Source organism: Streptomyces sp. NPDC006551 (assembly GCF_040611675.1).
In the GTDB taxonomy this organism is placed as follows: Bacteria; Actinomycetota; Actinomycetes; order Streptomycetales; family Streptomycetaceae; genus Streptomyces.
The window spans coordinates 57,672-173,014 of record NZ_JBEXOT010000008.1; the positions used below are offsets into that span (position 1 = coordinate 57,672).

Below are 115,343 nucleotides of genomic sequence, written 5' to 3' on the forward strand. Positions count from 1 at the left end.
TGAACCTCTCGTCCACGGTGAAGCCGGTGTGGCCGAGGGCGGCCAGGTTGGTCTCGAACTGCATGACGTCCATGCCGCGCGGCTCCCTCGGCGCCTGCGTCCCGGCGCCCGTCCCCGCCGTCCCTCCGTCCGCCCCGCCTGTTCCGCTGCCCGATCCTCCGGTCCCGGCGCCCCCCGGCGCCGGCGACCCGGAGGTTTCGGGGGTCCCGGAGGACCCGCTCTTGGGTGGCCGGCTCTCTCCACCGCCGCTGCCGTCCGGCGGGGACTGCGGTGCGGGCGCGGCCAGTCCGAGTTCCCGGTACATCGGGAGTGTTCCGTACAACAGCACCACGGGCCGGTCGTCCACCCGCAGCAGTTCCTCGCCGCGCGCGACCGTCGTGCCCGGTTCGGGCAGCCAGGTGACCGTACCGGTTGCCTTGACCGGCAGCGGTATCTCCGCGCCGTACCCCAACTGACCGTCCACCGTCGTGCGTTCGGTCAGCGTGCCCCGGGTCACCTGCACGGTGGAGCCCGCCCGTGGCGGGGCGCCGGGGCTCTCGTCCCCGCCGCCGCCGAGACCCAGGGCGCCGACCACGGCGACCGCCGCGACGGTCACGACGGCGGCGGCGAGCAGCAGGGTGCGCCGCCGGTGCCGCCCCGGACCGGTGGGGGCGCCGGGCGCCTCCGCCTCCGTGCCCGGCTCCGTCTCCTCCATGCTGAACGTCCCGCTCATGCTCAGCCCTTGCCCGGGCCCTGATCGACCGGGTCGCCGACGATCGGCGCGCAGGTGCGGGCGGCCCGCTTGGCGCCCGCCGACGACTGGTCCCAGTCCGGTGAGCCGTCATTGTCGACCGGCGCGTAGCCGTCGGCGTCGGGGTCGGGGAAGTCCGGGGCGCCGTTCTTCTGCATGCAGTCGGCGTACTCGCGCTGGACCTTGATCTGCTCGGGGGTGAGCTTGGGGCGCATGGCCTTCTCGACGCTCGCGGGGACGGTCGCGTTGAACTCCTCGCACTTGTCCTGGGCCTTCGCGAACTTCGGGTCCTGCTTGAGGCCGCGGTTGTCACCCGTGTCGACCTGCCCCAGGGAGTTCGGGTCGGGGAGATCGATCCCGTTCTCCCGCATGCACGCGACCCACTTGCGCTTGGTGGCCACGTACTCGGCGATCTCGTCCTGTTCGCCTCCGCCGCCCGCGGTGTTCCCGGAGCCCGAGCCCGTGTCCGCCGAGGCGCTCCCGCCGCCCGCCGTGGGAACCTTCGCGCCGCCGTCGTCGCTGCCGCAGCCGGTCAGCGCGAACGCCATCACCGACGCCGCCGCGGCCAGCAGTACCCGGTTCGTCCTCATCGGTTCTCCCGCATGTCCTGTCGGGCCCGGCCGCGGGTGCGGCGGGCAGGCCGACTGTACGGCGGAGATGATGAAGAACTTTTGAAGAACCTGTCAGCCGGTCATGCGGTCGGCGCGGGCGCGTGGCGCGTGCGTCAGGACGGCTCCCGCAGCCGCCGGTCCAGGGCCATCGACAGCTCGGCGTCCACCACGCTCTTGGCCAGTGGCCGCAGCCGCTCGACGTCCTTCTCCTCGGCGTGCGTCCGCATCAGCTCCGTGAAGATCCCGGCCATCGCGTCCGCGTGCTCGCGGACCGCCCGGCCCGCCTCCAGGACGGCGGCGAGGGGGATGCCCTCCTTGACCAGGGTGGCCGAGACGTCGAGCAGCCGGCGGCTGATGTGGACGATGGTGTCGCCGTCGGTGGCGATGTATCCGAGGTCGAGCGCTGCCATCAGGTTCTCCGGGGTGACCTCGCCGGCGAAGTAGTCGGCCAGTTCCTGCGGGGTGAGCCGGACGGGCTCCTCCTCGGTGGGCTCGCCGAGGCCGAGGACCTCGCTGACGTCCTTGCCGCTCTCGAAGGCGGTGTTGAGGTCGGCGATGCCGTTGAGGGTGTGGCCGCGTTCGAGCAGGGCGGCGATGGTGCGGAGCTTGGCCAGGTGATGGTCGTCGTACCAGGCGATCCGGCCCTCGCGGCGGGGTGGTGGGATCAGGCCGCGTTCGCGGTAGAAGCGCAGGGTGCGCACGGTGATGCCGGCGGCCGCCGCCAGCTCCTCCATGCGGTACTCGCGTACCCCCGCCGCCCGGTCCGTCGCCTGCTCCGATCGTTCTGCCACGCCCGCCAGCCTATGACGTACCGTCGGTAACTTTCCCTTGCCGCACCCCTACCGCTCGGTAAGGACCTGCTCTACTCTCCCAATCGTGCCAGTGATTGCTGGCGGAATCTTGGCCGGGCGCACGGGAGGCGGCATGGCGAAGCACGAGCATGTACGAGTGGCGGTGATCGGATCGGGGTTCGGTGGCCTGGGAGCCGCCGTCCGGCTGCGCCGCGAAGGGATCACCGACTTCGTCGTCCTGGAGCGGGCCGACTCCGTCGGTGGCACCTGGCGGGACAACAGCTACCCCGGCTGCGCCTGCGACGTCCCCTCGCATCTCTACTCCTTCTCCTTCGCACCCAACCCCGACTGGCCGCGAACCTTCTCCGGACAGCGCCACATCCGGGCCTATCTGGAGCACGTCACCGACACCTTCCGGCTCCGCCCGCACATCCGCCTGAACCACGAGGTGATGAGGATGCGCTGGGACGGCGAGGAGCTGCGCTGGGAGATCGAGACCAGCCGGGGCTCCCTCACCGCCGACGTGGTCGTCTCCGCGACCGGCCCGCTCTCCGACCCCAAGATCCCCGACATCCCCGGCCTCGCCGACTTCCCCGGCAAGGTCTTCCACTCCGCCCGCTGGGACCACGACTACGACCTGACCGGCAAGCGGGTCGCCATGATCGGCACCGGCGCCTCCGCCATCCAGATCGTGCCCGCGATCCAGCCCCAGGTCGGCTCGCTCACCCTCTTCCAGCGCACGCCCCCCTGGGTCATGCCGCGCTTGGACCGCGCCATCACCGGCGCCGAGCGCTGGCTGCACCGCACGCTCCCCGCCACCGGGACCGCCCGCCGGGGCATCCTCTGGGGCATCCGGGAGCTCCAGGTCAGCGCCTTCACCAAGCGCCCGAACGAGCTCGGCCTGGTCGAGTCCCTCGCCAAGGCCAACATGGCCAGGGCGATCAAGGACCCGGCGCTGCGCGCCAAGCTGACCCCGTCGTACCGCATCGGCTGCAAGCGCATCCTGCTGTCCAGCGAGTACTACCCGGCCCTCGCCCGCCCCAATGTGGACGTCGTCGCCTCCGGCCTGCGCGAGGTGCGCGGCTCGACCGTCGTGGCGGCGGACGGCACCGAGACCGAGGTCGACGCGATCATCTTCGGTACGGGATTCCACGTCACCGACATGCCGATCGCCGAACGGGTCGTCGGCGCCGACGGGCGCACGCTCGCCGAGACCTGGAAGGACGGCATGGAGTCGCTGCGCGGCGCCACCGCCGCCGGCTTCCCCAACTGGATGACGATCATCGGCCCCAACACGGGGCTCGGGAACTCCTCCATGATCCTCATGATCGAGTCCCAGCTGAACTACATGGCCGACTACATGCGCCAGCTGGACGTCCTGGGAGGGCGCGCCGCCCTCGCCGCCCGGCCGTCCGCCGTCGGTGCCTGGAACCGCAAGGTCCAGGACCGGATGGAGCGGACCGTGTGGAAGGCCGGCGGCTGCAACAGCTGGTACCTCGACGCCAACGGCCGCAACACCACGCTCTGGCCGGGCACGACCAGCGAGTTCCGGCGCGAGACGCGACAGGTCGACCTCGGGGAGTACGAGGTGCTGCGCCCGGCCCCCGCGGAGGAGCCCCTCCGCGCGCCCCGGAAGAAGGAGACGGTCAAGTGAGCCGGCTCGCGAACCCCAGGGAGCTGACCGCCGTCTCCGCCGACGGCTCGCGGATCCATGTCGAGGCGCACGGGCCCGAGGGCGCCCCCGCCGTGGTCCTCGTCCACGGCTGGACCTGCTCGACCGCCTTCTGGGCCGAGCAGATACGGGACCTCTCCGCCGACCACCGGGTCATCGCCTACGACCAGCGCGGCCACGGCCGTACGCCCCTGGTCGGCCGCTCCGGGTACTCGACGCGGGCGCTCGCCGACGACCTCGAAGCCGTACTCGCCGCGACCCTGGAGCCCGGCGAGAAGGCCGTCCTGGCCGGACACTCCATGGGCGGCATGACGCTGATGGCCGCCGCGGACCGGCCCGGCTTCCGGGAGCACGCGGCCGCCGTCCTGCTCTGCTCCACGGGCCCCGCCCGGCTCACGGCCGAGTCCCTCGTCGTACCGCTGCGGGCGGGCGGGCTGAGGACCCGGCTCACCCGGGGGATCCTCGGTGCGAGGGCGCCCCTCGGGCCGGTCACGCCCGTGTCCAAGAAGCTCCTCAAGTACGCCACCATGGGCCCGGGTTCGACGCCCGAACGGGTCACCACCTGCGCCCGGATCGTGCACGCCTGCCCGCGGAAGTCCCGGGTGGCCTGGTCGCACGTGCTCGGGGAGCTCGATCTCGAAGCCGGCGTACGGGGGCTCGAGCTGCCCGTGGCCGTGCTCGTCGGCACGGAGGATCGGATGACCCCGCCCGTCCACTCGCGCGCCATGGCGGCGGCGCTGCCGCGGTGCGTGGGCCTCGTCGAGCTTCCGGGGATGGGGCACATGACTCCGGTGGAGGCGCCGGAGGCCGTCACCGCGCGGATCCGCGAACTGTCCGTCACGTACCTGGGTGTGAAGGAGGAAGCATGAGCAGGGTGAGTCTGGAGGGGCAGGTCGCGGTCGTCACGGGAGCGGCCCGTGGTGTCGGTGAACTCCTCGCCCGCAAGCTCTCCGCGCGCGGTGCGAGGATCGCGCTGGTCGGCCTGGAGCCGGAGGAGCTGAAGCAGGTCGCGAGCCGGCTGCACACCGAGGCCGACTGGTGGCACGCGGACGTCACCGACCACGAGGCGATGGCCCGGGTCGCGGGCGAGGTCAAGGAGCGCTTCGGCAAGGTCGACATCGTCGTCGCCAACGCGGGCGTGGCGGCGGGCGGGCCGTTCGTCGACTCCGACCCGGTCGCCTGGCGGCGGGTCATCGAGGTCAACCTCATCGGCGGCGCGGTGACCGGCCGGGCCTTCCTGCCCGTACTGATGGAGTCCCGGGGCTACTTCCTGCAGATCGCCTCGCTCGCGGCCATCACGCCGGCGCCGATGATGACGGCGTACTGCGCGTCGAAGTCGGGCGTGGAGGCGTTCGCGCACAGCCTGCGCGCCGAGGTCGGCTACAAGGGGGTGAAGGTGGGCGTGGGCTACCTCTCCTGGACCGACACGGACATGGTCCGGGGCGCGGACCAGGACGACGTGATGAAGGAGCTGCGCCGGCGGCTGCCCTGGCCGTCGAACCGCACCTACCCCCTGGGCCCGGCCGTCGACCGGATCGTGGCGGGCATCGAGCGGCGCTCGGCGCATGTGTACGCCCAATGGTGGCTGCGCGGGATGCAGTCCTTCCGCGGCTGTCTGCCCGGGATCATCGCCACGGTCGGACAGCGCGAGATGCGGCGCTTCGAGCCGCGGCTGGCCGGTGTCTCCAAGGGGCTGGTGGGCGCGGGAGGGGCGGCCGACGAGCAGGAGCGTACGGGGGGTGCCTCCCGGCGGTAGCGGGGAGTAACCGATCGAAATGCGCGGATTGTTCTGTCATGCCACGCTGGTCGAGCCCCCAGGGGCGACCAGCCCCGACCCTCTCACCCATCGAGGAGTGAACCTTCATGGGCAAGGCAGAACAGTTCAAGGACAAGGCGCAGCAGGCGACCCAGCAGGCGAAGCAGAGGATGAGCAACGCCAAGGACGAAGCGTCCGAGCGTGCCTCCCGGGCGAAGAGCGGCCGCTCCGAGGAGGAGCCGAGCCGCTCCCCGCAGGAGGCGCAGCGCCGCTTCGACGAGGACTACGACGCCTGACGTCCGTCCGCTGAAGAGGCGCACCCGGGACGCCGGGTGCGCCTCTTCGCGCGTTCCGCAAACCCGGTGACCGCCGGGTGCGACACCGCGTACGTTGTCGACCATGGCCGAGCTGCAGCGACTCCGACCCGAACACGCCCCCGCCCTGCTCGCGTTCGAGCGGGAGAACCGGGGGTTCTTCGCCGCCTCCGTACCCGACCGGGGTGACGCCTACTTCGAGGAGTTCGACGCGCGGCACCGTGCCCTGCTCGACGAGCAGGAGGCCGGGGTGTGCCACTTCCATGTGCTCGTCGGGGACGGCGGGGAGGTCCTCGGGCGGTTCAATCTGGTCGACGTGGCCGAGGGGAGCGCGGAGCTCGGGTATCGGGTCGCCGAGAAGGCCACCGGGCGGGGGGTCGCCACGGACGGGGTGCGCGAGGTGTGCCGGCTGGCCGTGGAGGCGTACGGGCTGCGGCGGCTGACGGCGGCCACGACCCTCGACAATCCGGGGTCGAGGGCCGTTCTGGGGCGCGTCGGGTTCGGGGCCGTCGGGAGTGTGACGCTCGACGGACGTGCGGGGGCCGCCTACGAGTTGGACCTCGGCGGGAGCTTCGGCCGGGAGCGGTCGGGGACGTCGGAGTAGCCGGGCGGGGTGGCCGCCGGGGTCTGTCCGAGGAGGGAGAGCGCCACTTCGACCGCGTCGTCGAGCTGGGCGTGGCGGCCCTCCGCCCAGTCGAGCGGGGTGCGCAGGATCGCCAGGTCGGGTTCCACGCCGTGGTTCTCCACGGACCAGCCGTACTCCGGGAACCAGGCGGCGTTCATCGGCACCGTGATCTGCGTGCCGTCGCCCAGCCGGTGCCGGCCCGTCATGCCGACCACCCCGCCCCAGGTCCGCTGACCCACCACCGGGCCGAGCCCGAGGAGTTTGAACGCCGCCGTGATCATGTCGCCGTCCGACGAGGTCGCCTCGTCGGCCAGGGCGACGACCGGGCCGCGCGGCGCGTTCGACGCGTACGACACGGGCTGCGCGTTCCTCGTGAGGTCCCAGCCCAGGATCTTGCGGGTGAGCTTCTCCACGACCAGCTCGCTGATGTGACCGCCCGCGTTGCCGCGCACGTCCACGATCAGCGCCGGCCGGGAGACCTCCATCCGCAGGTCGCGGTTGAACTGGGCCCAGCCCGAGCCGCCCATGTCGGGGATGTGGAGGTAGCCGCACTTGCCGCCGCTGACCTCGCGCACCACCGCGCGCCGCTTCGCCACCCAGTCCTGGTAGCGCAGTGGCCGTTCGTCGATGAGCGGCACGATCGCGACCCGCCGCGCGCGGCCCTCGCCCTCGGCCGGCTGGAACGTCAGCTCCACCGTCGTACCACCGGAGGCCGCGAGCAGCGGGTACGGGCCGCAGACCGGGTCCACCGGCCGGCCGTCGACGTGGGTGAGGATCGCGCCCTCGCGGATCCCGGTGCCCGCGAGCGGTGAACGCGCCTTGGAGTCGGAGGAGTCGCCGGGGAGGATCCGCTTGACCATCCAGCCGCCGTCGCGCGGCACGAAGTTCGCGCCGAGCAGGCCCATCGGCCGCTGGTAGTGCGGCGGGCCCTCGTTGCGGCGCGCGGGAGTGACGTACGCGTGCGACGTGCCCAGCTCGCCCAGGACCTCACGGAGCAGGTCGGCGAACTCGTCCGGGGAGGCGACCCGTTCGACCAGCGGGCGGTACTGGTCGAGGACCGCCGTCCAGTCGACCCCGCACATGTCCGGCTCCCAGAAGTAGGCGCGGATGATCCGGCCCGCCTCGTCGTACGCCTGCCGCCACTCCGCCTCCGGGTCGACCTCGTGCAGGATCCGCCGCAGGTCCATGTAGACCGTCGAGTCGCTGTCGCCCGGCTCGGTGGACGGCACCGCCCGCAGGTCGCCCTCGTCGACCACGACGAGCCGCGTCCCGTCCCCGCTGACCGAGAACCAGTCCAGGTGCTGCACGAGTTCGCTCTTGCGGGCCTTGGTGATGTTGAAGTGCTCCAGGGTGGGCCGGCCCGTGGTGTCGGCCGGGTTGGCGAAGGTCTCGCCGAGCGCGCCCGAGATCGGCCAGCGCAGCCAGACGAGCCCGCCGCCGCTGACCGGATGGAGGGCGGAGTACTTCGAGGCCGCCACCGGGAACGGCGTGACCCGGTCGGGCAGCCCTTCCACCTCCACGATCACGGTGCCCTCCCCGCCGCTCCCCGCCTCGCTCTCGCCCGGGTCCAGGCCCCCGGCCGCCGGGCGCCCGTCGGGCAGCAGCGCGAACGGGGACGGGGTCGTCGAGGACAGCGGTACGAGATAGGGGCGGCAGCCGAGCGGGAAGGACAGGTCCCCGGTGTGCACGTCGTACACCGGGTCGAAGCCCCGCCAGGAGAGGAAGGCGAGGTACCGGCCGTCGCGTGTGAAGACCGGGTTCTCGTCCTCGAAGCGGCCGTTGGTGACGTCGACGATCGTCCGGGTGCCGGGGCCGGAGATCCGGGCCATCTTGATCTGGCGCAGCGAACGCCCGATGCCCGGATGCGACCAGGTCAGCCAGGCCCCGTCGGGGGAGAAGGCGAGATCGCGGACCGGCCCGTTGAGGGAGCGGATCAGCTCGGTGACCTCACCGTTCGACTCCTCGCTCGCGTCGATGAGGAGCAGCCGGCCGTCGTGGGAGGCGAGGGCGAGCCGTTCGCCGTCCGGGTCGGAGACCAGCTCCTCGACCCGGCCCAGTTCACCGGAGGCCAGGCGGCGCGGCTCCCGGTCGCCGCTGGCGCGCGGCAGATAGGCGACCTCGACGGCGTCCTCGCCCTCGGCGTCGGTGACATAGGCGACCTGGCCGCCGCTGCCCAGCATCACGGGCAGCCGGACGCGCACCCCCGGGCTGTCGGTGATCGTGCGGGCCGGCCCGTCGCGGTGGGTGAGCCAGTACAGGCTGCCGCGCACCGAGACCGCGCTGGCCCGGCCCGTCTCGTCGACCGAGATCGCGTCGACGTGGTTGGCGGCCGGGACCTGGTAGCGGCGCCGCCCGGCGCGCGGGCCTCCGAGCCGTACCTCCAGCTTGCGCGGGACGGAGTCCGCGGCCAGGGCGTCGACGATCCACAGGTCGCCCGCGCACTGGTAGACGACCCGGCGCCCGTCGCTGGAGGCGTGCCGGGCGTAGAAGGCGTCGTGGTCGGTGTGGCGCCGCAGATCGGTGCCGTCGGGCAGGCAGGAGTAGAGGTTGCCGACGCCCTCGTGGTCGGAGAGGAACGCGATCCGGCCCGCGACGAACATCGGCGAGTCCAGGTGCCCGCCGATGTCCGGCAGCAACTGCTCACCGTGCAGCCACAGCCGCCCCATGGCCCCGCCCCGATATCGCTTCCAGGCGGCCGGCTCGTGCGGTGGCTTGCCGGTCAGCAGGAGGGTGCGCCGCTCCCCGTCGATGTCGGCGACCTCGATGTCGGAGACCGGGCCCCAGGGCATCCGGCCGCCGGGAGAGCCGTCGGTGGGGACGGTGTAGGCCCAGGAGAAGTACGAGAAGGGCTGGCCGTGGGAGGAGACGGCGAGGATGTCGGACTTCCCGTCCTTGTCGGGGGGCGACCAGCCGCAGACCCGGGTGTCGGTGGATCCCCAGTAGCTGAGGCGTCTGGACGGCCCGCCCTCGACCGGTGCGAGATGGATCTCGGGGTCGAGGCTGCGCCAGCTCGTGTACGCGATGTGGCGCCCGTCGGGCGAGAAGCGCGGGTGACCCACGCGCGTCCGGTCGACGGTGACCCGCCAGGCCCGGCCCGGGGGATGAGCCTCGGGCACGAGCGGGGCGACCCAGAGATCGTCCTCTGCCGCGAAGCACAGCAGATCGTCGTGGAGATGCGGGAAGCGGAGGTACGCGGCGCTTTCACTCACCTCCTCATGCTTTCCGCGTGGAGGGAGCGCGGCAACTCGTACGTGCGTACGCGTTGTGGTGGAGGACACGTACGAAACGGTTTCGTTTCGCTCAGGGCGTGGGTAGGGTCGTAGTGTACGAAACCGTTTCGTTCAACTGATCCGTAGCGACGGAGGTCACGGCATGGCGCGCAGCAGGCTCACCCCGGAACGTGAGGCCGAGCTGTACGAAGCCGTGCTCGATCTCCTGCGCGAGGTCGGCTACGACGCCCTCACCATGGACGCCGTCGCCGCCCGCACCCACTCCAGCAAGGCCACCCTCTACCGCCAGTGGGGGAGCAAGCCGGAGCTGGTCGCCAAGGCCCTGCGCCACAACAAGCCCGTCAGTCTCGCCGAGATCGACACCGGGTCCCTGCGCGGTGACTTCCAGGCGATGCTGGAGCGGACCGACGACTGCCAGATGGAGAAGGACTCCGCGCTGATGCGGGGCCTGGCCCATGCCGTCCACGACAACCCCGAACTGCTCCAGGCGCTGCGCGAGCTGCTCATCGAACCCGAGATGACCGGACTCGACGAAGTGCTGCGGCGAGCAGTGGACCGGGGCGAGGTCAGCGCCGACAACCCGGCCCTGAGGCTCGTCCCCCACATGCTGATCGGAGCGTTCGTCGCCCGCCCGCTGATCGAGGACCGGTCGGTCGACCACGCCTTCCTCAGCGGTTACTTCGACGCCGTCGTGCTCCCCTCACTCGGCGTCTGACACCTCCCCGCAACATCCCCCGCACCACCCGCTTCACCTGACGTCGCACCGCTCACGCCGTCGGGCCGGCTCCCCATGCCCTGTCCCACTCAACACCGGGAGTACGCCCCCGTGGCCACGTTCCTCTACAAGCTCGGCCGGTCCGCCTTCCGGCGCCGACGGCTCGTCGCCCTGCTCTGGGTGGCGCTGCTCGCGCTCGCCGGAGCCGGCGCCGCCACCGCGCCCGCAGCGACCTCCAGCTCCTTCTCGATCCCCGGCACCGAGGCCCAGAGGGCCTTCGACCTCCTCGAACAGCGCTTCCCCGGCGGCAACGCCGACGGGGCCACCGCCCGGGTCGTCTTCCAGGCCCCCGACGGCCAGAAGATGACCGACCCGGCCAACAAGGCAAAGGTCCAGAAGGTCGTCGGCGAGCTGAAGGCCGGCTCCGACCAGGTCGCCCGCGTCACCGACCCGTACACCGCCCAGGCGGTCTCCGAAGACGGCTCGACCGCTTACGTCTCCGTCAGCTACAAGGTCTCCGGCATGGAGCTGAGCGACGCGACCCGCGAGGCCCTGGAGAAGACCGGGCACGACGCCCAGGGGCAGGGGCTGACCGTCGAGATCGGCGGTGACGCGCTCCAGGCCGTCCCGGCGACCGGCGCCGGCGAGATCGTCGGCGTGGTCATCGCCGGCATCGTCCTGGTCATGACCTTCGGCTCGCTCGTCGCGGCCGGACTGCCGCTGCTGACCGCGATCATCGGCGTCGGCATCGGCGTCTCCACGATCACCGCCCTCGCGAGCGTCCTGGACCTCGGCTCCACCACCTCCACGCTCGCCATGATGATCGGCCTCGCGGTCGGCATCGACTACGCCCTCTTCATCGTCTCCCGCTACCGCGCGGAGCTCGCCGAGGGCCGGGAGCGCGAGGACGCCGCGGGCCGCGCGGTGGGTACGGCCGGCTCCGCCGTCGTCTTCGCCGGACTGACCGTCGTCATCGCGCTGGTGGGCCTGGCCGTCGTCAACATCCCGATGCTGACGAAGATGGGCTTCGCCGCCGCCGGTACGGTCGTGATCGCGGTCCTGATCGCCCTCACCCTCATCCCCGCGCTGCTCGGTTTCGCGGGCGGCAGGGTCATGGGCCGCAAGCGGCGCAAGGGGATCCGGCAGGACGAGGACAAGCCCAACGCGGGCACCCGCTGGGCGCGGTTCGTCATCCGCCGCCCGGTCATGGTCCTGCTGGTCGGCGTTTTGGGGCTCGGCGCGATCGCCCTGCCCGCCGCCTCCCTGGAGATGGGCCTGCCCGACGACGGCTCCCAGCCCACCTCCACCACGCAGCGGCGCGCGTACGACCTGCTGTCGGACGGGTTCGGGCCCGGGTTCAACGGGCCTCTGATGGTCGTCGTCGACGGGGACAGGGCCGCCGCCGAGTCGACCGTGAAGACGGTCGAGGGCCTCGACGGAGTCGTCGCGGTCACCCCGCCGACGCCCAACAAGGCGGGCGACACCGCGATGATCACGGTGATCCCCGAGGACCGGCCGTCCTCGGTCGCCACCGAGGAGCTGGTGCACGACATCCGCGCCGCGACCGGCGACGACGTCCTGGTCACCGGCGCCACGGCGATGAACATCGACTTCTCCCAGAAGATGAACGACGCCCTGCTGCCGTATCTGGCGCTGGTCGTCGGACTCGCCTTCCTGCTCCTGATGGTGGTCTTCCGCTCGGTCCTGGTTCCGCTGAAGGCGGCGCTCGGCTTCCTGCTCTCGGTGGTCGCCGCCCTCGGCGCGGTCGTCGCGGTCTTCCAGTGGGGCTGGCTCGGCGGGCTGTTCGGCGTCGAGCAGACCGGCCCGATCATGTCGATGATGCCGATCTTCATGGTGGGCGTGGTCTTCGGTCTCGCCATGGACTACGAGGTCTTCCTGGTGACCCGGATGCGGGAGGCGTACGTCCACGGCGAGCGTCCCGGCGAGGCGATCGTGACCGGGTTCCGGCACGGGGCCCGAGTGGTCACCGCCGCCGCGGTGATCATGATGGCCGTCTTCGCGGGCTTCATCGGCTCCAGCGAGCAGATGGTGAAGATGATCGGCTTCGGTCTCGCGACCGCCGTCCTCTTCGACGCTTTCGTGGTCCGGATGGCGATCGTCCCGGCGGTGCTCGCGCTGCTCGGCCACAAGGCGTGGTGGCTGCCGAAGTGGCTGGACAGGGCGCTGCCGAACGTGGACGTGGAGGGCGAGGGGCTCGCCAAGTCCCAGCACCCCGCCCCGGGCCCGGAGCGCGAGCTCGTGAAGACCTGATCCGCTGATCGCCGGGACGGCCCCTTGAGCGGAGGGGCACCGTCCCGGAGCGCGCCGGCACCTGTGGGGACGGGGAGCCGGCGCCCCCTACGCCGTCATCGTGTCGAACTCGACGCGGTGACGGCGTAGGTGTGCCGGAGGAAGCGGAGCAGGACGGTGGAGTCGAACTGGACGACCGCGACGCCGTCCGTCGTGTGGAACTCGACGATCGTCTGGACCCGGCCGCAGGGCCACACCCCGATGTCCCCGCGGCGGGCGGGGGCGCGCATCCCGGTCTCGAGGAGGGCGCGGGGGAAGGACCACTCGATGTTTCCGGGAAAGGCGAAGCGCACGGTGGCGGGGTCGGAGTGCGGGTCGAAGCGCAGGGCGACGGGGACGGGACGGGAGAGCGGGGCGTCGGTGATGATCCTGCCTTTGGCGTGATCTTCGACGGGACGGTCATCCGGGGGCATCGGCCGACTCCTCACACTCGTCTCATTTATCCCTAATGTCCCATACTTCGGGGCGCGCGGGTCGAGCGCTTCTGTGACCTGTGCGCTCTTGCAAGCCCTTTGCAGGTAGCGCCTATCATCGACGCCGTGCATGTACCCGACGGATTCATCAACGCCCCCGTATCGGCCGCCGCCGGAGTCGTCGCCGCGGGCGCCGTCGCCGTCAGCCTGCGCGGAGCCCGCCGCGAACTGGACGAGAGGGCGGCGCCGCTCGCCGGCCTGGTCGCGGCCTTCATCTTCGCCGTGCAGATGCTGAACTTCCCGGTCGCCGCCGGGACCAGCGGACATCTGCTCGGCGGCGCCCTCGCCGCCATCCTGGTCGGGCCGTACACAGGCGTGCTCTGCATCGCCGTGGTCCTGCTGATGCAGGGCATCCTCTTCGCCGACGGCGGCCTCACCGCGCTCGGCGTCAACATCACCGTCATGGGCGTGGTCACGGTCGTCATCGCCTACGCCCTCTTCCGCGGCCTCGTCCTCGTGCTGCCGCGCACCCGCCGCTCGGTGACCGTCGCCTCCTTCGTGGCCGCGCTCGTCTCCGTACCGGCCGCGGCCGCCGCCTTCACCCTGGTCTACGCGATCGGCGGCACCACCGACGTACCGATCGGCAAGGTGCTCACCGCGATGGTCGGCGTCCACACGCTGATCGGCATCGGCGAGGCCGTGATCACCATGCTGACCGTCGGCGCGGTCGTCGCCGTACGGCCCGACCTCGTGTACGGCGCCCGGGGCCTGACCACCCCGCTCAAGCTGCGCGTCGACGGCGAGCTGGTCGACGCCGCCCCGGCCGCGGCGCCCGCCCCGGCCGGCTCCCCGAAGAAGGTCTGGATCGGCGGCCTGATCACCGCCCTGCTCCTGGCCGGCTTCGTCTCCTTCTACGCCTCCGCCGACCCGGACGGCCTGGAGAAGGTCGCCGCCGACCAGGGCATCGACAAGAACGTCGAGGAGCACGCCGCCGCCGGCTCGCCGCTCGCGGACTACGGGGTCAAGGACGTCGACGACGCCCGCCTCTCGGGCGGCCTGGCCGGTGTGATCGGTGTGGGCGCGACCCTCGCCGTCGGCACCGGTGCCTTCTGGGTCGTACGCCGCCGCAAGGCCGCCGAGGCCGAGGCCGGCGCCGAGGCACGCAGCGGGACGCGGGTCTGACATGGGCGCGGGGCACGCGCACAAGCTCTACCGGCGGGGAGACTCGCCGGTCCACGCGCTGCCCCCGCACACCAAGCTCGTCGCCGTCCTCGGCTTCGTGGTCGTCGTGGTCTCCACGCCCCGTGAGGCCGTCTGGGCCTTCGCCCTCTACGCCGTCCTGCTCGGCGGCGTGGCGGCGGTCGCCCGGATCCCGGCCGGCTTCCTGCTGCGGCGCCTGGTGATCGAGGTCCCGTTCGTGGCGTTCGCCTTCCTCATGCCCTTCGTGGTCCCGGGCGAGCAGACGACCGTTCTCGGCGTCTCCCTCTCCGTCCCCGGCCTGTGGGGCGCGTGGAACGTCCTCGCCAAGGGCACCCTCGGCGTCGCCGCCTCCGTGCTCCTCGCCTCCACCACCGAGCTGCGCGCCCTGCTCCTCGGGCTCCAGCGGCTCAAGCTGCCGCCCCTGCTCGTCCAGATCGCCTCCTTCATGATCCGGTACGGCGATGTGATCACCGACGAGATGCGCCGCATGTCCATCGCCCGCCGCTCGCGCGGCTTCGAGGCGAAAGGCGTCCGCCACTGGGGGGTGCTCGCCAAGTCCGCGGGCGCGCTCTTCATCCGCTCGTACGAGCGCGGCGAACGCGTGCACCTCGCGATGGTCAGCCGGGGATACGCGGGTTCCATGCCGGTCATCGACGAGGTGACCGCCACCCGCGCCCAGTGGCTCCACGCCGCCGCCCTGCCCGCCGCGGCCCTCCTGATCTGCCTCCTCGGACGGACGCTATGACTCCTCTGGACGCTATGACTCCTCCCCGCTCGCTCGAGGTCCGCGGCCTCGCGTACGCCTACCCCGACGGCCACCAAGCCCTCTTCGGCGTCGACCTGACCGTCGGACGCGGCGAGCGGGTCGCACTCCTCGGCCCCAACGGCGCCGGCAAGACCACGCTCGTCCTGCACCTCAACGGCATCCTCACCGCGGGCGCCGGCACCGTCGCGGTCGCCGGGCTGCCCGTCGAGAAGCGGAACCTCGCCGAGATCCGGCGCCGGGTCGGGATCGTCTTCCAGGACCCCGACGACCAGCTCTTCATGCCGACCGTGCGCGAGGACGTGGCCTTCGGACCGGCCGCGGCCGGACTGCGCGGGGCACGGCTGGAGTCCGTCGTCCACCGGGCGCTGGAGCGCGTCGGCATGGCGGAGTACGCCGACCGGCCGCCGCACCACCTGTCCTTCGGACAGCGGCGGCGGGTGGCGGTGGCGACCGTCCTCGCGATGGAGCCGGAGATCCTCGTCCTGGACGAGCCCTCCTCCAACCTCGACCCGGCCTCGCGCCGCGAGCTGGCCGACGTCCTGCGCTCCCTGGACGTCACCGTCCTCATGGTCACGCACGACCTTCCGTACGCCCTGGAACTCTGCCCCCGGTCGGTGATCCTCAGCGACGGGGTGATCGCCGGGGACGGCCCGACGGGGAAGATCCTGGCCGACGCCGAGCTGATGAGCCGCCACCGCCTGGAACTGCCGTACGGCTTCGTCCCGCAGTCCGTCTGAGGCGCCGCCCACCCCGGAATCGGGCCGCGTGGACCCACGTTGCACCATGGGACGAGCCGAACGAGAAGGAGTGTGGGACGTGGACGTCCGGGGCACGGTGGCGGCGGGATTCGAGCCGGTCAGGGACGCGTTCCTGCACAACTTCGAACACCGGGGGGAGCGGGGCGCGGCCGTCGCCGTCTACCGCGACGGCGTCAAGGTCGTGGACCTGTGGGCGGGTGCCCGGGACGTCGGCGGCGACGCCGGGCAGGCCCCCTGGGCCGTGGACACCGCCCAGGTGGTCCGCTCGGCGACCAAGGGCGTCGCCGCCGCCGTACCCCTGCTGCTGCACCAGCGCGGACAGCTCGACCTGGACGCCCCCGTGGGCACGTACTGGCCGGAGTTCAAAGCGGCGGGCAAGGATCGCGTGAGCGTACGGCAGTTGCTCGCACACCAGGCCGGAGTGCCGGTCCTCGACCGGCCGTTGACCCTCGCCGAGGCCGTCGACCCGGAGACCGCCCAGGCCGCCATCGCCGCCCAGGCACCCGTCTGGGAGCCCGGCGCCGCCCACGGCTACCACGCCCACACCTTCAGCTGGCTGCTCGGGGGCCTCGTCCACCGGGTCACCGGCCGCACCATCGGCCGCTGGGTCGCCGAGGAGATCGCCCGCCCGCTCGGCCTCGACCTGTGGATCGGACTGCCGTCCGACGAGGCCCACCGGGTCGGACGCCTGGGACCGGTCGAGGAGACCGAGCCGCCCGGCGGCGGGGCCCTGAAGCTGCGCCCCAAGCGCTCCGTCACCGAGGCGTACCGCGACCCCGACTCGCTGACCCGGCGCGCCTTCGGGGCGATCGACCCCCAGCCCGACGAGAACGACCCGGTCTACCGGGCGGCCGAACTCCCGGGCTCCGCCGGCGTCTCCACGGCCCGCGCGCTGGCCCGCTTCTACGCCTCGACCCTCGGGCCCGTCGACGGCGGCGTCCGCCTCTTCGCCCCGGCGACCCTGACCCTCGCCCGGACCGAGGAGTCCACCGGCCCCGACCGCGTCCTGATCGTCTCCACCCGCTTCGGCCTCGGCCACATGCTCCACGGCCCGGCCTCCCCGCTCCTCGGCCCCACCTCCTTCGGCCACCCCGGCCGCGGAGGTTCACTGGGCTTCGCGGACCCGGAGTCGGGGATCGCCTTCGGCTACGTGACGAACGGGATGCGGAAGACGGTGACGGCCGACCCGCGGGCGCAGGCGCTGGTGCGGGCGGTGCGCTCGATGCTGTGAGCCGCCCCGAACATCCCGTGGCGTCACCCGCGTACCGATATGTCATGATCACGGTCCGGTAACCATCGGAACCCGGTGTGCTGAACCGCTTTCGCTCCTGATAAAGATTCACTTCTGGCCGTCGTCCGCCGCTCAGGAGCGGTGACACCGCCGGGGGGGCTTTACGCAGTTCGGTCCCGGGCCGTGCCCGGACCCACGAACCGACTCTTCACGCTTTCGCCGTGCCCGCACGCGGGCCGGCGCGCACCCTTCCGCGGTCTCACCCTGCCCTCGCGGCCGGCGACGGGGATCGTGAGAGGGAGTGTGCATGGGCCGAACCGCCCGTGAGAAGGCATTCAGATGGGGCGCGGCGGCCGTCGTCGCCCTGGCCGTCACCGCAGCCGGGATGCCGGCGTCGTACGCGGCCACCGAGGACGAGCCCGCCCCGAAGCGGGTCGGCTCGGCCCCGAAGGTCCCGCGCGGCGCCGTCCGCACGGCGGACCCGGTGGCCGACCAGAAGCTCGACCTGAGCGTCGTTCTGGAGCCGCGCGACCAGGCGGCGCTGAACCGTTTCGTCGCCGGGGTCTCGGACCCGAAGTCGCCGCTGTACCGCCAGTACCTCGGTACGGGCGAGTTCGCGGCCACGTTCGGTGCGGACCAGAGGGCGGTCGCGAAGGTCCGCGCGGAGCTGGAGGAGAAGGGGCTCACCGTCGGTGAGCTGGAGGCCGACGGCCTCACCCTGCCGGTGAGCGCGACGGTCGGCGAGGCCGCGGAGGCGTTCAAGACGGAGTTCGACGGCTACCGGCTGACGAACGGCAGGAGCGGCCTCACCAACACCGCGGCGCCGGAGTTCGGCGGCGAGGCGGCCGAGGCCGTCCGCGCGGTCGTCGGCCTCAACACGCTGTCGACGTACGAGCCGCGGAACAGCGGTTCCAAGGGGAAGCCCCGCAAGCAGCGGACGGCGGCCTCGGAGGAGACCGCACGCCAGCCGCGGCTGACCGGGACCACCCCGACGATGTGCGCCGACATCAAGAACCTGTACGGGACGGCCGGTCCCGGCTACCCGGCGGCGTACGACACGCAGGACTACTGGAGCGCCAAGTCCCTGGCGACCCAGTACGGCATGGCGGACCAGCCGAACGTCCAGACCGGCACGACGATCGCCGTGTACTCGCTGGAGAACTACGACCTGCGGGACATCGCGAGCTACCAGGCGTGCCACGGCACGAAGGTTCCGGTCAGCTCCGTCCGGGTCAACGGCGGCCCGACCGAGCCGGCCGGCCTCGACACCGGTGTCGGCCTGGAGACCGCGCTGGACGTCGAGACCATCATCGGCCTCGCCCCGCAGTCCAAGATCCTCGTCTACCAGGGCAAGAACACCTGGGAAGAGGGCACCGCGACCTTCCGCAAGATCGTCACCGACAACCGCGCCAAGGTCGTCTCCGTCAGCTGGGGCAGCTGCGAGCTGTACACCCCCGCCTCGGTCATCGACGCCGAGACGCTGATCTTCCAGCAGGCCGCCGCCCAGGGCCAGACCGTCGTCGCCGCCTCCGGTGACAGCGGCTCCACCGGCTGCTACTACGGCGACACCACCGACCCCAACGCCTCCACGCTGTACGCCGACAACCCGGCGTCCTCGCCGTACGTCCTCGGCGTCGGCGGCACCACGATGCGCGGCTCGATCTCCGGCCAGACCACGTGGACCGGTTCCGGCGGCGGTGTCTCGAAGACCTTCCGGCTGCCCGCCGACGGCTTCCAGGCCGGCCGGACCGGCCTCGGCTACAGCGACGCCTGCGTCGCCGGCGCCGGTGAGACCTGCCGCCAGGTACCGGACGTCGCCGGTGTCGGCGACCCGAACACCGGCTACCCGGTCTCCTTCGGCCACGACTCCGACGGTAACCAGTACTGGCACATCATCGGCGGAACCAGCGGCGCCGCTCCGGTCTGGGCCGCGCTGATCGCCCAGGCCAACCAGGACCTCGCCTGCCAGGCCAACGGCTCGGTCGGCTACGTCCACCCGGCGCTGTACAAGCTCCCGGCCGCCGCGTTCCGCGACGTCACCACCGGTCACAACAACCTGACGGCCTCCGGCAACTACAGCGGCCTGTACAAGGCGGGCACCGGCTACGACCTGGCCACCGGCCTCGGTGCCCCCAACGGCCGCGAGATCGTCAAGGGCCTGTGTCAGGCGGTCCCGCAGTCCCCGTCCAGCACGTTCAACGCCCTCGCCCCCGCCCGTGTCCTCGACACGCGGTACGGCGTCGGCCGCGCCGGCACCTCGCCGGTCGCCGCGAACGGCACGGTCAAGCTGAGGGTCGCCGGCAGCGGTGGTGTTCCGGCCACCGGTGTGACCGCCGTCGTCCTGAACGTCACGGCCGTCTCGCCGAGCGCGACCGGTCACCTGATCGCGTACCCGAGCGGCACCACCCGCCCGACCTCGTCCAACATGAACTGGCTGAAGGGCCAGATCGTCCCGAACCTGGTGACCGTCCCGGTCGGCAAGGACGGCGCGGTCGACCTCTTCAACGCGGGCGGCGGCACGACCCACTTCGTCGCCGACGTCTCCGGCTACTTCTCGACCGAGGCCGGCGGCAGCACGTACGTGCCCAAGGGCCCGGCCCGTGTCCTGGACACCCGTAACGCCATCGGCGTCGCCGGCAGGACCCCGGTCGCCGGCAAGGGCACCGTCTCCCTGACGGTCGCGGGCGCCGGCGGCGTCCCGGCCACGGGCGCCACGGCCGTGGTCCTGAACGTCACGGCGACCGCGCCGACCTCGACCGGTCACCTGATCGCGTACCCGAACGGCACGGCCCAGCCGACCGCGTCCAACATCAACTGGCTGACGGGCCAGACCCGCCCGAACATGGTCGTGCTGCCCGTCGGCACCGACGGCAAGGTGAACCTGCACAACGCCGGCCTCGGCACCGTGCACTTCATCGCCGACGTCTTCGGCTACTACACGGCCGCGACCGACGGCGGCACCTTCCACACCGCGGGCCCGAGCCGTCTGCTCGACACCCGCTACGCCCTCGGCACGGCCCGCAACACGCCCGTCCCCGGCGGCGCCACCCTGGTGCTCAACGTCAACGACGGCCACACGCTGGCCAAGGCCAAGGCCGTGGTTCTCAACGTCACCGTCACCGCCCCGACGAGCAACGGCTTCCTGACGGTCTGGCCGGACGGGACCCCGCTGCCCAACGCGTCCAACCTCAACTGGACGAAGGGCGCGACCGTGGCCAACCTGGTCACCGTTCCGGTCGTCAACGGAAAGATCGACTTCCGTCCGAACGCCGGCAGTGCGCACGTGATCGCCGACCTGTTCGGCTACTACATGTAGGACCGCCGCCCGGCGTCGTGATCACCTCAGGGCCCTGGCCCCACCGAGCACGGTGGGGGCAGGGCCCTCGGCATGTCCCCTACGACGTCAGCCAGAGACGAGCCGGCTGTTGAAGCCCTGATCCCGCAGGCGCTCGTAGGCCGCGTGGACCGGGCTGGGGATCTCCTGCTCGATCATGAACCCGCGCTCGGGGTAGGCCATCAGGCGCTGGTGCGCCCCGACGAGCATGTCGAGGACGAGGCGCGCGTCCCGGATCGAGTCCACGTACTCCGCGAGCGTCATCGGCGCGGAGGCGCTGACGACCTCCACCTCCGGCCAGAGCTTGCGGGCGGTCGCGTAGGCCCGGCGCTCCTCGTATGGCTTGCTGACCAGCAGGACGGACGAGACGCCAATGCCACGCTCCTCAAGGAGCACGCCGCGACGCGGCCCGCGGGCGGCCACCCGAACGCTTCGGTCGCCTTGCCGAAGGCTCGTGGCGGCCGTCGTATGGAGAGCACTATCGGTCCAGTGGGGAAAGGGTGTCATGTTCGTTCGGACGACTTATGCAACGGGTGATCCGGCCAAGCTCGACGAAGCCGTGCGGAAGCTGACCACGGAAGGCAGGGAGCCGTTGGAGCAGACGCCGGGCTTCCGTGGGGCGGGCGTGTTCGTGGATCGGGAGCTCGGGAAGCTCATGATCGGCACGTGGTGGCAGGACGAGGAAGCCTTGCGGAGCAGTGCCGAGCGCATGGGGCAGCTGCGGTCCGAGATGCTGTCGCCGTTCGCCGCCACCTTGACCGTCGACAACTGGGAGGCCGCGGTCGCACAGCGAGCCGAGTCGGTCGGCGAGGCCGCCCGCTTCCGGCTCACCCGCGTGGACTTCGACCCGTCCCACACGGACCTCATGGTCGACGCCTTCAGGGACGGTGTCCTGCCCAGACTGCAGGCCATGCCGGGGTTCCTGGGCGGATCACTGCTCATCGACCGCGCCGGCGGGCGGGGCATCGTGGGCGCGATCTACGCCGACCGGGACACCTTCGCGGCTTCCCGGGCCCCCGCCGCCGCGATGCGCGGCGAGGTCACCACCAAGACGCGGGCGACCCTGCGGTCGGTCGAGGAGTTCGAGGCGGTCATGGTGATCTCGGCTCCTCCCTCCTGACGTCGACACCTCGCGCCCGGACGGGCGTTCGGGACTGCGGCGTCACTCCTCCCGCTCCCGCACGTCCACCAGCGCGCCCCCCGCGTGTGCGATCAGCGACTTCGGGTCGAGGGCGAACACCGTGTGCGGGTTCCCGGCCGCCGCCCACACCACATCGTGGTCGAGCAGGCCCCGGTCGGCCAGGACCCGCGTCCGGGTGCGGTGCCCGAAGGGCGGGACGCCGCCGATCGCGTACCCCGTGGTCTCCCGTACGGCCCGAGCGTCGGCCCGTGTCACGGCCCCGGCGCCGAGCTCCTCGCGCACCCGCTCCACGTCGACCCGGGAGGAGCCGTCCATGAGCACCAGCACCGGGACCCCGTCCGCCGCGAAGATCAGCGACTTCACGATCTCGGAGACCTCGCAGCCGATGGCCTCGGCGGCCTGGGCGGCGGTGCGGGTCTCGTCGGGGAAGCGGCGCATCTCGACGTCGAGGCCGAGTTCACGGAGGGCCGCGGCGAACTGGGGATGGGCGATCGATTCGGTCATGGCCCGCACGCTAGCGGTACGTGTACGAGCCATGCGAGCGCGTTTTCCGGGAGGCCGCCCCGCCGGTAGCGGCGCTCACCGCCGCTACCCGGCCTTCAGCACGCTCGCCATCACCGGGCCCGCCGCGTCCCCGCCGTGCCCGCCCTCCTGGACGACGGCCGCGGCGGCGAGGTCGTCGGAGAAGCCGGTGAACCAGCTGTTGGACGTGGACTGCCCGCCCACCTCGGCCGATCCCGTCTTGGCGCCCTTGTCACCGCCGACACCGGCCATCGCCTTCGCACCGGTGCCGCCGGTCGCGGTGAGCCGCATCATGTCGCGCAGCTGCCGGGCCACGGAGCCGGGCAGCGCGCGGGACGCGGTGGCGAACGTCCGGTCGTCCAGGTCCCTGGCCACGAGGAACGGCTGCCTGAACGTTCCGTCCTTCGTGGTCGCGGCGATCGAGGCGATGTTGAGCACGTTCATCTGGACGGTGCCCTGACCGATGTACTGGGCGGCCGCCTCACCGCCCGTCTCCGCCGGGACGCTGCCGTCGAAGGACGGGATCCCGGTCTGCCAGTCGAGGCCGATCCCGAAGACGTCCCGGGCCTCCTTGCCGAGCGCCGCGTCGTCCCCGACGTCGTCGATCTTCTTGATGAAGGCGGTGTTGCAGGACTGGGCGAAGCTCATCGAGAAGGGGACGTTCCCGAGCTCGAACTCCCGCAGGTTGTGGAAACCGCGTCCGTAGTACATCGCGTTCTTCGGGCACTCGGTGGCCCGGTCCGCCTTCACCAGCCCCTTCTCCAGGAGCAGCGCGGCGGTGACGATCTTCAGGGTCGAGCCGGGCGCCTGCTTGCCGAGGAAGGCCGTGTTGTAGCCGGCCGCCGGGCTGTTGGCGACGGCGCGGATCTCGCCCGTCGACGGCCTGACCGCGACCACCGACGCCTGCCCGTACCGCGCCACCGCCCGCTCCGCGGCCGCCTGGACACCCGCGTCGATGGTCGTCCTCAGCTCGCCCGCCTCACCTTTGGCGAGGGTCAGCAGGGTGGTGTTCGCGACGCCCTCGGTGGGGCTCTCGATCCAGGTCTCGACCCCGGGCGTCCCGCCCGCCCGCGCCCCGTACTTCTCGCGGAGCTGGTCGAGGATCGGCCCGAGCGAGGGGTACTTCTCCTTCGTCAGCTCGACGCCCTTACGGTCGACGGCCTTGACGGCGGCGTTCTTCGCCGTCCCCGTCTGGAGGGTCGTGCCCTTGGTGAGCTTCGGGTGGATGACGGCCGGCGTCCAGTCCACCAGCGGCCGCCCGGTGGTCAGCCCGCGCACCACGGTCAGCTCCGAGGCGTACGTCCAGGGCACCGACCGCCCCTCGTACGTCACGGTGGCGCTGACCGTGAACGGCACCTTGGCGCCGACGGCCGCGCCGGGGGTGATGACGGCCTTGGAGACCTTCGCCCCCTCGCGATGGTTGAGCACGGCGGGCCCCGCCTCGACCGGGTCGTCGGTCGACTGCGCGGCCCGGTCCGACTCCCCGGCCGCCCAGGCGTCGAGGAACTCCTTGGCGGTCGCCGTGACCTCGTCCTCGGTGACGGGCCCGGTCCGTCTCTCCTCGGCCCCCGCCCGAGAACTCACCCCGGACCCACCGCTGATCCCGTTCCAGAGGTTGTAACCCCCGTACCCCACACCGCTCGCGACGACGACGAAGACTCCCCCGACCATCGCGACCTTGACTCCACTGCGCATCTCGGCGCTCCCCTCCCCAGGTGGTCGCCGCAGTCAAGCAGCCGCCGCACCCGGGTGTCGAGCGACATCCGGGCGTGCGGACAGGGTCGCGAGGTAGCCGGAGAGGGCCGCCGCGGTGTCGGCGAGGGGGAAGCGGGCACCGAGCTGCCCGTCCGGGCGGATCACGAATCCGGTCGGTCCCTCCGGACGGTAGAGCCGGGCGAACTCCCCCGCCGCGTCGCGGTATACGGGGACGCCCAGCGTGCCGGGCGTGGCCGGGACGGCGTCCCGGTCGAAGACGGCGATGGCCTCGAGGCCGGCCTCTCGACCGGCCGCGCCCGCCGCACCTGCCGCGTCCGACAGGTCGGCGGTGCGGGCCGCGTAGAGAAGCACCAGGTGTCCGGTGCGGCCGCGCAGGACGTCGAGCAGGCGCAGCGGATAGGTGGCGACGGGGGAGGTCAGGCCGGCGCAGTCCGGGGCCCGGTCGCCCGGCTGGGGCGCGTCGCCGGGCCCGTACGCGCCGCCGACCAGGGGGCCGCCCCGGTAGCCGACGAGCAGCTGGGCCTCTCGGAGGATCGGGGTCCGGGGGTCGTCGGGGTCGGCCGCGAAGCCCTGGGTGGCGTGCCGGACGGTGCGGCCGACGACCTCCTCGCCGACCGGGCGGCGTTCGGCGTCGTAGCCGGCGAGCAGGGCCGGACCGGCCTCCCCGTGGACGACGAGGGCGAGTTTCCAGGCCAGGTTGCAGGCGTCCTGGATCCCGGTGTTCATGCCCTGGGCGCCGGTGGGCGGGTGGATGTGGGCGGCGTCGCCCGCGACGAACACCCGGCCGTCGCCGTAACGGTCGACGATCCGGTGGCTGATGCGAAAGACGGAGGACCAGCGCATGCGGGAGAGGGTGGCCTGCCGGGGCGCGAGACGGTCGACGACGGCCTGGATGTGGGACAGCTCGGGGGCGCGGCTGCCCTCCAGGCCGTGCACGACACCGTCGCCTCGCGCGGGTGCCCGGTCCGCCGCCGCCCGCGTGGAGAGTTCGGACGGGACCAGCATCGACATGCGATAGCGGCTCGCGCCGGGCAGCGGAATGCAGACCAGCACGTCGTCGGTGGAGCCGTCGTCGGCGCGGTGGACGGAGCGTACGCCGAAACCGTGCGGCAGGTCCCAGTCCGCCTCGACGTCGGCCAGCATGTACTCCTCGGGGAACGCGCCGCCTGCGAAGGAGAGGCCCAGACCCTTGCGTACGGTGCTGTGCGCGCCGTCGCAGCCGATCAGGTACCGGACACGGACCTCCTCGTCGGCGCCCGAGGCGGTACGCAGCCGGGCGGTGACCCCGTTCGCGTCCTGGTCGAACGACAACAGCTCGGTGCCGCGTTCGATGGCCGTACCGAGGCCGGCGACGTACTCCTCCAGAAGGCGCTCGGTCTCGTACTGCGGCAGCGCGGCGAATCCGTAGGGCACCTCGGGCGGCAGGGTGAGGTCGATCCGGGGCTGCTCGCGGCCGTTGACGTACATCAGCTGCCCCCGTATCGGAACGGCAGCCTCCAGGACGGTGCGGGCCAGGCCCATCCGGTCCCAGATCTCCAGGGTGCGGGGCTGGATGCCGACCGCTTTGGCGTACGGCGGCCGGGCCGGCAGCCGGTCGACGAGCCGGCAGCGCACCCCGCGACGGCGGAGTTCGGCGGCCGCGCTCAGCCCGACCGGCCCGGCGCCGGCGATCAGTACGTCGGTGGTGTACGGGCGTGCCATGGGTGCCTCCCCGTGCCTGGCCTGACCCCGACCGGTTTCCCTCCATGGTCACCCTCCGACCCGCCCCCGGCGAGGCGGACGCCGCCCCTGCTCAGGCGCAGGCGTCGGCCAGCGTGGGGTAGTCGGTGTACCCGGTCTCCCCGCCCACGTACATCATGTGCCGGTCGCGCACCTGGTTGAGCGGTGCACCGATGCGAAGGCGTTCGACCAGGTCGGGGTTGGCCAGGAAGGCGCGGCCGAGCGCGATCAGGTCCGCCCCCTCGGCCAAGAGCCGCTCGCCCGCCAGTCGGCCGCCGTCGGCGGGCAGGGGCTGCCCCCACCCGAGGGCCGGATTGGCGATCAGCGTGCCCTGCCAGCGCTTCCGGAGGTCCTGGTAGAGAGGCTGGTCGGGGTCGGCGAACTCGATGTGCAGGTAGGCCGGGCCCGTGTCCGCGAGGGCGTCGACGAGAGCCGGATAGATCCGCTCGGTGTCGCCCTCGTCGATGCCGTTGAAGGTGGCTTCGGGGGAGATGCGCAGGCCCACGCGTTCGGGGCCGATGGCTTCGGCGACCGCTCGGACCACCTCGATCACGAAGCGGACGCGGCCCGCCGGCGGGCCGCCGTAGCCGTCGGTGCGGTGGTTGGTGTCCTGGGCCATGAACTGGTGGAGGAGTTGGCCGTTGGCCGCGTGGACCTCCACGCCGGCGAAGCCGGCGTCGCGGGCGTTGCGGGCGGCGGCGGCGAAGTCGGCGACGGTGGACCGGATGTCGTCGAGGGTCATCTCGCGCGGTACGACGGCGGCCTGGCGCCCGCTGGGGGTGTGGATCGTCTCCGGGAGCGGGATCGGCGAGGGCGCGACCGGGGTCAGGCCGCTGTTGTCGGGGTGTCCGACCCGGCCGCCGTGCTGCAGTTGCAGGAACATCCGGCCACCCCTTTCTCGCACCGCTTCGGTCACGCCGCGCCATCCGGCCACGTGCGCCTGGTCGTAGATGGCGGGGATGTGGGGGTAGGTCCGCCCCACGGCGTTCGGCGTGGACGCCTCGGCGATGATCAGCCCCGCGGAGGCGCGCTGGGCGTAGTAGGTGGCCATGATCGGCGTCGGGGTGCCGTCGGCTCCGGCGCGATTGCGGGTCAACGGGGCCATCACCAGACGGTTGGGGAGGCGCAGGGGGCCGAGGCGGGCGGGTTCGAACAGACCGGATACACCGTGTGCGTGCGTCATGCCGGTACGGTAAAAGTTGACATCAGCGTCAGGTTCAATACCCGTGGTCGACAGGGCGAGGTGGGGCATGCGGATCGGTGAACTGGCGCGGCGCACTGCGGTGAGCGAGCGTTCCCTGCGCTATTACGAGACGCAGGGGCTGCTGAGGGCCGAGCGCACCCCCGGCGGGCACCGCGAGTACGGCGAGTGGGCGGTCGACCGGGTCGTCCACATCCAGGCGCTCTACGCCGCGGGGCTGACCAGCGGGAAGATCGCGCAACTGCTCCCCTGCATGCGGGACGGGGACGGCACCCCGAACGAGGTCGCCACGCCGCGCCTGGTCGACGAACTCACCGCCGAGCGGGACCGCATCGACGGAATGATCACCGACCTGATCCGGTCCCGCGACGTCCTGGACGACGTCATCGCCACGGCATCGGCCGGCGTGCCCGCCCCCGCCGCCTCCCGTCCCTAGACCCAGGTGTCGAGCCACATCCGATTGCGCCACTGGTCCATCGGGATCGACGTGCCCGTGTACAGCGGCCAGAAATAGATGAAGTTCCAGATGATGAGCAGAACCAGAACTCCGGCGCCCACCGCCCCGAATGTCCGCCGCCTTTCCGAGGAGCCCCGCGGGCCCACCATCGCCCCGATCATCATCGTCACGGCGAGACACAGGAACGGCACGAAGACCACCGCGTAGAAAAGGAAGATCGTGCGTTCCTGGTAGAGGAACCACGGCACCCAGCCCGCCGCGATGCCGCAGGCGATCGCGCCCGCCCGCCAGTCGCGGCGGAAGAACCAGCGCCACAGGATGTAAAGGATCGCGAAGCACGCGGCCCACCACAGCAGGGGCGTGCCGAGGGCCAGGACCTCCTGGGCGCACTTCTCCGTGGCGTTCGCGGGGCAGCCCGCCTCGCCCGGTGAGGGGCTCTCGTAGAAGTACGAGACGGGCCGGCCCAGGACGATCCAGCTCCACGGGTTCGACTCGTACGTGTGGTGCGAGGTCAGACTGACGTGGAAGTTGTAGACCTCGGTCTCGTAGTGCCAGAGGCTCCGCAGCCAGTCCGGCAGCCACGCCCAGAAACCGCCGCCCGTCAGCTTGTCCTGCTCGGCCGCCCAGTTGCGGAAATACCCCTTGTCCGAGGCGATCCAGCCCGTCCAGGTGGCGAGGTAGGTGAGGATCGCGACCGGGACCACCGAGACGAACGCCGGCACCAGGTCCCGCTGGAACACCGCGAGATACGGGCGGACCGCGCCCGCCGTGCGCCGCCCGCCCGCGTCCCACAGCACCGCCATCAGACCGAACGCGGCCATGATGTAGAGGCCGTTCCACTTCGTGGCGAACGCCAGACCCAGCATCACCCCGGCCGCGAGCCGCCACGGCCGCCACCCGAGCCGCAGCGTCTCCGCGACCTCCGCGTCGGGCCGCAGCACCCCCTCCTCGTCCTCCGGGAGCGCCGCCGCCAGCCGTCGCCGCGCCCAGTCCCGGTCGACCAGCAGACACCCGAACGACGCGAGGACGAAGAACATCAACACCTGGTCGAGCAGCGCCGTACGGCTCATCACGAAGTGCAGACCGTCCACCGCGAGCAGCGTGCCCGCCAGACAGCCCAGGAACGTCGAGCGGAACAACCGCCGGCCGATCCGGCAGAGCATCAGCACCGACAGCGTGCCGAGCAGCGCCACCATGAAACGCCAGCCGAACGGCGTGAAGTCGAACAGCTTCTCGCCGACGCCGATGACCCACTTGCCCATCGGCGGATGGACCACATAGCCGGGCTCCGTCGGGATCACGACCGACCCCGGGTCCGTCAGGATCGTCTTGTCGACGTCCTTCGGCCACGCCCCCTCGTACCCCTGGTTGATCAGCGCCCAGGAGTCCTTGGCGTAGTACGTCTCGTCGAATATCACCGCGTGCGGCTTGCCCAGGTTCCAGAACCGCAGCAGCCCCGCGAACGCCGCCACCAGCAGCGGACCGCCCCAGGCGGCCAGCCGCCACAGCCGGTCCGCGCCGCCCGGCGAGATCCCGAGCAGCGACCACAGCCGCTCCGACGGCCGGGTGTACGGCGGTACGAGACGCTCCCGCAGCCCGGGCCCGGCGGCGCTCCCGGCCGCGGGCGCGTAGCCGAAGCGCCGCAGGCGCTGCTGCCACGACGGGGGCTCTTCCACGGCGTGCTGACCCTGCAGGGCCTCAGGTGCGGTACTGGTCACCGCGCCATCGTAGGGAACGCGCCTGTGCGAGTCGCCTGTCCGGGCTGCGAGGATGACCCATGTGACAGGAACGCTGGTACTTGCAGGGACACCCATCGGGGAGATCGCGGACGCCCCGCCGAGGCTCGCGGCGGAGCTCCAGACCGCCGACATCGTGGCGGCGGAGGACACCCGGCGGCTCCGCGGCCTGACCCGCGCCCTCGGCGTGCACACCTCGGGACGGGTCGTCTCCTACTTCGAGGGCAACGAGTCCGCCCGTACGCCCGAACTGGTGGAGGCGCTGGCGGGCGGCGCCCGGGTGCTGCTCGTCACCGACGCGGGCATGCCGTCCGTCTCCGACCCCGGCTACCGCCTGGTCGCCGCCGCCGTCGAACGCGACATCAAGGTCACCGCGGTCCCCGGGCCCTCCGCCGTGCTGACCGCCCTCGCCCTGTCCGGGCTGCCCGTGGACCGTTTCTGCTTCGAGGGCTTCCTGCCCCGCAAGGCCGGTGAGCGGCTCGGTCGGCTCCGCGAGGTCGCGGACGAGCGCCGCACCCTCGTCTACTTCGAGGCGCCCCACCGGCTCGACGACACCCTCGCCGCGATGGCCGAGGTCTTCGGCGCCGAGCGCCGCGCCGCCGTCTGCCGCGAGCTGACCAAGACGTACGAGGAGGTCAAGCGGGGCCCGCTGGGCGAACTGGCCGCGTGGGCCGCCGAGGGCGTACGGGGCGAGATCACCGTCGTCGTCGAGGGCGCCCCGGCCGCCGAGCCCGCCGAGCTCGACGCGGAGGAGCTGGTGCGCAGGGTGCGGGTGCGCGAGGAGGCGGGGGAGCGGCGCAAGGAGGCGATCGCGGCGGTCGCCGCCGAGGCGGGCCTGCCCAAGCGCGAGGTGTTCGACGCCGTCGTCGCGGCGAAGAACGCGGCCGCGTCAGGCCCTGGGAACGGTAAAGGTCTATCGTGAAAGGCAAAGCTGAACCCGCGCGGCGGGCCTCCTGAGGGCCTTCGGGCAAGGGAAGGCCAAAGGGCTTTCCAATGTTCGAGCGGCGCTGATGCGCTCCGGCCCGAAAAGGCGTCCACTGGACCCAGTGGAGAGGAGCTGGCATGAGCGAGATCACCGGCACCGGGATCACCGTCGCGCATGAGGCGTACGCCTTCGCGTGCATGCGCTGCGGTTACGGCTGGGAGCAGGCGTACGACATCGAGCACCACATCGACGCCGCCGGACAGGAATTCATCGTCTACAAGGCCGACGGCGAGCGGGTCCCGTCCCCGTTGTCGAGCCCGACCTGCGTGAACTGCGGCGGTCATGTCGTCCGCATCATGAAGGCGGGCCAGGTGTCCTCGGTGCTCGACTCGTGGGAACAGGCCCACCACCCGCACGAGCCCCGGCCCGAGAGGCGCCCGGCCCCCGCGGGCCCCATCGGCCCGGCGGGCCCGATCGGCCAGGACCTTGAGCGGGGCCAGGTACGGGAGGGGCGCAGGAGTACGGAGCGCGCCAAGCGGCCGGAACGGGACGCTCCGGGACCGGTCCACGTGGACACCCCCCAGGAACCCCGCCACCGGCACCTGTCGGACCTCTTCCACCGCAAGCCGCCTGCCACGTAGGGCGCGCCTGTTCCAGATCCCCGGCCACGTAGGCCCTGCCCGGATCCCCCGGCCACGGCCTGCCCGGCCCTGGTCCGTCGGCCCCGTACGGCCTGCTCCTGATCCGCCGGACAGGCCCTGGCCCGCCGCGAGTGACCGCGTGACCCCTCGTACGATCGGGGTCATGAGTTCCAAGGACGCCCCGCCGCCGCTGCCCGAGCCCCTGCTGGTGCCGGTGGCGGACTCGCACACCCACCTGGACATGCAGTCCGGCACCGTCGAGGAGGCCCTCACCAAGGCCGCCGCCGTCGGCGTCACGACCGTCGTGCAGGTGGGCTGCGACATCAAGGGCTCCCAGTGGGCCGCCGAGACCGCCGCCGCGCACGACAACGTCCACGCCGCCGTCGCCCTGCACCCCAACGAGGCGCCCCGGATCGTCCTCGGCGATCCCGACGGCTGGTCCCGGCAGGGCGCCCGCGAGGCCGGAGGGGACGCGGCGCTCGACGACGCGCTCGGCGAGATCGACCGGCTCGCCGCACTGCCGTACGTCCGTGCCGTCGGCGAGACCGGGCTCGACCACTTCCGTACCGGCCCCGAGGGGATGGCCGCCCAGGAGCACTCCTTCCGCGCCCACATCGAGATCGCCAAGCGGCACGGCAAGGCCCTCGTCATCCACGACCGCGAGGCCCACGCCGACGTGCTGCGGATCCTCGACGAGGAGGGGGCGCCCGAGCGGACCGTGTTCCACTGCTACTCCGGCGACGCCGACATGGCCCGGATCTGCGCCGCGAAGGGCTACTACATGTCCTTCGCGGGCAACGTGACCTTCAAGAACGCCCAACCGCTGCGCGACGCCCTCGCCGTCGCCCCGGCCGAGCTGGTCCTGGTCGAGACGGACGCCCCGTTCCTGACCCCGGCGCCCTACCGGGGCCGGCCCAACGCCCCGTACCTCGTCCCCGTCACCGTCCGCGCCATGGCCACGGTCCGCGACATCGGCGAGGACGAGATGTGCGCGGCCATCGCCGCCAACACCGCCGCCGCCTTCGATTACTGACGGATAACCGCTGAATAACTGTTACGGGGGGTAGTCGAGTCGCTTTGGAGAGTGACCGGGCCTCCGCTAGGGTCCCGGCCTCGTGAGCACTTCCCAGGGCAGTCACCGAGCCGCGCGCGGCGGACACAGGGCCGCGGCGCTGCCCGTCCACGAGCAGCCGACCCAGGCGGCGCCGCTCGTCGTCCCCGGCCAGGCCCCCGCCCCTGTCCCCGCTCCCGCGACCCGGGTCGAGGCCCGGCGGGCCCGGCGGGCCGGGCGGTCAGGTCGCCGCCGCAAGGCGGCCCCGCCCGCCGGCGAGGGCCTGCGGCGCCTCGTCCCGCAGGCCCTCGTCGTCGCCTTCCTGGCCGGCGGCACCAGCGCCTTCGTCGCCGACGACAAGGCCGTCCGGCTCTCCGTCGACGGCGTCCCGCGCACCCTGCACACCTTCGCCGACGACGTCGACGAACTCCTCGCCGACGAGGGCCTGGCCATCGGCGCCCACGACATCGTCGCCCCCGCCCCCGGCGAGGCCCTGGAGAGCGAGGACGAGATCGTCGTCCGCTACGGCAGGCCCGTCGCCCTCACCCTCGACGGTCAGCGCCGCCAGGTGTGGACCACCGCGCTGACCGTCGAGGACGCCCTGGGCCGGCTCGGTGTCCGCGCCGAGGGCGCGTACCTCTCCGTCTCCCGCTCGGCGCCCATCTCCCGCCAGGGCCTCGCCCTGGACGTCCGCACCGAACGGACGGTCACCTTCCTCGCCGACGGGCGCGAGCGGACCCTGCGCACCAACGCCGCCACCGTCCGCGAGGCCGTCGAGCAGGCCGGGATCACCCTCTCCGGCCAGGACACCACCTCCGTACCGCCCGGCTCCTTCCCGCGCGACGGGCAGACGATCACCGTCATGCGGATCACCGGCACCAAGGAGGTATGGGAGGAGTCCATCCCGTACGCCGTCGAGCGCACCCGTGACCCCGATCTGTTCGCCGGCACCGAAGTCGTCGAACGGCAGGGCGTGCAGGGCGTACGCCGGGTCACCTACGCGGTGCGGACCGTCAACGGTGTCCGGCAGAGGCCGAGGAAGATCGGCGAGGAGATCGTCCGCGAGCCCGTCACGCAGAGGGTGAGGGTCGGCACCCGGCGGCTGCCCACGTCGGTGGCGGGCGCGGAGGGGCTCGACTGGGACGCGCTCGCCGCCTGCGAGTCCGGCGGGCGGCCGAACGCCGTCGACCCGTCGGGGACGTACGGCGGGCTCTACCAGTTCGACCCCGGCACATGGCGCGCCCTCGGCGGCAGCGGAGTCGCCCAGGACGCGCCCGCCTCGGAACAGACGTACCGGGCGAAGAAGCTCTACGTGCAGCGGGGGGCGAGTCCGTGGCCCCACTGCGGCCGTAGGCTGTACCGGTGAGCACCACCACCGGCCCCGAAAGCCCCGACGCCCTCCTCGGCCCCGCCGACATCCGTGAGCTGGCCGCCGCCCTCGGCGTGCGCCCCACGAAGCAGAAGGGCCAGAACTTCGTCATCGACGCCAACACCGTTCGGCGGATCGTCCGCACGGCCGAGGTGCGCCCCGACGACGTGGTCGTGGAGGTGGGCCCGGGACTCGGGTCGCTCACCCTGGCCCTGCTGGAGGCCGCGGACCGGGTGACGGCCGTCGAGATCGACGACGTGCTGGCCGGCGCGCTGCCGGCGACCATCGAGGCCCGCCTGCCGGGGAAGAAGGACCGCTTCGCGCTCGTCCACTCCGACGCCATGCACGTCCAGGAGCTGCCGGGCCCGCCGCCGACGGCGCTGGTCGCGAACCTGCCGTACAACGTCGCCGTGCCCGTCCTGCTGCACATGCTGGACCGCTTCCCGACGATCGAGCGCACCCTCGTCATGGTCCAGGCCGAGGTCGCCGACCGGCTCGCGGCCCGGCCCGGGAACAAGGTGTACGGCGTGCCGTCGGTCAAGGCGAACTGGTACGCCGAGGTGAAGCGGGCCGGATCGATCGGCCGCAACGTCTTCTGGCCGGCGCCGAACGTCGACTCGGGCCTGGTGTCGCTCGTCCGCCGTACGGAGCCGGTGGCCACCACCGCCTCCAAGGCGGAGGTCTTCGCGGTCGTCGACGCGGCCTTCGCGCAGCGCCGCAAGACCCTGCGGGCCGCGCTCGCCGGCTGGGCGGGCTCGCCCGCCGCCGCCGAGGAGGCGCTGGTCGCCGCGGGCATCTCCCCCCAGGCGCGCGGCGAGGCGCTGACGGTCGAGGAGTTCGCGCGGATCGCGGAGGCGAAGAAGTGAGCGGTGCGGAAGTGAGCGGTACGGAGGAGAGGCCCGCGGCCCGCACGACGACCGCCGGGGCCGTCACCGTGCGCGTGCCCGCCAAGGTCAACGTACAGCTGGCGGTCGGCGGGGCCCGCCCCGACGGCTTCCACGACCTGGCGAACGTCTTCCTCGCCGTGTCGCTGTACGACGAGGTGACGGCCACCCCCGCCGCCGAGCTGACCGTCACCTGCGAGGGCCCGGACGCCGACAAGGTCCCGCTGGACCGGACGAACCTGGCCGCGCGGGCCGCCGAGCTGCTCGCCGCGCGCCACGGCCTTTCCCCGGACGTGCACCTCCACATCGCGAAGGACATCCCCGTCGCGGGCGGCATGGCGGGCGGCAGCGCGGACGGTGCGGGCGCGCTGCTCGCCTGCGACGCGCTGTGGGGCCTGAACTCCTCGCGTGCCGAACTCCTCGACATCTGCGCCGAACTCGGCAGCGATGTGCCGTTCAGCCTGGTCGGCGGGGCGGCGCTCGGCGTCGGCCGGGGCGAGCGGCTGACGGAGCTGCCGGTGAGCGGCGCGTTCCACTGGGTCTTCGCGGTGGCGGACGGCGGCCTGTCGACCCCGGCGGTCTACGGCGAGTTCGACCGCCTCAACGACGGCGTGGACGTGCCGGAGCCGGTCGCGTCCCCTGCCCTCCTGGAGGCGCTGCGCACCGGCGACGCCACCGCGCTGGCCGCGACCCTGACCAACGACCTCCAGCCGGCCGCCGTCTCCCTGCGCCCGTCGCTGTCCGCCACCCTGGAGGCCGGCACGGCGGCCGGCGCCCTCGCGGCCCTGGTCTCGGGCTCGGGCCCGACGACGGCCTTCCTGGTGAAGGACGCGGAGGCGGCGGAAGCGGTCGCGGCCGCGCTGACCGCCTCCGGCACCTGCCGTACGGCACGCGCGGCGACGTCCCCGGCGCCGGGTGCGACGGTCCTGCCCTAGCCCTCGCCCTCGCCCTTGCTCTGGCTCAGGCGGGCGAGCAGGAGGTTCGGGTCCTTCACGGTCTCGAAGTAGGAAGCGCTCGGCACGTAGACGGTCTTGTCGTGCTTGCCGTCCTTGCCGTGTCCGTCGTGCTTGTCACGCACCGCCACGGAGGTCGGGTTGGACAGCCCGTCCCGCTCGGTGAGGACGACCTCGTGGGTGCCGTCCGGGCGCACCAGGGCGACCTCGTTGTCCTGGATCAGGGCCGCGAGGACCGTGTCACCGCGCCCGGTGAAGGCGAAGTCGTCGATCCAGTCCAGGCCGGTCGCCCGGGTCTTGATCGGGCCCGCGGACTTGTCGGGGCGTACGGGAATGCGCAGCAGCGTCCTCCGGTCGGTGTTGGACACCCACACGGCGCCGTCGTGGACCTGGACACCGTTGGCGCCCACCCCGAATCCGGCGGGAGCGGGGAGCGGCTGGAGCGCGGTTCCGGTGGCCCAGGCCGTGGGCGTGCCGCCGTCCCGCGGTACGCGCCACACGGTGCCGCGTACCGAGTCGGCGGCGTAGAGCATGCCGCACTCCTCGTCGAGGGCGAGGCCGTTGAGGAAGCCGTCGGCCGGAAGCCGGGCGATCTGGACGGGCGCGCCGCCGCCGGGGCCGATGCGCCAGATGCCGGTCTCGCTCGTCCCGGTGGCGTAGTTGACGTACAGGGTGCCGTCGTGGGCGCGCGCGATCCCCATGGCCGCGGCCGCGCCGATGACGGGGGTGTTCGGGTTCGCCACGGGGGGCAGGGTGGCGAGGATCCGTGTGGCGCCTCGCTTGTCGACGCGGGCGACCTGCCGGGCGAAGGCGAAGGACAGGTTGGCCGAGCCGTCGGGTTCGAGGGCGATGCTCTCCGGCGTCTGCCCGAGGGTGAAGTCGAAGTGGGCGACGACGCGCGGGTCCGACACCGTCGGCTCGCCGGCCGATGTCGGGCCGGACGCGAGCACGGTGAGGGCGGCGGTGGCCGTGGCGACGGCGGCCAGGCGGGGGAGTCGTGGCATGGGCCTCTCCTTGGGGCGGGGTGGGGCGGGGCGGGCACGAGGCGCCGGGGGTGTGCCCGGGCACGAGGCGCCGGGGGTGCGTGGCACCAGAAGCACTTGACGACGCGTCAGCCCGACGGGGCGGAAGCCCCGGCCGGGACTTCGCCCGCGTGGCCGAGGACATGCGGCCAGTTGGCACTGCGGGTCCGGCCGCTCCCGGCCGTACTCATCCGCCGGTTGAGTATCCGAGCCCTGACGCGGGGCCGGTGGCGGGCGGGACCGTGGCCCCATGGGAATCAGCGCTCGGGAGCTCGCCGCCGCCACGCCCGCGACGCGGGACCGGTACATCGACCTGCTGCGGGTCGCCTCGCTCGGGGTCGTCGTCCTCGGCCACTGGCTGATGGCCGTGGTGGGCGCGGACGGGCAGGTGGGCAATCTGCTGGCCGTCGTACCGGAGCTCCAGGTCGTGACCTGGGGGCTTCAGGTCATGCCCGTGTTCTTCTTCGTCGGCGGCTTCTCGCACGCCCTGGCCTACCGCTCCCGGCCCCGGTACGCGGCCTTCCTGCGGGCCCGGCTCCAGCGGCTGCTGCGGCCCACGATGGTGTTCATCGGGGTGTGGGGAGCCGTCGCGCTCACGGTCCAACTGGTCGGCGGCGACGGCGGACCGACCGGGGTCGCGCTGCGGCTGGTCGCCCAGCCGCTGTGGTTCATCGGCATCTATCTCGCGATGGTCGCTCTGACCCCGCCGCTGCTCGGGCTCCACGAGCGGTACGGCTGGGGGGCGTTCGCCGGTCTCGTCGGCGGGGCCGTCGCCGTCGACGCGCTGCGGTTCGCCGCGGGGGTGCCGTTCGTGGAGTTCCTCAACTTCGCCTTCGTCTGGCTCGCCGTCCACCAGCTCGGCTTCCTGCGCGCCGACGGGAAGATCCGCCGCCCCGGCGCTCTCGCCGCCACGGGGCTTCTCGGCGCGGGACTCCTGGTCGCCCTCGGGCCGTACCCCCTGTCGATGGTCGGGATGCCCGGCGAGAAGGTCTCCAACATGGCCCCGCCGACCCTCGCCCTGCTCTTCCACGGCCTGTGGCTCGTCGGCGCGGTCGAGCTCCTCAGGGGCCCGGGCAGCCGGTTCGTGGCCCGGGCCGGCGTCTGGCACAAGGTCGTCGCAGCCAACGGGATCGCCATGACCGCGTTCCTCTGGCACCTGACGGCGATGCTGGGCGTGTACGGCGGGATGCTCGCGCTCGACGTGCCCCTGCCCGTCCCCGCGACGGCCGCCTGGTGGCTCCACGTCCCGCTCCGGATCGCCGTGGCGATCCTCCTGACCGCCGTCCTCGTCGCCGTCTTCCGCCGCTTCGAGCAGCCCGCGCCGACCGTTCCCGCAGCGGAGACGGGCGGTCCTTCCCCGGCTTCCGGGCCGGGGGACGCCCCTCACACCGCGCTCGCCGCCATCGGCGTCACCCTCGCCCTCCTCGGCGTCCTGGGCCTGTCGATGACCGGCTTCGGAGGGCTCCTGGAGGGCCACGCGGCCACCCTGATCGCGGTGCGGATCACCGCCCCGGCGGCCGTAGCGATGGCACTGGCCGGCTGGCTGCTGGTCGAGCGGGCGGGCCGCCCGGGCCGGGCAGGGCCGGGGGACCCGACGGGCCGGGTGGGGCGGGCGGCGCGGGCCGAGGGCTAAGGGGCCCACACCTCGCCGCAGCCGTGGGCCTTCGCGGACCTCTCCGCGAAGCGCTTGAGCGCCGCACGCAGGGCCGGGTGGTCCAGGGCGATCGAGGCCTTACGTCCGTCTCCGCGCGGCACGACCTCGTAGACGGACGTGTACCCGGCGCCGGGACAGTCGGCCGCGAGCATGTAGTGGCCGTCCGCGCGGTCGCCCTTCCAGAGGGTCTCGTCGCGGAGGTAGAACCACCGGCTGCCGACGAAGGGGCCGTAGGACGCCGTGAAGCGGTACAGCTCCGGCCCCGGCGTCCCGCCGAACGTACACGTCTCGACCGGCTGGCGGCCGGTCGCGGTCTCGACCGCCGTCCGTACGCCCCAGCGGGCGGCGGTCGGCGCGTCCAGGATGCCCGCGCAGCTCCCCGACACGGCGGCGAACGGCTTGTGGTCCGAGGAGGTCACCGAGACCCCGACGTCCTCGACCGCCTTGCCGGGCGTGGCCGCGCAGCCCGTCCGCTGCGCGTACGACATCGCCGTCTTCGTCAGCACGGTCGTGAGGCGGCTCCGGGTCTCCGCCCGCGAGAAGTCCCCCCGGGCGAGGTGGGCGTCGACGGTGGCGACCAACCCGTCGCCCGACTCCGGACCGCAGTCCAGCAGCAGTGCCGCTCGCGCGCCGCGGTTGCCGTCCGCGCTTCCGCGGGGTGCGAAGTCGAACGTTCCGGTCCAGCCGTTGCCGAGCGGGGCGCCGAAGCCGTCCATGGAGGGTCCGTGGTGATCGTGCGCGGACACCACCGCCAAGGTGACGCGGACCACCCCGTCCTCGTCAGGATCGGCGTCGCGAACCTTGCACAGCCACTGTCCGCCCCTCTGGTCCCCCGACGTCGTCACCTCCGTCCCGCCGAGCAGCGCCCGCAGCTCCCCGGCAGCCAGGTCCCCGTCGCACGCCGAGTCCAGAGCGCGGTCGTGGCGCCAGGCGTCGTAGCCGCCCGACACCCAGAACAGCCCGCCCGCGACGGCGACGGCCGCCGCCGTCCAGGCGGCCGTCAGCCGGACCTTGCGACGACGCCACACGCGCTGTGCGCTCACTTCCACCCCGTGCCCCGCTCCCGAACGAGCCCCAAACGATCAGGCACGCTACCCCACCCGTTCGGCCGTCTACCCTTGGACGTCGATCGATCCCCCCGTACAGGAGTCAAAGTGGCCGTCAATCTGGTCAATGTCGAGGCTGTCAGCAAGGTGTACGGCACCCGTGCCCTGCTCGACGGTGTCTCTCTCGGCGTCTCCGAAGGGGACCGGATCGGAGTCGTCGGCCGCAACGGCGACGGCAAGACCACCCTCATCCGGATGCTCGCCAAGCTGGAGGAGGCCGACACCGGCCGGGTCACGCACAGCGGCGGGCTGCGCCTCGGGGTGCTCACCCAGCATGACTCCCTCGACCCGAAGGCCACCGTCCGGCACGAGGTCATCGGCGTCATGGCCGACCACGAGTGGGCCGGCAGCGCCAAGATCCGCGACGTGCTCACCGGGCTGTTCGGCGGGCTCGACCTGCCCGGCTTCGAGCACGGCCTGGACACCGTCATCGGCCCGCTCTCCGGCGGCGAGCGGCGCCGGATCGCGCTCGCCAAGCTCCTCATCGACGAGCAGGACCTGATCGTCCTCGACGAGCCCACCAACCACCTCGACGTCGAGGGCATCGCCTGGCTGGCCAAGCACCTCCAGGAGCGCCGCTCCGCGCTCGTCTGCGTCACCCACGACCGGTGGTTCCTCGACCAGGTCTGCACCCGCATGTGGGACGTGCAGCGCGGCACGGTCCACGAGTACGAGGGCGGCTACTCCGACTACGTCTTCGCCCGCGCCGAGCGGGAGCGCATCGCGGCGACCGAGGAGGCCAAGCGGCAGAACCTGATGCGCAAGGAGCTCGCCTGGCTGCGGCGCGGCGCCCCCGCCCGTACCTCCAAGCCCCGCTACCGCATCGAGGCCGCCAACGAGCTGATCGCCGACGTGCCGCCGCCGCGCGACACCTCCGAGCTGATGAAGTTCGCCAACGCGCGGCTGGGCAAGACCGTCTTCGACCTGGAGAACGTCACCGTCACCGCCGGGCCCAAGACGTTGCTCAAGCACCTCACCTGGCAGCTCGGCCCCGGTGACCGGATCGGCCTGGTCGGCGTCAACGGCGCCGGAAAGACCTCGCTGCTGCGCGCCCTCGCCGACGCGGCCGTCACCCAGGGCGAGAAGCAGCCCGCCGACGGGAAGATCGTCGTCGGCAGGACCGTACGGCTGGCCTACCTCTCGCAGGACGTCACCGAGCTGCCCGCCTCCCTGCGGGTCCTGGAGGCGGTCCAGCAGATCCGCGACCGGGTCGACCTCGGCAAGGGCCGGGAGATGACCGCGGGCCAGCTGTGCGAGCAGTTCGGCTTCGCCAAGGAGAAGCAGTGGACGCCGGTCGGCGACCTCTCCGGCGGTGAGCGCCGCCGCCTGCAGCTCCTTCGGCTCCTCATGGACGAGCCGAACGTCCTCTTCCTCGACGAGCCCACCAACGACCTCGACATCGAGACCCTGACCCAGTTGGAGGACCTCCTCGACGGCTGGCCGGGCTCGATGGTCGTCATCTCGCACGACCGGTTCTTCATCGAGCGCACCACGGACAAGACGTTCGCCCTCCTCGGCGACCAGACCCTGCGGATGCTGCCGCGCGGGATCGAGGAGTACCTGGAGCGCCGCCGCCGGGCGATCGAGGCGTCGGTGCCGGCACCGGCCGCCCCGGCCGCGAAGCCGGCCGCCTCCGGCAAGGCCGTCTCGGCGGCCGACGCCCGCGCCGCGAAGAAGGAACTGCAGAAGGTCGAGCGTCAGCTGGACAAGGTCTCCGACAAGGAGACGAAGCTGCACGCCCAAATCGCCGAAAACGCCACAGACTTCGAGAAGGTGGCGAAGCTGGACGCGGAGCTGCGAGAACTGGCCACGGAGCGCGAGGAGTTGGAGATGCGCTGGCTCGAACTCGCCGAGGACGCGTAACGAGGGCATCACGGGCCGGTCCTCCCTTGGGTACAAGGGGCGGACCGGTCACTTTTGCGCCATCCCCTGAGTGGTAGAAAGAAAACCCGCTCACATCAAGGGGGAACGCTGATGACCCAGCCGCCCAGCAATCAGCCGCCGGGCTTCGGAGCACCGGATCCGAACCAGGGGAACCAAGGCGTCCCGCCGATGCCGCCCACCCCGCCGCAGGCCCCGCAGACGCCGCCGTCCGCGCCCGGCCCGTACGGCGGTCAGGCCCCGCAGACGCCGCCGGCCGGCCCGTACGACCAGCCGCAGCAGCCCGGTTACGGCTACCCGCAGCAGGCGCCCCCGCCCGGTTACGGCTATCCGCAGCAGCCCGGCCAGCCGGGCCCGTACGCCCAGCAGCAGCCCGGCCCCTACGGTCAGCCGGGCCAGCCCGGTCCGTACGGTCAGCAGCAGCCCGGCCCCTACGGCGGCTACCCGGCCCAGCCGCAGTACCCGTCCGGGCCGACCCCGCCCGGCGGCAACAACCCCTTCAAGGGCAAGCCGGGCGTCATCATCGCCGCGGCCGTCGCGGGCCTGCTCGTCATCGGCGGTGGCACCTGGTTGGCCCTCAGCGGCGGCGACGAGAAGGAGCCGATCGCCAAGCCGACCGGCACCGCCACCGCCCAGCCCTCCGGCTCCGCCTCCGTCGACCAGGGCGACGGCAGCGGCGACGGGGACGGCCGCAACGGACAGGACGACCTCAACGCGGGCCGCCAGGCCGGCGAGGCCAAGATCAACTGGCTGCTCAAGAACAGCGTCGACCTGCCCAAGAACGGCTCCGACGTCTTCGGCCCGTGGATCGTCGGCGACGTCGTCGTCAAGGCCATGTACAAGGGGATCGACGGCTACAGCCTCAGCGACGGCTCCGCCAAGTGGCACCTCGACCTGCCGCACGAGCTGTGCGCCGCCCCGCCGCAGCCCGCGGCCGACGGCACCATGGTCTTCGGCGTCGAGGACAAGGACGGCGACCGCGCCAAGTGCACGGAGCTGCAGAAGGTCGACCTGAAGACCGGCAAGGCCGGCTGGAAGCGGTCCGTACCCAAGGCCACCGGCCTGTTCGCCTTCGACGACAACACCCTCGCCATCAGCGGCAACACCGTCACCGCGGCCGGCAGCAGCAGTGCGTACGGTTTCTCCCTCGCCGACGGCAAGCAGCTCTTCGCCACCCCCAGCGGCGGCTGCAAGGCCTTCGCCTTCGCGGGCGGCGAGAAGCTGATCTCCGCGGACAGCTGCCCCAGCGGTGATGTGAACAAGAAGCAGCAGCAGGTCAGCGAGGTCGACCCGAACACCGGCAAGCCCAGGTGGAGCTTCCGGCTCCAGGCCAACTGGGAGGTCGACAAGGTCTACTCCGTCAACCCGCTCGTCGTCTCCGCCACCCAGCGCGACGAGAAGAAGTGGGCGGTCTTCTCCCTCACCGCCGACGGCAAGCTGCGCTCGCAGATCCAGGGCGGCAACGACAAGTACGCCCCCAACTGCGGCGGTTCCTTCGTCGTCTTCGGCAAGAACCTCGCGGGATGCACCGGTGTCGCGGCCGACGCGAACACCTTCTACATGGCCACCGAGACCGGCTACGGCACCCCCAACGAGGTCGTCGCGTTCGATCTCAACACCGGAAAGCCCAAGTGGCGTTCGAAGGCGCCCGGCGACCAGCCCATGATCCCGCTGCGCATGGAGGGCGCGGAGGTCCTGGTGTACATCGACCCGTCGTACGACAAGGGCGGCAGCGTCGCCACCATCGCACCGACCGGCGGCGCGCCGAAGACCCTGCTCCAGCACCCGGCGGCGACGGCCCAGATCGAGAACAGCTTCTACGACGCGGGCTACGCCTACGGCAACGGCACCTTCGTGATCTCCAGCGGGCGGGTGAGCGCCAGCAACGACAAGGCGGAGAAGGAGACCAAGACGATGATGGCCTTCAGCAAGTGAGGGCTGTCCGACTCCGATGACGACACCGCGACACAACGGGCCGCCCCCGCCCTCGTACGGGCCCTACGGCCGGCTCAACCCGTACGGGGGCGGCACCAGCGGCCCCGCGGCAATGCCGCCGCCCCCGCCCCCGTCACCGCCGCAGTCCCCGCCGCCGCGCGGCCGGCGCCTCTCGAAGGCGCTGGTCGCGTCCGTCGTGGCGGGGCTCCTCGCCGTGGCCGGGGTGACCTGGTACGCCCTCGGCGGCTCCGGTGACGGCGGCGCCAAGGACGGCAGGGCGACCGCGAGCACGAGCGCCACGCCGTCCACCGGGCCGGCCGGCCCGCCCGCGCCCGATGCCGAGGACGCGGCCCGCTACAACGCGGGCCGCGCCCCCGGCGACGCCTCCGTGCTCTGGGTCAGGAAGAACGACATCGACGTACCGGGTCTGGGCGGCGACGTCTTCGGGCCGTGGCCGGTCGGGGACACCGTCGTCACCGCCATGTACCGCACCGTCACCGCACACTCGGTGGCCGACGGCACGGTGAAGTGGCGCCTGACGCTGGACACCGAGATCTGCCGGGCCTCGCAGCTCGCCTCCGCCGACGGCAAGATCGTTCTCGCGCTCAAGGACCGCCTCCACGCGGAGAACGACGAATGCCGCCAGCTCCAGATGGTCGATCTGCGCACCGGCAAGGCCGGCTGGCGGCAGAAGATCGTCAAGGAGGGAACGTTCGACTTCTTCTTCGACTACTCGATCGCGATCAGCGGCAACACCGTCACCGCGGGCCGGCACGGCTTCTCGACCGCCTACCGGCTCAGCGACGGCAAGCAGCTCTTCGGCAAGTGGCCGGGCGAGGCCTGCCAGCCCTACGCCTACGCGGGCGGGCCCAAGCTCGTCGCGGCGGTCTCCTGCCCGACCTCCGACCACGAGAAGCCGCAGGAGGAGATCCACGAGGTCGACCCCCTGACCGGGAAGTCGAAGTGGAAGTACCGGACTCCCGTCGGCTTCCGCGTCAGCGCCGTCTACTCCGTGCGACCGCTGGTCGTCGCGGGCCGGAAGCTCGCGACGGGCGAGTACGGCGTCGCCGTCTTCAACGAGGACGGCACCAAGCGCGCTTCTCTCAGGGGAGAGGGCCCGTTCGCCGACGGATGCCCCGACGACGTGGCCCACAAGGGCAATCTGCAGCGCTGTGAGGTCGTCGTGGACGGCGACACCCTCTACCTGGCCACCGTCGGAACCGGCGGCAAGAACGCCCGCAACGAGGTCGTCGCCTTCGATCTCCGTACGGGTGCCGAGACGCGGCGTATCCAGGGACCGGCGGGGCGCAGGACGGTGCCGCTGCGGATGGAGGGCGGTTCGCTCGTCCTCCGGATGGCCTCGATCGTGGGCGAGCCCGGGTCGCTGGCCACCGTCGCACCGGGCGCGACCAACCCCGTCGAACTGCTCCGGATCCCACGCTCGGCGGGCCGGGTGGAGTCGCGGTTCTACGACTCCCCAGCGCTGTACGTGAACGGCCGGTACATCCTTGTGAAGAGTGTCGTCGTCGGTTCGACCGACGCCGATGAGCAGGAGAGGGAGACGCTGTTGGCCTTCGGCAAGTGACACCGGTTCCCGCCCGCCATCCCACACTTCAGAGGTATCCACGCCATGACGCAGCCACCCCCGCCGCCGAACCAGCCACCCGGCCCCCCGCCGGGTGGGTTCGGCGCACCGCAGGACCCGCCCCCGGGTGGGTTCGGCGCCCCGACGCCTCCGCCGCAGCAGCAGCCGTCGTACGGCTACCCCCAGCAGCCCCCGGCGCAGCCGCAGTACGGCTATCAGCAGCCGCCGACGCAGCCGCAGTACGGGTATCCCCAACAGCCGCCGACACAGCCGCAGTACGGCTACCCGCCCCAGCAGCAGTACCCGCAGGCGCCCCCGCCCTCGGGCGGCAAGAAGCTTTCCGCGCAGATGCAGATCATCATCGCCGCGGCGGTGGCCGTCGTCCTGATCATCGGCGGCGGCATCTGGTACGCGGCCTCCGGCGACGGTGAGGAGACCAACAACACCGCGGGCGGCAGCTCCGGTTCGTCCCAGGGCAAGGGCGGCAACGGGCTCGGCGGTGGCGGCAAGGAGAAGGCGCCGGACAACCCCAAGTCCCAGCTCGCCTTCCAGCTGCCGCAGCCCAAGGTTCCCGACCTCACGGACATGTCCGGTTCGTGGATCACGGACAAGGCGTTCGTCAAGACCGGCGTCGACTCGGTCGTCGGCTACGACCTCGACAAGGGCAGCCCGGTCTGGACCCTGCCGCTGCCCGGTCAGGTCTGCGGTACCTCGCGGCACGTCACCGCCGACAACAAGACGGCCATCCTCTTCGAGGCGACCAAGCGCGTCGGGCCGCGTTTCTACCAGCCGTGCACCGAGGTCGGCGTCATCGACCTGGGCACCGGCAAGCTGGTGTGGTCCGCCGCGGTCACCGGCGGTACGGCCGGTGACCAGAAGGTGCGGTTCAGCGAGGTCACGCTCAGCGGCACGACCGTCGCGGCGGGCGGCACCGACGGCGGCGCCGCCTTCGACCTGGCCAACGGCAACCCGCGCTGGAAGCCGGAGGCCAACGCCCAGCAGTGCTACGACATGGGCTACGGCGGCGGCGAGGGCCTCGTCGCGGCGCGCAAGTGCGGGGAGTACGGCAGCCAGTACGTCGTCATCCAGAACCTCAACCCGCTCACGGGCGCCCCGATCTCCCAGTACAAGATGCCCGCGGGCGTGGAGTACGCGTCGATCGTGTCGACGAAGCCGCTGGTCGTGGCCGCCGACGTCGGCGACGCGGCCGGTGACGGCAGCGGCATCTCGGACTTCTTCTCCCTCGACGAGAAGACCGGCAAGCTCAAGGTGAAGATCGCGGCGGACGCGGAGCGCTACGCGGCCAGCTGCCGCTCCACCAAGGTGGAGGCCTGCGGCAGGGTCGTCGTCGGCAACGGCCGGATCTACCTCCCGACGGAGGAGCACGAGGGCTCCACCGGGGAGTACGGCGACGAGACCAACGAGATCGTCTCGTTCGACCTGGCCACCGGGAAGCCGACGCCCGAGAAGGCGGACGCGGGCGACCGGTACACGCTGGTCCCGCTGCGGATGGACGGCGGGAACATCATCGCCTACAAGGCCCCGCCGTACGACAAGGGCGGACAGGTCGTCTCGATCGACGGAGGGACGATGAAGCAGACCACGCTTCTGGAGAACCCGTCGGACGAGCCCGTGCGGGACGCCGAGACGAGCTTCAGCGAGAACGGCTCCGAGTACCGGTACGCGGCCGGCCGGCTGTTCATCTCGCAGACGCTGGTGAGCAAGCCCCGTGAGTCCTCGTCGACGGACGACAAGAAGTACCTGGTGGTCGCTTTCCGCGTCGCGGGCTGAGCATCACCGGGCGGTACGGAAGTGGGCTCCTCCGATCTTTCGGGGGAGCCCACTTCCGTAGGTACCGGTCGGCGTTCGGCGCACGTGCGCCGGGGGGAGCGTGTAACTTGCCGGGGCATCAGGGTGGCTGGGCCGGCGACGGCTCCAGGGGGGACAGAGGGGTGGCTCGATGGGCGTGCGGCTCATGGTGGTCGACGACCACCGACTGCTTGCCGAGGCGCTCGCCTCGGCACTGAAACTGCGCGGGCACCGGGTGCTCGCGGCGACCGCCCCGGTGGCGGGCGCGGCGGAGCTCGTGGTGAGCCGGGCGCCCGAGGTGTGCCTGCTCGGCACGGCCGCCCCTGCGGAGCCGGGCGCCTTCGACCCGATCGTCCGGATCAAGCGCGAGCGGCCGCAGGTGGCCGTGGTCGTCCTCGGCCCGGTGCCCTCCCCGCGCGGGATCGCGGCGGCCTTCGCGGCCGGGGCGTCCGGGTACGTACGGCACGACGAGCGCATCGAGGGCGTCGAGCGGGCGCTGGTCAAGGCGCGGGCGGGGGAGACGGTCGTGGCGCCGCAACTGCTGCAGGGCGCGTTCATGGAGCTTCTCAACCCGGCGGCGCAGCCGGACGACGAGGGGCAGCGGCTGCTCGGGATGCTGACGCCCCGGGAGGTGGAGGTCCTTCTCCGGGTGGCGGAGGGGGAGGACACGCGGGGGATCGCGGCGGGGATGGGGATCGCGCCGAGTACGGCGCGGACGCATGTGCAGCGGGTGCTGATGAAGCTGGGCGTCGGGTCTCGCCTCGAAGCCGCCGCCCTGGCCGCGCGGACGGGACTCCTGGATCACGCGCCCGTGCCCGGCCCCCGGGGTGAGCGGGCCTAGGGGGTGTCTCGCCGGTCCTGCCGGGCTCCGTCGTTGACTCCGATGTTTGATTGTGGTTCCTTGTGCGTGGTTCTGTTTGGTTCCCCGCCTGAGGACACCCCGTGAAGAAGACCGTCACCACCCTCGCCGACGGGCGCGAGCTCATCTACTACGACACCGTCGACGACGCCGTCCGCGACGCCGTCGACGCGCGGCCCCTCGACCCCGTCGCGTCCTCCTCCGAGCTCCGTCACGACGCGCTTCTCGGGGACGTCGTCGCCATCGCCTCGCACCGGCAGGGGCGGACGTACCACCCGCCCGCCGACGAGTGCCCGCTCTGTCCCTCCCGGGACGGGCGGCTGAGCGAGATCCCGGCCCCCGACTACGAGGTCGCCGTCTTCGAGAACCGTTTCCCCTCCCTCGCCGGGGGCGCCGGGCGGTGCGAGGTGGTCTGCTTCACCTCCGACCACGACGCCTCCTTCGCCGACCTCACCCCAGAGCGTGCCGCCCTGGTGCTCGACGCCTGGACCGACCGGACCGCCGAGCTCGCCCGGCTGCCGGGGATCGAGCAGGTGTACTGCTTCGAGAACCGGGGCGCCGAGATCGGCGTCACCCTCGGCCACCCCCACGGCCAGATCTACGCGTTCCCGTACACCACCGCCCGTACCACCCTCATGCGGCGCAACGCCGCCGAGCACCGGGCCCGGACAGGGCGGAACCTCTTCGACGACGTCGTCGCGCGGGAGCGGGCCGATGCTGTACGGGTGGTCCTGGAGACCGAGCACTGGATCGCCTTCGTGCCGTACGCCGCGCACTGGCCGTACGAGGTCCATCTGTACCCGGCGCGGCGCGTACCCGACCTCCGCGCGCTCGACGAGGGGGCCCGCACGGAGTTCCCACAGGTCTACCTGGAACTCTTGAGGCGCTTCGACCGGATCTTCGGCCCGGACGAGCCGCCGACGCCGTACATCGCCGCCTGGCACCAGGCGCCGTTCACCGGCGAACAGCGGGAGGAGTTCGCGCTGCACCTGGAGCTTTTCACCGTCCGCCGGGCCTCTGGCAAGCTGAAGTACCTCGCGGGCACCGAGTCCGGAATGGGCGCGTTCATGAACGACGTGCCACCGGAGTCCGCGGCAGACAGACTCCGAGAGGTTGCGAGCAAGTGAGCACATATCTGGTGACGGGTGGAGCGGGCTACGTGGGTGGCGTGGTGGCCACCCACCTGCTGGAGGCGGGCCACGAGGTCACCGTTCTCGACGACCTCTCCACCGGCTTCCGCGAGGGCGTCCCGGCCGGGGCGAACTTCATCGAGGGCCGTATCCAGGACGCCGCCCGGTGGCTTGACCCCTCTTACGACGGCGTCCTGCACTTCGCCGCGTTCTCCCAGGTCGGCGAGTCGGTCGCCGATCCGGGGAAGTACTGGGAGAACAACGTCGGCGGCACGATGGCCCTGCTCGCCGCCATGCGCGAGGCGGGCGTCCGCAAGCTGGTGTTCTCCTCCACCGCCGCCACCTACGGCGAGCCCCGATCCGTGCCGATCACCGAGTCCGCGCCGACCGCGCCGACCAACCCGTACGGCGCCTCCAAGCTGGCCGTCGACCACATGATCAGCGGCGAGTGCGCCGCCCACGGTCTGGCCGCCGTCTCGCTGCGGTACTTCAACGTGGCCGGCGCCTACGGCGCGTGCGGTGAGCGGCACGACCCCGAGTCGCACCTCATCCCGCTCGTCCTCCAGGTCGCCCTCGGCAAGCGCGAGGCGATCAACGTCTACGGCGACGACTACCCGACCCCGGACGGCACGTGCGTGCGCGACTACATCCACGTCGCCGACCTGGCCGAGGCCCATCTGCTCGCCCTGGGCGCCATGAACCCGGGCGAGCACCTGATCTGCAACCTCGGCAACGGCAACGGCTTCTCCGTGCGGGAGGTCGTCGAGACCGTGCGCAAGGTGACCGGGCACCCGGTCCCCGAGGTCATGGCCGCGCGCCGGCCCGGAGACCCGGCTGTGCTCGTCGCCTCGGCCGACGCCGCGCGGGAGCGTCTCGGCTGGAATCCGTCCCGCCCGGATCTGGCGGACATCGTGCAGGACGCCTGGGCGTTCGCGAGGGAGAGGGAGCAGGGACGCGCATGAGCGTGATGGGGGAGTTCGAGGCGCTGTACGGGGTGGAGCCGGAAGGCATCTGGGCCGCCCCGGGGCGGGTGAATCTGATCGGCGAGTACACCGATTTCAACGACGGATTCGTGATGCCGCTGGCCCTGCCGCACACGGCGGTCGCCGCCGTCGCCCGTCGTACGGACGGGGTGCTGCGGGTCCACTCCGCCGATGTGGAGGGCGGGATCGTCCAGCTCGACGTCGGCTCCCTCGAACCCCTCTCCGGCACCGGCTGGGCCGCCTACCCGGCCGGTGTCGTCTGGGCCCTGCGCGAGGCCGGGCACGCGGTCACCGGGGCGGACATCCACCTCGCTTCCACCGTCCCGACCGGCGCGGGGCTCTCCTCCTCCGCCGCCCTGGAGGTCGTCACCGGGCTGGCCCTCAACGACCTGTTCGGTCTCGGTCTGAGCCGGCCGGAGATCGCCGTGCTCGCCCAGCGCGCGGAGAACGCCTTCGTCGGTGTGCCCTGCGGTGTGATGGACCAGATGGCCTCCGCGTGCTCCGTCGAGGGGCATGCCCTCTACCTCGACACCCGCGATCTCTCCTACCGGCAGGTGCCGTTCGACCTCGCCGCGCGGGGGCTGCGGCTCCTGGTGGTGGACACCCGTGTGAAGCACGCGCTCGGGGACGGCGCGTACGCGGAGCGGCGCGCCGGGTGCGAAGCCGGTGCGCGGGCGCTCGGCGTGCGCGCGCTGCGCGACCTGCCGTACGCGCATCTGTCCGACGCTCTCGCACGTTTGGATGACGAAACGGTTCGGCGCTATGTCCGGCACATCGTCTCCGACAACCATCGCGTGGAGCGGACGATCGCCCTTCTCGACGCCGGGGACGTACGGGCGGTCGGTCCGGTCCTCACCGAGGGGCACCACTCGCTCCGGGACGATCTGCGGGTCTCCTGCGCCGAGTTGGACCTCGCGGTCGAGGCGGCCAACGCGGCCGGCGCGCTCGGGGCCCGGATGACGGGCGGCGGGTTCGGCGGCTCGGCGATCGTGCTCGTGGAGTCGATCGCGGCCCGGGCGGTGGGCGGCGCGGTGGAGAAGGCCTTCGCGGAGGCGGGTTTCGCGGCCCCGAGGATCTTCCCCGCGGTGCCGTCGCAGGGGGCGCGCAGGCTCTGAGCCACGGGACTTCGGGCGGCGGGCCCGGGGTGACGAGAGCCGGGGCGACGGGCCCGGGACGGCGGTGCCGACACCCGGAACATGCCCCTGGAAACGTCGACTTCCGTCACGATCGGACACAAGCGATCCATGCGTCACCCCCGTGTTCCACCAGTTCCGCGATTCGGCTTCCGCCGCGGCGCCCCGCCCGTACTCTGATGCGCAGCACCGGTGGGGGCCGGTGCTGATCAGGGGTGAGACCAGTCGGGTACGGCGCCCGGGGTGGGGTAAGGGTCACTGCACGGCGGCGGCCGTGCGACGACGGACCTCCTCCCCGGCGCTGTGCCCGCGCCGGTCCTTCCTCGACACTTGGGGGTGTCCGTGGTCCGTATCCGGGTCCTGGTGGTGGACGACCACCGCATCTTCGCCGAGTCGCTGGCCGCCGCCCTCGCGGCGGAGCCCGACGTCGACGTCTCCGCCGCGGGCAGCGGCCCCGCGGCCCTGCGCTGTCTGGACCGCGCCGCCGCCGAGGGGCGCCGGTACGACGTGATGCTGGTCGACGCCGACCTGGGCGCGGCTCCCGGTCCGCCCGCCGTCGCCCGCGCCGTACCGGACAACGCCGAGGGTGTGGTCGACGGTATCTCCCTGGTCGCGGGCGTCGGAGAGGGCGGCCGCCCGGCCGTCCGTACGATCGTGCTCGCCGAGCGGGACGACGCCCACCGCGCGGCCCTCGCGCTCCAGGCCGGGGCCTCGGGCTGGGTGGCCAAGGACTGCTCGCTGCAGCGGCTGCTCGCCGTGATCCGCGGCGTCCTGCGCGACGAGACGCATCTGCCGCCGGCGTTGCTCACGGGGGTGCTGCGGGAGCTGACGGCGGCCCGCAAGCACCGCACCGAGAGCGAGGAGCTGGTGGAGTCGCTGACGCCCCGCGAGCGGGAGGTGCTGCGCTGCATGGTGGCGGGCCTGGGGCGCAAGGCGGTCGCCGAGCGGCTGTTCCTGTCCCCGCACACCGTCCGTACGCACATGCAGAACGTACTCGGGAAGCTCGGCGTGCACTCCACGCTGGCCGCGGTCGCCCTGGCTCGCCGGGCGGGCGTCGGCCCCGCCGAATCGGCCGGGGACTCAGCCGGGGATGTTGTCGAACGGGGCGGTCAGCTGGCGTAGCAGACCGGCCAGTTCACCGCGCTGGCTGCCGGAGAGCTGGGCCAGGATGGCCCGCTCCTGAGCGAGCAGGCCGGCGAGCGCCTGGTCGGCCCGGTCGCGGCCCTCGGGGGTGAGGCGGACCAGCACCCCGCGGCGGTCGCTGGGGTCGGGCAGCCGCTCGACCAGGCCCTTCTTGGTGAGCCGGTCGATACGGTTGGTCATCGTGCCCGAGGTGACGAGGGTCTGGGTCAGCAGCTGGCCGGGGGAGAGCTGGTAGGGCGCGCCCGCGCGGCGCAGCGACGTGAGGACGTCGAACTCCCAGGGCTCGAGGTTGTGCTCGGAGAAGGCGAGCCGACGGGCACGGTCGAGGTGCCGGGCGAGCCGTGACACCCGGCTGAGCACCTCGAGCGGCTCCACGTCGAGGTCCGGGCGCTCTCGGCGCCATGCAGCGACCAGCCGGTCGACCTCGTCCTCCATGACGATCAGTGTAAACGGTCTGTTGACATAAAGTCTCTTGACGTCAAGATATATTCCGCTGGACTATGGGGAAGTACCGGGCCGGGAACCTCGTTCCGCTTCGGTAACTCGTTCCAGCAAGGGGGCTTGCACATGCATTCCGGACCAGTTTCTGCTTCTGTCGCACCGACATGGGACCCACAGCAGTACCTCCGTCACTCCGGCCACCGCACCCGTCCGTTCCTCGACCTGCTCGCCCGAATACCGCACTTGCCCCATGGCGACCGTCCCGCTCGGGTCGCCGACCTCGGCTGCGGACCCGGCAATGTGACCGTGCTTCTGGCCGAACGCTGGCCCGACGCGCACATCACCGGCTTCGACCTCTCGCCCGACATGCTGGAGCGGGCCGAGAAGGACTACGCCGGCACGACGGCGGGGGGCGGCTGGCTCGAATTCCGGCCGGCCGACGCCGCGCACTGGACGCCCGACGAACCGTACGACCTGATCGTGTCCAACGCGGCGCTCCAGTGGGTCCCCAACCACCCCGAGTCCTTCGCCGCCTGGATCGACGGCCTGCGGCCCGGCGGCACCTTCGCCTTCCAGGTTCCCGGCAACTTCACCTCACCCAGCCACGCCCTGCTCGGGGAACTGTGCGACACCCCCCAGTGGCGCGACCGCCTCGGCGACGAAGGCCGCCGCTTCGTCCACATCCTCGACCCCGCCGACTATCTGCACCGGCTCACCGACCTCGGCTGCGAGACCGACGTCTGGGAGACCACCTACTCCCAGCTCCTGACCGGCGAGGACCCCGTCCTCGACTGGGTCAAGGGCACGGCGCTGCGCCCCGTCCTGACCGCGCTGGAAGGCGATCAGGAGGCGACGGACGCCTTCCTCACCCAGTACCGCGACCTGCTGCGCGCCGCCTACCCGCCCGGCCCGCGCGGCACGGTCTTCCCGTTCCGCCGTATCTTCGCCGTCGCCAGGAAGGGAGCCTGATGCTGACCGCCGTCGATCACGTCCGACTCGCGGCGCCCCCGGGCACCGAGGACGCGCTGCGCGCGTACTACGTGGACGTCCTCGGCATGACCGAGATCCCCAAGCCGCCGGTCCTCGCCGCGCGGGGAGGCTGCTGGTTCGCGGCCGCGGGCGGGGCGGTCCAGCTGCACCTGGGCGTCGAGGCGGACTTCAGGCCCGCGAAGAAGGCCCACCCCGGCCTGCGGGTCACCGCCATCGACGCCTACGCGGCCCGCCTGGAGGAACGCGGCGTCAAGGTCGTCTGGGACGACGACCTCCCCGGTCACCGCCGCTTCTACTCCGAGGACCCGGCCGGCAACCGGCTGGAGTTCCTGGAGCCGGTCACCTGACGGGTGCGGGGTGCCGCACCCGCGGCGCCCCGCACCTCGACCCGCGGGCCCTCGATCCGGAGAACTCACCCCGGCAGATCCCGCCCGCGAGCCCTCGACCCGCGAGGCCCGGGAGCCCGCGAGCCCTCGACCCGCGAGGCCCAGGAGGTCGCGCCCCGCGAGGCCCTCGACCCCCTCGAAGAACCCCCGCATCAGCTCTTGCGGTGCCCTATCAGCCGGGGCTTCTGCTCCAGGCCGTCCAGGCCGTGCCAGGCCAGATTCACCAGATGCGCGGCCACCTCGGCCTTCTTCGGCTTGCGGACGTCGAGCCACCACTGACCCGTCAGCGCCACGCTGCCCACCAGCGCCTGGGCGTAGAGCGGCGCCAGCTTCGGGTCGAAGCCGCGCGCCTTGAACTCCAGGCCCAGGATGTCCTCCACCTGCGTGGCGATGTCGCTGATCAGCGAGGCGAACGTGCCCGTCGACTGAGCCACCGGCGAATCCCGCACCAGGATCCGGAAGCCGTCCGTGTACCGCTCGATGTAGTCGAGCAGAGCGAAGGCCGCCTGCTCCAGCAGCTCACGCGGATGACCGGCGGTCAGCGCCCCCGTCACCATGTCGAGGAGCTGGCGCATCTCCCGGTCGACCACGACCGCGTACAGCCCCTCCTTGCCCCCGAAGTGCTCGTACACCACCGGTTTGGAGACGCCCGCCTTCGCCGCGATCTCCTCCACCGACGTGCCCTCGAAGCCCTTCTCGGCGAAGAGGGCCCGGCCGATGTCCAGCAGCTGCTCCCGGCGCTCCGCGCCCGTCATCCTCACCCGGCGGCCGCGCCGGGGCTTCTCACTGCCGCTGTTACCGCCGTCGATCGCCACGTTCTCCATCATGCCGCGTCGGCGGGCTCGCCCCGGCGCCGGGCTTCGATCCGCGACGCGTTCGGCCAGCGCACGTCGTAGGCCCAGCCGAGCTGCTCGAACCAGCGGATCAGCCGCGCGCTGGAGTCCACCTGGCCGCGCAGCACCCCGTGCCGCGCCGACGTCGGGTCCGCGTGGTGCAGGTTGTGCCAGGACTCACCGCACGACAGCACCGCCAGCCACCACACGTTGCCCGAGCGGTCCCGGGACTTGAACGGGCGCTTGCCGACCGCGTGGCAGATCGAGTTGATCGACCAGGTCACGTGGTGCAGCAGGGCCACCCGTACCAGAGAGCCCCAGAAGAACGCGGTGAACGCGCCCCACCACGACATCGTCACCAGACCGCCCACCAGCGGCGGGATCGCCAGCGACAGCGCCGTCCAGCCGATGAACTGCCGCGAGATCGCCCGGATCGCCGGGTCCTTGATCAGATCGGGCGCGTACTTGGCCTGGGGGGTCCGCTCCTCGTCGAACATCCAGCCGATGTGCGCCCACCACAGGCCCTTCACCAGCGCCGGTACGGTCTCGCCGAACCGCCACGGCGAGTGCGGGTCGCCCTCCGCGTCGGAGAACTTGTGGTGCTTGCGGTGGTCGGCCACCCAGCGCACCAGCGGGCCCTCCACCGCCAGCGACCCCATGATCGCCAGCGCGATCCGCAGCGGGCGCTTCGCCTTGAAGGAACCGTGTGTGAAGTAACGGTGGAAGCCGATCGTGATGCCGTGGCAGCCGATGTAGTACATCGCCACCAGCAGGCCCAGATCGAGCCAGCTCACGCCCCACCCCCAGGCCAGCGGCACCGCCGCCAGCAGGGCGAGGAAGGGCACCGTGATGAACAGCAGGAGCGTGATCTGCTCGATCGAACGCTTGCTGTCCCCGCCGAGCGTGGCGGGGGGCAGAGCGGCGGCGGAGTCGCGCGCCTCGGAGTCCGAGGTCACCTGGTGGCTTGTGGTCATGGATGTCCCTGGGGAGTAAAGGAAGGAAGGGGATGGAGGGCAACGGGTCGAAAGAGTGCGGGAGGGAGAGGGGGAATCGGGCAAGCTCGGGCGAACACGAGCGTGTGGCTACGCCTCCGTAACCTACGGTGACGTAAGTATGGCAGTGCCGCGGCGCGCGGCAAGAGGGCACAAGAGGGGTGCCCGGCTGTCCACCAGGCGGACACATATCCTGTGTGCGTCGGACAGCGCGGTCCGCACGCGTCCAGTACCCCTCCAGACGTGCTCAAACACTGCAAGGAGCCGCACCTGTGAGCAGTGCCGACCAGACCCCCACCGCCAACGCCGAGCTGCGTTCCGACATCCGCCGACTGGGCGATCTGCTGGGCGAGACCCTCGTCCGCCAGGAGGGCCAGGAGCTCCTCGAACTCGTCGAGAAGGTCCGCCGGCTCACCCGCGAGGACGGCGAGGCCGCCGCCGAGCTGCTCGGCGACACCGACCTGGAGACCGCCGCCAAGCTCGTGCGCGCCTTCTCCACGTACTTCCACCTGGCGAACGTCACCGAGCAGGTGCACCGCGGTCGCGAGATGCGCGAGAAGCGCGCCGCCGAGGGCGGCCTGCTCGCCCGCACCGCCGACATGCTCAAGGACGGCGACCCCGAGCACGTGCGCGCCACGGTGAAGAACCTCAACGTGCGGCCGGTCTTCACCGCCCACCCCACCGAGGCCGCCCGCCGCTCCGTCCTCAACAAGCTGCGCCGGATCGCCGCCCTCCTGGAGACCCCGGTCATCGAGGCCGACCGGCGCCGCCACGACCTGCGGCTCGCCGAGAACATCGACCTCATCTGGCAGACGGACGAACTCCGTGTCGTACGCCCCGAGCCCGCCGACGAGGCCCGCAACGCCATCTACTACCTCGACGAGCTGCACGCCAACGCCGTCGGCGACGTCCTCGAGGACCTCGCCGCCGAACTGGAGCGCGTCGGCGTCGAGCTGCCCGCCGGCACCCGCCCGCTGACCTTCGGCACCTGGATCGGCGGCGACCGCGACGGCAACCCCAACGTCACCCCCTCGGTGACCTGGGACGTGCTGATCCTCCAGCACGAGCACGGCATCAACGACGCCCTCGAACTCATCGACGAGCTGCGCGGCTTCCTCTCCAACTCCATCCGCTACGCCGGCGCCACCGACGAGCTGCTCACCTCCCTCCAGGCCGACCTGGAACGCCTGCCGGAGATCAGCCCCCGCTACAAGCGCCTCAACGCGGAGGAGCCGTACCGGCTCAAGGCCACCTGCATCCGCCAGAAGCTCGTCAACACCCGCGAGCGCCTGGCCAAGGGCACCCCGCACCAGGAGGGCCGCGACTACCTCGGCACCGCCGAGCTGGTCCAGGACCTCGCCCTCATCCAGACCTCGCTGCGCGCGCACCGCGGCGGCCTGTTCGCCGACGGCCGGATGGACCGCACCATCCGCACCCTGACCGCGTTCGGCCTCCAGCTCGCCACCATGGACGTCCGCGAGCACGCCGACGCCCACCACCACGCCCTCGGCCAGCTCTTCGACCGGCTCGGCGAGGAGTCCTGGCGGTACGCCGACATGCCGCGCGACTACCGGCAGAAGCTGCTCGCCAAGGAGCTGCGGTCGAGGAGGCCGCTCGCCCCCACGCCCGCCCCGCTCGACGCGGCCGGCCAGAAGACCCTCGGCGTGTTCCACACGATCAAGGAGGCCTTCGAGCGGTTCGGCCCCGAGGTCATCGAGTCGTACATCATCTCGATGTGCCAGGGCGCCGACGACGTCTTCGCCGCCGCCGTCCTCGCCCGCGAGGCCGGCCTCATCGACCTCCACGCCGGCTGGGCCAAGATCGGCATCGTGCCGCTCCTGGAGACCACCGACGAGCTCAAGGCCGCCGACGTCATCCTCGACAACATGCTCGCCGACCCCTCCTACCGCCGCCTCGTCTCCCTGCGCGGCGACGTCCAGGAGGTCATGCTCGGCTACTCCGACTCCTCCAAGTTCGGCGGCATCACCACCAGCCAGTGGGAGATCCACCGCGCCCAGCGCCGGCTGCGCGACGTCGCCCACCGCTACGGCGTACGCCTCCGCCTCTTCCACGGCCGCGGCGGCACCGTCGGCCGCGGCGGCGGCCCCTCGCACGACGCGATCCTCGCCCAGCCCTGGGGCACCCTCGAGGGCGAGATCAAGGTGACCGAGCAGGGCGAGGTCATCTCCGACAAGTACCTCATCCCGTCCCTCGCGCGGGAGAACCTCGAACTGACCGTCGCCGCCACCCTGCAGGCCTCCGCCCTGCACACCGCGCCCCGCCAGTCCGACGAGGCCCTCGCTCGCTGGGACGCGGCCATGGACACGGCCTCCGAGGCCGCCCACACCGCGTACCGCAGGCTGGTCGAGGACCCGGACCTGCCCGCGTACTTCTTCGCCGCCACCCCCGTCGACCAGCTGGCCGACCTCCACCTCGGCTCCCGGCCCTCCCGCCGCCCCGACTCCGGCGCGGGACTCGACGGACTGCGCGCCATCCCCTGGGTGTTCGGCTGGACCCAGTCCCGCCAGATCGTCCCCGGCTGGTTCGGCGTCGGCTCCGGCCTCAAGGCGCTGCGCGAGGCCGGTCTCGACGCGGTCCTCGGCGAGATGTACGAACAGTGGCACTTCTTCCGCAACTTCCTCTCCAACGTCGAGATGACGCTGGCCAAGACGGACCTGCGGATCGCCCGCCACTACGTCGACACCCTGGTGCCGGACGACCTCAAGCACGTCTTCGAGACCATCGAGGCGGAGCACGCCCTGACCGTGGCCGAGGTCCTGAAGGTGACGGGCGGTCAGCGGCTGCTCGACTCCAACCCGGTGCTCCAGCAGACCTTCTCCATCCGCGACGCCTACCTGGACCCGATCTCCTACCTCCAGGTCGCCCTCCTCGCCCGCCAGCGCGAGGCGGCCGAGCGCGGCGAGGAGCCGGACCCGCTCCTCGCACGGGCGCTGCTGCTCACCGTCAACGGCGTGGCGGCCGGCCTGCGCAACACCGGCTGACCGGGAGCGCACACGACGGTGCCCCCGCCGGAATCCACGGATTCCGGCGGGGGCACCGCGCGTTACGGAGATCAGTGCTGCTGGGCCTTGCGGCGGCGCATCACCAGCACGCCACCGACACCCGCGAGGGCGACGGCGACAGCGGCGATGACACCGACGGGAGCGCTGGAGCCGGTCTCGGCGAGGTCACCGGTGGCGCTGCTCCCGGAGGCGCTCGGGGCGGGCTGGCCCGCGGCGGAGCTCTCCGAGGACGACGCGGTCGGGGAGACCGAGGCGCCCGGGGCGCCGGTCGACGGCGTCCCGGACGGGGTGCCGTTCGACGGCGTGCCGCTCGGGGTTCCCGAGGGGGTACCGGACGGCGTGCCGCTCGGGGTTCCCGAAGGGGTGCCGGACGGCGTGGTGTTGACCGGGGTGCCGGGGCACGTGTGCGAGAGCACGAAGAACTTGGAGGTGCCGTTGATCTCGGCGGTGGCCGAGGTCAGCTTCGCACCGATGGCCGAGCCCACGTAGGCGTGCTTGCCCTTCGGCTTGCCGAACGCGTCGAAGTCGGTGATGACGATCGGGGCGCCGTTGTCGAACGTCACCGTCAGCTTGGTGAAGTCGCTCTTGTTGCCCTGAAGCACGAAGTGCCAGCCGTCCTGCGTGGACGGGATGCCATCGCACTCCTTCTCCGTGTTTTCGAAGGAGGCGGCGGTGATCGGCAGGTCCTTCTCGTGGTGGAAGGGGACCTCGGCGGCAGAGGCGGCCGGAGCCAACACCAGAGAGCCCGCCACGGCCGCGACGAGCGCGCCGGTGGAAATGAGAGAACGTCGCATTGTCGTCCATCTGTGGGATGAGGGATGCCGTGGGAGGTGGCGCAGGCAGCCTATCCGTAGCCTTAAGTCACCCTTAACCCAGAGGGCATAACAATCTGGCGAGATCACGCCAACGTGTCCGGAATCGCTCACAGCGCGAAGAACGCCCCCACCAGCAACGCCCCGCCCAACCCCGCCGCCGACCACGCCGTACGCGTCATCCGCAGCCCGCCCCCGATGACCGGCGCCGCCAGCAGCAGCGCCCCGCCCAACGGCAGCCAGGCGTGCAGACCGCCGCCCCACCCCGTCCGTACCGCCTCGGCCGTCCCCGGCTTCACCACCACCGGCAGCGTCTGGCCCTTGCCCGCCGCGACCGAGTGCTCGATCGTCAGCGTGTGGTGCGGCGACACCGGACCCGCGGGAACGTAACGCCCGCTGCACGTCTCCTCGTTGCAGCCGGTCACCGTCAACGTGCCGTGCTCACGGCCCTTCGGAAGGAGGATGTGCTGCGCCGTGCCCCAGGACGACCACGCGCCCGCGACGACGAGCAGCAGGGCGACCAGAGCCATGGCGGCGTTACGGGCATGCGTCATGACCCGCGATCGTACAGTCGTACCGCTCATCGGTCCGTCAGGAGTTGTACGCGGACTGCGCGCGCTCCAGACCCTCCGCCACCAGACACTCCACCGAATCCGCCGCCCGGTCCACGAGGTAGTCCAGCTCCTTGCGCTCGGCCGAGGAGAAGTCCTTCAGGACGAAGTCCGCGACCTGCATCCGCCCCGGCGGACGGCCGATACCGAACCGCACCCGGTGATAATCGGCCCCCATCGCCTTCGTCATCGACTTCAGACCGTTGTGACCGTTGTCCCCGCCACCGATCTTCAACCGCAGTGCGCCGTAATCGATGTCCAGCTCGTCATGGATCGCCACCACATGCGCCGTCGGCACCTTGTAGAAATCGCGCAGCGCCGTCACCGGACCGCCCGAGAGGTTCATGTACGACATCGGCTTCGCGAGGATCACCCGGCGGTTGGCCGGACCGACAGGACCCATACGGCCCTCGACGACCTGCGCCTGCGCCTTCTGCGCCCGCTTGAACTTCCCGCCGATACGGTCGGCCAGCAGGTCCACGACCATGAAACCGACGTTGTGCCGATTGGCCGCGTAATCCGGGCCCGGATTGCCGAGACCGACGATCAGCCAGGGGGCGTTCGCGTCGTCCGTCATGTGCGTCACGTCTCCTCGTATGCGTACAGAGAAACGGGGTGGCGGGCCGTCGCGGCCCGTCACCCCGTCACGTCAGGCAGAGCCTACGGCTCAGGCCTCGGCGCCCTCGGACTCACCCTCGGCACCGGCGGCCGGCTCCTCGGCCTGCGCGGCCAGAACCTGGATCACGACGGCCTCGGGGTCCGTCACCAGGGTGGTGCCGTTCGGCAGCGGGACGTCCTTGGCGTGGATCGAGTCGCCGGCCTCCAGGCCCGCGATCGAGACCGTGACCGACTCGGGGATGTGGGTCGCCTCGGTCTCGACGGAGACCGTGTTCAGCACGTTCTCGACCAGGAAGCTGCCCGGGGCCAGCTCACCCTCGGTCTCGACGACGACCTCGACGGTGACCTTCTCGCCACGGCGGACGAGGAGCAGGTCGACGTGCTCCAGGAAGCCCTTCAGCGGGTCGCGCTGCACGGCCTTCGGGATCGCGAGCTCGGTCGTGCCGTCGATGTCCAGGGACAGCAGAACGTTCGGGGTACGCAGGGCGAGCAGCAGCTCGTGGCCCGGCAGGGTGACGTGGACCGGCTCGGCGCCGTGGCCGTAGATGACGCCCGGAACCTTGTTGGCACGGCGGATACGGCGGGCAGCGCCCTTGCCGAACTCGGTGCGGGTCTCGGTGGCGAGCTTGACCTCGGACATATGCACTCCTCGTAAGCAGGAAAACGGACAGTGTCGGCTACCCGGCCACGACTGGCCTGCTACGAAGAGCGCGTCGATAACGGACCGCCGCACCACACCGGGTACGGCCTCCCTCGCCGAGCAACTCCGGCAGTCTACTCGCCGTCCCCCGAGCGACCCAATTGGATCAACCCGCCCTCGTCCGCACAGCTCCTCCCGGCACGTCGCACCAGGCCGCGGACACGAGAGAGGGCCGCCTCCCCGGCTGGCGGGAAAGCGGCCCTCATCTCCTGCAAGCGCTTACTGCTCCTCGAAGAGGCTCGTCACCGAACCGTCCTCGAACACCTCACGCACCGCACGCGCGATCGTCGGCGCGATCGACAGAACGGTGATCTTGTCGAGCTCCAGCGAGCTCGGCACCGGCAGCGTGTCCGTGAACACGAACTCGCTCACCTTCGAGTTCTTCAACCGGTCCGCGGCCGGGCCGGAGAGGATGCCGTGCGTGGCCGTCACGATCACGTCCTCGGCACCGTGCGCGAACAGCGCGTCGGCGGCCGCGCAGATCGTGCCGCCCGTGTCCACCATGTCGTCGACCAGGACACAGACCCGGCCCTTCACGTCACCGACGACCTCGTGGACGGTCACCTGGTTGGCGACGTCCTTGTCACGACGCTTGTGCACGATCGCCAGCGGCGCGTCCAGACGGTCGCACCAGCGGTCCGCGACCCGTACACGACCCGCGTCCGGAGACACGATCGTCAGCTTGTCACGGTCGACCTTCGCACCCACGTAGTCCGCCAGCACCGACAGCGCCGACAGGTGATCCACCGGACCGTCGAAGAAGCCCTGGATCTGATCCGTGTGCAGATCGACCGTGAGGATGCGGTCGGCACCCGCGCACTTCAGCATGTCGGCGACCAGACGCGCCGAGATCGGCTCACGCCCACGGTGCTTCTTGTCCTGACGGGCATACCCGTACGACGGAATGATCACGGTGATGCTCCGCGCGGAAGCCCGCTTCAGAGCATCGATCATGATCAACTGCTCCATAATCCACTTATTGATCGGAGCCGTGTGGCTCTGGATCAGGAAGCAGTCCGCGCCCCGCGCCGACTCCTGGAAACGGACGTAGATCTCGCCGTTCGCGAAGTCGAAAGCCTTGGTCGGCACGAGGCCGACACCCAGCTGGTGCGCGACCTCCTCGGCCAGCTCGGGGTGGGCGCGGCCGGAGAAGAGCATCAGCTTCTTCTCGCCGGTCGTCTTGATCCCGGTCACAGCACTGTCTCCTCAGACGTGTTCTCTGGCCGCGACCAACGAGCCTTCGTGCGCGCGTGCGAGCCAGCCGAATTTATGTGCACGTATCACGGTACGCCGAGTTCGACGTACCCGTTTCCGGTCAGCTTTCGCCGGCGGACTCCTCCGAGGCCACCTGAGCAGCCTGCGCCGCAGCGCTCCCCGGCCGCTTCCGAGCCACCCAACCCTCGATATTCCGCTGCTGGCCACGGGCGACAGCCAACGCGCCGGCCGGCACATCCTTCGTGATCACCGACCCCGCGGCGGTGTACGCGCCGTCCCCGATCGTGACAGGAGCCACAAACATGTTGTCCGAACCCGTCTTGCAGTGAGACCCGACCGTCGTGTGATGCTTCGCCTCACCGTCGTAGTTCACGAACACGCTCGCCGCGCCGATGTTCGTGTACTCGCCGATCGTCGCATCGCCCACGTACGACAGGTGCGGAACCTTCGTCCCCTCACCGATCGTCGCGTTCTTCATCTCCACGTACGTACCCGCCTTGGCCTTCAGACCGAGCTTGGTACCCGGACGCAGATACGCGAACGGCCCCACGGACGCGCTCTCACCGATCACGGCCGAGTCGGCGACCGTGTTGTCCACCCGGGCGCCCCTGCCGACCGTCGTGTCCTTCAACCGCGTGTTCGGCCCCACCTCGGCGTCCTCACCGATATGCGTCACGCCCAGCAGCTGCGTACCCGGGTGGATCACGGCGTCCCGCTCGAACGTCACCGTGACATCGACCAGGACCGACCCCGGGTCGACCACCGTCACACCGGCCGTCATCGCCCGCTCCAGCAGTCGCCGGTTCAGCAGGGTACGAGCCTCCGCGAGCTGCACGCGGTTGTTGATGCCGAGGATCTCGCGATGATCGGCGGCGACGGACGCCCCCACCCGGTGCCCCGCCTCACGCAGGATCGACAGCACATCGGTGAGGTACTCCTCGCCCTGGCTGTTGTCCGTCCGCACCTTGCCCAGCGCGTCCGCGAGCAGCCGCCCGTCGAACGCGAACACCCCGGAGTTGATCTCCCTGATCGCACGCTGAGCCTCGGAGGCGTCCTTGTGCTCCACGATCGCGGTCACGGCGCCGGTGGACTCGTCCCGCACGATCCGCCCGTAGCCGGTCGAGTCCGGCACCTCGGCGGTCAGCACGGTGACGGCGTTGCCGTCGGCCGCGTGGGTGGCGGCGAGACCCTTCAGGGTCTCCCCGGAGAGGAGGGGAGTGTCACCACAGACGACGACGACCGTCCCCTCCGGTGCCTGCCCCAGCTCCTCGAGCCCCATCCGGACGGCGTGCCCGGTGCCGTTCTGCTCGTACTGCACGGCGGTACGGGTACCGGCGTAGTGGGCGTCGAGATGCGCGGACACCTGCTCGCGGGCGTGCCCCACGACCACGACGAGGTGCTCCGGCTCCAGCTCGCGCGCAGCGGAGACGACATGTCCGACGAGCGAGCGCCCGGCGATTTCATGCAGGACCTTGGGGGTCTTCGACTTCATGCGGGTGCCCTCACCCGCTGCGAGGACGACGACGGCTGCCGGGCGGTTGGCGCTCACGGGAATGCCCTTCGGCTTTCGGGTGGTGGACATCCGCAGGATACCGGGGGGTTTCGGGGCGGAAACGAGTGCGGGTCCTGACCGGAGAGGTCAGGACCCGAACCAAGAAGCTCCCCCGCCAGGACTCGAACCCGGACATAAGGCACCAAAAGCCTCAGTGCTGCCAATTACACCACAGGGGATGGTAACCGACTAAACCGGACATTCGGTCAGGCCGTCGGATCGGCACCCAACACTATGCCGTACCAGGCCCCCTCCATGCGACGGTAGAGATCCGCACTTTTGGTGACGTAGATGACCAGGCACCCTCTGTAGGCCTCGGCCGTGTTCTTCCGGACGGTTTTCGGGTTGTGCCGCTTGAGGGTCGCCCGCTGGAAAGCCGTCACGTCGACGCCTGCCAGCCCTGCCCAGAAACTCTCGGCCTCGGCGACGTCGGCGGTCTCGTGGATGCTGACGCGGAAGCGCATGCGGTCACGGGTGACTCCGAGCAGTTCGAGCCACCGCAGATAAAGGGTGATCACGTTGGGATCGCTGTTGATGAAGTGCAGCGACTCGCGTCGGCTGTACGTCTTGTCCTTGGCGCCCTCGGCCCAGTAGAGCGTGACCCCGGCGATGAACAGTTCGCGGTCTGAAAGTCCGCCGATGGCCTCACGCGCCGAGCGCTTGGTCTCCTGCCGTTCCTCGTCTCGTGCCGCGCGCAGGTGGGCCAGGCCCGCGTTCATTCGCTCCCGGCGCTCGGCCTCGGTGTAGCGCGGCTCCGGCTTCGGGAGGTCCCGTACCCACAGCGAGATCGAGCTCTTCGAGCAGCCCAGCTCCAGCTGGATCTGGTCGTACGTCCTGCCCTCCAGGCGCAGCTCGCGTGCCCGAGTCCGCAGGTCGTCCTTGGCGTTCGGGCGCTTCGTCCAGTCCGGTGGGGGCTCCCCTTTCACCAGGCGGTTCAGGATGTCGTTGTTGCCGATCTTCAGTCGGTCGCGGATCTGGCGCAGGCTGAGGCCTTCGCGGCGTAGCGCGATGGCTTGTTCACGCAGGGTCTCGAAGTCCGCGTATCGGCTCGGGGTGGTCGTCATGCGAGCAGCGTCGTCCGGAATGCGGACGTCCGGGTCGAAAATCTGGGCGATTCAACAGTTCGAGGGACCCGTGTCCGTGCGAGGTTGACGCGGTCGCCCGGGGGTCCGGCGGTCTTCCGAAAACGGCTGGCCCTCGCCCGTAGTCTGGGAGTCATGACCACAACGGGGGCGCACCAGGACGCGGCGGGCACGCCCGCGCGCGGTATGTGGTGGTGGGGGAGACGGCGCGGCGCGGTGCTGGACATCGTGCTGGCCGTGGTGTCGGCGCTGGAGTGCGGGCTGGAGGGGGTCCGTTTCGCCGGTGAGGCGTCGCTGCCCGTGCCGGTGGGGGTGCTGTTCGGGCTGGTCGTCGGTTCGGTGCTGCTCGTGCGGCGCCGGTGGCCGATTACCGTCGTTCTCGTCTCGATCGCGATCACGCCGGCCGAGATGGGTTTCCTGATGGGGATCGTCGGGCTCTATTCGCTCGCCGCCTCCGAGGTGCCCCGCCGGATCACCGCCGCGCTGGCGGGTATGTCGACGGTCGCCGTGTTCATCGTGACGGTGGTGCGGCTGCGTCAGGACGTGGCCCAGGCGGATGTGGATCAGCAGGATTTCGATCCGAGTGGCTGGTACGTCCCGGTCGTCTCGCTCTTCATGACGTTGGGGCTGAACGCGCCGCCGGTGCTGTTCGGTCTGTACATAGGGGCTCGGCGCCGGCTGATGGAGAGTCTGCGGGAGCGGGCGGACAGTCTTGAGCAGGAGTTGTCGTTGCTGGCCGATCGGGCCGAGCAGCGGGCGCAGTGGGCGCGGCAGGAGGAGCGGACGCGGATCGCCCGGGAGATGCATGACGTGGTCGCGCACCGGGTGTCGTTGATGGTGGTGCACGCGGCGGCGTTGCAGGCGGTGGCGTTGAAGGATCCGCAGAAGGCGGTGAGGAACGCGGCGCTGGTGGGGGACATGGGGCGGCAGGCGTTGACGGAGCTGCGGGAGATGTTGGGGGTGCTGCGGGAGGACGCGGTGCCGGCTCCGTCCGTGGTGCCGTTGGCGGCGGTGGGTCTGGCGGCGGCGGCCGCGGCGGAGGCGGCTTCGGAGGACGGGCCGTGTCTGGACGCGCTGGAGTCGCTGGTCGAGCAGTCGCGGCAGGCGGGGGTGGTGGTCGAGCTGGTGGTGCTGGGTGAGGCGCGGGCGTACGGCGCGGAGGTGGAGCGTACGGCGTACCGGGTGGTTCAGGAGGCGTTGACGAACGTGCACAAGCATGCGGCGGGTGCGAAGGTCGTGGTCCGTCTGGCGCATCGGGAGGCCGAGGTGGCGATGCAGGTGGAGAACGGGCCTTCGGACGCGGCGGTGGCGGACGCGCATCTGCCGAGTGGCGGGAACGGTCTGGTGGGTATGCGGGAGCGGGTGACGCGGCTGGGTGGGGTGTTCGTGTCGGGCCCGACGGACGCGGGTGGTTTCCGGGTGTCGGCGGTGTTGCCGGTGGGGGAGGAGCGGGCGGCGTGACGGGGGCCCCTCAGTCCCGCCGGGCCCCCGGCCCGTCCCTCAGCCCGTGACGAGCCGGGTCGGTTGGGTGCCGGTGACGAGGGTGGACAGGGCGGTGTCGATGTCCCGGCCGAGGTACCAGTCGCCGGTGTGGTCGAGGCTGTAGATCCGGCCTTCGAGGTCGATGGCGAGGACCGCTTGGTGGTCGCCTTCCTCGCCGAGGGGGGCGATCTCCGTGTCGAGGGCCCGTCCGAGGTCGGCGAGGGTGCGGGCGATGTGGAGGCCGGCGAGGGGGTCGAAGCGTACGGTCGCGGGGGCGATCTGGCGGCCGGCGCCGGGGGCGGTGACGCGCAGGCCGCCGAATTCGGCCCAGGCTTCGACGGCGGCGGGGAAGACGTGGTGCCGGTGGCCGGCGGGGGAGACGTGGGCGCGCAGGGTGTCGGCCCATTCCTCGGCGAGTTTGATGTCCCAGCGGCCGGGCTGCCAGCCCGCCTCGCGGAGGGCGGCGTCGACGTTGACCGGGAATCGGGTGGTGCTCAGGTGGTCGGGCATGGAGGTGCGGTCAGCCGTTCTCGACAGTCGAGGTGGGGTCGACGGTGCGGACACCGAAGTGGGCGAGCATCGCCGTACAGGATCGGCAGGGTGCGGCGTAGCTGCCGTGGAGTGGGTCGCCGGCTTCGCGGATGCGGCGCGCGGTGAGTTTGGCGTGTTTGAGGGAGCGGCGGGCTTCGCCGTGGGTGAGGGGTTTGCGCTGGGCGCGCTTGGAGCGGCCGTTGTCGGTGGCGGTGAGGTGGCGGGAGAGCAGGATCGCCTCGGGGCAGCGGCCGGTGAAGCGTTCGCGCTGGCCGCTGGTGAGGGTGTCCAGGAAGTCCTGGACGAGTGGGTGCAGTACGGGGGGCTGGTCGCCGCGGCCCGCGGTGCAGGTGAGTGTTTCGCCGCGTACGGACAGCGCCGCGCCGACGGTGGGGAGGATTCCGTCGCGGCGGAAGCGCAGTAAAGGGGCGTGGGTGGTGTCGGTGCTGCTCCAGTTGAGGCGTGGGTCACCCTGGGTGGGCGTCGGTGCTGCGTGCATGGTGCGTGTCTTCCCCTCCTGCAATCCCCCGAGTTGCGGGAACAGAGTGCCAAATGGGGTGGTGCGTGGGGAAGCGGGGTAGCGGAAACGCGCGGTCGGTGTGTCGGAACTATCGCCGGTGTGTCATCTGCCCGTGACAGTTGGTCACGGTCGGTGGTCGTGGCCGTATCGGGCCGGGTGGTGGGCTTGTGGCAGCGCATAGGCTGTGCGGAATCAGCCAGCAGCCAGCGCAGGGGGCAACCGCCATGACGACAGGTCGGCTCGGGCAGCACGCCGCGCCACCGAACGCGGCCTACGCCGGGCAGGTCGTGCATTTCCCGGATCCGGTCCGGGCCTCCCGGCATCCCAGAGGGGTGCGGGTGGACGAGCAGGGCTACCCGGATTTCTCGCCGTACGCCCGGGCCGCAGCGGAGATCGCCGAGCCGCCGGAGGGCTTCGGCGTCGATGAGCTGCGGTTGACGGACTATGTGTCGGCGAACGCGGCGCTGGCCGCGACGGGTCATGAGCTGTGGGACACGATTCCGGCGGTGGCGACGCCGCACGGCTGGACGTGGCATCACGTGGCGGGCGGTCGGCGGATGGAGCTGGTGCCGGTCGAGGTGAAGGCGCTGCTGCGGCATCACGGCGGGATCGCGACGGCGGCGGTCGACCAGTCCAAGCGGGGCACGCGGCCGTTGCAGGAGACCCGGCCGGCGCACTTCGGGTTGCCGAAGGGTGTGCTGTCGGTGTCGGAGCAGCAGTTGCTGGGCGTGGAGGAGGACCTGGGTTACCGCCTGCCGGGCGCGTACCGCTCGTTCCTGAAGGCGGCCGGTGGCTGTGCGCCGGTCGGTGCGGCGCTCGACGCGGAGCTGGGTCTTCTGGTGGACCAGCCGTTCTTCACGGTGCGCGAGGAGGCGGGGGTCAATGACCTCGTCTACGTCAACAAGTGTCTGCGGGACCACCTGACGAAGGATTTCCTGGGTGTCGCTTTCGTGCAGGGCGGGATCCTGGCGGTGAAGGTGAAGGGCCAGGGGATCGGGTCGGTGTGGTTCTGCGTGTACGACGACGCGCGGGATCGGGACGGCTGGTCGGTGAACGAGCGGGTGGAGCGGTTGCTGCTGCCGTGCGGTGAGGATTTCGACGCCTTCCTGGGGCGGTTGGCGGGTAATCCGCCGGAGCTCGAGACGGTGGCGAACCTGATGGTGGACGGCGGCTTCGCGCGCGCGGTGCCCGTGGTTCCGGTTGTTCCGGTGGGGGAGTGACGTTTCAGTGGTGACGTTCGCGCAGGCGCAGGAGCGCGCCGAGGAATGGATCAACGGCGAGGTGCCCGCGTACCAGCATCGGGAGGTGCGGGTACGGGAGTTCGAGCTGGGTTTCGTGGTGTGGGCCGAGGACCGCGAGGACGGGCCGACGTCCGACGGGGGCCGTCAGCGGCTGGTCATCGCGCGGGACAGCGGTGAGGCGACGCTGTGGCCCGGACTGCCGGTGGGTGAGGTGATCCGGCGGTACGAGGAGGAGTACGGGGCGTCGGAGGACGCGGCCCCGGCGGGGGCGGCGGAGCCTCCGAAGCGGGTGGATCTGAATCAGACGTCGTTCCTGCTGAGCCCGCCGGAGTGGTTGCAGGACGCGGCGGACAAGCTGGGCCTGCCGCCGAAGGGGCCGAACGCTTCACAGGCGGGTGGGAGTTCGTCGTCGCCGGAGGCGGTCGAGTACGAGCCGACGGCGTCGGACGGGGTGCCGGCGAGCAGCCCGTGGGCGGACGCGAACGCGAGTTCGGGCGGTGCGCAGGGGTCGGTGCCGTTGCCGGCGACGGTCTTCGCGCCGCCGCTTTCGGGCGCGGACGATGACGACACTCCGCCTCCGGTGGTGGGCGCGGACGCGCCGACGGCCCTGATGTCGGGCGGCAGCGCGCTTCCGCCGACGGCGATCGCGCCGAGGCTGGACCCGAACGCGGGACCGCCTTCGGGGTCGGCTGATCCGTTTGGTGCTGGTGGCTCTGGTGGTCCTGTGGGCCCGGGTGGCCCTGCCGGCCCGGCGTCCGCCGGTGGACCGGGTGCGCTTGGTGCGCCCGGAGTTCCGGGGCCGGGTGCCCCTTCGCCTTCGGGTGCCGGTATGGGTACGCCTGGTGGCCCGGGTGCCCCTTCGCCTTCAGGCGCGGGTACGGGTGTGCCCGGTGGACCCGGTGGACCCGGTGGACCGAGTGGCCCGGCGTCCGCCGGTGGACCGGGTGCGCCTGGTGCTTCGGGCGGTTCCGGGGCCTCGCTCGCCGGGCTCGCGTCGGCGCCCGGTGCGCCCGCGGCGCCGGGAGTGAACGGTGGTTCTGGTGGTCCGACGGGCGCGGGTGCGTCCGATGGCTCCGGTGTCTCCGGCTCCGGCGCGACTCCGTCTTCCGGTGGGCCGGCTTCGCTCGGGGGGGCGGGGGAGCCGTCGGCTCCGTCCGCTCCTGGCGCGGGTGCGCCCGGGGTGCCGTTGCCGGCCGCCTCCGCCACTCCGCCGTCGGCCCCGGGTGTTCCCGGGGCCGGGGACATCGCGGACGCGGCCACGAGCAAGGCCGTTCTGCCGCCGCGTGGTTCGCGGGGCGGCGGGGGGAATCCGCCTCCGCCGCCGCAGGCGCCCGGGGCGCCCGGCGCTCCCGCCGGGGGATACGTACCGACGCAGCTGGTGGCGCAGCTCGGGCCCGACGGGCCCCAGCCTCCCGGGCCTCCCGGTCCGCCCACGCCTCCGCGGCCCGTGCACCAGGCCGCGACCATGCTGGCGAACCCGAGCCAGGGCGGTCCCGGTACGCCGCCGCCTCCGCCCGCGCCGCCGGGTATGCCCGGTGCGCGGGGCGGCGGGGTCGAGCATGCCGCGACGATGCTGGCCCACCCCGGCCCCGGCGGACCTCCCGCGCCGCCCGGGCCTCCCGGTGCGCCGGGCGCACCCACGCCGCCGGGACCTCCCGGTACGCCCGGCCCGCCTGGCGTGCACCACGCCGCGACGATGCTGGCGCAGCCCGGACCCGGCGGTCCCGGTGGTCCGGCCATTCCGCCGCCCCCCGGGCCGCCCGCGCCCCCGGGAGCTGCCGGTCCCGGCGCGCCTCCGGCGTACGGCTATCCGCAGCAGCCCACCGGCCAGCCGACCGTCGGCCCGGGGTACCAGGCCGTGCTGCGCTACCGCGCGCCCGACGGCTCCGAGGCCCAGATCATCCGGCGGTCCGCTCCCGGCACCCCGCACCCCGAGTGGCAGATCCTGCACGAGCTGCGCGCCATGAACGTGCCGCCGCAGCAAGTGCTCGAACTCCACACGGAGTTGGAGTCCTGTGAGCTGCCCGGCGGTTACTGCGCCCGGATGATCAGGGAGACGTGGCCGCAGGCGCGGATCACCAATATCGCTCCGTACGGCACGGATCACTCCAGCCGTCAGCAGGGCATGCGGCAACTCCTCACCCACCAAGGCGAGTTGCATCAGGTCGCGGACGGTCCGGCCCGTCCGGCGCCGGTCCGTGCTCCGCTGCCGCAGGTGCAGCCGCTGCCGCCGATCCCCCCGGAGGGGATCGCGCAGGAGCTGGCCGGCGCGTTCGGTCCGGGCATCTGCCGGTTCGACCAGCGGGCGGTGTCGCGGCAGGGAGTGCCGGAGGTGGTGGCGCTCACGCTCGTATGGGCGGGTCTGCCGGCGGACTTCGGTCCGTTCTTCTGGGCCCAGCCGGCGCAGCCGGTCGTACCGACGCTCGCCGAGCTCGCCGCGCAGCGGCAGGTCCAGCCGGCGTCCGACGCGGGGTCGTACCTCGTCATCGGTTCGGACTTCGGGCGTGCCATCTGCGTCCAGTACGGTACGGCGCACATCGTCGCCGTACCCGTCGAGGCCGGTCCGGGCGGACAGCCGGTGCCGCCGCAGTTCGTGAACACCGGGCTGCCGGAGTTCACTCGGTCCATGGCGCTGCTGGGGCGGATGTGGCGGCTGCGGTTCGGGCTCAACCCCGAGCAGGCGGGCCGCTGGACGGTCGACTTCCAGGCGCAGCTGGCGATGCTGGACCCGGCGGCGCTGGCGTCGCCGGACAGCTGGTGGTCGGTGCTGCTCGAACAGATGTGGGACGGCCTGCTCTAGAACGGGCGGTCTGACCGACTGAGACCGCTTTCGATCAAAGGCGCTCGATGTGTACGCCACGTCGAGCGCCTTTTGTCATGCCCGATGCCGCATCCTGGGTGATTGAGCCATTACGGAAGGGGCGTCAGGGATGAGTTTCGCCGTCGGACGGGGGCGCGGATACCGGCCCGAACAGGTCGACCGTTATCTCGCCTCGCTCTCCGACCAGCGCGACGCCGCCTGGGAGCGCGCGGCGCGGCTCACCGTCCTCGCCAAGGAGATGGAGGCGGACGCGGCGCGGCTGCGCGAGGTCGTGGCGGGGCTCGCGCCGCAGCGGTACGAGTCCCTGGGCGAACGGGCCCACCGGATTCTGGTCTTGGCCGAGGAGGAGGACGAGGCCCTCGTGCGAGCCGCCGAGGCCGCGGCCCAGTCCCTCGGAGAGGAGGCGCGGGCGGCGGGCCAGGAGGCGGCCGACGCGGCCGGGGCGTACGCCGACGGGGTCCTGGCGGAGGCGGAGTCCACGGCCGAGGCGACCCTGCTGGCGGCCGCCGCCGAGGCCGAGGCGCTTCGCGCGGAGGCCGGCCGGGACGCGGCCGAGCGCCGGAGTGCGGCCCGGGCGGAGCTGGAGGAGACGGAGCGGCGGGCCGCGGCGCTCCTCGACGGGCAGCGCCGGAAGCACGCCTCCCTGAGCAAGGACGCCGAACGGGCGGCGGCGGCGCGGCTCGCGGAGCTGGAGGCCCGGCACGCGGAACTCCTCGCGGACGCCGAGGCCCGCCTCGGCGAGGCGAAACGTGCCTACGCGGCGGAGGAGGAGAGCGCCCGGCACGGTCAGGAGGACGCGGAGGCGAGGGCCGCGGAACTCCTCGCGGAGGCGAGGATGCGTCAAGAACGTACGGAGCGTGAGACGGAGCGGGTGCTGCGCGAGCACCAGGAGGCCCGCGAGGGGATCCACGCCCAGATGGACCACATCCGCACCGCGCTGGCGACCTTGACGGGCCGCGTCACCCCTCCCCAGGACCCGGATCAGGTTCAGGACCCGGATCAGGGCCCGGATCAGGACCAGGACCGGGCCCGGAGCCAGGCCCGGGACCAGGTCGGGGATTCGGACCCGGACCGGGATTCGGACCCGGACGCCGACCAGGGCTCGGATACGAGTGCGGGTGCGGAGGACGACGAGAGGCCGTGACGGCCGGGGCTGTGCGGTCTATGCGGTCGTCTGGTCGTCGGCGTCCTTCAGGACCGGGAAACGACGCGGCGCGAGCGTGAGCAGGACGACCAGGGCGATCGCCGCCGCGGCCGCCGCGCCCAGATAGACGTAGTCCACCGCCGCGTCCACCGCGCGCCGCAGATGGTCCGCGGCGGAGGCCGTGAGGGAGCCCGGCGCGTCGAGGGCCCGGGCGAGGCTGTCGAGATCACCGCCGTCTCCGCCGAGCCGGGCGGCCAGTACGCCGTTGGCGACCGCCCCGAAGAGCGCCGCGCCGACGCTCTGGCCGACCTGGCGGCAGAAGAGGACGGACGCGGTCGTCGTCCCGCGCTCCTCGTACGGGACCGTCGACTGGACCCCGACGATCAGCGGGAGCTGGAAGAGGCCGAGCGCGCCGCCGAGCAGCAGCATGAGCAGGGCCGGCTGCCAGGGTTCGCCGGGGAACGGCAGGAACGGGAAGGCGAGCAGGACGAGCAGGGCGAGGCTGATGCCGATGACGGCGGTGAGCCGGAAGCCGATGCGGTTGTAGACCCGGTTGGACAGGGCCGCGGTGAGCGGCCAGCTGAGGGTCATGGCGGAGAGGACGAAGCCGGCGGCGATCGGGCCGAGGCCGAGGACCGCCTGGGAGTAGGTGGGCAGGAAGACGGTGGGCGCGACCATCAGGAGGCCGAGCGCGCCGAGGGCAAGGTTGACGGCGGCGATCGTGCGGCGGCGCCAGATCCAGCCGGGGATGATCGGCTCGGCGGCCCGTCGTTCGACGAGAACCGTCACGCCGGCGAGGGCGAGCGCGCCGCCGAAGAGCCCGAGCGAGGGCGCGGACGTCCAGGGCCAGGCGACCCCGCCCTGGACGAGGGCGGTGAGCAGGAGGACCCCGGTCGCGAAGATGGTGAGCGCGCCGGCCCAGTCGACGGCGGGCCGCTCGGCCGCGCTCCCGCCCCGCGCCGCTCCGGCGCCCGGCCGGCGGGGCTCCACCAGGAACCGGGCGATCAGCCACAGCGCCACCAGCCCCACCGGCAGATTGATGAGGAAGATCCAGCGCCAGTCGGCGTAGCCCGCCAGCAGGCCGCCCGCCGCCGGTCCCGCCACCGACGCCGTGGCCCAGACGGAGGACAGCTTCGCCTGGATCTTCGGGCGTTCCCTCAGCGGATACAGGTCCGCCGCGATCGTCTGGATCGTGCCCTGGAGCGCGCCGCCGCCCAGGCCCTGTACGACGCGGAAGGCGATGAGCGAGCCCATGTTCCAGGCGGCGGCGCACAGCAGGGAGCCGATGAGGAAGAGGACGGTCCCGGCGATCAGGACCGGCTTGCGTCCGAAGGTGTCGCAGAGCTTCCCGTACACGGGAAGGGTGACCGTCACGGCGAGCAGATAGCCGGAGAACAGCCAGGAGAACACCGACAGTCCGCCCAGGTCGCCGACGATCTGCGGCACGGCGGTCGCGACGACGGTGCCGTCCAGTGCGGCCAGGGCCATGCCCAGCATCAGCGCCGCGACGACCGGTCCGCGTCCGCGCGGTGTGGTGGCGGGCGTGCCGGCCCGCCGCGCCGTGGTCTCGGACACCCCGTGGTTCCTCTCCCCCTGTGGAACGCGCACCGCGCGCCGCAGCCGATGCGTCGTACATCTAATTCGTCGGCTCAGCCTCTCATCCGAGCCACGGGGTGGAGAACCCCTAGGGGGATCTCCCCCATACGGGGCAGGGCTCGTTCGTCCCGGCGGAGGACGAGGAAGTCCCCCTCCCGTCCTTACCTTGGCCTTACGGAAAACCCCAGGGTGAAGAGTGCGGCCGCCACCAGTGACCCGCCGCCCCGCCTCCCCAAGACTCGAACCACGCCCTGCTTATGCGTACCACCAACGACATAGGAGACATACCGTGACTTCGGCTGTGACCACCCCCAGGCTCGGGGGTATCGGCGGACATACGGCCGTCGCCGCGCGGGCGCGACAGGTCGTCAAGGCGTACGGAGCGGGGGAGACCCGGGTCGTCGCGCTCGACCATGTCGATGTGGACATCGCCCGTGGGGAGTTCACGGCGATCATGGGGCCGTCCGGCTCCGGCAAGTCGACCCTGATGCACTGCCTCGCCGGGCTCGACACCGTCACCAGCGGCCGGATCCATCTCGACGAGACCGAGATCACCGGTCTGAAGGACAAGAAGCTCACCCAGCTGCGCCGCGACCGCGTCGGCTTCATCTTCCAGGCGTTCAACCTGCTGCCGACGCTGAACGCGCTGGAGAACATCACGCTGCCGATGGACATCGCCGGCCGCAAGGCGGACCAGGCATGGCTCGACCGGGTTGTGGCGACCGTCGGTCTCGCCGACCGGCTGAAGCACCGGCCCGCCCAGCTCTCCGGCGGTCAGCAGCAGCGCGTCGCCGTGGCCCGCGCCCTCGCCGCCCGCCCAGAGATCATCTTCGGAGACGAGCCGACCGGAAACCTCGACTCCCGAGCCGGCGCCGAAGTGCTCGGCTTCCTGCGGCAGTCGGTGGACGAGCTCGGCCAGACCATCGTGATGGTCACGCACGACCCCGTCGCCGCCGGCCACGCCGACCGCGTGCTCTACCTCGCGGACGGCCGGATCGTCGACGAGATGGTCCGGCCCACCGCCGAAGCCGTACTTGACCGTATGAAGGACTTCGACGCGCGCGGGCGGACGTCATGACCGTGTGGAAGACCTCGCTGCGCAACTTCTTCGCGCACAAGGGCCGGATGGCGCTCTCGGCCGTCGCCGTCCTGCTGTCCGTGGCGTTCGTGAGCGGCACGCTGGTGTTCACCGACACCATGAACACCACCTTCGACAAGCTCTTCGCCTCGACCGCGTCCGACGTCACCCTCAGCCCCAAGGACGCGGCGGTCGACGACGAGACTCCGCGGACCGGCCGTCCCGAGGCCCTGCCCGCCTCCCTCGTGGACCGGGTCCGCGAAGTCGAGGGCGTCAAAGACGCCCAGGGCTCGGTCGTCTCGCTGAGCGTGACCGTCGTCGACTCCCGTGACAAGAACGTCGGCCCCACCAGCGGCGCACCGACGATCGCCGTCAACTGGTCGGCCAACGAGCTGCGTTCGGTGGACCTCACCTCCGGGCACGAGCCGCGCGGCCCCACCGAGGTGATGGTCGACGGCGACACCGCCGAGAAGCACAAGCTGAAGATCGGTGACGAACTGCGCACCATCGCCGTCACCGGTGACTTCAAGGCGCGGATATCCGGCATCGTCGACTTCAAGGTCACCAACCCCGGTGCCACCGTCGTCTACTTCGACACCGCCACCGCGCAGCGCGAACTCCTCGGCAAGGAGGGCCTGTTCACCCAGATCACGGCCGACGCCGCCCCCGGGGTCAGCGACGAGACGCTGAAGGCGAGCATCGCCTCCGCGGTCGGCGGGGCGTACACCCTGCAGACCGCGGCCGAGGTCGCCGACGCAGGCCGTGAGGACGTCGCCGGGTTCCTCGACGTCATGAAGTACGCGATGCTCGGCTTCGCCGGAATCGCCTTCCTCGTCGGCATCTTCCTCATCGTCAACACCTTCTCCATGCTGGTCGCCCAGCGCACCCGGGAGATCGGCCTCATGCGGGCCATCGGATCGAGCCGCAAGCAGGTCAACCGCTCCGTCCTGGTCGAGGCGCTGTTCCTCGGTGTCGTCGGCTCGGTCGCCGGTGTCGCGGCCGGCGTCGGACTGGCGGTCGGTCTGATGGAGCTCATGAGCTCCATGGGCATGGAGCTGTCGACGGGGGATCTGACCGTCCGCTGGACGACGCCCGCCGTCGGTCTCCTCCTCGGCATCGTCGTCACGGTCCTCGCGGCGTACATCCCGGCCCGCCGGGCCGGCAAGGTCTCCCCGATGGCCGCCCTGCGCGACGCCGGGACCCCGGCCGACGGCAAGGCCGGCCTGGTGCGCGGCGGGATCGGCCTGCTCCTCACGGCCCTCGGCGCCGGCGCGCTGTGGGCGGCGACGCGGGCGGAGGAGGCGTCCGCCGGTTCCCTCTGGCTCGGCCTCGGTGTCGTGCTCTCCCTCGTCGGCTTCGTCGTCGTCGGCCCGCTCCTGGCGGGCGGGGTCGTCCGGGTCCTCGGTGCCGTCGTCCTGCGGATCTTCGGGCCCGTGGGGCGGATGGCCGAGCGCAACGCCCTGCGCAACCCGCGCCGTACGGGTGCCACCGGCGCCGCCCTGATGATCGGGCTCGCCCTGGTCGCCTGTCTGTCGGTGGTCGGCTCGTCGATGGTCGCCTCGGCCACCGAGGAGCTGGACCGCTCGGTCGGCGCGGACTTCATCGTCCAGTCCGCCAACGGGCAGCCGATCGTGCCGCAGGCGCAGGTCGCGCTGGAGAAGACGCCGGGTCTGGCCCGGGTCACCGAGTACACCTGGGTCGAGGCGACGATCACCGCCCCGGGCGGCAAGGCCGTGGATAAGGGACTGGTCGCCGCCGAGCCGACGTACGCGCGGGATCTTCGCCGGGACACCACCGCGGGCACGCTCGCGAAGGCGTACGACGAGAACGCGATGTCCGTCGGCAGCGACTACGCCGCCGAACACGGTGTGAAGGTGGGCGACGAGCTCACCGTCGCCTTCAAGGGCGGCGAGCGCGCGAAGCTGAAGGTCGCGGCGATCACCTCGGACGAGAACAACGTCGACAAGGGCGTGATGTACACCAACATCACCACCGCCGCCCGGTACCTCCCGGCCGACAAGCTGCCCCGGAGCATGATCATGTTCGCGACGGCGGAGGACGGCAAGGAGACCGAGGCGTACGCCGCGATCAAGAAGTCGCTCGCCGCCTACCCGCAGTACAAGGTGCAGAACCAGGCCGACTACAAGCAGGACCTGAAGGACCAGGTCGGCCAGTTGCTCAACATCGTGTACGGGCTGCTGGCCCTGGCGATCATCGTCGCCGTGCTCGGCGTGGTGAACACGCTCGCGCTGTCGGTGGTCGAGCGGACCCGGGAGATCGGCCTGATGCGGGCCATCGGCCTCTCGCGCCGCCAGCTGCGCCGCATGATCCGCCTGGAGTCGGTGGTGATCGCCCTCTTCGGCGCCCTGCTCGGCCTCGGTCTGGGCATGGGCTGGGGCACGGCGGCCCAGAAGCTGCTGGCCCTGGAGGGCCTCGGGGTCCTGGAGATCCCGTGGCCGACGATCCTGACGGTCTTCGTCGGGTCGGCGTTCGTGGGGCTGTTCGCGGCGCTGGTCCCGGCGTTCCGAGCGGGCCGGATGAACGTCCTGAACGCGATCGCGACGGAGTAGGACCGGGGCCATGTGCGTACGGCCCCGGTGGACGCCACCGAGGCCGTACGGCTGCTCTCGGCCGGTCAGCCGGTCGGCCGGTCACACGGTCAGCACCGGTACGTCGTAGAGCGGGATGTGCTTGTCCCGCGTGACGAGCGTCAGCCCCTCGGTCTGCGCCTGGGCGACCAGTATCCGGTCGAGGGGGTCCCGGTGGTGGGGCGGGAGCTGCCCGGCGCGGATGCCGTGGTCCGCGGTGACCGGCAGCGGCAGGAACTGTATGCGCCGGACGGGTGCCACCCGATCTGCCCCTTTTCACCCGGCCGGGTGAAGTCGATCCCCCGCGCCGGTGCGCCGCCCACGTCGTAGGCTGGGGGAACCCCGGTCCGCTCGTAGGCGCCGGGGCCACCCGGCCCGTGCGACGTGTCGGGCGGTTCGCGTTGCCCGCACCCGTTAACCCACCGGGATGGAAGTCCATGAGCCTGCACGGTCTGCTCGACCTCGTCGTCAAGGACGCGGCCCTCGCCGAGGCGGTGAAGGCCGCGGCCGACGGAAACCGTACGCACGTGGATCTGGTCGGCCCCCCGGCCGCGCGGCCCTTCGCCGTGGCCGCCCTCGCGCGGGAGGCCGGGCGGCCGGTGCTGGCCGTCACCGCGACCGGACGGGAGGCCGAGGACATGGCGGCGGCCCTGCGCAGCCTCCTCGACCCCGACACGGTGGTCGAGTACCCCTCCTGGGAGACGCTGCCGCACGAGCGGCTCTCGCCCCGCTCCGACACCGTCGGCCGCCGCCTCGCCGTGCTCCGCCGGCTCGCCCACCCCTCGCCGGACGATCCGGCCGCAGGGCCGGTGAGCGTCGTCGTCGCCCCCGTGCGTTCCGTGCTCCAGCCGCAGGTCAAGGGCCTCGGCGACCTGGAGCCGGTGGCCCTGCGGAGCGGGCAGACGGTGGATCTGAACGAGGTCGTCGAGGGCCTCGCGGCGGCCGCGTACTCCCGGGTGGAGCTGGTCGAGAAGCGCGGGGAGTTCGCCGTGCGCGGCGGCATCCTGGACGTCTTCCCGCCGACCGAGGAGCACCCGCTCCGGATCGAGTTCTGGGGCGACGACGTCGAGGAGATCCGCTACTTCAAGGTCGCCGACCAGCGCTCCCTGGAGGTCGCCGAGCACGGCCTGTGGGCGCCGCCCTGCCGTGAGCTGCTGCTGACCGACGAGGTGAAGCGGCGGGCCGCGGCCCTGGCCGAGGCCCACCCCGAGCTCGGCGAGCTGCTCGGCAAGATCGCCGAGGGGATCGCGGTGGAGGGCATGGAGTCCCTGGCCCCGGTCCTCGTCGACGACATGGAGCTGCTGCTCGACGTGCTGCCCCAGGGATCCATGGCCGTCGTCTGCGACCCCGAGCGGGTCCGCACGAGGGCGGCGGACCTCGTCGCGACCAGCCAGGAGTTCCTCCAGGCGTCCTGGGCGGCCACGGCCGGCGGAGGCGAGGCCCCGATCGACGTCGGCGCGGCCTCCCTGTGGGGGATCGCGGACGTCCGTGACCGGGCCCGTGAGCTGGGCATGATGTGGTGGTCGGTGTCCCCGTTCGCGGCCGACGAGACCCTCGACGCCGACACGGTCAAGCTGGGCATGCACGCCCCGGAGTCGTACCGCGGCGACACCGCCCGCGCGCTCGCCGACACCAAGGGCTGGCTCGCCGACGGCTGGCGCACGGTGTACGTCACGGAGGCGCACGGCCCGGCGGCCCGCACGGTCGAGGTCCTCGGCGGCGAGGGCATCGCCGCCCGGCTCGACTCGGACCTGACGAAGATCGCCCCGTCGGTCGTCCACGTGGCCTGCGGCTCGATCGACTACGGCTTCGTCGACCCGGCGCTCAAGCTGGCCGTCCTCACCGAGACCGACCTGTCCGGCCAGAAGGCGGCCGGCAAGGACGGCCGGCGCATGCCGGCCAAGCGCCGCAAGACCATCGACCCGCTGACCCTGGAGGCCGGCGACTACATCGTCCACGAGCAGCACGGCGTCGGCCGGTACATCGAGATGGTCCAGCGGACCGTCCAGGGCGCCACCCGCGAGTACCTCCTCGTCGAGTACGCGCCGGCCAAGCGCGGCCAGCCCGGCGACCGGCTGTACATCCCCACCGACCAGCTGGAGCAGGTCACCAAGTACGTGGGCGGCGAGGCGCCGACCCTGCACCGCCTCGGCGGCGCCGACTGGACGAAGACCAAGGCGCGCGCCAAGAAGGCCGTCAAGGAGATCGCCGCCGACCTGATCAAGCTGTACAGCGCCCGGATGGCCGCGCCCGGACACGCCTTCGGCCCGGACACGCCCTGGCAGCGGGAGCTGGAGGACGCCTTCCCGTACACCGAGACGCCCGACCAGCTGTCCACCATCGCCGAGGTGAAGGAGGACATGGAGAAGACGGTCCCGATGGACCGCCTGATCTGCGGAGACGTCGGCTACGGCAAGACGGAGATCGCCGTACGGGCCGCGTTCAAGGCGGTGCAGGACGGCAAGCAGGTCGCCGTCCTGGTGCCCACGACCCTGCTCGTGCAGCAGCACTTCGGCACGTTCTCGGAGCGGTACTCGCAGTTCCCCGTCGTCACGCGGGCGCTCAGCCGCTTCCAGACGGAGACGGAGGCGAAGGCGACGCTGGAGGGGCTGCGGGACGGATCCGTCGACATCGTCATCGGTACGCACCGGCTGTTCTCGTCGGAGACGAAGTTCAAGGACCTGGGCCTGGTCATCGTCGACGAGGAGCAGCGCTTCGGCGTCGAGCACAAGGAGCAGCTGAAGAAGCTGCGCGCCAACGTCGACGTGCTGACGATGTCGGCCACCCCCATCCCCCGTACGCTCGAGATGGCGGTGACCGGCATCCGCGAGATGTCGACGATCACCACCCCGCCGGAGGAGCGGCACCCGGTGCTGACCTTCGTCGGCCCGTACGAGGAGAAGCAGATCGGCGCGGCGATCCGGCGTGAACTGCTGCGCGAGGGCCAGGTCTTCTACATCCACAACCGGGTCGAGTCGATCGACCGGGCGGCGGCGCGGCTGCGGGAGATCGTCCCGGAGGCGCGGATCGCCACCGCCCACGGCCAGATGGGCGAGAGCGCCCTGGAGCAGGTCGTGGTCGACTTCTGGGAGAAGAAGTTCGACGTGCTGGTGTCCACGACGATCGTCGAGTCCGGCATCGACATCTCCAACGCCAACACGCTGATCGTCGAGCGCGGCGACAACTTCGGGTTGTCGCAGCTGCACCAGCTGCGCGGCCGGGTCGGCCGGAGCCGCGAGCGCGGTTACGCGTACTTCCTCTACCCGCCGGAGAAGCCGCTGACCGAGACCGCGCACGAGCGGCTGGCGACGATCGCCCAGCACACCGAGATGGGCGCGGGCATGTACGTGGCCATGAAGGACCTGGAGATCCGCGGCGCGGGCAATCTGCTGGGCGGCGAGCAGTCCGGTCACATCGCGGGCGTCGGCTTCGACCTGTACGTGCGGATGGTCGGCGAGGCGGTCGCGGACTACCGCGCCTCTCTGGAGGGCGGAGTCGAGGAGGAGCCGCCGCTGGAGGTCAAGATCGAGCTTCCGGTCGACGCGCACGTGCCGCACGACTACGCGCCGGGCGAGCGTCTGCGCCTCCAGGCGTACCGGGCGATCGCCTCGGCGAACTCCGAGGAGGACATCAAGGCGGTACGGGAGGAGCTGACGGACCGCTACGGCAAGCTGCCGGAGCCGGTCGAGAACCTGCTCCTGGTGGCGGGCCTGCGGATGCTGGCCCGTGCCTGCGGGGTCGGCGAGATCGTCCTGCAGGGGCCGAACATCCGCTTCGCGCCGGTGGAGCTGCGGGAGTCGCAGGAGCTGCGGCTCAAGCGGCTGTACCCGCGTACGGTCATCAAGCCGGCGGTCCACCAGATCCTGGTGCCGCGCCCGACGAGCGGGAAGATCGGCGGGAAGCCGGTGGTGGGGCGCGAACTCCTGGCGTGGACCGGGGAGTTCCTGACGACGATCCTCGGGTCGTAGGGGAGCGGCCAGGGGCCGGCAGTGACTCGGCCGGCCCCTGGCCCGCGCGTACGTCAGGACTCGTCGAGGTCGCGTGCGTCAGAACTCGTCGAGGTCCAGGGCCTTCGCCATCGCGCGGTAGCCGGCGTCACCGGGGTGCAGGTGGTCGCCGGAGTCGTAGGCGGGGAGCATGCGGTCCGGGTCGGCCGGGTCGGCGACGACGCGGTCGAAGTCCACCACGGCGTCGTACTCGCCCGACGTACGGATCCAGTGGTTGACCGCGTCCCGCTTGGCCTCGTTGACCGGGGTGTCGTAGAACGAGCCCTTGATGGGCGTCAGCGTCGCCCCGATCACCTTGATGCCCTTGGCGTGGGCCTGGCGGATCAGCGCGCGGTGGCCCTCGATGAGCTGGTCGGCCGACACCTCGGGGGTAGGGTGGCCGGGGACGCCCTGGCCGCTGCCGCCGATGTCGTTGATGCCTTCCAGGACGACGACCGTGCCCACGTTCGGCTCGCTGAGCACGTCCTTCCCGAAGCGGGCGATGCCCTTCTCGCCGGCCCAGTCCCAGTCGTTGGTGACCTGGTTGCCGCTGATGCCGTGGTTGAGGACGCTGCGCGGCTGACCGGCGGCGGCGAAACGCTCCGCCAGTTCGTCGGGGTAGCGGTTGTTCCTGTCGGCGCCGGAGCCGACGCCGTCGGTGATGGAGTCACCGAAGGTGACGATGCCGTTCCGGCGCGCCGACTGGCCGCCGCTCACCTCGACGCCGGTCAGGAAGTACCAGGAGTCGCCGGTCTCCTTGAACGCCGTACCGTCCCGGTCGGCGCGATGGTCGCCGTCCGCGCGGTAGCTGGTGGCGGCGGCGAAGTGGTGGAAGGTGGCGGGCCCGGTCGGGTCGGCGAGGTAGAGCGTGACGGTCACCGATTCCAGCGCCCTGACCTTGAACGGCACGCCGTCGCTGTACGCCGTGGCGCCGGCCGGCACGGTCAGGGACCTGCTCTTGCCGAAGGACAGCTGCCGTACCGAACCGGCCTTCACCGAGGCGCCCTCGGCGGTCAGGGCGACGGTGGCTCCGGTGATGCGCAAGGGGGTCTTTCCGTACCGGTTGGAGAGCTCGATACGGGCCTTGGTGCCGCCGGTGCTGACGCGGACGACCTGCCGGACGGTGTGGTCGGAGAAGCCGCCCTGGGACCAGTTCGGGCCGAAGGGCGCCGCCGGAGCCTGCGGTGAGGCGGCCCAACCGCCGCGCCAGACAGTCCCGTTGGGCGCGGAGGCGCCGGCCGTAGCCGTCGCGCCGGTGGTGCCCGTCGCGCCGGTCGCACCGGTGGCGCCGGCCGTGCCGGCGGCCGGCAGCGCGCTCAGGGTGGCGGCCGCGAGCAGTGCGACGCTCGTGCGTCGGAGGGAGTGCGTGAAGGTCATGGATTCCCGCCCGTTGAAGGTTCCGAATGCCGATCTCGATCTCGAGGTCCTGCGCGCGCGCCACCTTCAAGTGGAGATCGACTCCGGTTATTCCCGGGGGGTTTGGGGCTTCAGAACAGCATGCCGGCGAGCGTCCGGAAGGCCTCCGCCGGATCCCGGTCGCCCAACGGGCCGTCCTCGCCCTCGAAGTTGCGCGTGAGGAGCAGCGTCGCGAAGCCGTGTGCCAGGGACCAGGCGGCGATGCCCGCCGTGCGGGGGTCCGTGGCGGAGCGGGAGCCGGAGCCCGGCGCGGAGTCGAGACCGCTGACGCCCGCGCGGAGCTCGGCCGAGGCGCGTTCCCTGGCCGTCAGGAGCTCCGGGTCGTCGCCGCGCAACAGTTCGGGCTGGAACATCACCTGGAAGTGGGCGGGGTGGCCGACCGCGAAGCGGACGTAGCCGACTCCGCGCTCACGCAGGTCCGGCGCGTCGGCGAGGGCCTCGGCCAGCAGGGTGTAGCCCTCGGTGGCGATGGCGGTCAGCAGGCCCGTCCGGTCCTTGAAGTGGTGGGCGGGCGCGGCGTGGGAGACGCCCGCCCGACGGGCCAGGTCGCGCAGGCTCAGTGCGCCGGGGCCCTCGGTGGCGATGACGTCGAGGGCGGCGGTCAGGACGGCCTGCCGCAGGTCGCCGTGGTGATAGGTGCGCCGACTCGTCATGACGCCACCCTACGCCGAATCTAGTCATTGACAAGTTTGCTCGCGGAGCACCAATCTGGACAGCGTCAAGATGGCCGGGTGGAGGAGGAAGTCATGACCGTGGACACGGCAGGCGCCGACGTGGAGCCCGGGCGCGTGCGGCAGATGTGGCATCTGCTCGAACCGCTGCACGCCCTGCTCTACTACGCCCCCGAGGCGTTCGAGGAGGCCGCGGACCTCGGCTACGGCATCGAGGAGCGCTGGCCCGCCTACTTCGCCTGGCGTGCCGCACCGCTCGGACCGGCCGGGGCGCGGCGGGTCGCCTCGGCCTTCTACAGCTTCAGCCCCGCGATGGTCGGCCGCCACGTCCCGGCGGTCTGGCGGACCGCCGCGCCCGGCGATGTGCTCGCCGCCCGGCTGCGGGCCGTCGACCGCGCCTACCGCGAGGTGCTCGGCGAGGACGTCGTCGGTGGCCCCCAGCTCGCCGAGGCCGCCGCGCTCGCCCGCCGGGCCGCCGAGGCCGCGGACCCGGCCGGGCGGCCCCTCGCCGCCGCCAACGCCGAGCTGCCCTGGCCCGAGGCCCCGCACCTGATCCTGTGGCAGGCCGCGACGATCCTGCGCGAACACCGCGGCGACGGCCACCTCGCCGCCCTGCTGGCCGCCGGGCTCGACCCCGTCGAGTCCCTGGTCTCCTTCGCCGCCGTGGGGGCGGCCGCCGAGGAGACCTTCGCCGGCCGGGGCTGGAGCGCGGCGGAATGGGCCGCGGCGCGGCAGCGCCTGACGGCTCGTGGGCTGCTCGCCGCCGACGGTACGGTCACGGACGAGGGCCGCGCTCTGCGCGCCGGGGTCGAACTGCGTACGGACCAGCTCGCCGCCGCGCCCTGGGCAGTCCTGGGCGCCGAGGGCACCGCCCGCCTCGCCGAACTCCTCGGCGGCCCCTGGCTCGCGGTCATCGGCTCGGGACTGCTCCCCGCCGAGAACACCCTCGGCATCGGCAAGGTCTGACGCGGGTCGAGGTCAGGGGCGGCCCGCTCGGGGTCGGGCCGGGTACGGGGCGGGGCGCGCTCGGTCGTGCGGCTCAGGGGCGTAGGGGCGCACGGGCCCGGCCGCGGAGGGTGCGTGAGCACTCCGCGGCCGGGCTCACCGTCCGTGGGGATCCGTGGGATCAGGTCGGCGGCCGCTGGTCGCGCCGCTCCTGGTCCGTCATGCCCAGCCGGTCCTCGACCTGCCGCTGGCCCTGGTCGACCTGGTCCGTGTACTTGCCGCCCGTCCTGTCGTTGATCCGCTTCTCGGCGGCGTCGGACGCCTTCCTGGTCTTCTCCGGGTGTTGGCTCATCATTCCCTTGAGCTTGTCCATGATCCCCATGGGTCACTCCTTCGGAAAGGGGACATACAGCGCATTCGACGCTACGCGCCCGACGCCGAATGCGCGCGCCGAGGGGCTAAGTGGTCTGGACCATGAGGCGGCCTGACTAGGATCCCGGCGTGCCCCGCTACCGCCACCACCTCGCCCCCCGCGCGCCCCTCCCCCTCGGCGCCCTCGCCGCCGCCGCTGTCCTTCTCGTCTCCGGCTGTACGGACACGGGAACGGAGGATGGTACCGGCGGCGCCCCCGCGGGCCGGGGCTCCGCGCTCGCCGCCGTGGACACCCTCGCCGTCAAGGGCCGCGCCCCCAAGACGGGCTACGACCGGGAGAAGTTCGGCCGCGCCTGGGCCGACGTCGACGGCAACGGCTGCGGCACCCGCGACGACATCCTCAAGCGCGACCTCGCCGACGTCCGCTTCAAGGACGGTCGCTGCAAGGTGGTCTCCGGGGTCCTCACCGACGACCCGTACACCGGTCACCGCGTCGACTTCGTCCGGGGCCGCAGCAAGGTCGACATAGACCATCTCGTGGCCCTCTCCGACGCCTGGCAGAAGGGCGCGCAGAAGTGGGACGCGGACAAGCGGCGCCGCTTCGCCAACGATCCGCTCAATCTCCTCGCCGTCGACGCCGGCGCCAACCGCCGCAAGTCCGACGGCGACGCCGCGACCTGGCTGCCGCCGAACAAGGCGTACCGCTGCGCCTATGTGGCCGGGCAGGTAGCCGTCAAGAAGAAGTACGGCGTGTGGGTCACCCGTGGCGAGCGGGACGCGATGAAGCGGGTCCTCGCCGGCTGCCCCGAGCAGAAGCTGCCGTAGGAAAACCAGTTGGGGTGTGTGGTGCCGGTGGTTAGCCTGCCCGGATGGAGCTCAAGATAACGACCCTCGCCGAACGCCCGGAACTCCAGGGGCCGATGTGGCAGATGCTCGACCTCTGGCCGGAGTTCATGCTCCACGACCCGATCGGCTGGGCCAACATCGGCCGGATCGTCGCCGAACTGCCGGAGTACGTCCTCGTCGCCACCGACCCCGAGGGCAAAGTCGTCGCGCGCGCCTTCAGTGTGCCCTTCCAGCTCCGCGCCGAGGGCCGCGGCGAGCTGCCCGCCACCGGCTGGGACCAGATGCTGCTCTGGGCCTTCTCCGACAAGCGGCACGGACGGATCCCCGACACCGTCAGCGCCATCGAGGTCACCGTCGACACCCGCGTGCTGGGCCGGGGCATCTCGGCCATGATGCTGACCGCCATGCGCGACAACGCCAAGCGGCTCGGCTTCACCGACCTCGTCGCGCCGGTGCGCCCCAACGCCAAGCACCTCGAGGCCGACACGCCGATGAGCGAGTACGCCTTCCGTACCCGCGAGGCGGACGGTCTGCCGCACGACCCCTGGCTGCGCGTTCACGTCCGGGCGGGCGGCACGGTGGAGGGCGTCGCTCCGGTCTCGATGACGATCGCCGCCGCCCTGGAGAACTGGCGCAAGTGGACCGGGCTGCCCTTCGACGCCGACGGTCCGGTCGAGGTCGAGGGCGCGCTGGTCCCGGTGCACTGCGACACCGCGCGCGGCTACGCCGTGTACGTCGAGCCGAACGTCTGGGTGCGCCACCGGCTGTGAACGGCGGCCGGGGTGTGAAGGCCGCCCCCCTCCGGCGCCCTTCACACCCCTTGCCCCCTGTGAGGCTCCCCCCCCGGGTGAGCCCCCGTCCCTCGACTACTTCTGCTCGTCGAGGACGTCCTTGGCCGACGGGGCCTTCGCCACGACCGGCTTGTCGTAGTCGGCGAAGGTGATCGTCCCCGGCTCCTCGCCACCCACCGTCACGATCTTCAGGATCCGCGGTTCGCCCTCCGTGGCGACGTAGAGCGTCGTCTTCTCCTTGTCGAACGCCTGGGTGAGCATCAGCGCCTTCTTGCCGCCGACGGTGGTCTCCCCACCCTTCACGGAGAGGTCGAGTCCCTCCTCGAAGTCACGGAGGAGCGCCTTCAGATCACAGAGTTCGAGGCTGTCCTTCGCCTCCGGGTCCGTCACCGGCGTCTTCACCCAGCGGCCCTTGAGCTCCTTGAGCATCGCCTCCTGCGTCTCGGCCGACTCGCCCTTGGCCTCCTCGCGCAGGAACGCCTCGTCGAAGCGCAGGTAGGCGACCTTGGCGTCCGGCTTGATCAGCTCCGCCGTGCCCGTCGCCCCGACGGTCAGCGTCCCGGCGCACTTCCCCTGGGTGTCGAGCGCCAGATACGCCTTCATCGGCCCGTCGGTCGTCTTGAGGGCCAGGTCGAGCGTGAGGGAGTCGGCGGTCTTCGTCGCGGCGATCGCCTTGTTGACGATCTGGGGTCCGGACAGCTCTCCGAAGGGGCCGGCGGCCTTCGGGTCGTCGGAGAACGGCCCGCAGGCGGCGGCGCCGAGAGCTACGGCGGCACAGAGCGCGGCGGCGAGCGCGGTGCGGCGGATCCGGGGGCGGTGGGCGGTGACAGGCATGAGCGGTTCTCCGGGGGTGGGGATACGAGCGGTACGGGTGGTGCCGGATGGCGCTGGTGCGGGCGGGTGTTGCCGCCTGCTGACGGGGAGTACGAGGGGAGGGGCCGGGAGTCGGGGGCCGGAGGTCAGCCGATCTTCAGCTCCCACTGGGAGGCGTTGTGCCCGAGGCTCGGGGACACGTCGACCGAGAGGCTCTTGGCGTCGGCCGGAGCGTCGAAGGCGAAGACGACCGTGGCCTTCCTGCCCGGCAGGATCGTGCCGCTGAAGCCGGTGCCGACCTTGGCGTCGTAGATCTGCTCTGCCGTGACCCCGTCCTTGCCGGCGCGGGCGTCGAGGGTCGCCAGGGCGGCGTCGAACTTCTCCTTGCCGCCGTTCTCGATCACGACGGTGACCTGGTACGCCTTGTTGCCCTCGGTGTGTCCGCTCGCGTCCTCGCCGGGGGAGTACGCCTTCGGCTCCGAGACCGTGACCCTGAGCCCGTCGTCGTACACCGAGGTCTTCCCGGCCGCGAGGCCCTTGACCGGGTCGGCCGCCTTGCCGCCGCCCTCCGCCGCGCCGGGCTGCTTCGACGACGGGTTCTTCGGCGCGACCTCTTCCACGGTCTTGTTGATCTCGTCGACCGCCTCGCTCACCGCCGTGAACGTGATCACCGCGCCGACCACCGAGAGGACCAGGGCCGCGAGGCCCAGGACGGCGCCGGTGAGCGTCGCGCCCTTGTTGTTCGCCTCGCCCCGCTTCACCCGGCCGTTGCCGACCAGGCCCAGGACCAGGGCGAGCAGGCCGAGGACGCCGGCCAGCCAGAAGAAGAACGGGACCAGTCCGGAGACCGCGCCGATGATGCCGAGGACCAGGGCCGCGGTGCCCAGTCCGTTGCGGAACGCCGTCGGGGCCGGCGCGGTCGGCGGTTCGGGGTGGAAGTGCGAGGCGTCGTGAGACATGGCTGTGTCCTCCCGGACCGGTCGACTGGGCTGGAGCGATGGATCAATAACAGCAGAGCCTGTGAACCGAGTCAACACGATCGAATTCCTTTGATGGGGCTCACGGTGTGAAGTGGTGTGCCTCGTGTTCGTCGGTACTATCGGGGCCACAGCGGCGACAGCAGCGGGGACGAGGGGAGACGGTCAGGTGCCGGACAGCGCGACAGAGGTGACCGCCGCGGGGATCGCCCGGCTCGCCGGGGTGGGCCGGGCCGCCGTGAGCAACTGGCGGCGCCGCCACCCCGACTTCCCCCGGCCCGTGGGCGGCACGGAGACCAGCCCCTCCTTCGCCCTCGCCGACGTCGAGCGGTGGCTGCGCGCCCAGGGGAAGCTCGCCGAGGTCCCCCTGCGCGAGCGGGTCTGGCAGCAGGTCGCGGGCCACCCGGCCGGCGCCGTCACCGCGCTCGTCCACGCGGGCGCCGTCCTGCTTCTCGTACGCGGCCGGTCCGCGGTCTGGCCGGCGCTGGCCGCCGTCCCGGACGAGCGGCTCGCCGAGACGCTGCCGGTCGCTCTGGAAGAGACGCTCACCGAGCGGTTCGGCCCCGAACGAGCCGTACGCACCCCCACCGCCGCCGAACTCGCCCTCTCCCTCCCGCTCGTGCGGGGGGCGGCCGACCTCGCCGCCGAGACCGGCGCACGCCAGGCCTTCGAGTTCCTCCTCGGCCGGCACCTCGACGCCAATCCCCGCCAGTACACGCTGACCCCGCCCGGCCCCGCCGCTCTCATGGCCGCCCTCGCCGCCGCGGGTACCGAGGGCAGTCCCACCGTCCTCGATCCCGCCTCGGGCACCGGCACCCTGCTGCGCGCCGTCGAGCGTCCCGCCGCGCTCCACGGCCAGGACGCCGACCCGGACCTGGCCGCCCTCACCGCCCTGCGCCTGGCCCTGGCCTGCGACGCCGACATCCGCGTACGGACCGGAGACAGCCTGCGCGCCGACGCCTTCCCGCACCTCACCGCGGACGCGGTGCTGTGCCACCCGCCCTTCAACGAACGCAACTGGGGCCACGACGAACTGGCCTACGACCCGCGCTGGGAGTACGGCTTCCCGGCTCGCACGGAGTCCGAACTCGCCTGGGTCCAGCACGCCCTGGCCCGGCTCCGCCCCGGCGGCACGGCCGTCCTGCTCATGCCGCCCGCGGCCGCCTCCCGCCGCTCCGGCCGCCGCATCCGCGCCGACCTGCTCCGCCGGGGCGCCCTGCGAGCCGTCGTCGCGCTGCCGGCCGGCGCCGCACCCCCGTACGGCATCCCGCTCCATCTCTGGGTGCTGCGCAAACCGGCCGCCGGGGTCAGCGCCTCCCAGGAACTCCTCCTCGTCGACACCACGTCCCTCGCCGCCGACCAGACCGGCGGCGGCCGCGACAAACTCGACTGGCAGGCCGTCCACACCGCCGTCCTCGACGCGTGGCTGCCGTTCGCCGCGGACGGCACCGTCGCGCAGACCCCCGGCGCGAGCCGGTCCGTGCCCGTCATCGAACTCCTCGACGACGACGTCGACCTCGCCCCCGCCCGCCATCTGCCGCCCCCGGCCGCCGGGGGCGGCGCGGCGGACCTGGCGCAGGTCCGCGACCACCTCGCCGAGACCCTCGGCCGTACCGTCGCCCTCGCCCCGCCCCCCACGTCGCCCGCTTCCGCCGATCCGGCCGCCGCCCGGCTCACCGGCGTCACCGTCGGCGAACTCGCCCGCACCGGCGCTCTGGAGCTGCGCGCGGGCGGCGCGGGCACGATCGGCGGCGCCACGGCCGCCCCGGGACCGGCCTCGAGGGGAACGGCCGGTACGGACGCGAGTGGTACGGGCGGTAGGGACGCGGGTGGTACGGGCGCCGACGGCCCGGCCCGGCCCGTCCGGATGCTCACCGAGCACGATGTCCTCGCCGCCCAGCCCCCGTCCGGCACCCTTCCCGAAGGTCCCCCCGAGGAGCCCGTCCTCCTCCGCGCCGGCGACGTCGTCGTCCCCGTCCTCGGCGGCGGCTCCGTCGCCCGGGTCGTCGACGCCGCCACCGCCGGAGCCGCCCTCGGCCGCAACCTCCAGCTCCTGCGCCCCGACCCGGCCGCCCTCGACCCCTGGTTCCTGGCCGGATTCCTGCGCGGCACCGCCAACAACCGCCAGGCCAGCAGCTACGCCTCCACGGCCACCCGGCTCGACGTCCGGCGCCTGCAGCTCCCGCGCCTGCCTCTCACCGAGCAGCAGCGGTACGGCGAACGCTTCCGGAGACTCGCCGAGTTCGAGGACGCCCTGCGCCTGGCGGGCCGGCTCGGCGAGCAGCTGGTCCAGGGCCTGTACGACGGACTGGCGGACGGCACCGTGGCCCCCTGACGGAGGCCGCGACGCCGCCGGTGCTCGGTTCGGCAACGGTTCCGTACAACCTGGAGGCCGTTGTCCGTGTCGGTGTATACGCTCGTCTCCGCCACCGACCCTTTCGAGCAGGAGCAGGAATGTACGGCCCCGGCCATGTGCCCCCGCCACCTCCGCGTGCCCTTCCGGCGTCCGTCGTCGTGCTCCGCGTCCTCTTCGCCGTGCTTCCGCTGCTCAGCATCGGGTTCCTGACCTGGGCGACGATGCTCCGGCTGGCCGTCGTCACCCGCCGCACGCTCGACTGGATCCTCTGCGGCGTCTCGGTGGCCGTCATGATCACCGGTGGGGTCCTGCTGCCCGAGAACGTCGAGACGACGCAGGCGGACATCGCCGTGGGTCTGATCATCCTCAACGCCATCGCGTTCACGGCGTACTTCCTCGTCGCCGACATCCGCCACGACAAGGTCCGCCTCGGGCCGCCGGCGGGCGCGGCGCCCTATCCGCCGTACGCGACGACGGTCCCGCGGCACCAGGCCGGTTACGGCTACCCGCCCGCGTACCCCCAGCCGCAGTCACAGCCCCTGTCGCAGCCGCAGCCGCAGCCGCAGCCGCAGCCGCAGACCCCGCCCCCGCTGGAGGTTCCGCCCCAGGCCGGCCACCGGATCGACCAGGTCCGCGCCGAGCTGGACGAGCTCAGCCACCTCCTCCGTAAGGACGAGGGGAAGTGAACGGACGCGTCATCGGCGGCCGTTACGAACTGTCCGCGATGATCGGCCAAGGCGGCATGGGCCAGGTCTGGACGGCGTACGACGGACGGCTCGACCGCCGGGTCGCCGTCAAGCTCCTGCGCCCCGACTACATGGCCGCCGCCACCGCCGCCGAAGAGATCCGGCGCCGCTTCGTCCGCGAGTGCCGGGTCACCGCCCAGGTCGGCCACCCCGGCCTGGTCACCGTCCACGACGCCGGCAACGACGGCGACGACCTCTACCTCGTCATGCAGTACGTCGAAGGCGCGGACCTGGCCGACCATCTCGCCGAGCACGACCCGTACCCCTGGCCCTGGGCGGTCTCCGTCGCCGCCCAGTTGTGCGCGGTGCTCGCCGCCGTGCACGCGGTGCCGATCGTCCACCGCGACCTCAAGCCGCGCAATGTGATGGTGCGCCCCGACGGCAGCGTCACCGTCCTCGACCTCGGTGTCGCCTCCGTCCTGGACACCGACACCACCCGCCTCACCCACACCGGTTCGCCGATCGGCAGCCCCGCCTACATGGCGCCCGAACAGGCCATGGGCGGCGCCGTCGGCCCGTACACCGACCTGTACGCGCTCGGCGTCCTGCTCCATGAACTCCTCAGCGGGAACGTACCCTTCGCCGGTTCCACCGCGCTCGGCGTGCTGCACCGGCATCTGTACGAGCCGCCGGTGCCGGTCCGCCGGCTGCGGCCCGAGGTGCCGCAGGCGTTGGAAGCGCTCGTCCTGCGGCTGCTCGCCAAGGACCCCCAGCACCGGCCGTCCGGCGCGCACGAGGTGTACGAGGCCCTGCTCCCGCTGCTGCCCGCGCGCGGTGCCCCCGCGGGGCCGCTCGACCCGACCCGCCCCTTCCTGCGCCCGCACGCGCCCTGGCCCGACCGGGCCTCCGCCCCGCCGCCACCGCTCGCGCCGCCCGTCGCACCGCCCGTCTCCCGCCCGGACGTGGCCGCCGCCGTCGACGAGGTCAAGCGGCTGCTCGGCGAGGGCTCGATCACCCAGGCCGTCGACATCCTCGGCGGCATCCTGCCCGCCGCCGCGGCCGAGCACGGCGAGCACTCGCCCGTCGTCCGCATCCTGCGCAAGCAGTACGCGACGACCCTGATGGACGACGGCCAGTACCGCCGCGCCCTGCCGGAGCTGCGCCGCCTCGCCGAGGACCGTACGGCGGAGGCGGGACCGGCCGATCCGCAGACCCTCCAGTTCCGCTACGACGCGGCCCAGTGCCTGGAACAGCTCGGCGAGACGGCGGAGGCGCTGGCGGAGTACCGCGCACTGCTGCCGTACGTCGACAACGGCGCGGACCAGGCCCGGGCCTTCGACATCCGCAGGCGGATCGGCAACCTTCTGCTGGCGATGGGCGACCACACGGCGGCCCACCAGCATCTGCGGGCCCTGCTCTACGACACCGAGCGCGCCTACGGCCCGTACCACGCCCTCCCGGCGGACCTCCGGCGGGCGTTGGCCCGGCAGCAGGAGATGGGCCCCTTCGGCTGAGGGTGTGACCCGGATCACCACCAAGATCGACCGCCGGGCGATGATTCTCGCCCGGCCCGGCCGTCCCCACCTCCGTAGCCGTGCAACGAAGAGGAGCCAGTCCCAATGCGTATCGTCATCAATGAGTTCATGAGCCTCGACGGCGTCGTGCAGGCCCCCGGTGGACCCGAGGAGGACACCGACGGCGGCTTCGCCCACGGTGGCTGGACGCACCCGTTCTTTGACCCGGAGGTCGTGGGCGGCGCCTTCGACGAGGCGCTGTCGAAGGCCGACGCGCTGCTCTTCGGACGGCGGACGTGGCAGGCGATGGCCGGGGCGTGGCCCGAGCGGGCCGGCGACCCGTTCGCCGACCGGCTGAACGCGCTGCCCAAGCACGTGGTGTCGACGACGCTCGGCGAGTCCGACCTGACCTGGCAGAACACCAGGCTCGTGCCCGGCGCCGAGGCCGTCGCCCGTATCCGCGAACTGCGCGCGGCCGAGGGCGGCGACCTTCTGGTCATGGGCAGCCCCACGCTCGCGCGCACTCTCCTGAGCGAGGGCCTGGCCGACGAGCTCCGGCTGATGATCATGCCGGTGCTCCTCGGCGGCGGGAAGAGCATCTTCCCCGCGGACGGCGGGCTGCGGACGCTCCGGCTGGCCTCCACGGTCACCAGCGACGCGGGTGTGCAGGTGTGCACCTACGTCGTCCGTACGAACACGGACGAGGCCAAGTGACCATGCGGAGACGCAGCTTCAAGACGATGGCCGCCTCCCTCGCGCTGGGCGCGCTGCTGGCGGCCACACCGGCGGCGAGCGCGGAGCCGGTCGTGGCGGTCACCACCGGCGCCGTGTTCAACGACCCGTCGGGCGACGCGACCGCCGAAGGGCGGATCCTCAGCCACCTGGGGCGGCTCGTCGACGGAGCGGAGCCCGGGTCGTCCATCCGGATGTCCCTCTATCTCTACGGGTCACAGTGGCTGACCGAGCGGCTGCTCGCCGCCCACGCGCGCGGCGTCACCGTCCAGGTCGTCCTGGACAACGACACCGCCGGCTATTCGGCCGTCGGAAACCTGAAGAACGGGCTGAGCGGGGAGTCCTGGGTCCGGATCTGCAAGGCGGAGGAGGCCTGCCTCGCCAAGGACCCGGGCACCACGTCGACGGACCCGGACGGCTGGTACACCAACGTCAACCACAACAAGTACTTCCTGTTCTCCCGTACCAAGGGCAATGGCACCGTGCCGGTGGACAACGTGGTCGTGCAGTCGTCCGGCAACCTCATCGAGCCGGACCGCACGAAGCTGTGGAACGACGCGATGACGGTGGCCGGCAACAAGGAGCTCTTCGACGCGTACGCGGCGTACTTCGCGGACCAGGCCGGGGCCGCTGCCGAGGAGAGGCCGCAGGTCGACGACTACCCGCAGACCACGCAGGCGGGCAAGGCCAAGGTCTACTTCTTCCCGCGGTCGACCACCGACGTGGTCGTCAACGTCCTCAAGACGGTGGCCCAGCCGGTCGGCACCGCGGCCGCCTGTCACGGCAACGACCCGGGCGTCGGCACCTCCGACGGCCGGACGAGGATCCGGATCGCCCAGGGTCACATCACCCGCCCCGAGGTGGCCGAGCAGCTCTGGGCGCTCGCGGACGCCGGTTGTCACGTCGAGATCGTCTACCGCAAGCTCGACAACTGGCCGATCGACGCGGAGAAGTTCCCCCTGCGCGTGGCCGACTGGCTGACCAGGCCGACCGCCAAGGGCCGCATCACCCTGCACCAGCTCCACAACGACGAGCGCGGCGGCACGGGGACGCACACGAAGTACCTGCTGATCGAGGGCACGTACCTCGGGGGCGCGAACAAGAAGATCGTCTTCACCGGCAGCCACACGTACACGGGTATGGCGCTCAAGGTGAACGACGAGGCGATGCTGAAGTACGAGGACGCGGCCGTCTTCGACGCGTACGCACGGAACTTCGAGGCTCAGCGGGCGGCCGCCGTGGCGGAGGGGGCGTAGGAGCGTGTGCAGGAGGGCGCGAAGGGCTGACGGACCGGCAGAATCACGACTCCGCATCTGATTCGGGAGCGGAGGAGCGGAGTCCGTTTTGCGCGTTCCGCGGGATGTAGCGTACGCGTTCGATCATGTACACGTCCCCAAGGAATCCTTCATGACCACGCCGCCCCAGCAGACCCCCGACCAGCCGCTCGCGCCCACCGAGCCGGCCGGGCCCGTCGAGCCCGCGAAGAAGAAGGGCGGCCTGGGCAAGAAGATCCTGGGCGTCGTCGTGGCGATCGTCGTCGCCCTCGGCGTGAAGTTCGGTTACGCGGCCATCAGCGGCGACCTCCCGACGCACGCCGAGGCCGGCGACTGCATCTCCGTGACCGGCCCGGACGACGACCCCAAGGTCGAGACCAAGGAGTGCACGGACAAGGCGCCCGACCTCTACAAGGTCACCAAGGTCCACAAGGGCACCTTCGACGTGAACAAGTGCGGCGAGATGACCGCGCTGGCGCAGGAGTGGGACTACGAGAAGTTCGTCCTCTGCCTGGAGCCCGTCAAGAACTGACGCCACCCGCACCGAAGGGGCTGGACCTGCCCGGTCCGGCCCCTTCGGTGTACCCGCGACCGGACGGCCCTAGCGGCCTAGAAGCCCTGCCGCTCGCCTTGTGGACGATGAGCCCGTTCTCGTAGCGCCAGCGCTGGGACTCCGAACCTGTGCAGGGCCACACGGTGAGCGGGGTGCCGTTGGCGGTGGCGTGGGGCGTCGCGCAGACGGAGCCCGCCTGAGGTCCGTGCCCGAGGCGACGGCGGCGCGGAGACGGGCGCGAACGCCCGATCCGCCGCCACCAGGGATGACATCACCGAGCGTCGGGACACCTGGCGTACGCCGGCGGAAGGCGTTCCTGTCCCGAAGCGCCGCTCCGCCGTGCGCCCCCGGCAGAACGCCCGCCCCCCACGGTTCCGAACGCCGGCAGCGCCGACAGCGCCAGCAGGATCAGGGACGCCGCCCCCACGGACAGTCCCGCCCGCAGCCCAGGCGGCCGGAAGGCGCAGCTCACCGACGCGCCGCCGTCCGTACGGACTGCCACCAGGCCGCCGTACGACTCCGCGGGGCGGCCGTCGCAGTGCCAGCCCGCGATCCGGGGGGCCGCCACCACGACCGTCCCCCGTGTACCCGGGGGGAGTTCGGCCCGGATGCCGCTGTCCGTGACCCGTATCGAGGTCGGAGCGGTGGCGCGGAGGGCGGTCACCGCCGTCGCCAGCCGTGACCGGTCCAGGCAGCCGACCTCGCCCCGGGGGCCTCGGCCCGTCAGGGCCGGGCGTTCGCCCGCCGTCCGCTGTATGCCCAGGGAGACCATCGCCGCCCGTCTCTTCGGCTGCCCGCCCAGGAGGTCCACCGCACGCTCCCCGAGGCGGGCCGTACCCGTGAAGTCCGGTGCCCAGAGGAAGACCTCGCTGCCGACCGGGCAGACCCCGGACCCCGGCAGCTCGTACACGCGGGTTCCCAGCAGCAGCTCCTGGTTGCGGAACGGAGAGGGCCCATACACCGGCGGCCCGGCGCCCTCCGTTCGTACCGTCACCAGCGGGAGCACCGTCTGCGCCCGGACCACATCGCCGTCCCGCCACCGCGCGCCCACGCCGAACAGCGCGTCCGTCACCGGATTGTCCAGGCTCAGCAGGTTCCGCCCCCGCGAGGTCCAGCCGCCGCCCAGCGCCGCCACGGTCCGCGTCAGCACCGCCGGGGTGTGGCTGCTGTAGTACGCGCCGCCCTGCCCGCCGAGCAGCAGCGGATCGTTCCCCGCGACCCTGGGCAGCCCCGAGTCCGTCCGGTACACGGGCCAGCCGTCGGCCTCCGCCAGCGCCGCGGCCCGGCGCTCGTGCTCGGCGCCGTACGCCGGGTAGTCGTCGAGGTGGGCGAGCCGCTTCCGGTCGGCGTACGCGGTCGTCGCCGCCGCCTGTCCGACCAGCGCCCCCGACAGGAGCACCGCCGCCACGAGCGCGTACCGCCCACGCCGGGGCAGCAACAGCGCCCCGACGACCGCCGCGCACCCCGCCCCGAGCAGCAGCAGCGCCCAGCCGTTCACCAGGGGGCTGAACAGGGCCGCGGCGGCGATCGGCACCATCACGCCCGCTCCGCCGAGCAGCGCCCGCCGGTCCGGCAGGCCACGCGAGAGACCGGTCCAGGCGGCGAGCACGAGGACTCCCGTGAGGACGAACGTCTGCCGGTACGGACTGCCGTTGGGGGTGGCGAAGACGTGCCAGGCGAGATGCGTCGGCGCCCACTGCATCGACACGGCGACCGTCGCCACCAGGCCCACCCACAGCCACCGTTCCCGTCGCACCACGTCCCGGCGCAGGAGCAGCGACCCGACGAGCAGCGGCACGGCGGTGAAGACGAACGTCGCCGGGGTGGAGTAGCTGTACGTGACCGGAAGCAGCCGGGCGAGGAAGTCCGGCCAGTCGGCGGGGACGAACTCCCTGGTGACGCCCGGATACGCGTGCCGGGAGCCGAGGAGGACGGGGACGAGGACGGGCGCGGCGAGCCCGACGCCGAGACCGGTCGTCACGACCGCCCGCCCCACCACCCGTACCCGGAAGGAGTCCGTCTCCGCCAGCCGGACCAGCAGCACCAGGGCCGCCGCGAGCGTGGCCATGTACGCGGTGTAGAAGTTCGCGACCCAGCAAACGGCGACGACCAGCGGCCCCAGGAGCGGTCGGCGGCCCTCCCGTACCCACTCGCCCACCAGGCACAGCAGCGGGAAGGCGATCAGCCCGTCGAGCCACATCGGGTTGTACGTGGCCTCGGCGACGGCCCAGCCGCACAGGCCGTACGAGGCGCCGAGCAGCCCGGCCGCCCACCATCCGCCCGGGCGTGTGCGGAGCAGCACGCCGGCCATCGCGGCGGCCGCCACCGCCATCTTCAGGACGGTGACGGCGTAGACGGCGTACTCGATGTCCTGGCGCGGGAACAGCGCGACCAGCGGGGCGAACGGGCTGGTCAGATAGGTGCCGAGGTCGGGCAGGAAGCCGGTGCCCCAGCCGGAGCTCCAGTTGAGCAGCAGCCCGCCGTCGCCGCGTCCGTGCAGCAGGTCCCAGAGGTGGGCGTGGTACGGGACGAACTGGTTGGCCAGGTCGTTGACGCCGCGCCGGCGCGGCCCGAAGGGGAAGGCGCGGGCGACGGCGTCCCCGGCGCACACGGCGAGCACGGTGAGCGACGCGGCGAGGCCGGCGGCGCGTCCCATGGCGGTGACGGCGGCCCGCTGGGTCCGGATCTTCATGGTGGTTCGAATATGCCAGTACGAAACACGAAATCGTGGGCGACCGCGGCCAGTTCATTCAATGGTCGTCTCGCGGCCACGTCGCGAATCCGCCGACGCCATCCGGCTCGGTTGTCGTTTCCTCCGTGCTGCTCTCGATTGTGGTTCCGTGCTTCAACGAAGAGGAGATCATCGGCCGATTCCACGACCATGTGATCACCGAACTCTCCCGCTTCGACGGTGAATTCGAGCTGGTCTATGTGGACGACGGAAGTCACGACCGTACGCTCCCGCTCCTGGAGGAGATCGCCGCCTCCGACCCCCGCGCCCGCTATGTCTCCTTCAGCCGCAACTTCGGCAAGGAGGCGGCGATGCTGGCCGGCCTCCAGCACGCCCGGGGCGACGCCGTGGTCATCATGGACGCCGATCTCCAGCATCCGCCGGAGCTCGTGCACCGCATGGTGGCGCTGCACGCGGAGGGATACGACCAGGTCATCGCCCGCCGGACCCGAACCGGCGACCGGGTGACCCGTACGGTCACGGCCCGCGCCTACTACTGGGCGATCAACCGGCTGGTGGACGTCGAGCTGGTGGACGGGGTCGGCGATTTCCGGCTGCTCTCCCGCCGTACCGTCGATTCGATCCTCGAACTCACCGAGTACAACCGTTTCTCCAAGGGCCTCTTCGCCTGGGTCGGATTCCGCACCACCACATTCGAGTACGAGAATGCGGTGCGTGAGGAGGGCCGTTCGAAATGGACCTTCGGGAAGCTCCTCAACTACGGACTCGACGGCCTTCTCTCCTTCAACAACAAGCCGCTGCGGGCCGCCGTCTATCTGGGAATGATCCTGGTCTCGGTGGCGCTGGCGTACGCGGCCTGGATCGTCGGTGTCGCGCTGGTGAACGGTGTGGACACCCCCGGATACGTCACCCTGCTCGTCACGGTCACGGCGCTCGCCGGCGTCCAGATGGTGATGCTCGGGCTGGTGGGGGAGTACGTCGGCCGGATCTACTACGAGGTGAAGCGGCGCCCGCACTTCCTGGTGAAGGCGACGAACGTGGGGGTGCCCGCCCGGCAGCGGCGCCCGGAGGAGCTCGTACGGCGATGACGGTGACCTGGCAGGTGGTGCGCTTCGCGCTGGTCGGGGTCGTGAACACGGCCACGTACTACGGCCTCTATCTGCTCTTCATGCGGGCGATGCCGTACCTGGCCGCGCACGTCGCCGCGTTCCTGCTGTCCATGGTCGGCTCGTTCTTCCTGACCTCGTACTTCACGTACCGCACCCGCCCCACCTGGCGGAAGTTCCTGCTCTTCCCGCTCACCAACGCGGCGAACTTCGTGATCACCACGGTCGGCATCTACCTCATGGTCGACATCGCGGGCCTCGACACCCGCTACGCCCCTCTCCTGGCGGCCGCCGCGGCGGTCCCGGTGACGTTCCTGGTCTCCCGGACGATCATGTTGCGACCCGACACCACCCGAACGCGTGAGTCGTTGACCGAATCAACTGAGACAGTCGCTTCGAAGTAGTGGCCCAGACCACGGCGACTGCCTACCATCGATCATCGCAAGGTCGTTCTACGTACGCACGACCCACGCCGGGAGGCTCCTTTGCACCGCCGCACTGCGCTCTCCGTCTCCGCCGCGCTTCTCGCCGTGGCCCCGCTGCTCGCTGCCTGCGGCAGTGACGCCCACCCGGGGGCCGCCGCCGTCGTCGGTGGTGAGCGGATCGAGGTGTCCAGCCTCCAGGCGCAGGTGCGGGACGTGCGGACCGCCCAGCAGAGGTCGCCGCATGCGGCGGAGCTGATCAAGGCCACCGGTGACCTCAGCCGCGAGAAGCTCAACGTGATGATCTTCGACCGGGTCGTGGACCGGGTCGCCGCCGATCACGGGATCAGCGTGGGGCGCGGCGAGATCCAGAAGGCCCGGGGCGAGTTCGCCAAGCAGAGCGGCGGCGAGGCACAGCTCGCCGGGATGCTGCTCCAGCAGCAGGGCGTCGCCCCCGACCAGATCGACGCGGTCGTCCGCCGCACCGTCCTGATGAACAAGATCGCCGCCAAGCTCGGCATCTCGAACACCCCCGAGGGCCAGAAGAAGCTCACCGAGGTCTTCACCACCGCCTCCAAGGCGCTCAAGATCGACGTGAACCCGCGCTTCGGAGCCTGGGACAACGACAAGATCCAGCTCGGCACCTACACCGCGCCCTGGCTGCGGCAGATCAGCCAGGACCCCCAGGCCCTGGAGGCGGGGGCGTAAGGCGTACGCGCCCCCGCGTAAGGTCGAAGGGTGAACGCTGAAGCACCCGTCGAGACCGGTCGTGTCGTCCTGCTGACCGCCAGCCACCGCGTGGCCCCCGGACTGCTGTCCTGGCCCGCGTGGCAGACGCTGCACGCCGCCGACCGGGTGGTGTGCGCCGACGAGCACCACCCCCAGCTGCCGTATCTGCGGGAGGCCGGGATCACCGTCGAGCACGCCCGTCCCGACGCGCAGGACCTCGTCGACGCCTGCGCCGGAGGACGGACCGTCGTCGTCCTGCCCTCCGGCGAGGGCGACCAGGCGCTGACGGACGGACTCGCCCGGCTGGCCGGCTCGGGCCGGGTCGCCATGCCCGACCTGGAGCTGCTGCCCGGCTCGTACGACCTGCCCGGCGCCCGCCTCCTCGACCTCGTGCAGGTCATGGACCGCATCCGCCGCGAGTGCCCGTGGTCCTCGCGGCAGACGCACAAGGGGCTCGCGAAGTACGGCATCGAGGAGGCGTACGAACTCGTCGAGGCGATCGAGGACGGCGACCGCGACGAGCTGCGCGAGGAGCTGGGGGATGTGCTGCTCCAGGTCGTCTTCCACGCCCGGATCGCCGAGGAGCACGAGGAGGAGCCCTTCTCGGTCGACGACGTCGCCGGGACGATCGTCGAGAAGCTGATCCACCGTCACCCGCACGTCTTCGGCGACGCGACCGCCGAGACCCCCGAGGACGTCAAGGCGCACTGGCACCGCACCAAGGCGATCGAGAAGCAGCGCGACTCGGTGACGGACGGGGTGCCGCTCGGCCAGCCCGGCCTGGCGCTCGCCGCGAAGCTGGCGGGCCGGGTCCGGACCGCCGGACTGGACGTGAAGCCACCGTCCGGTGAGGGCATCGGCTACGAACTGCTCGCGCTGGCCGCACAGGCGGAGGCGGACGGCGTCGACCCGGAGGCCGCGCTGCGGGCCGCCGCCCGCGCCTACCGCGACACGATCCGCGCGGCGGAGGGCCTGTAGCCGCCACGGGGTGAGAGGGCCCCGGGCCTCCGGGGGTGCCGCCTTCCCGGGACTGCGGCCGTCCGGCCGCTCGGGGCGGGTGCGCGTTCCGGCCCTCCGGGGCGCCGGCCGCTCAGGGCCGGTGTGGGCTCGGCTCCGTCCGGCCGTTCACGTCCGGCGCGGGTGCCCTCCAGGGCGCCGACCGCTCGGGGCGGGTGGGCCTCCCGGCCCCGTCACTCACGTCCGGTGCCGGCCCCGACCGCCGCCGCTCACGCCCCGCGCGGGTCCCGGGCCTCCGGGTCGTGCCAGAAGAGGGCCGGCGGCTCGATGAGCCACTCGGCTCGGCCGGCCGGGCGGGTGTCGAGCCGGCCCGCGGCCGGAAGTCGGTCGTGGAAGATCCGCGCCGGGTCGGTGCCCAGGTCCTCCACGACGGGCGTCACCTCGTGGAGGAAGCCGGGCGGCCCGGCGAGATAGACGTCGTGCCCGGGCCAGTTCCCGAAGGCCGGCAGGGCGTGGATCAGCCGCTCGGTCGCCTGGTCGCGGGGGTGGTGGGGCGCGGAGGTGATGTACGTGACGCGGAGCCCGGGTATCCGTTCCTTCAGGAGCTCTACGTCCTCGCGCCCGTACAGGTACTCCTTCGCCCGCGCGACCACGAAGAGCCGCGCCTCGGTGCCGTCCTCCCGTGACGCCACCTCTTCCAGGAGCGCCTTCACCGGCGCCCAGCCGGTGCCGGCGGCGACATAGGTCCGTGGGGCGCCGGGCTCGGTCCGTGCGGTCAGCGCACCGCCGGGGGCGCTGAGCCGCAGCGTCTCGCCCGCGCGCGTCCCGGTGACGAGCGCCGTGCTCATCAGGCCGCGCGGCACCTGGCTGATGTGCAGGTCCACCGTCCCGTCCGCGCGGGGCGCGTTGGCGAGCGAGTACGTCCGCCACACCCGGGGGACCCGCAGCGAGCTGACGCCGGCGTACTGCCCCGGCCGGTACGGGAACGGCTGCCGCGGCCGTAAGGTCAGCACGGCCAGGTCCACGCCCCGGCGCGCGTGCGCGACGACATCGGCGTCCCACCAGGGCGGCTCGCCCCGCCCCGCCGCCTCCTCGGCCCCGCGCATCATCAGGTCGGCGATCCGCCCGTACGCCTCGGTCCACGCCTTCTCGGCCTCGACGCTCCACGCGGCCCCGGCGGCGTGCGCGAACGCGGCGACCAGGCTGCTCCCGACGGCCGCGTAGAAAACGGGCGCGGCGAGGAACTTGCGGTGATCGCGCCCCAGATGCGTGAGATAACCGTCGAGTCCGGGGTCCTCCAGCCGGTTCACCACATGGGTGAGCGCGGCGAAGAGCCGGTCGCGCTGGGGCCGCAGGTCCTCGGGGAACAGCTCGCGGATGCCGGGGTTGTGCCAGAACAGGTGCGCGTAGAAGAAGGTGACGGCATGCTCCGCGCGTCTCTCGACGACGGCGAACGTGCTTCTGAGCAACTGAGCGTCCACGGGAGCATCTAATCCCGGATCTCCACGCCAGGGACGCGGACGGACACACCCGTGGTCGCCGACCGGGCGGGGAGGGCCGGCGGTTACTGTCGGGGCCATGCACGACCAGCCCTCCGCCCCCGGCTCCTCCGCCGCCCCCGCGCTCTTCACCTGGGAGTTCGCGACCGATCCGTACCCCGCCTACGCCTGGCTGCGCGAGCACGCGCCCGTGCACCGGGCGAAGCTGCCCAGCGGGGTCGAGGCGTGGCTGGTGACGCGGTACGCCGACGCGCGGCAGGCCCTCGCCGACCAGCGGCTGTCGAAGAACCCCGCGCATCACGACGAGCCGGCGCACGCCAAGGGGAAGACGGGGATCCCCGGGGAGCGCAAGGCCGAGCTGATGACGCATCTGCTCAACATCGATCCGCCCGATCACACCCGGCTGCGGCGGCTGGTGTCGAAGGCGTTCACGCCGCGCCGGGTGGCCGAGTTCGCGCCCCGGGTGCAGGAGCTGACCGATCGGCTCATCGACGGGTTCGCGGAGAAGGGGAGTGCCGACCTCATCCACGAGTTCGCCTTCCCGCTGCCCATCTACGCGATCTGCGACCTGCTCGGCGTCCCGCGCGAGGACCAGGACGACTTCCGTGACTGGGCCGGGATGATGATCCGGCACGGCGGAGGGCCGCGCGGCGGGGTCGCGCGGTCGGTCAAGAAGATGCGCGGGTACCTCGCGGAGCTGATCCACCGCAAGCGGCTCGATCCCGGTGACGACCTGATCTCGGGACTCATCAAGGCCTCCGACCACGGGGAGCACCTCACCGAGAACGAGGCCGCGGCGATGGCCTTCATCCTGCTCTTCGCCGGCTTCGAAACCACGGTCAATCTGGTAGGAAACGGTCTTTATGCCCTGCTTCGGAACCCCGATCAGCGGGAGCGGCTCCAGGTGTCGCTCGCGGCGGGGGAGCGGGAACTCCTGGAGACGGGGGTCGAGGAGCTGTTGCGCTACGACGGGCCGGTCGAGCTGGCCACCTGGCGGTACGCCATGGAGCCGCTGACCATCGGCGGGCAGGAGATCCCGGCGGGCGATCCGGTCCTCGTCGTGCTCGCCGCCGCCGACCGCGACCCGGCGCGGTTCGACCGGCCGGACACCCTCGACCTGTCCCGGCGCGACAACCAGCACCTCGGGTACGGGCACGGCATCCATTACTGCATCGGCGCTCCGCTCGCCCGGCTGGAGGGGCAGATCGCCCTCGCCACCCTTCTGACTCGGCTGCCGGACCTGCGACTTGCCGTGGATCCCGCCGATCTGCGGTGGCGAGGAGGGCTCATCATGCGCGGATTGCGCACGCTTCCGGTGGAGTTCGACCCCCTTGTCCGCTGACGCTCCGTCAAGACTGTGACTTTTACGTGATCTCCGCTGCATCGACTTGTGACTGACGTTCGAATGCCGCTACGTTCACCGTCAATCTCAGCCGTCACGCGAAAGGCATTCCGCATGCGCTCCGGGAACGGACGTCACCGCAGACCCCGCCAGGCCCCCGCCATCGTCGTCGCCGCAGGCGTGACCGGATCGGCCCTCGCGCTGCCCCTGCTCGGCGCGGGCTCCGCCTCCGCCGCCGACGCCGCCACCTGGGACCGGGTGGCCGAGTGCGAGTCGGGCGGCCTGTGGAGCGCCAACTTCGGCAACGGGCTCTACGGCGGGCTCCAGTTCACGCAGGAGACCTGGGAGCGGCACGGCGGCCTCGCGTACGCGTCCAGCGCCGACCTGGCCAGCCGTGCGCAGCAGATCGTGGTGGCCGAGAAGGCGCTCGCCGCCGGCGGCACGGAATGGGACACCTGCGCCCCGATCGCCGGCCTGACGAACGACGGCACCGCTCCCGAGGTCGACCCGGGTCCGCCCGTCGTGCCGACGGAGCCCACGGGTCCGGTCGAGGAGTCGAACCGGACCACGGGCCTTCCGATCGCCCCGACGACCCCCGAGGCGACCCCGACGGCCCCCGAGGTCGTTCCCACCACCCCGGCCGCCCCGACCACCCCCGAGACCGTCCCGACCGCGCCCACGACGCCGGACGCGTCGACGGGCACCGGCACGCCTTCCCCCACCGCCCCCGAGGCGTCCCTCTCGCCGTCCGCCCCGGCCGTCCCCGGCACCGGCAAGCACCGTGGCGACGCCGCCCCCGAAGAGGTGGGCAATACGGACAGCACTGGCGAAACCGGTCGGCACGCCTCGCCGTCCGATGGAGCTGACGGGTCGGCAGGCGATGTGACCGCCGGCGCGGGTTCGGAGAATACGGACACTCAGGGCACTGTGGACGAATACACCGTCAAGCCCGGAGACAACCTCACCGAGATTGCTCAGGAGAACGAGCTCCCCGGCGGATGGGCCGCCCTCTATGACGCCAACCGCCAGACGGTGGGCGGCGATCCGGATCTCATCCTCCCTGGTCAGAGCCTCGACCTGACGCCCGAAACCGCGCCCGCGCAGGGGTAGTTCGGGGCTATATGTCCGGTTCTGGGCAAGTGAGATATGGGTCTCTTTGCCGCCGTCGGCGTGTCACGTCCGCAAACTTTGCTCCCGTCACCTCTCACCTGCGCAAACGCTGTTCGGCCGAGGGCAAGTAAGGGCGATTTCTCCCTAATAGACGTCTTTGAACTTCGTGGGGGTCTGTGCCTACGGTCGTGACCGCTCGCCACCGCGGGCCCCGTCGACCGAAACGCCGAATCCTGCCGTCGGTTGATGGGAACAGTCGTCGCGCAAGCGCCGAAGGCAGGAGCGGGGGACCCAAGGTAAGCGCCGGTCCCGGCCGTCGAGACAGACGGACGGAAGGCCGGCTTGGGGTGGAGCCGCGTGCTGAGGCACGCGGCCGGACAACTCACTTGGTCCGAACCCGACAGCTCACCTCGCAGGCGTCGGTGAGGAGAAATCGCATGCTGCTTTCCGGCAAGGGCAAACACCGTCGTGCTTCCAAGGCCACCCGCGCCGTCGCGCTCGTCGGCGTCGCCGGCGTCGCCGTCGCCGCCCCGCTGATGACCGCCGGGTCCGCCTCGGCCGCCACCGCCTCCGAGTGGGACGCCGTCGCCCAGTGCGAGTCCGGCGGCAACTGGTCCATCAACACCGGCAACGGCTACTACGGCGGCCTGCAGTTCTCGGCCTCCACCTGGGCCGCCTACGGCGGTACCGCGTACGCCTCGACCGCCGACCAGGCCTCCAAGTCGCAGCAGATAGCGATCGCCGAGAAGGTCCTGGCCGGCCAGGGCAAGGGTGCCTGGCCGAGCTGCGGCGTGGGCCTCTCCAGCGCCTCGTACGACGGCGGCTCCGCCGAGCAGGCCGCCCCCGCGCAGCAGGAGCGCCAGGCCGAGCAGCCGACGACCCGCAGCGAGCAGCGCACCGCTCCGAAGGCCGCGTCCAAGAAGGCCGAGCCGAAGAAGACCGTCACCACCCCGACCGGCGAGAAGGTCGCGAAGGGTGACGGCGAGTACAAGGTCGTGGCCGGTGACACGCTGAGCAAGATCGCCGCCGCGCACGACGTCAAGGGCGGCTGGGCGAAGCTCTTCGAGCTCAACAAGGACATCGTCGACGACGCCGACCTGATCTACCCGGGCCAGCAGCTTCACCTGAAGTGAGTCCGGCGGCCCGCGTGAGCCCGGCGGCTCACACGGGCCCCTGGGGGCGTCGCGCCCCTACGACCCTCCCGCGGTGACCACCCCGGCCCGGCGCACCCTTCCCCCGTGCGCGCCGGACCGGGGTTCCGCGCGTTTCCGGACCCGAGAACGCCCCACGGGCTGGCCCACGCGCCGTTACCGTCCAGTAGTTCTGAGGTCGTTCGTCCCCAGATGCATGCCCTTGGGTCCTTTTTCGTCCCAGCGGGCGGGCGCCCGGCTGGCCGGAGCCCCGGAGCCGGTTAGGCTCTTGTCGCAAGGCCAAAGAGACCCTGCACCGCATGCGTCACATCTAGCTTCACATCCCAGAAGGAGATGCTCGTGCCGTCCATCGACGTCGTCGTAGCCCGGGAAATCCTGGACTCCCGAGGCAACCCCACGGTCGAGGTCGAGGTCGGCCTCGACGACGGCAGCACCGGCCGTGCTGCTGTTCCGTCCGGTGCGTCCACCGGTGCGTTCGAGGCCCTCGAGCTCCGCGACGGTGACCCGAACCGCTACCAGGGCAAGGGTGTCGAGAAGGCCGTCCTGGCCGTCATCGAGCAGATCGGCCCGGAGCTCGTCGGCTACGACGCCACCGAGCAGCGCCTGATCGACCAGGCGATGTTCGACCTGGACGCCACACCGGACAAGTCCTCGCTCGGCGCCAACGCCATCCTCGGCGTCTCCCTCGCCGTCGCGCACGCCGCCTCCGAGGCGTCCGACCTGCCGCTCTTCCGCTACCTCGGCGGCCCGAACGCGCACCTGCTGCCCGTTCCGATGATGAACATCCTGAACGGCGGCTCGCACGCCGACTCCAACGTGGACATCCAGGAGTTCATGATCGCCCCGATCGGCGCGGAGTCCTTCTCCGAGGCGCTGCGCTGGGGCACCGAGGTCTACCACACCCTCAAGTCCGTCCTGAAGACCAAGGGCCTGTCCACCGGCCTCGGCGACGAGGGCGGCTTCGCCCCGAACCTGGACTCCAACCGCGCCGCGCTCGACCTCATCCTCGAGGCCATCAAGCAGGCCGGCTACGTCCCGGGCAAGGACATCGCGCTGGCGCTCGACGTCGCCGCCTCCGAGTTCTACAAGGACGGCTCGTACGAGTTCGAGGGCAAGTCCCGCTCGGCCGCCGAGATGACCGAGTACTACGAGGAGCTCGTCGCCTCCTACCCGCTGGTCTCCATCGAGGACCCGCTGTTCGAGGACGACTGGGCCGGCTGGAAGGCCATCACCGAGAAGCTGGGCGCCAAGGTGCAGCTCGTCGGTGACGACCTGTTCGTCACCAACCCGGAGCGCCTGGCCCGCGGCATCGAGGAGGGCTCCGCCAACGCCCTGCTGGTCAAGGTCAACCAGATCGGTTCGCTGACCGAGACCCTGGACGCCGTCGAGCTGGCCCAGCGCAACGGCTTCAAGTGCATGATGTCCCACCGCTCCGGCGAGACCGAGGACGTCACCATCGCCGACCTCGCCGTCGCCACCAACTGCGGCCAGATCAAGACCGGCGCCCCGGCCCGCTCCGAGCGCGTCGCCAAGTACAACCAGCTGCTGCGCATCGAGGAGATCCTCGACGACGCGGCCGTGTACGCCGGCCGTAGCGCCTTCCCGCGCTTCAAGGGCTGATCCCGCAGAAAGCCCGGTTACCTACGTCCCCGCACCCGGTCCCGTACCGTGTGCGGGGACGTACGTACGTAAAGGGGAGGCACGCACATGGCCGGGGACCGGTTCTCGACCGCGACCAGGATCAGGCTCCTCGGCGAGCAGACAGCCGCCCGTGTCTACCGCTCCCAGACCCGCCGCCAGGCCCGCCGCTCCCGGCTCACCGGCCGCGCGGCCTTCCTCGCGCTCGTCGTCTGCTCGCTGGTGGTGGCGCTCGCCTACCCCATGCGTCAGTACGTCTCCCAGCAGGGCGAGATCGCCGAACAGGAGCGCCAGGCCGCCGAGGCCGCCGAACGGGTCGAGCAGCTGAGGGACGAGAAGGCCCGGCTCCAGGACCCGGCGTACGTCCGCCGCCTCGCCCGCGAGCATCTGCACTACGTCATGCCCGGCGAGACCGGCTTCACCGTGAACGACCCCGAGGCGGAGCGCGCCCGCCGCGCCGAGCAGTCCGAGGCGGGCACCCCCTGGTACTCCAGTCTCTGGAACGGCGTCGACCGCGCCGACGCGCCCCGCTGACGCGGCGGCGCGAGATGATGGTGTGACGGCACACCGCACGGCCGACCGCGCCGCGCACCGCACCACCCACCGAACCGCCCCTCGACGAGAAGACAGACGCACGCATGGAAACGCCCCCTCCGCAGACCGCCCGCACCGAGCCCACCGAGGCGGACGTCGCCGCCTTCGAGGAGCAGCTCGGCCGCCCGCCCCGGGGTCTGCGTGCCATCGCGCACCGCTGCCCGTGCGGCAACCCGGACGTCGTGGAGACCGCGCCGCGGCTCCCGGACGGCACCCCGTTCCCCACCACGTACTACCTGACCTGCCCGCGCGCCGCCTCCGCCATCGGCACCCTGGAGGCCAACGGCGTGATGAAGGAGATGCAGGCCCGGCTCGCCACCGACCCGGAGCTGGCCGCCGCCTACCGGGCCGCGCACGAGGACTACATCGCCCGCCGCGACGCCATCGAGGTCCTGGAGGGCTTCCCGAGCGCCGGCGGCATGCCGGACCGGGTGAAGTGCCTGCACGTCCTGGTCGGCCACTCGCTGGCCGCCGGTCCCGGGGTCAACCCGCTGGGCGACGAGGCGATCGCGATGCTGCCGGAGTGGTGGGCCAAGGGGCCCTGCGTCACGCCGTGCGCGGAGAAGTCGGAGAAGGGGGCGGCCGAATGACCCGGGTCGCGGGCATCGACTGCGGGACGAACTCCATCCGCCTCCTCGTCGCCGACGTCCACCCCGAGACGGGTGAGCTGATCGAGCTGGACCGGCGGATGACGATCGTCCGGCTCGGCCAGGGTGTCGACAAGACCGGCCGGCTCGCGCCCGAGGCCCTGGAGCGGACCTTCGCGGCCTGCCGCGCGTACGCGGCCGTCATCGAGGAACTCGGCGCCGAGAAGCTCCGCTTCGTGGCCACTTCCGCCTCGCGGGACGCCGAGAACCGGGACGAGTTCGTCGACGGCGTGGTGGAGATCCTGGGCGTCGAGCCCGAGGTGATCAGTGGCGACCAGGAGGCGGAGTTCTCCTTCACCGGCGCCACCGCCGAGCTGCACGGCACCGACCGCTATCTGGTCGTGGACATCGGCGGCGGCTCCACGGAGTTCGTCGTCGGCAACCAGCACGTGGAGGCGGCCCGTTCCGTCGACATCGGCTGTGTACGCCTGACCGAGCGGCACGTCCGCAGCGATCCGCCGGCGGCCGCCGAGATCGAGGCCGTCCGCGCCGACATCCGGGCCGCGCTCGACCTGGCCGGGAGGACGGTGCCGATCACCGAGGCCCGTACCCTCGTCGGGCTCGCCGGATCGGTGACGACCGTCGCCGCCATCGCGCTCGGGCTCACGGAGTACGACTCCACGAAGATCCACCACTCGCGGATCTCCTACGACCAGGTCGCCGAGGTGACCGGCCGGTTGCTCACCTCGACCCATGACGAGCGGGCCGCGATCCCCGTCATGCACCCCGGCCGGGTCGACGTCATCGCCGCGGGAGCCCTGGTCCTCCTGGAGATCATGGAGCGCACGGGGGCCCGGGAGGTCGTCGTCAGTGAGCACGACATCCTCGACGGAATCGCCCTGTCCGTGGCATAACGGGCGCACCGCGCCACGTCCCGCGACGGACCGTCGGAAAACTTCGTGAAGTTCTTCACAAGGAAAAGCGCCCCGATGGGGGTCATGGAGGGTCTTGGCGGCCCCCAAGGCCCCTGCCGGGGCGCTTTCGTAGGCGGGGAGCCCCGTTCGCACTCTGTTTCCATCGTGTGAACGCACCTCGTGGTTCAGGGTTAACGAGGCCTCTCCAGGCCAGTTCAACAGGGGTGAACAACGTCCGCCGTAACACCGCGGTTCCTTTGCTGCACCATGACCTGGGTCACGTGGGCCGCGCAGTGTAGCAGAGCTCCCCTCGAAGCTTGTGAAGGGGCGCACGAGCGACCCCCCTCGGAGGGGTGGATACTCGATGGCATGAGCACCACGGAGCGTCCCAGGATCCTCGTAGTAGGCGGTGGGTACGTAGGCCTGTACGCGGCTCGACGCATTCTGAAGAAGATGCGTTTCGGCGAGGCGACCGTCACGGTCGTCGACCCGCGGTCGTACATGACGTACCAGCCCTTCCTCCCCGAAGCCGCCGCAGGCAGCATCTCGCCGCGCCACGTCGTCGTCCCGCTGCGACGCGTCGTGCGCGGAGCCGAGGTGCTCACCGGTCGTGTGACCAGCATCGACCAGGACCGCAAGGTCGCCACGGTCGCGCCGCTCGTCGGCGAGGCCTACGACCTTCCCTTCGACTACCTCGTCATCGCGATGGGCGCGGTCTCCCGCACCTTCCCGATCCCCGGCCTCGCCGAGCAGGGCATCGGCATGAAGGGCGTGGAGGAGGCCATCGGCCTCCGCAACCACGTCCTGGAGCAGCTGGACAAGGCCGACTCGACGACCGACGAGGAGGTCCGCCGCAAGGCGCTGACCTTCGTCTTCGTGGGCGGCGGCTTCGCCGGTGCGGAGACCATCGGCGAGGTCGAGGACATGGCCCGCGACGCGGCGAAGTACTACACCAACGTGAAGCGTGAGGACATGCGCTTCATCCTGGTCGACGCCGCCGACAAGATCCTTCCCGAGGTGGGCCCGGAGCTGGGCCGCTGGGGCAAGGAGCACCTCGAGGGCCGCGGCGTCGAGATCTACCTCTCGACGTCGATGGACTCCTGCGTCGACGGCCACGTCGTGCTGAAGAACGGCCTGGAGGTCGACTCCAACACCATCGTGTGGACCGCGGGCGTCAAGCCCAACCCGGCGCTGTCCCGCTTCGGCCTCCCGCTCGGCCCGCGCGGCCACGTGGACGCCCAGCCGACCCTCCAGGTCACCGGCACCGACTACATCTGGACCGCGGGCGACAACGCCCAGGTTCCGGACCTCGCCGCCCGCAAGGCCGGTGTGGAGAACGCCTGGTGCCCGCCGAACGCCCAGCACGCGCTGCGCCAGGCGAAGGTCCTCGGCGACAACGTGGTCTCCGGCATGCGGGGCTTCCCGCAGAAGGAGTACAGCCACGCCAACAAGGGCGCGGTCGCCGGCCTCGGCCTGCACAAGGGCGTCGCGATGATCGTCATGGGCAAGATGAAGATCAAGCTCAAGGGCCGTCTCGCCTGGTACATGCACCGTGGCTACCACGGCATGGCCGTGCCGACCTGGAACCGCAAGATCCGCGTCTTCGCCGACTGGACCCTCGCGATGTTCCTCAAGCGCGAGGTCGTCTCCCTCGGTGCGATGGAGACGCCGCGCGAGGAGTTCTACGAGGCCGCCAAGCCCGCCCCGGCGCCCGTCGCCCAGGCGAGCCAGGAGAAGGCCAAGGCCTCCTAGCTCCACCGCCGTACCCGTACGACCGTAAATGCCGAAGGGCCGTCCGCCATCCGTGGTGCGGACGGTCCTTCGGCATGTCCGCCCGGGTGTTTTGCCGACTCGTTGCGCGACGGCGGGACTGTAATCGCCTACCGAGGGTGTTTACGTGGTGACGAACCTTTCTGGGGCACGACATCACGGAGGTGTGCACCATGGCCGACGCCGCGTTGCGGCTGACCACTCTCGCCGAGGATCTGCTGGGAGCCCCGCTCCCGGTGCGCCTGCGGGCCTGGGACGGCAGCGAAGCCGGACCTGTGGGCGGCCCCGTTCTGGTCGTCCGGGAGCGCCGCGCCCTGCGCAGGCTGCTCTGGAAGCCCGGCGAACTCGGCCTCGCCCGGGCCTGGGTGGCCGGTGAGATCGACGTCGAGGGCGATCTGTACGAGGTCCTTGACCGGCTCGCCGGGCTCATCTGGGAGCGCGCCGAGGAGACCAGAAGCGCCCTGGAAACCGTCCGCGACCCGAAGCTCCGTGCCGCGGCCCGCGCCCTGCTGAAGCTCGGCGGGCCCTTCCCGCCGCCGGCGCCGCCCGCCGAGGAGATGCGGCGGCGCACCGGCTCCCGGCACAGCAAGCACCGGGACAAGCAGGCGATCAGTCACCACTACGACGTGGGCAACGACTTCTACGCCCTGGTGCTGGGGCCCTCGATGGTCTACTCGTGCGCGTACTGGACCGAGGACGGCACGCTGGAGGACGCCCAGCGCGACAAGCTGGATCTCATCGCCCGCAAGCTGCGGCTGAAGGGGGGCGACCGGCTCCTCGACGTCGGCTGCGGCTGGGGCTCCATGGCCATCCACGCGGCCCGCGAGTACGGCGCCCAGGTCGTCGGCGTCACCCTCTCCCGCGAGCAGGCCGTCTTCGCCCGCAAGCGGATCGCCGAGGAGGGGCTGACGGACCGGATCGAGATCCGGGTGCAGGACTACCGCGACGTCAAGGACGGTCCGTACGACGCGATCTCCTCGATCGGCATGGCCGAGCACGTCGGCGAGGTCCGCTACCGCGAGTACGCCGACACCCTGTACGCGCTCCTCAAGCCGGGCGGCCGACTGCTCAACCACCAGATCTCCCGCCGCCCCACGCCGGACGAAGCCACCTACGAGGTGGACGAGTTCATCGACGCGTACGTCTTCCCCGACGGGGAGCTCGCTCCGATGGGCCGCACGCTCGCCACCCTGGAGGACGCCGGCTTCGAGGTGCGGGACGTGGAGGCCATCCGCGAGCACTACGCCCTCACGCTGCGCCGCTGGGTGGCCAACCTGGAGGCGCGCTGGGCCGAGGCCGTCCGGCTGGTGTCACCGGGCCGGGCGAGAATCTGGCGGCTCTACATGGCGGCCTCCGCGGTCTCCTTCGAACGCAACCGGATCGGCGTCAACCAGTTCCTGGCGGTGAAGACACCGGAGGAGGGCACGTCCGGCGTGGCGCTGCGCCCGCGGGTGTGGAACGAGTCGCTCCCGCGTTGATACCTTCGGGCCTTCGGGCTCGTCGAGAGGGGGTGCCGGCGACGGCCGGCACCCCCTCTTCTCCGAGCCGGGAATTGTCATGTATACGCCGCATACTCCGGTATGCCGGATACGAGCCGCCCAGGCCCTAGGGGGAAACCCGTCGTGCACCGCCCGATCCGTCTGCTGCTCACCCTGGCCGTCGGCGCCGGACTCCTGTCCGTCGCGGCCGTGCCGGGCAACGCCTCCCCGACGTCCGCCGCCACGGCCTCCGCGGTCCCGGCCGCCGTCACGGCCGCCGCGGCCGTGACCACCACCGCCACCTTCAACGACCCGGCCGGCGACAGCGCCGCCCAGAGCCGCGTCCGCGACCACATCCTCGGGCTGATCGACCAGGCCCCCGCCGGCTCCACCATCACCGCCGGCCTCTACACCTTCACCGAGGACACGGTCACCGACGCGCTCCACGCCGCCAAGAACCGCGGGGTCGACGTCAAGGTGATCGTGGACCACACCTCCACCACCATGAGCGGCGGCGAGTACACCCGGCTCGCCGAGCGGCTCGGCACCGACCGCACCCAGGGCTCCTGGGTCTTCGCCTGCCCGGCGGGCCGTGGCTGCATCGGAACCCGCAAGCTGCCCAACGACCCCGACGGCGCCATCAACCACAACAAGTTCTTCCTGTTCTCGTCCACCGGGGGCGCGAACGACGTGGTGGTGCAGACCTCGGCCAACATGACCAACGTCCAGCGCACGGACCTCTTCAACAACGCGGTCACGATCGTCGACAGCGGCCTCTACGCGATCTACCGCGCCTACTGGGCCGACCTGCTCGCCTACGGAACCTCCTCCACCGGCCTGAGCCACTATTACAAGACCCCGGAGAGCGGCGCGTACAAGACGTACTTCTTCCCCCGCAAGGAAGCCGCCGGCACCACCTTCGACAACGACGCGTCCACCGACACGATCAAGCTGATCCTGGACAACGTGAGCTGTTCCGGCGGCACCCAGGTGCGGATGGCCGCCAACCTCTTCACCCGTGACGAGGTCGCCACCGAGCTCGTCGCCCTGAAGAACGCCGGGTGCTCGGTGATCCTCGCCCACGACGGCGCGGCCGAATCGATGAGCAGCGGTGTCGAGAGCATCATCTCGGGCAAGCTCACCAAGCGCGTGGAGTGCCAGGAGGACCGGGGGACCGGCGTCGCCAAGGTCGGACTCCACTCCAAGTACCTGCTCGTGGAGGGCACGTACAACGGCACCTCCGGCCGGAAGCTGGTCTTCACCGGCAGCCACAACTACACCTACCCGGCGCTGCGGGCCAACGACGAGACGCTGCTGAAGATCGACGACGCCGCGCTGTACGACCAGTACAGGGCCAACCACGACCGGCTGATGAGCTACTGCGAAGGCAGCTGACGACCGGAGCGCGCGGACGGTGGACGCGCGCGAACGGCGAAGGGCCGGACACCCCCGGGGGTGTCCGGCCCTTCGCCGTGTCCGTACCGCCGTCACTCCGCCTTGATGGCGGTCAGCATGTTCAGCCTGGCCGCGCTGCGGGCCGGCCAGAGCGAGGCCAGCACACCGACCAGGCCGGCGAGGAGCAGGAAGACGCCGATCCGGTCCCAGGGCAGCACCAGCGCGTAGCCCGGCAGGCTGCTCTTCATCGTCTCGCCGATGGCCCAGCCGAGGAAGGAGCCGAGACCGATGCCGACCACCGCGCCGAACAGCGCGATGACCACGGCCTCCAGACGGACCATCCGCTTCACCCGGCGACGGTCCAGGCCGATCGCCCGCAGCATGCCGATCTCCTGCTGCCGCTCGAACACCGACATGGCGAGGGTGTTGACGACACCGAGCACCGCGATGATCAGAGCCATCGCCAGCAGGCCGTACATGATGTTCAGCATCAGGTTGATCTGGCCGCCGAACGCGTCACGGATGTCCTTGTGGTCCATCACCGTGATGGCCGGGTTGTCGCCGAGCGCCTGGATCAGCGCCTTCTCACCGGCCGCCGTCTGGCCGCCCTCCATCGACACGAAGATCTGCGGGATGTACGGCTTGGAGTCGTGGGCGTTGAGGATCTTCGTGTCGACGAGGACCGGCGAGACGAACTCGCTGCTCTCGAAGACCGCGCCGACCGTCAGCTTCTCCTTCTTCTTGTCCAGGTACTCCACGG

General features: G+C 71.8%; 96 protein-coding genes, 1 tRNA gene, 2 pseudogenes and 1 riboswitch (2 of these 100 cut by a window edge). Of the genes and pseudogenes, 63 read left to right on the forward strand and 36 right to left on the reverse strand.

Annotated features, from left to right (window positions below):
* The 3 genes from ABZY12_RS11350 to ABZY12_RS11360 form a co-directional block, all read right to left on the reverse strand.
* Positions 1–712: the 5' portion of a peptidoglycan-binding domain-containing protein gene (locus ABZY12_RS11350; protein WP_356889058.1), read on the reverse strand. Its footprint begins 623 nt before the window's first position; the window shows 712 of its 1,335 coding nt (coding positions 1–712); it begins with the start codon at positions 710–712; the stop codon falls past the left edge of the window.
* A 2-nt stretch (positions 713–714) separates the two neighbouring features.
* Positions 715–1,320, reverse strand: a complete 606-nt coding sequence (locus ABZY12_RS11355) for a hypothetical protein (protein ID WP_356889059.1) — start codon at positions 1,318–1,320, stop codon at positions 715–717.
* Positions 1,321–1,454: 134 nt separating this feature from the next.
* On the reverse strand, positions 1,455–2,075 hold the full coding sequence (locus ABZY12_RS11360) for a MerR family transcriptional regulator (RefSeq protein ID WP_356889181.1): 621 nt from the start codon (positions 2,073–2,075) through the stop codon (positions 1,455–1,457).
* A 190-nt stretch (positions 2,076–2,265) separates the two neighbouring features.
* Here ABZY12_RS11360 and ABZY12_RS11365 point away from each other — a divergent pair, with 190 nt between their 5' ends.
* The 5 genes from ABZY12_RS11365 to ABZY12_RS11385 all read left to right on the forward strand — a co-directional run bounded on the left by ABZY12_RS11365 (position 2,266) and on the right by ABZY12_RS11385 (position 6,478).
* Positions 2,266–3,786: an NAD(P)/FAD-dependent oxidoreductase gene (locus ABZY12_RS11365; RefSeq protein ID WP_356889060.1), complete on the forward strand. Its 1,521-nt coding sequence runs from the start codon at positions 2,266–2,268 to the stop codon at positions 3,784–3,786.
* Positions 3,783–4,673 carry an alpha/beta hydrolase gene (locus ABZY12_RS11370; protein ID WP_356889061.1) on the forward strand — a complete coding sequence of 297 codons (891 nt, stop codon included), beginning with the start codon at positions 3,783–3,785 and terminating at the stop codon, positions 4,671–4,673. The genes ABZY12_RS11365 and ABZY12_RS11370 overlap by 4 nt, the downstream gene beginning before the upstream one ends.
* Complete coding sequence (locus ABZY12_RS11375) at positions 4,670–5,560, forward strand: SDR family oxidoreductase (protein WP_356889062.1); 891 nt, start codon at positions 4,670–4,672, stop codon at positions 5,558–5,560. Before ABZY12_RS11370 ends, ABZY12_RS11375 begins: the two co-directional genes overlap by 4 nt.
* A 107-nt stretch (positions 5,561–5,667) precedes the next feature.
* Positions 5,668–5,856: a hypothetical protein gene (locus tag ABZY12_RS11380; protein ID WP_356889063.1), complete on the forward strand. Its 189-nt coding sequence runs from the start codon at positions 5,668–5,670 to the stop codon at positions 5,854–5,856.
* 103 nt (positions 5,857–5,959) lie between these two features.
* Positions 5,960–6,478 carry a GNAT family N-acetyltransferase gene (locus ABZY12_RS11385; protein WP_356889064.1) on the forward strand — a complete coding sequence of 173 codons (519 nt, stop codon included), beginning with the start codon at positions 5,960–5,962 and terminating at the stop codon, positions 6,476–6,478.
* Here ABZY12_RS11385 and ABZY12_RS11390 read toward each other — a convergent pair.
* Positions 6,421–9,708 (reverse strand): S41 family peptidase, encoded by a 3,288-nt coding sequence (locus ABZY12_RS11390; protein ID WP_356889065.1) that lies wholly within the window; start codon positions 9,706–9,708, stop codon positions 6,421–6,423. The genes ABZY12_RS11385 and ABZY12_RS11390 overlap by 58 nt on opposite strands.
* Before the next feature lie 163 nt (positions 9,709–9,871).
* Here ABZY12_RS11390 and ABZY12_RS11395 point away from each other — a divergent pair, with 163 nt between their 5' ends.
* Together ABZY12_RS11395 and ABZY12_RS11400 are read left to right on the forward strand one after the other, a co-directional pair.
* Positions 9,872–10,444 carry a TetR/AcrR family transcriptional regulator gene (locus tag ABZY12_RS11395; RefSeq protein WP_356889066.1) on the forward strand — a complete coding sequence of 191 codons (573 nt, stop codon included), beginning with the start codon at positions 9,872–9,874 and terminating at the stop codon, positions 10,442–10,444.
* 111 nt (positions 10,445–10,555) lie between these two features.
* Positions 10,556–12,715: an MMPL family transporter gene (locus ABZY12_RS11400; protein ID WP_356889067.1), complete on the forward strand. Its 2,160-nt coding sequence runs from the start codon at positions 10,556–10,558 to the stop codon at positions 12,713–12,715.
* A 95-nt stretch (positions 12,716–12,810) separates the two neighbouring features.
* Here ABZY12_RS11400 and ABZY12_RS11405 read toward each other — a convergent pair whose 3' ends face one another.
* Positions 12,811–13,167, reverse strand: coding sequence for an SsgA family sporulation/cell division regulator (locus tag ABZY12_RS11405; RefSeq protein ID WP_356889068.1), 357 nt, complete (start codon positions 13,165–13,167; stop codon positions 12,811–12,813).
* Between the two features lie 126 nt (positions 13,168–13,293).
* Between ABZY12_RS11405 and ABZY12_RS11410 the strand changes: the two genes are divergently transcribed.
* The 5 genes from ABZY12_RS11410 (at position 13,294) to ABZY12_RS11430 (ending at position 20,438) form a co-directional block, all read left to right on the forward strand.
* Complete coding sequence (locus ABZY12_RS11410; RefSeq protein ID WP_356889069.1) at positions 13,294–14,349, forward strand: energy-coupling factor ABC transporter permease; 1,056 nt, start codon at positions 13,294–13,296, stop codon at positions 14,347–14,349.
* A gap of 1 nt (position 14,350) precedes the next feature.
* Complete coding sequence (gene cbiQ, locus ABZY12_RS11415; protein WP_356889070.1) at positions 14,351–15,112, forward strand: cobalt ECF transporter T component CbiQ; 762 nt, start codon at positions 14,351–14,353, stop codon at positions 15,110–15,112.
* Between the two features lie 14 nt (positions 15,113–15,126).
* Entirely contained in the window at positions 15,127–15,870 is a 744-nt protein-coding gene (locus ABZY12_RS11420; protein ID WP_356889071.1) for an ABC transporter ATP-binding protein, read from the forward strand.
* A gap of 46 nt (positions 15,871–15,916) precedes the next feature.
* Entirely contained in the window at positions 15,917–17,122 is a 1,206-nt protein-coding gene (locus tag ABZY12_RS11425) for a serine hydrolase domain-containing protein (RefSeq protein ID WP_356889072.1), read from the forward strand.
* 307 nt (positions 17,123–17,429) lie between these two features.
* Positions 17,430–20,438: a protease pro-enzyme activation domain-containing protein gene (locus ABZY12_RS11430; RefSeq protein ID WP_356889073.1), complete on the forward strand. Its 3,009-nt coding sequence runs from the start codon at positions 17,430–17,432 to the stop codon at positions 20,436–20,438.
* An 87-nt stretch (positions 20,439–20,525) separates the two neighbouring features.
* On the opposite strand, the pseudogene ABZY12_RS11435 reads toward ABZY12_RS11430, so the two are convergent.
* Positions 20,526–20,849 (reverse strand): annotated as a pseudogene (locus ABZY12_RS11435) (YdcF family protein); the annotation flags it as partial.
* A gap of 112 nt (positions 20,850–20,961) precedes the next feature.
* On the opposite strand from ABZY12_RS11435, the gene ABZY12_RS11440 reads away from it, so the two are divergent.
* Entirely contained in the window at positions 20,962–21,576 is a 615-nt protein-coding gene (locus tag ABZY12_RS11440) for a hypothetical protein (RefSeq protein ID WP_356889074.1), read from the forward strand.
* A gap of 42 nt (positions 21,577–21,618) precedes the next feature.
* Here ABZY12_RS11440 and ABZY12_RS11445 read toward each other — a convergent pair whose 3' ends face one another.
* The 4 genes from ABZY12_RS11445 to ABZY12_RS11460 all read right to left on the reverse strand — a co-directional run bounded on the left by ABZY12_RS11445 (position 21,619) and on the right by ABZY12_RS11460 (position 26,737).
* A complete protein-coding gene (locus ABZY12_RS11445; protein WP_356889075.1) occupies positions 21,619–22,134 on the reverse strand; it encodes a YbaK/EbsC family protein in 516 nt (171 codons plus the stop codon).
* 51 nt (positions 22,135–22,185) lie between these two features.
* A complete protein-coding gene (locus tag ABZY12_RS11450; protein WP_356889076.1) occupies positions 22,186–23,814 on the reverse strand; it encodes a penicillin-binding transpeptidase domain-containing protein in 1,629 nt (542 codons plus the stop codon).
* 33 nt (positions 23,815–23,847) lie between these two features.
* Entirely contained in the window at positions 23,848–25,536 is a 1,689-nt protein-coding gene (locus tag ABZY12_RS11455) for an FAD-dependent monooxygenase (RefSeq protein ID WP_356889077.1), read from the reverse strand.
* Between the two features lie 91 nt (positions 25,537–25,627).
* Complete coding sequence (locus ABZY12_RS11460; protein WP_356889078.1) at positions 25,628–26,737, reverse strand: alkene reductase; 1,110 nt, start codon at positions 26,735–26,737, stop codon at positions 25,628–25,630.
* A 67-nt stretch (positions 26,738–26,804) separates the two neighbouring features.
* On the opposite strand from ABZY12_RS11460, the gene ABZY12_RS11465 reads away from it, so the two are divergent.
* A complete protein-coding gene (locus ABZY12_RS11465; protein WP_356889079.1) occupies positions 26,805–27,191 on the forward strand; it encodes a MerR family transcriptional regulator in 387 nt (128 codons plus the stop codon).
* Here the strand turns inward: ABZY12_RS11465 and ABZY12_RS11470 are convergent.
* Complete coding sequence (locus tag ABZY12_RS11470; RefSeq protein WP_356889080.1) at positions 27,188–28,930, reverse strand: phospholipid carrier-dependent glycosyltransferase; 1,743 nt, start codon at positions 28,928–28,930, stop codon at positions 27,188–27,190. The two genes, ABZY12_RS11465 and ABZY12_RS11470, sit on opposite strands and share 4 nt — an antisense overlap.
* 52 nt (positions 28,931–28,982) lie before the next feature.
* Between ABZY12_RS11470 and rsmI the strand changes: the two genes are divergently transcribed.
* The 6 genes from rsmI to ABZY12_RS11500 all read left to right on the forward strand — a co-directional run bounded on the left by rsmI (position 28,983) and on the right by ABZY12_RS11500 (position 34,753).
* Positions 28,983–29,870 (forward strand): 16S rRNA (cytidine(1402)-2'-O)-methyltransferase, encoded by an 888-nt coding sequence (gene rsmI / locus ABZY12_RS11475; RefSeq protein WP_356889081.1) that lies wholly within the window; start codon positions 28,983–28,985, stop codon positions 29,868–29,870.
* 140 nt (positions 29,871–30,010) lie between these two features.
* Positions 30,011–30,514, forward strand: coding sequence for a hypothetical protein (locus ABZY12_RS11480; RefSeq protein ID WP_356889082.1), 504 nt, complete (start codon positions 30,011–30,013; stop codon positions 30,512–30,514).
* A gap of 163 nt (positions 30,515–30,677) precedes the next feature.
* Complete coding sequence (locus tag ABZY12_RS11485; RefSeq protein ID WP_356889083.1) at positions 30,678–31,547, forward strand: TatD family hydrolase; 870 nt, start codon at positions 30,678–30,680, stop codon at positions 31,545–31,547.
* Positions 31,548–31,629: 82 nt separating this feature from the next.
* The gene (locus ABZY12_RS11490) at positions 31,630–32,931 is read left to right on the forward strand and encodes a ubiquitin-like domain-containing protein (protein WP_356889084.1); all 1,302 of its coding nucleotides are present in this window, start codon (positions 31,630–31,632) and stop codon (positions 32,929–32,931) included.
* Positions 32,928–33,800 (forward strand): 16S rRNA (adenine(1518)-N(6)/adenine(1519)-N(6))-dimethyltransferase RsmA, encoded by an 873-nt coding sequence (gene rsmA, locus ABZY12_RS11495; RefSeq protein ID WP_356889085.1) that lies wholly within the window; start codon positions 32,928–32,930, stop codon positions 33,798–33,800. The genes ABZY12_RS11490 and rsmA overlap by 4 nt, the downstream gene beginning before the upstream one ends.
* 11 nt (positions 33,801–33,811) lie before the next feature.
* Positions 33,812–34,753, forward strand: coding sequence for a 4-(cytidine 5'-diphospho)-2-C-methyl-D-erythritol kinase (locus ABZY12_RS11500; RefSeq protein ID WP_356889182.1), 942 nt, complete (start codon positions 33,812–33,814; stop codon positions 34,751–34,753).
* Here the strand turns inward: ABZY12_RS11500 and ABZY12_RS11505 are convergent.
* A complete protein-coding gene (locus tag ABZY12_RS11505; protein ID WP_356889086.1) occupies positions 34,750–35,775 on the reverse strand; it encodes a hypothetical protein in 1,026 nt (341 codons plus the stop codon). The genes ABZY12_RS11500 and ABZY12_RS11505 overlap by 4 nt on opposite strands.
* A 268-nt stretch (positions 35,776–36,043) precedes the next feature.
* Here ABZY12_RS11505 and ABZY12_RS11510 point away from each other — a divergent pair, with 268 nt between their 5' ends.
* Entirely contained in the window at positions 36,044–37,426 is a 1,383-nt protein-coding gene (locus tag ABZY12_RS11510) for an acyltransferase (RefSeq protein WP_356889087.1), read from the forward strand.
* Here the strand turns inward: ABZY12_RS11510 and ABZY12_RS11515 are convergent.
* Complete coding sequence (locus ABZY12_RS11515) at positions 37,423–38,490, reverse strand: hypothetical protein (protein ID WP_356889088.1); 1,068 nt, start codon at positions 38,488–38,490, stop codon at positions 37,423–37,425. The genes ABZY12_RS11510 and ABZY12_RS11515 overlap by 4 nt on opposite strands.
* Before the next feature lie 111 nt (positions 38,491–38,601).
* On the opposite strand from ABZY12_RS11515, the gene ABZY12_RS11520 reads away from it, so the two are divergent.
* The 9 genes from ABZY12_RS11520 to ABZY12_RS11560 all read left to right on the forward strand — a co-directional run bounded on the left by ABZY12_RS11520 (position 38,602) and on the right by ABZY12_RS11560 (position 50,990).
* Complete coding sequence (locus ABZY12_RS11520; RefSeq protein ID WP_356889089.1) at positions 38,602–40,416, forward strand: ABC-F family ATP-binding cassette domain-containing protein; 1,815 nt, start codon at positions 38,602–38,604, stop codon at positions 40,414–40,416.
* Between the two features lie 111 nt (positions 40,417–40,527).
* Positions 40,528–42,369 (forward strand): PQQ-binding-like beta-propeller repeat protein, encoded by a 1,842-nt coding sequence (locus ABZY12_RS11525; RefSeq protein ID WP_356889090.1) that lies wholly within the window; start codon positions 40,528–40,530, stop codon positions 42,367–42,369.
* Positions 42,370–42,385: 16 nt separating this feature from the next.
* Entirely contained in the window at positions 42,386–43,954 is a 1,569-nt protein-coding gene (locus ABZY12_RS11530) for a PQQ-binding-like beta-propeller repeat protein (protein ID WP_356889091.1), read from the forward strand.
* A gap of 45 nt (positions 43,955–43,999) precedes the next feature.
* Entirely contained in the window at positions 44,000–45,745 is a 1,746-nt protein-coding gene (locus ABZY12_RS11535; protein ID WP_356889092.1) for a PQQ-binding-like beta-propeller repeat protein, read from the forward strand.
* A gap of 169 nt (positions 45,746–45,914) precedes the next feature.
* A complete protein-coding gene (locus ABZY12_RS11540; protein ID WP_356889093.1) occupies positions 45,915–46,604 on the forward strand; it encodes a response regulator transcription factor in 690 nt (229 codons plus the stop codon).
* A gap of 101 nt (positions 46,605–46,705) precedes the next feature.
* Entirely contained in the window at positions 46,706–47,749 is a 1,044-nt protein-coding gene (gene galT, locus ABZY12_RS11545; RefSeq protein WP_356889094.1) for a galactose-1-phosphate uridylyltransferase, read from the forward strand.
* A complete protein-coding gene (gene galE / locus ABZY12_RS11550) occupies positions 47,746–48,714 on the forward strand; it encodes a UDP-glucose 4-epimerase GalE (RefSeq protein WP_356889095.1) in 969 nt (322 codons plus the stop codon). The genes galT and galE overlap by 4 nt, the downstream gene beginning before the upstream one ends.
* A complete protein-coding gene (galK, locus tag ABZY12_RS11555; RefSeq protein ID WP_356889096.1) occupies positions 48,711–49,850 on the forward strand; it encodes a galactokinase in 1,140 nt (379 codons plus the stop codon). Before galE ends, galK begins: the two co-directional genes overlap by 4 nt.
* 348 nt (positions 49,851–50,198) lie before the next feature.
* A complete protein-coding gene (locus ABZY12_RS11560) occupies positions 50,199–50,990 on the forward strand; it encodes a response regulator transcription factor (protein ID WP_356889097.1) in 792 nt (263 codons plus the stop codon).
* On the opposite strand, the gene ABZY12_RS11565 is transcribed toward ABZY12_RS11560, so the two are convergent.
* Positions 50,949–51,446, reverse strand: a complete 498-nt coding sequence (locus ABZY12_RS11565) for a MarR family transcriptional regulator (protein WP_356889098.1) — start codon at positions 51,444–51,446, stop codon at positions 50,949–50,951. The two genes, ABZY12_RS11560 and ABZY12_RS11565, sit on opposite strands and share 42 nt — an antisense overlap.
* Before the next feature lie 132 nt (positions 51,447–51,578).
* Here ABZY12_RS11565 and ABZY12_RS11570 point away from each other — a divergent pair, with 132 nt between their 5' ends.
* Positions 51,579–52,421, forward strand: a complete 843-nt coding sequence (locus tag ABZY12_RS11570; RefSeq protein WP_356889099.1) for a trans-aconitate 2-methyltransferase — start codon at positions 51,579–51,581, stop codon at positions 52,419–52,421.
* The gene (locus tag ABZY12_RS11575) at positions 52,421–52,789 is read left to right on the forward strand and encodes a VOC family protein (protein WP_356889100.1); all 369 of its coding nucleotides are present in this window, start codon (positions 52,421–52,423) and stop codon (positions 52,787–52,789) included. Before ABZY12_RS11570 ends, ABZY12_RS11575 begins: the two co-directional genes overlap by 1 nt.
* Before the next feature lie 191 nt (positions 52,790–52,980).
* On the opposite strand, the gene ABZY12_RS11580 is transcribed toward ABZY12_RS11575, so the two are convergent.
* On the reverse strand, positions 52,981–53,652 hold the full coding sequence (locus ABZY12_RS11580; protein WP_356889183.1) for a TetR/AcrR family transcriptional regulator: 672 nt from the start codon (positions 53,650–53,652) through the stop codon (positions 52,981–52,983).
* On the reverse strand, positions 53,652–54,635 hold the full coding sequence (locus tag ABZY12_RS11585) for a fatty acid desaturase (protein ID WP_356889101.1): 984 nt from the start codon (positions 54,633–54,635) through the stop codon (positions 53,652–53,654). The genes ABZY12_RS11580 and ABZY12_RS11585 overlap by 1 nt, the downstream gene beginning before the upstream one ends.
* A gap of 290 nt (positions 54,636–54,925) precedes the next feature.
* Between ABZY12_RS11585 and ppc the strand changes: the two genes are divergently transcribed.
* Entirely contained in the window at positions 54,926–57,655 is a 2,730-nt protein-coding gene (gene ppc, locus ABZY12_RS11590) for a phosphoenolpyruvate carboxylase (protein ID WP_356889102.1), read from the forward strand.
* Between the two features lie 71 nt (positions 57,656–57,726).
* Here ppc and ABZY12_RS11595 read toward each other — a convergent pair whose 3' ends face one another.
* The 8 genes from ABZY12_RS11595 to ABZY12_RS11630 all read right to left on the reverse strand — a co-directional run bounded on the left by ABZY12_RS11595 (position 57,727) and on the right by ABZY12_RS11630 (position 64,248).
* Positions 57,727–58,470, reverse strand: coding sequence for an LPXTG cell wall anchor domain-containing protein (locus ABZY12_RS11595; protein ID WP_356889103.1), 744 nt, complete (start codon positions 58,468–58,470; stop codon positions 57,727–57,729).
* A 128-nt stretch (positions 58,471–58,598) separates the two neighbouring features.
* Positions 58,599–59,042 carry a hypothetical protein gene (locus ABZY12_RS11600; protein WP_356889104.1) on the reverse strand — a complete coding sequence of 148 codons (444 nt, stop codon included), beginning with the start codon at positions 59,040–59,042 and terminating at the stop codon, positions 58,599–58,601.
* 37 nt (positions 59,043–59,079) lie between these two features.
* Positions 59,080–59,676, reverse strand: coding sequence for an aminoacyl-tRNA hydrolase (gene pth, locus ABZY12_RS11605; RefSeq protein WP_356889105.1), 597 nt, complete (start codon positions 59,674–59,676; stop codon positions 59,080–59,082).
* A 90-nt stretch (positions 59,677–59,766) separates the two neighbouring features.
* Positions 59,767–60,357 (reverse strand): 50S ribosomal protein L25/general stress protein Ctc, encoded by a 591-nt coding sequence (locus ABZY12_RS11610; RefSeq protein WP_356889106.1) that lies wholly within the window; start codon positions 60,355–60,357, stop codon positions 59,767–59,769.
* A 279-nt stretch (positions 60,358–60,636) separates the two neighbouring features.
* Entirely contained in the window at positions 60,637–61,611 is a 975-nt protein-coding gene (locus ABZY12_RS11615) for a ribose-phosphate diphosphokinase (RefSeq protein ID WP_356889107.1), read from the reverse strand.
* A 121-nt stretch (positions 61,612–61,732) separates the two neighbouring features.
* Entirely contained in the window at positions 61,733–63,181 is a 1,449-nt protein-coding gene (gene glmU, locus ABZY12_RS11620) for a bifunctional UDP-N-acetylglucosamine diphosphorylase/glucosamine-1-phosphate N-acetyltransferase GlmU (RefSeq protein ID WP_356889184.1), read from the reverse strand.
* 110 nt (positions 63,182–63,291) lie between these two features.
* Positions 63,292–63,363: transfer RNA gene (locus ABZY12_RS11625), tRNA-Gln, on the reverse strand.
* 27 nt (positions 63,364–63,390) lie between these two features.
* Positions 63,391–64,248, reverse strand: a complete 858-nt coding sequence (locus ABZY12_RS11630) for a hypothetical protein (RefSeq protein WP_356889108.1) — start codon at positions 64,246–64,248, stop codon at positions 63,391–63,393.
* Positions 64,249–64,401: 153 nt separating this feature from the next.
* On the opposite strand from ABZY12_RS11630, the gene ABZY12_RS11635 reads away from it, so the two are divergent.
* Positions 64,402–65,727: a histidine kinase gene (locus ABZY12_RS11635; protein ID WP_356889109.1), complete on the forward strand. Its 1,326-nt coding sequence runs from the start codon at positions 64,402–64,404 to the stop codon at positions 65,725–65,727.
* A 39-nt stretch (positions 65,728–65,766) separates the two neighbouring features.
* On the opposite strand, the gene ABZY12_RS11640 is transcribed toward ABZY12_RS11635, so the two are convergent.
* Complete coding sequence (locus ABZY12_RS11640; protein ID WP_356889110.1) at positions 65,767–66,258, reverse strand: SUKH-3 domain-containing protein; 492 nt, start codon at positions 66,256–66,258, stop codon at positions 65,767–65,769.
* A 10-nt stretch (positions 66,259–66,268) separates the two neighbouring features.
* Entirely contained in the window at positions 66,269–66,778 is a 510-nt protein-coding gene (locus ABZY12_RS11645; RefSeq protein ID WP_356889111.1) for a YwqJ-related putative deaminase, read from the reverse strand.
* Between the two features lie 245 nt (positions 66,779–67,023).
* Here ABZY12_RS11645 and ABZY12_RS11650 point away from each other — a divergent pair, with 245 nt between their 5' ends.
* The 3 genes from ABZY12_RS11650 (at position 67,024) to ABZY12_RS11660 (ending at position 72,005) form a co-directional block, all read left to right on the forward strand.
* The gene (locus ABZY12_RS11650) at positions 67,024–68,019 is read left to right on the forward strand and encodes an HNH endonuclease (protein ID WP_356889112.1); all 996 of its coding nucleotides are present in this window, start codon (positions 67,024–67,026) and stop codon (positions 68,017–68,019) included.
* A gap of 7 nt (positions 68,020–68,026) precedes the next feature.
* A complete protein-coding gene (locus tag ABZY12_RS11655; RefSeq protein ID WP_356889113.1) occupies positions 68,027–70,840 on the forward strand; it encodes an SUKH-4 family immunity protein in 2,814 nt (937 codons plus the stop codon).
* Positions 70,841–70,970: 130 nt separating this feature from the next.
* A complete protein-coding gene (locus ABZY12_RS11660) occupies positions 70,971–72,005 on the forward strand; it encodes a cellulose-binding protein (protein ID WP_356889114.1) in 1,035 nt (344 codons plus the stop codon).
* A gap of 18 nt (positions 72,006–72,023) precedes the next feature.
* On the opposite strand, the gene ABZY12_RS11665 is transcribed toward ABZY12_RS11660, so the two are convergent.
* Positions 72,024–73,580 carry an MFS transporter gene (locus tag ABZY12_RS11665; protein WP_356889115.1) on the reverse strand — a complete coding sequence of 519 codons (1,557 nt, stop codon included), beginning with the start codon at positions 73,578–73,580 and terminating at the stop codon, positions 72,024–72,026.
* 310 nt (positions 73,581–73,890) lie between these two features.
* Between ABZY12_RS11665 and ABZY12_RS11670 the strand changes: the two genes are divergently transcribed.
* Both ABZY12_RS11670 and ABZY12_RS11675 read left to right on the forward strand, forming a co-directional pair.
* Positions 73,891–74,679 (forward strand): ABC transporter ATP-binding protein, encoded by a 789-nt coding sequence (locus ABZY12_RS11670; RefSeq protein ID WP_356889116.1) that lies wholly within the window; start codon positions 73,891–73,893, stop codon positions 74,677–74,679.
* Positions 74,676–77,249: an FtsX-like permease family protein gene (locus tag ABZY12_RS11675; protein WP_356889117.1), complete on the forward strand. Its 2,574-nt coding sequence runs from the start codon at positions 74,676–74,678 to the stop codon at positions 77,247–77,249. The genes ABZY12_RS11670 and ABZY12_RS11675 overlap by 4 nt, the downstream gene beginning before the upstream one ends.
* An 81-nt stretch (positions 77,250–77,330) precedes the next feature.
* Here ABZY12_RS11675 and ABZY12_RS11680 read toward each other — a convergent pair.
* Positions 77,331–77,498 (reverse strand): annotated as a pseudogene (locus ABZY12_RS11680) (type II toxin-antitoxin system VapC family toxin); the annotation flags it as partial.
* A 206-nt stretch (positions 77,499–77,704) separates the two neighbouring features.
* Between ABZY12_RS11680 and mfd the strand changes: the two are divergent.
* Positions 77,705–81,235 carry a transcription-repair coupling factor gene (gene mfd, locus ABZY12_RS11685; protein ID WP_356889118.1) on the forward strand — a complete coding sequence of 1,177 codons (3,531 nt, stop codon included), beginning with the start codon at positions 77,705–77,707 and terminating at the stop codon, positions 81,233–81,235.
* Positions 81,236–81,313: 78 nt separating this feature from the next.
* Here the strand turns inward: mfd and ABZY12_RS11690 are convergent, their stop codons facing one another.
* The gene (locus ABZY12_RS11690) at positions 81,314–82,630 is read right to left on the reverse strand and encodes an SGNH/GDSL hydrolase family protein (protein WP_356889119.1); all 1,317 of its coding nucleotides are present in this window, start codon (positions 82,628–82,630) and stop codon (positions 81,314–81,316) included.
* Positions 82,631–82,740: 110 nt separating this feature from the next.
* Complete coding sequence (locus ABZY12_RS11695) at positions 82,741–83,322, reverse strand: TetR/AcrR family transcriptional regulator (RefSeq protein WP_356889120.1); 582 nt, start codon at positions 83,320–83,322, stop codon at positions 82,741–82,743.
* Positions 83,323–83,415: 93 nt separating this feature from the next.
* Here ABZY12_RS11695 and ABZY12_RS11700 point away from each other — a divergent pair, with 93 nt between their 5' ends.
* The gene (locus tag ABZY12_RS11700; protein ID WP_356889121.1) at positions 83,416–84,306 is read left to right on the forward strand and encodes a hypothetical protein; all 891 of its coding nucleotides are present in this window, start codon (positions 83,416–83,418) and stop codon (positions 84,304–84,306) included.
* Between the two features lie 160 nt (positions 84,307–84,466).
* Here ABZY12_RS11700 and ABZY12_RS11705 read toward each other — a convergent pair whose 3' ends face one another.
* Positions 84,467–84,667: an antitoxin gene (locus tag ABZY12_RS11705; protein ID WP_356889122.1), complete on the reverse strand. Its 201-nt coding sequence runs from the start codon at positions 84,665–84,667 to the stop codon at positions 84,467–84,469.
* Positions 84,668–84,786: 119 nt separating this feature from the next.
* Between ABZY12_RS11705 and ABZY12_RS11710 the strand changes: the two genes are divergently transcribed.
* The gene (locus tag ABZY12_RS11710) at positions 84,787–85,482 is read left to right on the forward strand and encodes an HNH endonuclease family protein (RefSeq protein WP_356889123.1); all 696 of its coding nucleotides are present in this window, start codon (positions 84,787–84,789) and stop codon (positions 85,480–85,482) included.
* Between the two features lie 44 nt (positions 85,483–85,526).
* Complete coding sequence (locus ABZY12_RS11715) at positions 85,527–86,273, forward strand: N-acetyltransferase (protein ID WP_356889124.1); 747 nt, start codon at positions 85,527–85,529, stop codon at positions 86,271–86,273.
* Positions 86,274–86,369: 96 nt separating this feature from the next.
* Here ABZY12_RS11715 and ABZY12_RS11720 read toward each other — a convergent pair whose 3' ends face one another.
* Both ABZY12_RS11720 and ABZY12_RS11725 read right to left on the reverse strand, forming a co-directional pair.
* The gene (locus tag ABZY12_RS11720) at positions 86,370–87,128 is read right to left on the reverse strand and encodes a hypothetical protein (RefSeq protein ID WP_356889125.1); all 759 of its coding nucleotides are present in this window, start codon (positions 87,126–87,128) and stop codon (positions 86,370–86,372) included.
* 125 nt (positions 87,129–87,253) lie between these two features.
* Entirely contained in the window at positions 87,254–88,066 is an 813-nt protein-coding gene (locus ABZY12_RS11725) for a DUF4352 domain-containing protein (RefSeq protein ID WP_356889126.1), read from the reverse strand.
* Positions 88,067–88,253: 187 nt separating this feature from the next.
* On the opposite strand from ABZY12_RS11725, the gene ABZY12_RS11730 reads away from it, so the two are divergent.
* The 6 genes from ABZY12_RS11730 to ABZY12_RS11755 all read left to right on the forward strand — a co-directional run bounded on the left by ABZY12_RS11730 (position 88,254) and on the right by ABZY12_RS11755 (position 95,178).
* Complete coding sequence (locus ABZY12_RS11730) at positions 88,254–90,419, forward strand: N-6 DNA methylase (RefSeq protein WP_356889127.1); 2,166 nt, start codon at positions 88,254–88,256, stop codon at positions 90,417–90,419.
* A 119-nt stretch (positions 90,420–90,538) separates the two neighbouring features.
* Positions 90,539–91,126 (forward strand): hypothetical protein, encoded by a 588-nt coding sequence (locus ABZY12_RS11735; protein WP_356889128.1) that lies wholly within the window; start codon positions 90,539–90,541, stop codon positions 91,124–91,126.
* Positions 91,123–92,640, forward strand: a complete 1,518-nt coding sequence (locus ABZY12_RS11740; protein WP_356889129.1) for a serine/threonine-protein kinase — start codon at positions 91,123–91,125, stop codon at positions 92,638–92,640. Before ABZY12_RS11735 ends, ABZY12_RS11740 begins: the two co-directional genes overlap by 4 nt.
* Positions 92,641–92,745: 105 nt before the next feature.
* The gene (locus ABZY12_RS11745; protein ID WP_356889130.1) at positions 92,746–93,354 is read left to right on the forward strand and encodes a dihydrofolate reductase family protein; all 609 of its coding nucleotides are present in this window, start codon (positions 92,746–92,748) and stop codon (positions 93,352–93,354) included.
* Between the two features lie 2 nt (positions 93,355–93,356).
* Entirely contained in the window at positions 93,357–94,628 is a 1,272-nt protein-coding gene (locus ABZY12_RS11750) for a phospholipase D-like domain-containing protein (protein ID WP_356889131.1), read from the forward strand.
* Positions 94,629–94,779: 151 nt separating this feature from the next.
* On the forward strand, positions 94,780–95,178 hold the full coding sequence (locus tag ABZY12_RS11755) for a hypothetical protein (protein ID WP_356889132.1): 399 nt from the start codon (positions 94,780–94,782) through the stop codon (positions 95,176–95,178).
* A 292-nt stretch (positions 95,179–95,470) separates the two neighbouring features.
* Here the strand turns inward: ABZY12_RS11755 and ABZY12_RS11760 are convergent, their stop codons facing one another.
* Positions 95,471–97,891 carry a YfhO family protein gene (locus ABZY12_RS11760; RefSeq protein WP_356889133.1) on the reverse strand — a complete coding sequence of 807 codons (2,421 nt, stop codon included), beginning with the start codon at positions 97,889–97,891 and terminating at the stop codon, positions 95,471–95,473.
* A 125-nt stretch (positions 97,892–98,016) separates the two neighbouring features.
* Here ABZY12_RS11760 and ABZY12_RS11765 point away from each other — a divergent pair, with 125 nt between their 5' ends.
* The 4 genes from ABZY12_RS11765 to ABZY12_RS11780 all read left to right on the forward strand — a co-directional run bounded on the left by ABZY12_RS11765 (position 98,017) and on the right by ABZY12_RS11780 (position 101,126).
* Entirely contained in the window at positions 98,017–98,979 is a 963-nt protein-coding gene (locus tag ABZY12_RS11765; protein ID WP_356889134.1) for a glycosyltransferase family 2 protein, read from the forward strand.
* Positions 98,976–99,401, forward strand: a complete 426-nt coding sequence (locus ABZY12_RS11770; RefSeq protein ID WP_356889135.1) for a GtrA family protein — start codon at positions 98,976–98,978, stop codon at positions 99,399–99,401. The genes ABZY12_RS11765 and ABZY12_RS11770 overlap by 4 nt, the downstream gene beginning before the upstream one ends.
* Positions 99,402–99,482: 81 nt before the next feature.
* Positions 99,483–100,127 carry a SurA N-terminal domain-containing protein gene (locus tag ABZY12_RS11775; protein WP_356889136.1) on the forward strand — a complete coding sequence of 215 codons (645 nt, stop codon included), beginning with the start codon at positions 99,483–99,485 and terminating at the stop codon, positions 100,125–100,127.
* 30 nt (positions 100,128–100,157) lie between these two features.
* Entirely contained in the window at positions 100,158–101,126 is a 969-nt protein-coding gene (locus tag ABZY12_RS11780; protein WP_356889137.1) for a nucleoside triphosphate pyrophosphohydrolase, read from the forward strand.
* Positions 101,127–101,374: 248 nt separating this feature from the next.
* Here ABZY12_RS11780 and ABZY12_RS11785 read toward each other — a convergent pair whose 3' ends face one another.
* Positions 101,375–102,586: a globin domain-containing protein gene (locus tag ABZY12_RS11785; RefSeq protein WP_356889138.1), complete on the reverse strand. Its 1,212-nt coding sequence runs from the start codon at positions 102,584–102,586 to the stop codon at positions 101,375–101,377.
* Between the two features lie 97 nt (positions 102,587–102,683).
* On the opposite strand from ABZY12_RS11785, the gene ABZY12_RS11790 reads away from it, so the two are divergent.
* The 10 genes from ABZY12_RS11790 to ABZY12_RS11835 all read left to right on the forward strand — a co-directional run bounded on the left by ABZY12_RS11790 (position 102,684) and on the right by ABZY12_RS11835 (position 114,583).
* The gene (locus tag ABZY12_RS11790) at positions 102,684–103,946 is read left to right on the forward strand and encodes a cytochrome P450 (protein ID WP_356889139.1); all 1,263 of its coding nucleotides are present in this window, start codon (positions 102,684–102,686) and stop codon (positions 103,944–103,946) included.
* Between the two features lie 114 nt (positions 103,947–104,060).
* A complete protein-coding gene (locus ABZY12_RS11795; protein ID WP_356889140.1) occupies positions 104,061–105,056 on the forward strand; it encodes a transglycosylase family protein in 996 nt (331 codons plus the stop codon).
* Positions 105,057–105,314: 258 nt separating this feature from the next.
* Positions 105,315–105,490, forward strand: a riboswitch (cyclic di-AMP (ydaO/yuaA leader).
* 3 nt (positions 105,491–105,493) lie between these two features.
* Positions 105,494–106,189, forward strand: a complete 696-nt coding sequence (locus ABZY12_RS11800; protein WP_356889141.1) for a transglycosylase family protein — start codon at positions 105,494–105,496, stop codon at positions 106,187–106,189.
* A 351-nt stretch (positions 106,190–106,540) separates the two neighbouring features.
* Positions 106,541–107,827 carry a phosphopyruvate hydratase gene (gene eno / locus ABZY12_RS11805; protein ID WP_356889142.1) on the forward strand — a complete coding sequence of 429 codons (1,287 nt, stop codon included), beginning with the start codon at positions 106,541–106,543 and terminating at the stop codon, positions 107,825–107,827.
* 87 nt (positions 107,828–107,914) lie between these two features.
* Positions 107,915–108,379: a septum formation initiator family protein gene (locus ABZY12_RS11810; protein WP_356889143.1), complete on the forward strand. Its 465-nt coding sequence runs from the start codon at positions 107,915–107,917 to the stop codon at positions 108,377–108,379.
* A gap of 104 nt (positions 108,380–108,483) precedes the next feature.
* Entirely contained in the window at positions 108,484–109,029 is a 546-nt protein-coding gene (locus tag ABZY12_RS11815; protein WP_356889144.1) for a DUF501 domain-containing protein, read from the forward strand.
* Positions 109,026–109,940, forward strand: a complete 915-nt coding sequence (locus tag ABZY12_RS11820; RefSeq protein WP_356889145.1) for a Ppx/GppA phosphatase family protein — start codon at positions 109,026–109,028, stop codon at positions 109,938–109,940. Before ABZY12_RS11815 ends, ABZY12_RS11820 begins: the two co-directional genes overlap by 4 nt.
* Positions 109,941–110,309: 369 nt before the next feature.
* The gene (locus tag ABZY12_RS11825) at positions 110,310–111,692 is read left to right on the forward strand and encodes an NAD(P)/FAD-dependent oxidoreductase (protein WP_356889146.1); all 1,383 of its coding nucleotides are present in this window, start codon (positions 110,310–110,312) and stop codon (positions 111,690–111,692) included.
* Between the two features lie 191 nt (positions 111,693–111,883).
* Complete coding sequence (locus ABZY12_RS11830; protein WP_356889147.1) at positions 111,884–113,188, forward strand: cyclopropane-fatty-acyl-phospholipid synthase family protein; 1,305 nt, start codon at positions 111,884–111,886, stop codon at positions 113,186–113,188.
* Between the two features lie 144 nt (positions 113,189–113,332).
* Positions 113,333–114,583 carry a phospholipase D-like domain-containing protein gene (locus ABZY12_RS11835; protein ID WP_356889148.1) on the forward strand — a complete coding sequence of 417 codons (1,251 nt, stop codon included), beginning with the start codon at positions 113,333–113,335 and terminating at the stop codon, positions 114,581–114,583.
* 92 nt (positions 114,584–114,675) lie between these two features.
* On the opposite strand, the gene ABZY12_RS11840 is transcribed toward ABZY12_RS11835, so the two are convergent.
* Positions 114,676–115,343: the end of an FtsX-like permease family protein gene (locus ABZY12_RS11840; RefSeq protein ID WP_356889149.1), read on the reverse strand. It continues 1,861 nt past the right edge of the window; the window shows 668 of its 2,529 coding nt (coding positions 1,862–2,529); the start codon falls outside the window, past its right edge — the gene reads right to left on this strand; its stop codon occupies positions 114,676–114,678.

Coding starts and splice junctions, on each gene's coding strand:
- ABZY12_RS11455 (WP_356889077.1), bottom strand. CDS start 25,536: ATGGCACGCCCGTACACCACCGACGTACTGATCGCCGGCGCCGGGCCG.
- ABZY12_RS11385 (WP_356889064.1), top strand. CDS start 5,960: ATGGCCGAGCTGCAGCGACTCCGACCCGAACACGCCCCCGCCCTGCTC.
- ABZY12_RS11700 (WP_356889121.1), top strand. CDS start 83,416: ATGACCGTGGACACGGCAGGCGCCGACGTGGAGCCCGGGCGCGTGCGG.
- ABZY12_RS11695 (WP_356889120.1), bottom strand. CDS start 83,322: ATGACGAGTCGGCGCACCTATCACCACGGCGACCTGCGGCAGGCCGTC.
- ABZY12_RS11585 (WP_356889101.1), bottom strand. CDS start 54,635: ATGACCACAAGCCACCAGGTGACCTCGGACTCCGAGGCGCGCGACTCC.
- ABZY12_RS11645 (WP_356889111.1), bottom strand. CDS start 66,778: ATGCACGCAGCACCGACGCCCACCCAGGGTGACCCACGCCTCAACTGG.
- ABZY12_RS11790 (WP_356889139.1), top strand. CDS start 102,684: ATGCACGACCAGCCCTCCGCCCCCGGCTCCTCCGCCGCCCCCGCGCTC.
- ABZY12_RS11580 (WP_356889183.1), bottom strand. CDS start 53,652: ATGGAGAACGTGGCGATCGACGGCGGTAACAGCGGCAGTGAGAAGCCC.
- pth (WP_356889105.1), bottom strand. CDS start 59,676: ATGACGGACGACGCGAACGCCCCCTGGCTGATCGTCGGTCTCGGCAAT.
- ABZY12_RS11755 (WP_356889132.1), top strand. CDS start 94,780: ATGACCACGCCGCCCCAGCAGACCCCCGACCAGCCGCTCGCGCCCACC.
- ABZY12_RS11660 (WP_356889114.1), top strand. CDS start 70,971: ATGAGTTTCGCCGTCGGACGGGGGCGCGGATACCGGCCCGAACAGGTC.
- ABZY12_RS11720 (WP_356889125.1), bottom strand. CDS start 87,128: ATGCCTGTCACCGCCCACCGCCCCCGGATCCGCCGCACCGCGCTCGCC.
- ABZY12_RS11395 (WP_356889066.1), top strand. CDS start 9,872: ATGGCGCGCAGCAGGCTCACCCCGGAACGTGAGGCCGAGCTGTACGAA.
- ABZY12_RS11815 (WP_356889144.1), top strand. CDS start 108,484: ATGGAAACGCCCCCTCCGCAGACCGCCCGCACCGAGCCCACCGAGGCG.
- ABZY12_RS11595 (WP_356889103.1), bottom strand. CDS start 58,470: ATGCGACGTTCTCTCATTTCCACCGGCGCGCTCGTCGCGGCCGTGGCG.
- ABZY12_RS11570 (WP_356889099.1), top strand. CDS start 51,579: ATGCATTCCGGACCAGTTTCTGCTTCTGTCGCACCGACATGGGACCCA.
- ABZY12_RS11485 (WP_356889083.1), top strand. CDS start 30,678: ATGAGTTCCAAGGACGCCCCGCCGCCGCTGCCCGAGCCCCTGCTGGTG.
- ABZY12_RS11425 (WP_356889072.1), top strand. CDS start 15,917: ATGGGACGAGCCGAACGAGAAGGAGTGTGGGACGTGGACGTCCGGGGC.
- ABZY12_RS11610 (WP_356889106.1), bottom strand. CDS start 60,357: ATGTCCGAGGTCAAGCTCGCCACCGAGACCCGCACCGAGTTCGGCAAG.
- ABZY12_RS11480 (WP_356889082.1), top strand. CDS start 30,011: ATGAGCGAGATCACCGGCACCGGGATCACCGTCGCGCATGAGGCGTAC.
- ABZY12_RS11450 (WP_356889076.1), bottom strand. CDS start 23,814: ATGCGCAGTGGAGTCAAGGTCGCGATGGTCGGGGGAGTCTTCGTCGTC.
- ABZY12_RS11465 (WP_356889079.1), top strand. CDS start 26,805: ATGCGGATCGGTGAACTGGCGCGGCGCACTGCGGTGAGCGAGCGTTCC.
- ABZY12_RS11650 (WP_356889112.1), top strand. CDS start 67,024: ATGACGACAGGTCGGCTCGGGCAGCACGCCGCGCCACCGAACGCGGCC.
- ABZY12_RS11540 (WP_356889093.1), top strand. CDS start 45,915: ATGGGCGTGCGGCTCATGGTGGTCGACGACCACCGACTGCTTGCCGAG.
- ABZY12_RS11635 (WP_356889109.1), top strand. CDS start 64,402: ATGACCACAACGGGGGCGCACCAGGACGCGGCGGGCACGCCCGCGCGC.
- ABZY12_RS11360 (WP_356889181.1), bottom strand. CDS start 2,075: ATGGAGGAGCTGGCGGCGGCCGCCGGCATCACCGTGCGCACCCTGCGC.
- galK (WP_356889096.1), top strand. CDS start 48,711: ATGAGCGTGATGGGGGAGTTCGAGGCGCTGTACGGGGTGGAGCCGGAA.
- ABZY12_RS11530 (WP_356889091.1), top strand. CDS start 42,386: ATGACGACACCGCGACACAACGGGCCGCCCCCGCCCTCGTACGGGCCC.
- ABZY12_RS11735 (WP_356889128.1), top strand. CDS start 90,539: ATGTACGGCCCCGGCCATGTGCCCCCGCCACCTCCGCGTGCCCTTCCG.
- ABZY12_RS11460 (WP_356889078.1), bottom strand. CDS start 26,737: ATGACGCACGCACACGGTGTATCCGGTCTGTTCGAACCCGCCCGCCTC.
- mfd (WP_356889118.1), top strand. CDS start 77,705: ATGAGCCTGCACGGTCTGCTCGACCTCGTCGTCAAGGACGCGGCCCTC.
- ABZY12_RS11830 (WP_356889147.1), top strand. CDS start 111,884: ATGGCCGACGCCGCGTTGCGGCTGACCACTCTCGCCGAGGATCTGCTG.
- ABZY12_RS11420 (WP_356889071.1), top strand. CDS start 15,127: ATGACTCCTCCCCGCTCGCTCGAGGTCCGCGGCCTCGCGTACGCCTAC.
- ABZY12_RS11380 (WP_356889063.1), top strand. CDS start 5,668: ATGGGCAAGGCAGAACAGTTCAAGGACAAGGCGCAGCAGGCGACCCAG.
- ABZY12_RS11810 (WP_356889143.1), top strand. CDS start 107,915: ATGGCCGGGGACCGGTTCTCGACCGCGACCAGGATCAGGCTCCTCGGC.
- ABZY12_RS11505 (WP_356889086.1), bottom strand. CDS start 35,775: ATGCCACGACTCCCCCGCCTGGCCGCCGTCGCCACGGCCACCGCCGCC.
- ABZY12_RS11675 (WP_356889117.1), top strand. CDS start 74,676: ATGACCGTGTGGAAGACCTCGCTGCGCAACTTCTTCGCGCACAAGGGC.
- ABZY12_RS11575 (WP_356889100.1), top strand. CDS start 52,421: ATGCTGACCGCCGTCGATCACGTCCGACTCGCGGCGCCCCCGGGCACC.
- ABZY12_RS11760 (WP_356889133.1), bottom strand. CDS start 97,891: ATGAAGATCCGGACCCAGCGGGCCGCCGTCACCGCCATGGGACGCGCC.
- ABZY12_RS11565 (WP_356889098.1), bottom strand. CDS start 51,446: ATGGAGGACGAGGTCGACCGGCTGGTCGCTGCATGGCGCCGAGAGCGC.
- ABZY12_RS11795 (WP_356889140.1), top strand. CDS start 104,061: ATGCGCTCCGGGAACGGACGTCACCGCAGACCCCGCCAGGCCCCCGCC.
- ABZY12_RS11630 (WP_356889108.1), bottom strand. CDS start 64,248: ATGACGACCACCCCGAGCCGATACGCGGACTTCGAGACCCTGCGTGAA.
- ABZY12_RS11825 (WP_356889146.1), top strand. CDS start 110,310: ATGAGCACCACGGAGCGTCCCAGGATCCTCGTAGTAGGCGGTGGGTAC.
- ABZY12_RS11690 (WP_356889119.1), bottom strand. CDS start 82,630: ATGACCTTCACGCACTCCCTCCGACGCACGAGCGTCGCACTGCTCGCG.
- ABZY12_RS11750 (WP_356889131.1), top strand. CDS start 93,357: ATGCGGAGACGCAGCTTCAAGACGATGGCCGCCTCCCTCGCGCTGGGC.
- ABZY12_RS11715 (WP_356889124.1), top strand. CDS start 85,527: ATGGAGCTCAAGATAACGACCCTCGCCGAACGCCCGGAACTCCAGGGG.
- rsmI (WP_356889081.1), top strand. CDS start 28,983: ATGACCCATGTGACAGGAACGCTGGTACTTGCAGGGACACCCATCGGG.
- ABZY12_RS11365 (WP_356889060.1), top strand. CDS start 2,266: ATGGCGAAGCACGAGCATGTACGAGTGGCGGTGATCGGATCGGGGTTC.
- ABZY12_RS11440 (WP_356889074.1), top strand. CDS start 20,962: ATGTTCGTTCGGACGACTTATGCAACGGGTGATCCGGCCAAGCTCGAC.
- ABZY12_RS11525 (WP_356889090.1), top strand. CDS start 40,528: ATGACCCAGCCGCCCAGCAATCAGCCGCCGGGCTTCGGAGCACCGGAT.
- ABZY12_RS11405 (WP_356889068.1), bottom strand. CDS start 13,167: ATGCCCCCGGATGACCGTCCCGTCGAAGATCACGCCAAAGGCAGGATC.
- cbiQ (WP_356889070.1), top strand. CDS start 14,351: ATGGGCGCGGGGCACGCGCACAAGCTCTACCGGCGGGGAGACTCGCCG.
- ABZY12_RS11705 (WP_356889122.1), bottom strand. CDS start 84,667: ATGGGGATCATGGACAAGCTCAAGGGAATGATGAGCCAACACCCGGAG.
- ABZY12_RS11640 (WP_356889110.1), bottom strand. CDS start 66,258: ATGCCCGACCACCTGAGCACCACCCGATTCCCGGTCAACGTCGACGCC.
- ABZY12_RS11820 (WP_356889145.1), top strand. CDS start 109,026: ATGACCCGGGTCGCGGGCATCGACTGCGGGACGAACTCCATCCGCCTC.
- ABZY12_RS11725 (WP_356889126.1), bottom strand. CDS start 88,066: ATGTCTCACGACGCCTCGCACTTCCACCCCGAACCGCCGACCGCGCCG.
- eno (WP_356889142.1), top strand. CDS start 106,541: ATGCTCGTGCCGTCCATCGACGTCGTCGTAGCCCGGGAAATCCTGGAC.
- ABZY12_RS11355 (WP_356889059.1), bottom strand. CDS start 1,320: ATGAGGACGAACCGGGTACTGCTGGCCGCGGCGGCGTCGGTGATGGCG.
- ABZY12_RS11430 (WP_356889073.1), top strand. CDS start 17,430: ATGGGCCGAACCGCCCGTGAGAAGGCATTCAGATGGGGCGCGGCGGCC.
- ABZY12_RS11510 (WP_356889087.1), top strand. CDS start 36,044: ATGGGAATCAGCGCTCGGGAGCTCGCCGCCGCCACGCCCGCGACGCGG.
- ABZY12_RS11770 (WP_356889135.1), top strand. CDS start 98,976: ATGACGGTGACCTGGCAGGTGGTGCGCTTCGCGCTGGTCGGGGTCGTG.
- ABZY12_RS11745 (WP_356889130.1), top strand. CDS start 92,746: ATGCGTATCGTCATCAATGAGTTCATGAGCCTCGACGGCGTCGTGCAG.
- ABZY12_RS11535 (WP_356889092.1), top strand. CDS start 44,000: ATGACGCAGCCACCCCCGCCGCCGAACCAGCCACCCGGCCCCCCGCCG.
- ABZY12_RS11800 (WP_356889141.1), top strand. CDS start 105,494: ATGCTGCTTTCCGGCAAGGGCAAACACCGTCGTGCTTCCAAGGCCACC.
- ABZY12_RS11600 (WP_356889104.1), bottom strand. CDS start 59,042: ATGACGCATGCCCGTAACGCCGCCATGGCTCTGGTCGCCCTGCTGCTC.
- ABZY12_RS11375 (WP_356889062.1), top strand. CDS start 4,670: ATGAGCAGGGTGAGTCTGGAGGGGCAGGTCGCGGTCGTCACGGGAGCG.
- ABZY12_RS11445 (WP_356889075.1), bottom strand. CDS start 22,134: ATGGCTCGTACACGTACCGCTAGCGTGCGGGCCATGACCGAATCGATC.